The following is a 115,343-nucleotide window of genomic DNA, read 5'->3' as shown; positions in this document are numbered from 1 at the left end:
TTAAAGACCATGCGTATAAACTCTATGTAAGCTCTATCAAGTCTATGCTAGGCCATTTGTTAGGAGCAGCAGGGGCTGTTGAAGCTGTTGCTACTGTTTTGACTATAAAAAATGGCATTATACCTCCTACTATTAATTACGAAACTCCTGATCCAGAGTGCGATTTGAATTATGTGCCTAACGAGGCTATAGAAAAAGAAGTAACTTATGCGATTTCTAATTCCTTAGGCTTTGGAGGACATAATGGGACATTACTTTTTAAAAAATTTTAAAAGAGGTATGGAAGTGAAAAGAGAAAATTTGTCTGAATTAGAAAAGAGAATAAACTATAGTTTTAAAGATAAAAATTTGCTTATAGAGGCTTTAACTCACAGTTCATGGGCTCACGAAGGTAAAAATAGCAAGATTAGCAATGAAAGATTGGAGTTTTTAGGAGATTCTGTCCTAAGCCTTGTAATAAGCGAGTATTTGTACAAGAATAGAAAAGATTTAGAAGAAGGTTCTCTTTCTAAATATAGAGCTGAAATAGTTTGTGAGCCCTCCCTTGCCAGGTGTGCAAGAGAAATAGAATTAGGCAACTTTTTGCGCATTGGCAAAGGAGAAGAACTGACTGGAGGAAGAGAAAGAGATTCTATTCTTGCAGATGCTATGGAAGCGATACTGGCTGCTGTATATCTGGATGGAGGATTAGAAGTCGTTCGCAATGTAATTTTAGAATTGTTCAAAAATATCATTGAAGAAGTTTTGGAAGGGCTTATTTATCGCGACTATAAAACAAAACTGCAAGAAGTTGTTCAAAGCATGGAAATAGGGAAAATTATCTATGAGCTAATAGAGGAAATGGGTCCTGACCATAATAAAACTTTTGTAACTCAAGTGCGGATTGGTGATGTAATATTAGGAAAGGGTTATGGTAAAAGTAAAAAAGAAGCTGAGCAAGCTGCGGCTATGGAAGCATTGATTAAATTGGGGATATTAAAATGAAAAAAAAGATGTATATAATACCACTTTTTATACCCCATTTAGGTTGTCCTTTTAAGTGTGTTTTTTGCAATCAAAATTCAATAACAGGCCAACAGCAGGAGATAACAGAAGAATATGTAAGACAAACTATAGAAACCCATTTAAAAACTCTTCCAAGGGATGCAGAAATAGAGGTATCTTTTTTTGGTGGCAGTTTTACGGGAATACCACAGGATATGCAAAATCTCTACTTGGGAATTGCGAAAGAATATTTGGACAATGGCAAAATAGATGCTATTCGTTTGTCTACTCGTCCTGATTATATAGACACCGAGATTTTACAAAATCTTAAGAGATACAAAGTTTCAATAATAGAACTTGGAGTACAGTCAATGGATGAAGAAGTGCTTTTAAAAAGTAGAAGAGGTCATACAAGTGAGGATGTCGTAAAAGCTGTGAATCTAATTCGGCAATATGACTTTAAATTAGGATTGCAAATAATGATAGGACTACCTGGAGATAACTTAGAGAAATCTTTAAATACCGCTTATAAGATTGTGGAGTTGAAACCTGATTTTGTGAGGATTTATCCTACTTTGGTGATTAAAAATACTTATCTTGAAAGAATGTATAAAGAAGGAAGATTCTTTCCTCTAACCTTGCAAGAGGCTGTTGAAATTTCAAGGAAAATGTATATAATTTTTATTAAGAATAATATTGATGTCATTCGGATTGGACTTCAAACGACAGAAAATATTAATTACAATAAAGATGTAGTAGCAGGTCCTTTTCATCCTGCGATGGGACAATTAGTTGAGTCAAGTGTTATTCTTGACATTTTCATAAGGGTATTTGAGGATAAAAATATAAGGAACACAAAGGTTACAATTTTTTCTAATGAAAAGCGGATTTCCACAATTATAGGGCAAAAAAAATTCAACAAGTTGTTTTTAGAAAAAAAATACAACGTAAAGACGGAATTTAAAATATTGAATAGTCTGACTAATGACAAAATAGTTGTTTGTACTGATAAAAAGATCATGCGTATTTCTATAACCGATTTTATAAAAAATAATTTTTAAAAAATTTTATAAAAAAGAAGGAAATATTGGTTTTTTATCGAATATATAATATATATCAAATGTATTCATTTTCACAATAATGTATGAAGGAGGTTATTTTACAGTGGAGGTTCTAAAAGTATCAGCTAAATCTAAACCTAAGTCTGTAGCAGGTGCATTAGCAGCCGTCTTAAGAGAAAAATCTTCAGCAGAAATTCAGGCGGTTGGGGCAGGTGCAGTAAATCAAGCGGTTAAGGCTATTGCAATAGCAAGGGGGTTTGTGGCGCCAAATGGCATAGACTTAATTGCGATTCCTGCCTTTTCAGAGATTGAGATAGACGGCGAAATGAGGACAGCGATAAAATTTATTGTAGAACCAAGATAATCTAAACCTGCTTTTTTAGCAGGTTTTATTTTTATATAGAGGTGATTTTGATGGAAGGCTTCGTTAAAATTTTAGTGTTAGAAAATGAAATAGAAGCTAAACTGTTAGAAGACATTTTAAAAGAAAAGGGGATACCACATTTTATAAGAAGTTATCATGATACGGCTTATGATGGATTGTTTCAAACGGTAACAGGATGGGGGAAGATATTAGCACCTTCTTCTTATAAGGAAGAAATAGAGGAGATTGTAGAAGAAATACGAAGAGTACGTGGAGAACTGTAGTAGGTGAGACAAATAAAGCTGACATTTTGCACAAGAGAAGTGACTTGACAGAGCAGAAGCTAAACTTAGCGAGACTGAGAGACGAAGGCGGGGCCGGAGGCAAGGACTCCGGAGGCTGGCCCCTGAGGCAAGGAGGCCGAATGGGCCAGGAACCCCGCCGGAGTCCGAAGTCGAGCGTTAGTTTAGCCTGCTCTGTCACCGGAGCGAGCTGTGCAAAATGTCAGCTAAATAAATTGCCAATCTATCCTTGACACGTATAATACTGAAAAAATACTGAAAAATAAAAGATGAAATTTAAATGTAGATGTGGTAAAATGGAAGGTGCATAAGGAGTGGTGGTATGTACCTTAAGAAACTTGAACTTCAAGGCTTTAAGTCTTTTGCAGACAAAGTAACTCTTAATTTTGAAAAAGGTGTAACAGCAATTGTAGGTCCAAATGGAAGTGGCAAAAGTAATATTTCTGACGCTATTAGATTAGTTCTGGGAGAACAAAGTATCAAAAGTTTAAGAGGTTCTAAGTTAGAGGATGTAATTTTTGCAGGTAGCGAGAATAGAAAACCTTTAGGTTTTTGTGAAATAAATCTCACCCTTGATAATTCCGATGGTTATCTTCCTTTTGATTATACAGAAGTAGTTATTACCAGAAAAATTTTTAGATCTGGCGAAAGTGAGTTTTTTATAAATAAAACTCCTTGCCGTCTTAAGGACATATACGAGCTTTTTTTAGATACAGGAGTAGGAAAAGAAGGCTATTCAATAATAGGACAAGGGAGAATAGACGAGATCCTATCTGCAAGACCAGAAGATAGAAGACAAATTTTTGAGGAAGCAATAGGTATTTCAAAGTACAGATATAAAAAAGAAGAAGCAGAAAGGAAACTCACAGCAGCTAATGATAATCTACTTCGTTTAAACGATATAGTTGTAGAATTAGAGAAGCAGCTTACTACTTTGGAAACGCAAAAAAGCAAGGCAGAAGAGTTTTTAAAACTCCACAAGGAAAAAAGGAAAGCAGATATAAGTTTATATATTCAATTAGCAAAGAGGTCTATGAATCAGTACGATGCTTTAAAAGGAAAATATGAGAACTTAAAAAATCAATTAAATGTAAAAAAAATACATAAAATCAATCAAGAGGAGAATTTGTTATATAAAGAAAAAGAAATTCATGACTTAAAACAGCAATTGGGCAGTAAAAAAGAGGAATATCACAATAAGTTAAGAGAGATAGAGATAGTCTCAGGAAAAAGGGAATTAATAATAGAGAAGCTTAGAAATTTGGAAGAAACCACAGAGCTTTACAGAGAAGAGTTAGAAAAAGCTGCAAAACGGGAAAGAGTTTTAAAGGAAGAACTTAAAGGGATAGAGTCTAATGTAGCCCTTTTACATGCAAACAAGGAAGAATTGGAAGAAAAGTTAAGACAATTTCAAGAAGAATATGTAAGTTTGCAAAAGAAACAAAAGAATGAGATAGAAGAAGTTGAAAAAGCTAAGGAAGATATAATTGAAATTTTAAATAGCATAGCAGACGTGAAAGGAAAATTGTCTTTGAACAATTCTCTAAAGGAAGAGGCAATAAGTAGGCAGCAAAATTTAAAAAAGCATATAGAGGAAATTCAAAATCGAATAGAAATTTTGGATAAAGAAAAAAATAAAATTGTTGAAGAATTACAAATTTTACAAAAAGAACTGGATAAAAAGAATCAGCAAAGGATTACTAAACAGCAAGCTTTACAAAAAATTGATAATGAGCTGATTTTGAGAGAAGATACTTTAAAAGTTATTAAAGAAGAAATTGAAAGAAAAAGGTCACGACTTTCTATTTTAGAGGAGATGGATAAAAATTACGAAGGCTATAGTGGAACTGTGCGGAACTTGTTAAAACTCTCTGAAAATATTCCTTCTTTTAAGGAAAATATAATAGGAGTAGTGGGGGAACTTTTAGAGGTTGAAAATACTTATAGCACAGCAATTGAGGTAGCATTAGGCTCAAGTATACAGAATATAGTTATAAAATCTTCTGAGGGAGTAGCGGAAATAATTGAAAGGTTAAAACAAAAAGATTTAGGAAGAGCTACTTTTTTGCCTCTTGATTTAATCCGTGGGAGGGGTCTTTCTCAACAGGAAAGCAATATTTTGACTGAGAAAGGCGTAATTGGAGTTGCTTCTAAGCTAATAAAGTATAACGATAATTTAGAAGAAATTTTTAATTTTTTGTTAGGCCGTGTTATTATAGTAGATACCATTGAAAATGCAGTGAGGTTATCTAAAAAATATAATCAAGCTTATAAAATTGTAACATTAGAAGGAGAAGTTATAAATCCAGGGGGTGCAATAACCGGTGGCAGTTTAAAACCTAAAATTCAAAGCATCTTTAAGAGAAAAGAAGAGATAACTAAACTGAAAAAAGAAATTGATAGTTTAAAAAATCAACAAGAAATATTGGTGGAAGAAATTGGACAAAAAATAAATGATAAAATTCATGAAGAGGAGCAAATAGAATTATTGAACAAAGAAATTTCTGATATTAGCTACAATATAACTTCTAATGAGCAAAGGATGATTTCATTAGAAAAAGAAATAGGAAATTTATTAAATCAACTAGAAAATTATACTTTAGAAATTGATGAATTAAAGGAAAATGTTAGAAATTATCAACAAGAAATTGACCGGTTTTTAAAAGAGTTAGAAAGCTTAGAAAAAGAAAAAGAACGATTGGATGCTTTGATCAATGGCTTTAAAGAAAAAAACAATAAAGGAGAGGAAAATTTAGCAATTTTAGATAAAGAAATCACTGCTTTGAAGATTGAAATCGCTAAAATCGAACAAAAGCTCCAGAATGAACTTCATAACTTAAAAGATAAACGGCAAGAATTTGATAGAGAAAAAAACAATATAGTAGAGAAGGAAAAGAATATTAAAGAAATAGAAAGCTTAAAGGTCAATTTGAGTTTAGATATGGAAAAGTTGCAAGGAGAAATATATAAATTACAACAAGAAGTAAAAAAAATTCAAAAAGATATTTCTTCTTTAGAAGATAATATTTTCCAAGAAGAAGAGGATTTACAAAAGCGTAAAGAAAAATTTTCGATTTTACAACAAGAATTTACTAATATTAATGAAGAATTTCATAAGGTAGAAATGGAAATGCAAAGATTCCAGATAGAGATTGACAATATCAAAAATAGGCTTTGGGAAGAATATGAATTGACCTTAGACAGAGCTTTTGAAGAAGCTGAAGAAGGCGAGATTTCAAAATTAAGACAAAGAGCAGATCATTTGGCAAAGGCTATAAAAGGATTAGGTAATGTGAATATAGATGCTATTGAAGAATATAAAGAGGTAAAGGAAAGGTATGATTTTTTAAAATCTCAGATGGAAGATATTATAAAGGCAAAGGAATCTTTGATTTCTGTAATCGAAGAAGCAAATAAAATTATCAAAACAAAATTTAAAGATGGTTTTGAAATCCTACAGATTCAATTTAAGGAGACGTTTAGGCGACTTTTTGGAGGGGGTAATGCAGAGTTAATACTTACTGATGAAGACAATCTTTTAGAAACAGGTATAGAAATTAAAGCACAGCCCCCAGGAAAGAAATTGCAAACCCTTTCTCTTCTTTCAGGAGGAGAAAAGGCATTAGTTGCTATTTCCCTTTTATTTGCAATGCTAATTATAAAACCTACTCCTTTTTGTATATTGGATGAGATAGATGCAGCATTAGATGATGCAAATGTGGAGAGATTTGCTGAGTTTCTGAAAGAATTGTCAAGAGATACTCAGTTTATAGTTGTAAGCCACAGAAAAGGGACAATGATGGTGGCAGATGCGATATACGGTGTAACAATGCAAGAAAAAGGAGTTTCCAAATTGTTATCCCTTAAACTAAATACTGACGACAAAATAGGAGGCTTGGTAAAACATGCTTAATTTTTTTGACAAATCTAAAAAAGAATCCGAAACTGCTGAAAAAAAAGGTTTTTTTCAAAAGATTAAAGAAGGACTTTTAAAAACAAGAGAAAATTTGACTTCTAAAATAGATAGCATTGTTACAATAGGTAGAAAAATTGACGAAGAACTTTTGGAAGAATTAGAAGAGATTTTAATTTTAGCTGATATAGGTATTAGTACTACTTCTAAGATTATAGAAGGAATACGTCAAAAGGCAAAAGAAAGAAAGATTTATGATGCGTCTCAAATAAAAAAACTTTTAGCTGAAGAAGTTTATGAAATTTTGCAAAAGGATGTAGAACCTTTTACCTTGACTTCTCCTATGGTGATATTGGTAGTAGGGGTAAATGGAGTAGGAAAGACTACTACAATTGGAAAATTAGCTTATTTGTACAAAAAAGAAGGCAAAAAAGTTATACTAGCAGCAGGTGATACTTTTAGAGCTGCAGCTATTGACCAGTTAGAAATATGGGCAGAGAGAGTTAACTGTCCAATTATCAAACACCAAGAAGGCTCAGATCCAGCTTCTGTTATTTTTGATGGCATTCAAGCCTCAAAAGCAAGGGGAATAGATATACTTATTTGTGATACTGCAGGTAGACTGCATAATAAAAAGAATCTGATGGAGGAATTGAGGAAAATACGCAAAGTTATAGATAGGGAATATCCTGAAGCGAGAGTAGAAACCTTTTTAGTTTTAGATGCTACAACTGGTCAAAATGCTCTTCAACAGGCGAAAATATTTAAAGAAGTTTCTGATATAACCGGTATTGTACTTACCAAATTAGATGGAACGGCAAAAGGTGGAATTGTGGTAGCTATAAAATCAGAATTAAATGTACCTATAAGATATATAGGAATTGGGGAAGGAATAGAGGATTTGCAAGCTTTTGATGCAAAATCTTTCGTTTCTGCTATTTTTCAGTAAATTAAATCGTAAAAAAATGAAAAAACACAGCTTGACAAAAAGCAGCCCTTCATATAAAATCTTAATGTAAAGGTTAGGACCTTAACGGGTGGGATTTTTGTGGATGATGATTTTTTATTTATGACTCTTTTGTATGATTTTTATGGTGCTTTGCTTACAGATAAGCAAAGAGAAATTTTTGAGATGTACTATTTAAATGATTATTCTCTTGGAGAAATTTCCGAACTTTTGGATATCTCGCGGCAAGGGGTTTATGATACCTTAAAAAGAGCAGAAAGCTCGTTAGAGTTTTTTGAGGAAAAATTAGGATTGGTAAAAAGACATCAAGAAATAATGAATAAACTGGATAAGATAGAAAAGGGCATTAAAATAATACGGCAAAGAGAAAGAGACCCAGAAATTTTAAAAATTATTGAGGAGATAGCTCGTGAAATAGAGAAGCTAAATCCGTAGGAGGTAAATTTTAATGGCTTTTGAAAGCCTATCTGAAAGGCTGCAGGAAATCTTTAAAAAGTTAAGAGGAAAAGGAAAACTCACAGAAAAAGATATAAAAGAAGCTATGAGGGAAGTAAAAGTTGCCCTCTTAGAAGCGGATGTCAACTTTAAAGTAGTAAAAGACTTTATAAACTCTGTTACAGAAAAAGCTTTAGGGCAAGAAGTGATGGAAAGCCTGACCCCGGGGCAACAGGTGATAAAGATAGTCAATGATGAGCTTATAGCCCTTATGGGGTCTACTCAAAGCCGGCTAAATATAGGGAATAAAGTTCCTGCAGTTATAATGATGGTTGGACTTCAAGGTTCTGGAAAGACCACTGCTTGTGGGAAATTGGCAAACTTGTTAAAGAAGCAGGGAAAAAATCCTCTACTAGTAGCCTGTGACGTCGTCAGGCCGGCTGCCATAAAGCAGTTACAGGTTGTGGGAGCTAATGTAAATGTACCAGTTTTTACAATGGGGGACAAAGTAAACCCTGTTGATATTGCAAAAGCTTCTATTGATTATGCAAGGTCTCATAACTCTGACGTAATTATCATAGATACTGCGGGCAGGCTTCACATAGATGAAGAATTAATGGAGGAACTTGTAAATATAAAAAAAGCAGTACAACCAGATGAAATTTTGTTAGTAGTAGATGCGATGACAGGTCAAGACGCAGTGAATGTAGCGTCTTCCTTTAATGAAAGGTTAGATATAACAGGAGTTATATTGACAAAATTGGATGGAGATACGAGGGGTGGAGCAGCTCTTTCTATTAAGGCTGTTACACAAAAACCCATAAAATATGTGGGTGCAGGCGAAAAGTTGACAGATTTAGAGCCTTTTTATCCTGATAGAATGGCCTCTCGTATTTTGGGAATGGGAGATGTTTTGACTTTAATTGAAAAGGCCCAAGCAGCAATTGATGAGAAAAAGGCACAAGAGTTAGGTCAAAAGCTTTTAACAAAACAGTTTACATTGGAAGATTTCTTGGAACAATTGCAGAGTCTTAAAAATATGGGGCCTTTAGACCAACTTCTCAGTATGATCCCTGGAATGAACAAAAACATGCTTAAAAATGTAGACATTTCTGAAAAAGACTTAAAGAGGATAGAAGCCATTATTCAATCTATGACTAAAGAAGAAAGGCAAAACCCTTCTATTATAAATGGCAGTAGAAAGAAAAGAATAGCCAAAGGCAGCGGTACCACCATCCAACAGGTAAATAGCCTCTTAAAACAGTTTGAAGAAACTAAAAAGATGATGAAGAAATTTGCTGATATTGACAAAGACCTAAAGAAAGGTAAAATGAGGCTGCCTTTCTTTAGATGATATCGGAAGGTGGGCAACTTTTGAAGGAGGTGAGAAAGTGGCAGTCAGAATAAGATTAAAAAGGTTTGGGGCTAAGAAAAGACCTTTTTACAGGATAGTAGTAGCAGATTCAAGGTCACCAAGAGATGGAAGGTTTATTGATGAGATAGGATATTACAATCCTATAGCCCAGCCTGCTGAAATAAAAATAGATGTTGAAAAGGCTAAAAAGTGGCTTAGTGTTGGTGCCCAACCTTCAGATACTGTAAAGTCACTATTTAAAAAAGAAGGTATAATTGGCAATAGTGCATCTCAATAATCCTCTCTTGTGAGGAGGTGTAATAATGGGAGAATTGGTTAAAACTATAGCCAAAGCGTTAGTTGACAATCCTGATGCTGTAGAAGTCAATGAAATAGAAGGACAGCAATCTGTTATCATAGAGCTTAAAGTTGCTCCCGAAGATATGGGAAAGGTAATTGGGAAACAGGGAAGGATTGCTCAAGCAATTCGCACATTGGTTAAAGCTGCTGCCTTAAAAGAAAAGAAACGTGTGATTGTTGAGATAATCTAGGTGGTGGTATGGCTGATTATTATAATGTAGGAAAAGTTACTTCTGCCCATGGCATTAAGGGCGAAGTTAAAGTATATCCTCTTACCAATGTTCCCGAAAGGTTTTATGACCTTGAGTATGTATGGATTTTTGATGACCAACAAAGGCTCCACAAATATGACATTGAATATGTCAAGATTATATCTAAAGGAGTTTGTGTAAAATTAAAAGGAATTGATACTAGAGGCGATGCAGAAAAATTAAAAGGGGCCTTTTTAAAAGTTGACTCTCAAAATGCTTTGGAGTTAGAAGAAAATGAATATTTCATCAAAGATTTAGTCGGGATGAAGGTGTATACAGAAGAAGGAAGTTTTCTGGGTACATTGGTAGAGGTACTTAAGACAGGTGCAAATGATGTGTATGTAATAAAAACTGAGGAGAGGGAAATACTAATTCCTGCTATAAAAGAAGTGGTCAAAAAAGTTGATGTTGACAATAAAGTAATGGTGGTCCACCTTCTGGAGGGGCTATGATGATTTTTGACGTTTTAACCCTATTTCCTGAAATGTTTGATAGTGTTTTATCCTATAGTATATTGAAAAGGGCTATTGAAAAAGGAAAAATAAAAGTTAATTTGATAAATATAAGAGATTTTTCAAAGGATAAACACAAAAGAGTAGATGATTATCCTTATGGAGGCGGGCCAGGAATGGTGATGATGCCTCAGCCTCTCTTTGATGCAATTGAATTTGTAAAAAGTCAAGGAAATATCCCTGTATATTACCTTGGTCCTAAAGGTAAAATTTTTAATCAGGAAATGGCGGTTAAGATGTCTAAATTAGAAAGAATAGCCCTTTTGTGTGGACACTATGAAGGAATAGATGAAAGAGTCTATTCTGTTATTGATGAAGAAATTTCTTTAGGAGATTTTATATTGACAGGCGGAGAGATAGCCGCCATGGCTATCATTGACGCTGTAACAAGACTTATTGAAGGAGTACTTTCACACCCTCAAAGCGCTATAGAAGAATCCTTTGCTAATAATTTATTGGAATATCCACAGTATACAAGGCCAGAAGTTTTTAGAGGTATGAAGGTGCCAGAAATTTTAGTAAGTGGTAATCATGCCGAAATAGCTAAATGGCGAAGGCAAAAGTCTTTAGAGATAACTCTTTTAAAACGGCCTGATTTGCTTAAAAAGGCTGTTTTGACTGAAGAAGATAAAAAGTTTTTAAGAGAAAAAGGATTTGACATTTAGAAGGTGGAAGGAGGGAAAAATAATGGACTTAATAAAAGCAGTTGAAAGTCAGCAGATGAGAAAAGACTTAACTCCTTTTAATGTAGGAGATACTATAAGGGTACATTATAAGGTTATTGAAGGAGATAGGGAAAGAATTCAGCCTTTTGAAGGGATAGTAATTAAAAAGAGTGGATCAGGTTTAAGAGAGACTTTCACTGTAAGACGTGTATCTTATGGCGTTGGAGTTGAAAGGACTTTTCCACTTCACTCTCCAAGAATTGAAAAGATAGAGGTTATAAGGAGAGGTAAAGTCAGAAGAGCAAAATTGTATTATTTGAGAAAGAGAGTAGGAAAAGCTGCTACAAAGATAAAGGAATTAATGTAAAAAGGGGTTATAAACCCCTTTTTTAAATATGTGGAGGAATTAGACATGATACAGTGGTATCCTGGACATATGGCAAAATCTAAAAAGGAGATAGTTTCTAACCTTAAGTTAGTAGATGTAGTATACGAAATAGTAGATGCGAGAATACCTAAAAGCAGTAGAAACCCAGATATTGATGATATTGTAAAAAATAAAAAAGGATCATTCTTCTCAATAAAGCTGATTTGGCTGATGATGTAATCACGGATTTATGGATAGAATATTTTAAAGAAAAGGGAATAGAAGCGGTAAAAGTTAATTCAATTACAGGATTTGGCCTTAAAGAGATAAATGAAGCAACTCAGAGAGTTTGTCAAGATATTTTGGATAAAAAAAAGCAAAAAGGAATGATTCCAAGGCTGAGAGGAATGATTGTAGGTGTTCCAAATGTCGGTAAATCTACTTTTATTAATAAATTAATTGGCAGTAAAAGGGCAAAGACTGGCGATAAGCCGGGGGTTACAAGGGCTTTGCATTGGATAAAAACTCCTTATTTCGACCTTTTGGACACTCCTGGCATACTATGGCCAAAATTTGACGATAAAAAAGTAGGAGTTATGTTAGCAATTACTGGAGCTATAAAAGATGAAATATTGGACATAGAAGAAATAGCATTAAACTTAGTAGCAATCTTAAAAAAGTATTATCCCAATTATTTGATGTCCCGCTATAAAATTGATAAAATAGTAGATGAAGATTTTGAACTTTTAAAAGAAATAGGTAGAAAAAGAGGTTGTTTAATTGCAGGTGGAGAAGTAGATACATTAAAAACTTCTCATATTTTGCTGGAGGATTTTCGCAAGGGAAAACTGGGGAAGATTTCTCTGGAAAGACCATAAGGGGGATTTTTATGCTTTCTAAAGTAAAAAGTATGGCAGTCTTAGGGATAAATGCCTATGTGGTAGAGGTGGAGGTAGATTTATCTACAGGAATTCCTTCTTTTGATATTGTGGGCTTGGGCGATACAGAAGTTAAGGAAGCAAGAGACAGAGTAAGGTCTGCTATCAAAAACAGTGGCTTTGAATTTCCCCTCAAAAAAATTACTGTAAATTTAGCACCAGCGGATACTAAAAAAGAAGGTACTGCTTTTGATTTGCCTTTGGCAATAGGAATTTTAAAATGCACAGAGGAGATAAAAGAGGAAAAGGAAGATATAGCCTTTGTAGGTGAACTTTCTTTGGACGGAAGTCTAAGAGGCGTAAATGGTATACTGCCAATGGTAATCGGGGCAAAGGAAAAAGGTATATCCTCTATTGTTGTTCCTTATGAAAATGCTTATGAAGCGGCAGTTGCTGAGGGGATAAAAGTATATCCTATGAAAAATTTAAAAGAAGTGGTTGAATTTTTAAATGGAGATAGGGAAATAGAATCTTTTACTTTAGATATCAATAATTTTTTTGATAATGTAGAATACGACGTAGATTTTGCTGAAGTAAAAGGACAAGAAAATGCAAAAAGGGTACTTGAGATTGCCGCTGCCGGAGGCCACAATGTGCTAATGATTGGCCCTCCTGGAGCGGGTAAAACTATGTTGGCAAGGCGTTTTCCTACTATTCTTCCTCAGTTAAGTTTTGAAGAGGCTTTAGAAGTTACCAAGATATACAGTATAGCAGGATTGCTTCCAAAAGGTACACCTCTTATCACTACTCGACCTTTTAGAGCTCCTCATCATACTATCTCTACAGTTGCTTTAGTTGGGGGAGGAAAATATCCTAAGCCTGGGGAAGTATCCCTTGCCCACTATGGAGTGTTATTTTTAGATGAGATTCCTGAATTTAAAAAAGATGCAATAGAAGTTTTAAGGCAGCCGTTAGAAGATGAAGTGGTTACAATTACTCGTGTAAATGGTAGCTTTAGTTATCCAAGTAAATTTATTTTAATTTTAGCTATGAATCCTTGTCCTTGTGGCTATTATGGCGATGATACTCACGAATGCCATTGTAGTGTAAATGAAATAAGAAGATACCAAAGTAAAATTTCAGGACCTTTGTTAGATAGAATTGATTTACATGTGGAGGTAAAACCTCTTAAAAAAGATAAATATTTCGAAGAAGAAACGCCATCGGAAAGTTCTAAGGAAATTCGCGAACGAGTTATAAAAGCACGAGAAATGCAACTTAAAAGGTATAAAGGTACTGGTATATACTTTAATTCTCAATTAAAAGGAAATATGTTAAAAAAATATTGCAAACTTGATGAAGATACTAAAAAATTTTTAAATGAGGCTTTCGAGAAGTTTTATTTAAGTGCAAGAGGATATAATAAAATTTTAAAAGTTGCTCGTACAATTGCTGATTTGGAAGGTGCAGAAAATATTAAGTTTGAGCATGTAGCAGAAGCATTACAGTATAGAATTGTTGATAGCAAATATTGGTATAAATAAAAATTACAATAAAAATTTTATGTAAAGTAATTAATTCTCAAATGTGATAAGAAGGTGTTAGCTTTGGAGATAACAAGTTTTTTTAATAGGGAAAGTATAAAAAATATTTTCTTTATTCTTATAGGGACTTTAATGTCTGCTATTGGTATTAACATGTTTATTGTTCATGCTAAACTTTTAAGTGGAGGAGTCTCTGGTATTGCACTTATTATACAGTATTTAACCAAGTTTCCTGCAGGATACACTATATTTTTGCTAAACATCCCACTTTTAATTTTGAGCTATAAAAAAGTAAACTTAAGGTTTACAATTTTTACTATTATAGGTACTGTATCACTTTCTTTGTTTTTGGTGCTTACTTATTCAATAAAAAATATATTACATATAAATGATCCACTACTTTTGAGTTTATACGGCGGAGTGTTAAATGGTTTAGGTATGGGAATAGTTTTTAGTAATCACGGGTCAACTGGCGGTTTAGATATAATTTCTGTAATTGTAAAAAAGAAATATGATAATTTTGAAATTGGGCATATTTCTTTTATTGTTAACTTTTTTGTCGTAGCCATTGGAGCTATATTTTTTGGTTTGACCAGTGCTCTTTACACTCTTGTCTCAATGTACATTACTTCCTACATGGTGGATAAAACTATAAAAGGTTTTAATAGACAAAAAATGGTGCTGGTGGTTACTGATAAAGTAGAAGAAGTGAGCAAAGAAATAATGACTACATTAAAAAGAGGGGTTACTTTGCTTCATGGAGAGGGTGCTTATACCAAAGAGAACAAAAAGGTTTTATATTCCATTGTGTCTTTAACACAGCTTCCACAACTTAAACTTATTGTACACCAAATAGATGAAAATGCTTTTATCTCTATATTAGATGTAGCCGAAGTCCATGGAAAAGGATTTATGAGGGAATTATTTTAAATTTCATTGCAAATTTTGAAATTTTCTCTTATAATTTTTTCTAAACGACATAAAATACTCAATTGAAAAGGAGTTGATAGCTTGAAAAAAGTTTTTTCAGGAGTACAACCCTCGGGAGACATTCACATAGGTAATTACTTGGGTGCAATGAGACAATTTGTCGCTCTACAAGAAGATTATGAGTGCTTTTTTTGTGTAGTGGATTTGCACGCTTTGACAGTACCCCAAGATCCAATAAAATTAAAAGAAAACACTATTGAATTGGCGGGCCTTTACCTTGCAATAGGCTTAGATCCTAAGAAAGTTACTCTTTTTATACAATCCCATGTTGCTGCTCATGCAGAATTAGCATGGCTTTTACAATGTATGACATATTTTGGTGAGCTAAGCAGAATGACTCAGTTTAAAGAAAAGAGCAAAGGAAAAGAGACAGTTTCTGTAGGACTTTTTACATATCCCGATTTAATGGCAGCAGATATACTTTTATATAATACCCATTATGTTCCTGTAGGAGAAGACCAAAAGCAGCATTTGGAACTGACAAGAGACATTGCGCAGCGTTTTAATAACAGATTTGGCGAAACCTTTGTTGTTCCTGAGCCTATGATATTAAAATTTGGCGCGAGGATAATGAGCCTTACTGACCCTACTAAAAAAATGAGTAAAAGTGACAGTGACCCAAATAACAGAATCAATCTTTTGGACGAGCCTTCTGTAATCAAAAAGAAAATAATGAGAGCAGTGACTGATTCTGAGACTGAAATAAGGCTTGATTGGGAAAACAAACCGGGTGTTAGCAATCTTTTGACTATTTATAGTTTATTTACAGGTATGGAAATAGAAGAAGTTGTAAATAAATTTAAAGGACAGGGTTATGGCACTTTAAAGAAGGAATTAGCAGAGGTTGTAATAGATAAATTGACTGTTATACAAAAAAATTATAAAGACCTCAGTAGAGATTATGTTTTGAAGGTTTTAAAGGAAGGGGCGGAAAGAGCTCAAGCTGTTGCTGAAAAAACTTTGAGAGAAGTAAAAGAAAAGATGGGATTGATATTAAAAGATTGAAAAAGCGTTGGGGAAATGACTTAGTTTTTCAAAGGCTAATGTATCAGGATTTAAATAAACCTCAATTACGTCGAAGCGAGGCTGAAAATTTCGAAATTTTTCTGTTGAAGCCAAGTACAACTGGGCAATTTTCAATATTCTTCGTTGTTTATGAAAATTTACAGCTTCACTTCCAGTTCCAAAAGAGGTAGAGGTTCTTGTTTTTACCTCTACAAAAACTATTTCTTTTTTGAATAGAGCTATTATATCTATTTCCCCAATTTTACATTTAAAATTTTTCTCCAAAATTTTATAACCTGATTTTAATAGATATTGGGCAGCTATTTTTTCTCCTAAGCTGCCTATTGTTTTTTTGCTCAATGTTTTTCATCCTTTCAGAATTTTTTCAATAAAAGTCTTTCTGTGGATAGGACAGGGACCGTATTTTTTTAAAGCTTCAATATGTTCTTTTGTACCATAACCTTTGTTTTTTTCAAAATTATACTGGGGATAGATTTTGTGGTATTCTTTCATTATTTTATCTCTTTCAACCTTTGCCAGTATAGAGGCAGCAGCTATAGAGATACTTTTTGAATCTCCTTTTACTATCGCTTTTTGATTTATCTCTATTTGAGGAATGGTAATAGCATCTACTAAAAGGTAATCAATTTTTTGTTGTATTTTTGAAATAGCAATCTGCATGGCTTTGTAGGTAGCATTTAGTATGTTTATTTTATCAATTTCTTCGCAATCAACTATTCCAATGGCATACGAGGTAGCTACTTTTTTTATTACCTCTGACAATACTTCTCTTTTTTTTTCAGATAGTTTTTTCGAGTCATTTATCTCAGGGATGAAAACTTCTTTAGGAAGTATTACACAGGCGGCAACTACTGGTCCTACTAAAGGACCTCTTCCCGCCTCGTCTACTCCAGCAATGAAATTTAAATTTAATTGATATAATTGATTTTCATAGTATTTTAGATTATTTATTCTTTCTGTTTCTTTTTCAAGCCACTTTTTAGCTGCTTCATTTAAGCTGAGAGATTGAAAGTCACAAAAGGGATTTTGGTATAAATAGCTTTTGAGTTGGCGTAGGTTATATAAGTTTGACATTCTATCACCCTTCTTTTTTCTTTATTTTATCACAGGTTATGTATTATAATAAAGATAATTAGGGAAAACGATGTTAAAGGGGAGCAATTATGGAAAGGGAAAAGATTTTTAAAATATGGTTAAGTACTGTCAAAGGAATAGGGTATAAAAGTTTTGTTCAATTGATGGAATTTTTCAAAACTGCGGAAGGTGTGTATAAAGCAAAAGAAATTGATATTTTTAAAGCAATAGGAAATAGAAAATTAGTACAAAATATAATAGAAGCTCAGAAGTTGAACCCTTTTGATTATATAGAAAGATTGCAAAATTTAAAAATAAGTGTATATACATTAGAAGAGGAGGAATATCCGAAAGAATTAAAAAATATTTATGATCCACCTCCTGTTTTATATTTGAAGGGGAATATAAATTTAAAAGATAATTTGCGCATTGCCATGGTGGGCGCAAGAAATGCTACTTTTTATGGAAAACAAGTGGCACAAAAATTGGCATATGAGCTGTCAGAAAGAGGTATAACAGTTGTAAGTGGCATGGCAAGAGGAATTGATAGTTTTTCTCATATAGGAGCGTTGAAGGAAAGAGGAAAAACTATTGCTGTTTTGGGAAATGGCATAAACATAGTTTATCCAAGAGAAAATAAAAAGCTGATGGAGCAAATTAGTGAGGAGGGATTGCTGGTTTCAGAGTTTCCTCTTGATTCTCCTCCACTGCCACAAAATTTTCCTCTGAGGAATAGAATCATAAGTGGGTTATCTCTTGGGGTAGTTGTGATCGAAGCAGGAATAAAAAGTGGATCTTTATTGACGGCTCAATTTGCCTTAGAACAAGGAAGAGAGGTTTTTGCAGTACCTGGGAATATAACGAGTGCTTATAGCAGAGGAACAAATGAGCTCATAAAACAAGGTGCGAAAATTGTAATTGGTGTTGAGGATATTTTAGAAGAATTTAATTTAAGAGAGGATGTACAACAAAAGATTGAGGAAAATCTTATGTCTTCTCTGACGGAGGAAGAGAAAGAAGTGTACGATTTTATTTGTGAAGCTCCAAGAGATATAGAAGAAATAGCAGGCTATGTGAAAATAAAAATCTCAAAAGTTAATGCAATTTTATCTTCTTTAATGTTAAAAGGTATGATTGAAAAACTTCCTGGCAATAAATATGAGAAAAAAATATTTTGATAATTGTCAAAAACTTTGATATAATTATAAATTGTTTTGGAGGTGTCGAAATGGCAAAATCTCTAGTTATTGTGGAATCTCCAGCTAAAGCTAAGACTATATCTAAATTTTTAGGCAAAAATTTTAAAGTAGCGGCCTCCATGGGACATGTTAGGGATTTGCCTAAAAGTCAATTAGGTATCGATATTGAAAACAATTTTGCTCCTAGGTACATAACTATTCGGGGAAAAGGGGCTATTATAGAGAATTTAAAAAAAGAAGCAAAGGATGCAGATAAAATTTTTTTGGCCACTGACCCTGACAGAGAAGGAGAAGCAATTTCCTGGCATATTGCCCAATTGTTAAATTTGAATATTGAGGAGCCTTGTCGCATAGAATTTCACGAGATCACAAAAAATGCAGTGCAAACTGCTCTTAAAAGCCCTCGCTCTATAGATTTAAATTTGGTAGATGCGCAACAAGCCAGGAGAATTCTTGATAGATTAGTAGGATATAAAATAAGTCCCCTTCTTTGGAAAAAAATAAAGAGGGGATTAAGTGCAGGCAGAGTTCAATCAGTAGCAGCTAGGCTTATCTGCGACAGAGAGAGAGAAATAGAAGCCTTTGTGCCAGAAGAATATTGGAGTATTACCGTGATTCTCTCTGATAAGAAAAACTCTGGCAAGTTTGAGGCAAAATTCTACGGTACCAAAGAGGATAAAGTTGAGTTAAAGACAAAAGAAGATGTAGACAAAATATTAGCAGCATTGTCTGAAGAATACATTATAGATAAAGTAAAAACAGGTGTCAAAAAGAGGAATCCTTCTCCACCTTTTATCACTAGTACTTTGCAACAAGAAGCTTCGAGAAAATTGGGATTTACTGCAAAAAAAACTATGTTAATTGCACAACAATTATATGAGGGGGTAGAAATCAAAGGAGAAGGCAGTGTAGGTCTTATTACTTATATAAGGACTGATTCTACAAGGGTCGCAAATGAAGCTAAGGCTGAAGTCTATAAATACATAGTTGAAAAGTTTGGAAAAGAGTATTCTAATCCTGAAGCAAATTATGCTTCTAAAAGAGCCAATGTGCAGGATGCTCACGAGGCTATAAGACCTACTTCTATTTATAGGGATCCGGAAAGTATAAAAGATTCCCTAACACCAGACCAATATAAATTATACAAACTAGTTTGGAGTAGATTCCTAGCAAGTCAAATGGCACCTGCAATTTACGATACTGTTTCTATGGACATAGTAAATAATGGATATGTTTTTAAAGCCTCAGGGTCTAGCATTAAATTTTTAGGTTTTATGACAGTGTATGTAGAAGGAACAGATATGCAAGAAGAGGAAGAAAAAACTGTACCTGTACTTCAAGAAAGGACCAAATTGTTTTTAGAGGAATTAAAGCCAATGCAACATTTTACCCAGCCTCCGCCTCGATATACGGAAGCTTCTTTGATTAAAGAATTGGAAGAAAGAGGAATAGGCCGTCCCAGTACTTATGCTCCTACTATCTCTACTTTGTTAGAAAGAGGATATGTGGTAAAAGATAAAAAGAATTTAAAACCTACAGAATTAGGTTTTATTGTAACAGACGCATTAAAGGAGTTCTTTTCAAAAATTGTAGATGTAAAATTTACTGCTGAGATGGAAGAGCAGCTAGATAAGATTGAAGAAGGTCAAGTGAAATGGTATGAAGTGGTGCAAGAGTTTTATAAAGACTTTTACAAAACTTTGAAAATTGCTGAAGAACAAATGGAAGAGATAGACGTAAAGGAAGAAGTAGAAGTAACTGACATTAAATGTGAACTTTGCGGGAGAAATATGGTTGTAAAGAAAGGCAGGTATGGAAAATTTCTTGCTTGTTCTGGTTTTCCTGAATGCAAAAATACAAAACCTTTATACGAAAAGGTTGGTGTGAAATGTCCTAAATGTGGTGGAGAAATTGTAAAGAAAAAGAGCAAAAAAGGGCGAAATTATTACGCTTGCGAAAATGCACCTGATTGCGATTTCATATTGTGGGATAAGCCCGTTAATGAAAAATGTCCTGTGTGTGGCAGCCTGTTAGTAGAAAAAAATACAAAAAACGGTCATATACTAAAATGTTCTAATCCAGGATGTGATTATCAAAAAGAAGTTAAATGAATTTAACAAAAATTTTGAATTAATTCTTGAAGCATTGTGAAAAATGTGTTAATATTAAACTATCTAAAGGGGTGTAAACATGTTTAAGGGTACTACCATAATTGCTGTGAGAAAAGGCGATAAAGTATCAGTGGCTGGTGATGGACAGATTACCTTTGGAGAAAATACAATTTTAAAACATGGAGCGAAAAAAATTAGAAGATTGTATAATGGAGAAGTAATAGTAGGATTTGCTGGTTCGGTAGCTGATGCTTTGACTCTTTCGCAAAAATTTGAAGAAAAACTTGAGCAGTATGGAGGTAATTTAAAAAGAGCAGCAGTAGAATTGGCACAGGAATGGAGAAAAGACAAGATTTTAAGAAAGTTAGAAGCTCTTTTGATTGCGGTAGATAAAAAGGATACTTTACTTATTTCTGGCACTGGTGAAGTTATTGAGCCAGATGAGGATGTGATTGGGATAGGATCTGGAGGAAATTATGCTATGGCTGCAGCCTTAGCGCTACGGTATAATACTGATTTAGATACAGAAGATATAGCAAAAAAAGCTTTAGAGATAGCTTCAAAGATTTGTGTTTACACTAATAACAACATAACAGTTGAGACTTTATAGGGGGTGCTGTAAGTGAAGAATTATACTCCCAAGGAGATTGTAGAGGAATTAGATAAGTATATTGTAGGACAAAAGGAAGCTAAAAAGTCAGTAGCAGTGGCTTTAAGAAATAGATATAGGAGAAATCTTTTACCTGACGATTTTAAAGAAGAAGTGACCCCCAAAAATATAATTATGGTAGGCCCTACTGGAGTAGGAAAGACAGAAATTGCTCGAAGAATTGCGAAATTAGTAGAAGCTCCTTTTGTAAAAGTGGAGGCTACTAAGTTTACTGAGGTAGGATACGTAGGACGAGATGTAGATTCCATGGTGAGAGACCTTGTAGAGGCTGCTGTAAGAATGGTAAAAGAGGAAAAATTAAAAAAAGTTACTGAAAAAGCGAAGAAAATTGCAGAAGATAGGCTAATTGATTACATAATTGGAAAAAGAAAAAAACAAACTAAAAATCCTTTTGAAGTATTGTTTAATTATCCTTCTGCCGAGAAAAGTGAAGAGACAGAAGAAGAAAGTATGCAATACAAAAGAGAAGAAATAAGGCAAAAGTTAAGAAATGGCGAGCTAGATAATTATGTAGTGGAAATAGAAGTAACAGATACATCTACGCCAATGCTTGAGATGTATACTAATTTAGGGTCCGAAGAAATGAACATAAATTTGCAAGATATATTTGCTGACATTTTACCTAAAAAGAAAAAATTAAAAAAGTTCCTGTGTATGAAGCAAAAAGAATTCTAGAGTCTGAAGAAGCTCAAAACCTTATAGATATGGATGAAGTAATTGAAGAGGCTATTAAAAGAGCAGAAAACGATGGAATAATTTTCATAGATGAAATTGACAAAATTGCCAGCAGCGGTTATACAGCAGGACCAGATGTATCAAGGGAAGGAGTTCAAAGGGATATTCTTCCTATAATTGAAGGTTGTACAGTAATGACAAAATACGGTCCTGTTAAGACAGACCATATATTGTTTATAGCAGCTGGTGCTTTTAACGTTGCAAAAGTGTCTGATTTAATCCCTGAGCTACAAGGAAGATTTCCTGTAAGAGTTAATTTAAAACCTCTCACAAAAGAGGACTTTATAAGAATATTAAAGGAGCCTAAAAATGCTCTTGCAAAACAGTATCAAGAGCTTTTAAGAACAGAAGGAATAGAAGTTAAATACACTGATGAAGCAATTGAGGCTATTGCAGAAGTAGCATATCTTATAAATCAACAATCGGAGGACATTGGCGCAAGAAGATTGCATACTGTCATGGAGAAGTTGTTTGAAGAATTATCTTTTAATGCGCCAGAATTGGGAGGGCAGCAAATAGTGATAACTGAAGAGTATGTAAAAGAGCAATTAAAGGATAGTCTAAATAAATACGAAGTTAGTAAATACATTTTATGATAATAAAAAATAAAAACATAGGAGGATTAGAAATATGAGCACACTATTAGAAAAAACTAGAAAAGTAAATCGAATTTTGCAAAAAACAGGAATTCAACCAGTTGATTTTAATGAAATGGCCAATATTTTAAAAGATGTCATTGAGGCCAACGTATATATTTTGAGTAGAAAAGGTAAAGTATTGGGTTATAGTATATTAAAAGATTATGGAAATGACATTTTTGCTCAAAGTAAAATAATACCTGAAGAATATAATGACAAACTTTTGCGAGTGACGGAGACGCTGGCTAATGATAAAGGTAATCTTTTTAAAGAGGATAAAGTTTTATCAGATTTAATTTTGACTATAGTACCTGTCAATGGCGGTGGAGACAGGTTAGGAACTTTAGCCTTATCAAGAGGGGTAAAAGAATTTACTGACGATGACTTGATATTAGCAGAATACGGTGCTACAGTAGTTGGCCTTGAAATTTTAAGGTCAAAAAATGAAGAAATAGAGGATGAAGCGAGAAAAAGAGCAGTTGTTCAAATGGCACTAGGAACACTTTCTTACTCCGAATTAGAAGCTATAAAAAATATTTTTGAAGAGCTAAATGGAAAAGAAGGATTATTAGTTGCAAGTAAAATAGCAGATAAAGTAGGTATTACAAGGTCTGTAATTGTAAATGCCCTTAGAAAGTTTGAAAGTGCTGGCATAATTGAGTCAAGGTCTTTAGGAATGAAAGGTACCCATATAAGGGTACTAAACGATAAATTATTAGAAGAGTTAGAGAAAATGAAAAGATAAATTTAAACCCTTATTGAAAAATATAAGTCTCCGCTTTTATGCATGGGGTTGTACTTTAGCATGAAAGCAGGAGACTTAATTTTATGTAAAAGAGTCCTATAAAAATAGGACTTTTCAGACTGTAGACAAACTTTCGTAAAGGAGATATTTTGCATAAGGAGCGACTTGTTACAAAGCAACCCGGCACTCAAGTAAGAGAGTTTGATAAAGCAAAAATAGAAAAAACAAGCTTACTTACTTGCCGGGAAACTTAGCAAGACCGAGGGCGTAGGCAGGGCCGAAGCCAGGGATGGCGGAGGCGGGCACCTTAAGGCATGGATGCCGATTGTGCCCGGTACCCTGCCGGAGCCTGAAGGTCGAGCTTTAGTTTTGTCGCTTTGGAACATCGGAGCGACGATGCAAAATATCTCCTTTGAATATTTTTAACTTTGTCAACAAACTGAGAATCCTATAAAAATAGGACTTTTTTCTTATGGTGTAAACTATTACGGCATGATATAATATTATTCGATAAAAATTGATATTATTTTACAAAAAAGGCAGTGTTAGAACAAAGTTAAATATTTATTTTTTGGCTTATTTTAGCAGGATTTTTGGTTTGTTTGTCGAATTAAGTATAGTGTGGTCGAATAAGAGGAGGCGAGAAAATGCTGGATTTAGGAATTGAAAATATAGATTTATTACAAAAGGGATTGTACGCAGCCACTGTAAGAAACAATGTGATTGCCAATAACATCGCTAATGTGGATACTCCTAATTTCAAAAGGTCTGAAGTCAAATTTGAGGATATTTTAAAAGATGCTATAAATGGTACAAAGTTAAGAGGTTATGTTACAAACCCTAAGCACATTCCTATTGGCCCACCTGCTATTGATTCCATACAACCGGAAATTATTCAAGTAAATGACACTTCCATGAGGTTAGATGGAAATAATGTAGACATAGATGCCGAAATGGCAAATTTAGCTAAGAATCAGTTGTATTACTATGCCCTTGTGCAAAGGGTAAGTGGAGAGCTTAATTCTATCATGACTGCTGTAAAAGATGGGAGGTAATTTACAATGAACTTATTTAGTTCTATGGATATAAGTGCTTCGGGTTTGACGGCGGAAAGACTTAGAATGGACATAATTGCCCAAAATATAGCTAATGTAAATACTACAAGAACAGTTCAAGGAGGGCCTTATAGGAGAAAATTAGTGGTTTTAAAAGAAATACAACCTGACAGTTTCGAAAGCATTCTAGATAAAGTTAAAGGTAAATACAGTGGCAAAGGAGTAGAAGTTGTACAAATAGCTGAGGATGACCAAACTCCTCTTAGAGAAGTTTATGACCCTGGACATCCTGATGCTGACCAAAATGGATATGTAGAGTACCCAAATGTAAACATTGTTTCTGAAATGGTAGATATGATTTCTGCTACTCGTGCTTATGAAGCCAACGTAACAGCCTTTAATGCTTCAAAAGCTATGTTTCAAAAGTCTTTAGAAATCGGTAGGGGGTAGACATAAATGGTTAATCAAATAACACCGGTTAATCCAGTAACTTTGGATAGCACTTTAGAAGCAACACAGAATGGCAGTAAAATAGATACTTTTAGCGACTTTTTAAAAGAAGCCTTTAACAAGGTAAATGATTTACAGTTAACGGCAATGAAAAATGACCAAAAACTTGTAACTGGTGAAATTGACGATATAAATCAAGTGATGATAGATGCTGCGAAGGCTGACATTGCACTGCAGCTTACAATTCAAATAAAAAATAAAGTGCTGGAGGCCTATCAGGAAATAATGAGAATGCCATTGTAATGTCTTTAATTGAAATGAGGTGAATTAATGCCAGACTTCATTGCCAATTTTAGAGAACAACTGACAAACTTTTGGAATAAGTTTGATAAGAAACAAAAGATACAGTTAGGAATTATTGCTATTTTACTTTTTATAGGCATTTCTTTATTAGTTTACATAGTTAATAGGCCTAATTATGTAGTTTTATATTCAGATCTAAGTATAAAAGATGCAGGAGCGGTAGTTGAAAAATTAAAAACCGAATTCAAGATTCCATATAAAATATCGAACGATGGGACGACAATTTTGGTTCCTGCACAATACAAAGATGAGGTGAGGATGAAACTTGCGACAGAAGGAATCCCACAAGGGGGATTTAGCTTTCAAGACGCTATGAATAACTCCCTTGCTACAACAGACCAAGAGAGAAGACAAAAGTATTTGTATTTTCTACAAAATGAAATACAAAATTCTCTAAAAACTATAGATGGAGTACAAGATGCTATTGTCAATATCGTAGTACCTGATCAAAATGCCTTTGTACTTTCAAATACTACTAATCAAGCTACAGCGGCTGTGATGCTAACTTTAAAGCCAGGTGTGACTTTATCCTCTTCGCAAGTCAAGGGAATCATAGATTTTGTATCTAAGAGCGTAGAAGGTTTAAAACCTGAAAATGTTACTGTAATTGATAATAATGGTAAAATTCTTACTGCAGAAAGTGATACTACTGCTGAAAATGCTAATACTCAATTTGCTCTTCAAAAAAAGTTCAAGAAGACTTACAAAACAGCCTTCAAACATTGTTAGAACAAGTGTTTGGACCAGGTAATGTAGTTGTAAGAGCAAATGTTACTTTAAATTTTGATAAAAAGACGCAGGATACTATAGAGTATTTGCCTGTTCAAGGGAATGACAATAAAGGAATTGTAAGGAGTATACAAGAGCTTAAAGAAAAAGCCACAGGTACACAAGGTGGAAGCTCACCAGGTACTTCGTCAAATAATCCTCCTGTAGCTTCAACGACTGGTAATGGTACTTCTGATTACAGTAGAACAGAAACTACTATAAATTATGAAATAAATCAAATTAAGACAAGTCTTGTTCAAGCTCAAGGGAAAATTGAAAGTATTTCTGTTGCGGTTGTTGTAAATCAAAATCTTAATAATTCTATGAAACAGCAAATTGCTGACTTGGTTACAAAAGCTGCAGGAGGGGATTCTCTTGTAAAAGTATCGGTTCAAGGAATACAATTTAACCAAGACCTGTTAAAGACAATGCAGCAGCAGGCAAAAGTTTCAAAGGGAGTACCAGTGTATGTATGGGCTATATTAGCGGCTTTAGTGTTAGGAGGCGGACTATTCCTTATTATGATGAGAAGGAAGAAAAAAGAAACCTCTTTAACTACAGCTGAACAGGAGGTCTTAGCTACTGTAGAACCTATAGAACCTATCGAAGAAATAGATTTCTCTGAGAAGGACGAAAAGAAAAAACAGATAGAAAGACTTATAAAAGAAAAGCCAGAACTTGTTGTGCAGGTAATTAGGACATGGCTTAATGAAGAGTAGGTGGTGGTATTGTGGCGAGAGGTGCACTTACAGGTAGGGAAAAAAGCGCAATGCTTTTGATTGCATTAGGCCCTGACCTTTCAGCTCAAATATATAAGCATTTAAGGGAAGATGAAATTGAACAATTAACTTTGGAAATAGCTAGTATACGAAATCTTACTCCTGAAGAGAAGCAAAAAGTTATAGATGAATTTTATAACATGTGCGTAGCGCAAGAGTACATAATAGAAGGTGGAATAGAATATGCAAAAGCAGTTTTAGAAAAAGCTTTAGGTGCTCAAGAAGCTTTTGAAGTTATCAATAAATTGACTTCTTCTTTAAAAGTAAGGCCTTTTGATTTTATAAGAAGAGCGGATCCATCTCAAGTTTTAAATTTTATACAAAACGAACATCCTCAGACTATTGCGATGATTTTGTCCTATTTAAAACCTCAACAAGCAGGAGCAATTTTATCATCACTACCTGAAAACTTACAGGCAGAAGTGGCTATGAGAATAGCGACAATGGAGAGCACTTCTCCTGAAGTAGTAAAAGAAGTTGAGAGGATTTTAGAAAGAAAACTATCTTCTTTGGTTACACAAGATTATACTTCTTCAGGCGGTATTCAGACAATTGTAGATATACTAAATTCTGTAGATAGGAGTACAGAGAAAAATATCTTGGATACTCTTGAGACTATAAACGTTGAGTTAGTAGAAGAAATTAAGAAGAGGATGTTTGTATTTGAAGATATTGTTACATTGGATTCCAGATCTATACAGAGAGTATTGAGAGAAGTAGACAATCACGATATTGCTCTTGCACTTAAAGGTTCCAGCGAGGAAGTTCAAAGAGTTATTTATAGTAATATGTCTAAGAGACTTGCTGATATGATAAAAGAAGACATACAATATATGGGACCTGTAAGATTAAAAGATGTAGAAGAAGCACAGCAAAGAATTGTAAATATCATAAGAAAATTAGAAGATGCAGGAGAGATTGTAATATCACGAGGAGGAGGGGACGAAATTATTGTATAGGATATATAAGCAACGGGAAATAAATCTTTCCTCTCCCGTGGTTTTAAGAATTGTGGAAAATGGCAATTACAAAGAAAAAGTGGAGAAAGTAATTGAATTGAGAGAACAAAGAGAGGATATAAAAAAAGAAAGTGCGGATTTAGCAAAGAAAATAATAGAAAGGGCGAGACAAGTCCAGCAAGAGATACTTAGGAAGACTAAGGAAGATGTAGAAAAAATCTTAATAGAAGTAGAGAAAAAAGCTAAGAAGATTGAAGAAGAGTATAAAGAAAAGGGCTATCAAGCTGGATATACTGCAGGATATCAAGAAGGATACAAAAAAGGAGAAGAAGAGGCTAAAGCTATAATAGAAGAAGCAAAGACTATTAAAGAAGAGATTATTAAAGAAAAACAACGAATGTATAAAGAAGCAGAAAATGATATTGTAAATGTAATTTTGCATGCGGTAGAAAAAATTGTAGGTAAATATGTGGAAGAGGACAAAGACATAATATTGAACCTCATCAAAAAAGGAATGGAAAACTACAATGCTTTTGACAAAGTCACGGTAAGGGTTAGTGAAGAGGATTATGAACACTGTATTAAAAACAAAGACAAAATTCTTAAAGACATAGAGTTTTTAGATGATGTAAATATCTTAAAAGATTTATCATTAAAAAAAGGAGATTGTGTAATTGAAACAAATTCTGGAGTGATAAACTCTGGTGTTAGTACACAACTTAAAGCTTTAAAAAACTTATTTGTGGGTGTGCTAAATGAGTAATATGTTAGATAAATATAAAAAAGTTCTTCAAGAAAAAAGGCTAATTCAATATTATGGAAAAGTTTCTCAAGTAATAGGATTAACAATCGAAAGTACAGGGCCTCTTTCCAACATAGGAGAAATATGTAATATCAAGACTATTAACGGAAATACAATTTTGGCAGAAGTTGTAGGTTTTAAAGAAGAAAAAGTGTATCTCATGCCTTTAGGGAATATGGAGGGAATAGGAGCAGGCAGCAAAGTGATAGCTACAGGTCAAACACTTAGAATTAACGTAGGAAATGAACTTCTTGGAAGGGTATTAGACGGTTTGGGCAATCCTATAGATGGCAAAGGACCGATAAAATTTGAAAAATCTATTCCTATTAATAATGTGCCGCCTGATCCTTTAGAAAGGAAGCGAATTAGAGAAGTCATTCCTCTTGGTATAAAAGCGATAGATGGACTACTTACTTGCGGCAAAGGGCAGAGAATTGGTATTTTTGCAGGAAGTGGTGTAGGAAAAAGTACGTTATTAGGTATGATGGCAAGAAATGCTAAAGCTGATTTAAATGTAATAGCTCTTATAGGAGAAAGAGGAAGAGAGGTAAATGAATTTTTAGAAAAAGATTTAGGGGAAGAAGGTTTAAAAAAATCTGTAGTTGTAGTAGCTACTTCTGATACTCCAGCTCTTATAAGAGTAAAAGGCGCTATGACTGCAACTGCTATAGCTGAATATTTTAGAGACCAGGGGTTAGATGTTCTTTTGATGATGGATTCAGTAACTCGTTTTGCCATGGCTCAAAGAGAAGTAGGGCTTTCTATAGGGGAAGCTCCTGTTTCACGAGGTTATACTCCTTCTGTCTTTTCAGTTTTACCTAAGCTTTTAGAACGATCTGGATGTTCTAAAAAAGGCTCTATTACAGCTCTTTACACTGTGCTAGTAGATGGGGATGATTTGAATGAGCCAATTGCTGACGCAGTAAGGGGTATACTCGATGGGCACATAGTTTTGTCAAGGAAACTGGCTAATAAAAACCATTATCCTGCTATTGATGTATTAGCAAGTGTTAGCAGGGTGATAAATGACATAATTACAGAAGAACATAAAGAACTAATAGCGAGGTTTAAAGATATTTTGGCGACTTACACAGAAGCGGAGGATTTAATAAATATAGGAGCATATAATTTTGGCAGTAATCCTAAAATTGATGAAGCTATTGAGCTAAATGAAAAAATGAATAGTTTCTTAAGGCAGAGAATAGACGAATCTTATGACTTTGAAACTACAAAACAACTTTTATACGAATCTATTAAAAGGTGATAAACATGAAAAAATTTGAATTTAATTTGCAGCCGGTATTAAATTTGAAAGAACAGTCAGAGAAGATAGAAAAAGAGAGATTGTCTAAAATTATGGCAGAAATAAATTTACAAAAGGAAAAATTACATAATCTGACTAAGCATCTCAATGAGGTTTTAGAAGAGAGAAAAGATGAAATAAGTAAAGGGACTACAGCTCTTAAAATAGCCGAGTCTGATGCTTATGTAAGAAAAATACAACAGATGATTGAAGACAAGAGAAATCTTATAAAAAAATTAGAAAAAGATGCTGACTTAGTAAGAGAAAATCTTTTAAAGATTTCTAAAGAAAAAAAGGCATTAGAGAATTTAAGAGAAAAGCAATTCACTGAATATCAATATCTATTGAACTTAGAGCAAAATAAGGTGATAGATGAGCAGATAAGTTTTAGAGTAGCTAAATCCTATTAGGAGGATAACCATATGCAAAATGAAGAAACACAAGTGAAAAAGCGGCCAAAAACGAGGCTAATATTTTTAATACTTTTGCTAGTGATTATAGGGGGCATGGCTGCGATAATTTACTTTAATATAGGGGGAAGTCAAACCTATCTAACAAAACAGTTATCAAAAGTTCCGATTTTAAAAGGCTTGATTTCTCAGCCATCAGTCCAGGACAAAAATGCAGAAATAGCAAAACTTACTAATGAATTAAAAGCAAAGGAACAACAAATTGCTGACTATGAGGCTAAGTTAAAAGAAAAAGATGACCAGATTAATGCTTTAAAAGCAGAATTAGAGAAAATACAGAATGAAAGTAGTACTTTAAAACAACAGTTAGAAAATAAGCAAGCTAGTTTAAAAGATATAGCTACTTATTATCAAAACATGGACCCTCAAAATGCAGCTCAAATTTTTAACAACATGTCAGATGAAGATGTAATAAAAATATTAAGTTACATGAATAAAGACAGTGCATCAAAAATATTAGAGTCATTAAAAGCAGATAAAGCAGCTAAAATAACTAATATTCTTTTAAAAAATGCTACAATGATTCCTTAGAAAGGAGGTGAGAGGGATTGAGTGGAATACTACTTGATACTGAATTGTTGCCATTTGCAGTAGTGAATGTAAAACCTGATGGAATCAAAGCAGCTACAAATTCACAAAAAAACTTAGCTACCAGAGGAGATAGTCCTCCTAAATTTTCAAAAGTGTTAAATCAACAATTGCAGTTAGCTGTTAAAGAAAATGGTGAAACTCTGTCCTCCAAAATCGAGAAAGATAAAAACATCGAAGAAGGTCAAGACGCAAAATTTGCTGATATAGAAGATACGCTGATTAAAGATGTTTTTAATTGGCTGCAATACTTAATAAATACTTTAAACGTAACAGGACAAATGAGGGAGGGCGAACAACAGTCAGTTGGCTCTCAGGAATTGGTTGGAGTTTTTCAAAAAGAAGTGGGACAACTGCTGCAGAATTTTTTTCAAGGCAAAAATTTGGATATTGACAAAATCTCTCAAAAAATTAGCCAACTTTTAGAGAAAAACTTCGGCATCAAATTGCAATCAGATACAATAGCTAACGCTATTAAAACCGGCAATTTTGAAGAAATTTTAAGTCTCTATAAAAATAAAAATCCTGATGGGGAAATTGCGAAAGTACAAGAATCAGATATGTACGTTTCTCGTTTACAATCCTCTAATGCTAAAGAAGGAAAAAATAATTTGACACAAGTTAAAGAAGAAGATGAGAATTTGGCTCAATTAAATTCACAGCGTCTTTTGAGTACAGTCAGTAAGGATAACAGTACAAAATCAAAAAATTTACCATCAAATTCAAATAACGAATTCTTTGCAATTAAGAAAGACGGAGATTTTGAGCAAAATCAGTTGTTTCAACAAAATGACTTTGCATTTTTAAAACACGACACAAAAATCTTTGATAATCAATTAATACAACAAAACTCTAAGTTCCATCAAAAACCTGAAATTCAAATTTTTGACCAAATAATAAACAACATAATTCTTTCAAAAAATGAAGTTTCTTCGACTATTAGTATACAATTAAAACCAGAATTTTTAGGGAAACTTCAAATTAACCTTAAATCTATAGATGGTAACATCATCGCTACCATAATAACAGACAGCGAGAAGTTAAAACATCAGATTGAATCTAATTTAGCAATTTTAAATAGTCAGTTAGATTTAAAAGGAATTAAAATAGATAGTTTTAATGTGACAGTAGACAAAAATATGCAATTTACTTCTCAATACAATGGCCAGCAAGGTTATAACGATGCATCAAAGCAGCAAAATATGCAAAAAGGATATGTCAATTACTTAGTTTATGAACTTCCACAAACAGAAGAGATAGATCTGCCACCACAAAATTATCAGATTTCACAAGACCATATTGACGTAAAAGCGTAGAAAGGAGGGAATATTGTGGATATAAATACTAATTACAATATTACAACTGTTTACACTAACAGAGTAACAACATCAAAAGACCAATTGGGAAAGGATGATTTTTTAAAACTTTTAGTCACCCAGCTAAAAAATCAAGATCCTTTAAAGCCAATGGATGATAGAGAATTTATTGCACAATTGGCACAGTTTTCAACGTTAGAACAAATGCAAAACATGAATAGCAGCTTTAATGCGGTAAGAGCTATAAATTTGATAGGCAAAAATATATATGCTACCATTACTGACAATAATGGAAATTCTCGAACTGTGACAGGAAAAGTAGATGTTGTTTATAAGCAAAATGGAGAATACTTTTTACAAGTGAACGGCATAGATGTGCCAGTGGATGCTGTGACAGCTGTTTCGGAATGAGGTGATAAAATGTCTGAGATAGTGAAAATCCCTCAAAACCTAAATGTCAATTATTTAGCCCAGAGAGTAGCAGGTAACAATGGAACTTCTACAGCCTTCAAAGAAGTTTTAAATGAAAAAATTGATGAACTAAAATTTTCAAAGCATTCACTTATGAGGATGGAAATGAGAAATGTTAAAATTACGCAGAAAGAATATCAAAAGCTTTTGGAGGCAGTAAACAAAGCTAACCAAAAAGGAATAAAGGATTCTCTAATCATAATAGATAACAAAGCCTTTGTAGTAAATTTAAAGTCTAAGACGGTTATAACGGCAATGGATGGAGAAATGTTAAAAGATAGTGTTTTTACAAATATAGACGGTGCTGTAATAATTTAAGCCGGACCTTAACGAGGGGGCTTATCGCTTTTGACTGACAGAGAAAGCGAGCAGCACCGAAAATAAAGGGAGGAGAAAAAATGTTAAGGTCAATGTATTCTGCAGTTTCAGGGTTGAAAGCTCATCAAGCAAGGATGGATGTAATAGGAAATAACATAGCAAATGTCAACACTGTTGGATATAAAGCCAGCAGAATGACTTTTAAAGAAATATTTAGTCAGACGATAAAAGGGGCTTCTGCGCCTCAAGGAAATGGCGGTGGAACTAATCCTCAACAGATTGGTCTGGGAGTAGCTATAGCTTCAATTGACACGTTGTTTACAAGAGGCGGTGCTCAAAGAACAGATAATCCTACAGACCTTTCAATTGATGGAAATGGATTTTTCATTGTCTCCAATGGAGGAGCAAATTTGTATACAAGGGCAGGAAACTTTAGCTTTGACTCTAACGGGGATTTAGTAACACCTGATGGATATAAAGTTTTGGGTTGGATGTCAACAGATGGGAAAACAGTAAACACTGATACAGGAAATTTAGTGCCAATAAGCCTTAAAAATTGGTCAAGCATAGACCCGGTAGCGACTACACAATTAGAAATAGGAGGAAATCTAAATGCTTCAACAGCAATAGATGCAGATATAAGCTATAATATCGTTGTATATGATTCTCAAGGAGGAAGTCATGTAGCAACTATCACTTTTACTAGAAAAGCGGCAAATTCATGGGATTGGAAAGTATCCTCTTCTGATCCAGCAATTTCATCTATCGATGGTACAGGTACTCTTACTTTTGATTCTGAGGGGAAAATTGCGCCAGATCAAAGTGGAAATAGAATTGCAACTGGTACCCTGACTTTTAATATGGATAGTAATATGACAAACGCAACTATTGGTCCTGTTTCACTTGACCTTTCAAAACTTACTATGTTCTCAAGTGAGACCGATTTGAGAGAACTCAGTAAAAATGGAAATGAAGCGGGTTCTTTGGAGAACATTAACATAGACAAATATGGAGTTGTATCAGGTATATATTCCAACGGTCGCCGACAGATAATTGGGCAAATTGCTATTGCAGATTTTCAAAACCCCATGGGATTAGAGAAGATAGGAAATACCATGTTTATTAATACAGTAAACTCAGGAGAACCAATGATAGGAGCAGCTGGTACAGGTACAAGGGGTTCTATAAATCCTGGAACCTTAGAGATGTCTAATGTAGATTTGTCTAATGAATTTGCAGATATGATTGTAACTCAAAGAGGTTTTCAAGCTAATGCGAAAGTTATAACTGTCTCTGATGAAATATTGCAAGACCTTGTTAATATGAAGAGATAATTATAGTCTGCTGGGCTTTGTGCCCAGCAGATGTAATGGAGGAAAATTATGATTTATGTTACCCGTCTTAATAATGAAGAATTCATTGTCAACGCTGAGTTAATTGAATTCATAGAGAGAACACCAGATACGGTCATAAGCCTTACCACTGGTAAAAAAATAGTTGTAAAAGAAACGCCAGAGGAAATTATACAAAGAGTCATAGAATATAAGCAAAAAATTTTCACTAAAGAGGTGTTAGAATGAATACAAAGACGATTCTTATAGCAGTAGTTGCGGCAGTTTTATCGTTTGGTATTGCTTTCGTATATTTTAATAATTTTGCATTTACTAACAAACCTAAAGAAATCACCTATTATAATTACTCTCCTGGCGGAGAATTTATAACTAATTTAAAGGGAGACGGAAAATTTGTCAAGGCAACAATAGAGTTGCAAGTTGCAGATAAAAATATTTTAAAAACCTTAGAAGAGAGGAACCCCCAGATTAGAGATTTGATAATCCAAATTTTAAGAGGAAAAACAGAACAAGATGTGGAAGGGCCTGAAGGACAGGAGAAGTTAAAAAACGATATAAAAAATGAGATAAATAAAATAATAGGTGAAGGAAAAATTGTAAATGTATATTTTGATGAATTTATTGTTCAATAGGGAGGAGGGGGTCTTTTGGCTGAAATATTATCGCAGAGCGAGATAGATGAACTATTAAAAGCTTTTAGTTCGGGTGGGTTAGATGTCCAAGAAATTGAAAAAGCAGAAGAAACTAAAAGTAAAAAGATAAGAAATTACGATTTTAGAAGGCCTAATAAATTTTCAAAAGAACAACTGCGAACTCTTCAAATGATTTTTGAAAATTTGTCAAGGTCTCTAACTTCCTTTTTGTCAGGATATTTGAGAACAATAGTAAATGTTACAGTGGTCTCTGTTGACCAGCTGACTTATTATGAGTTTAGTAATTCTTTAAACAATCCAGTTTTCATTGCTATTATTGATGCAGCTCCTTTAGAAGGCCCTTTTCTCTTGGAATTTAATAATAATACTACTTATGCAATACTTGATAGAATTTTGGGAGGAATGGGAAAAGGCGAGCTTTTGGATAGGGATTACACTGAGATCGAGATTAGCCTTTTGACTAAAATTGTAAAACAAATACTTCCACTTTTCAAGGAACCGTGGAGTAATATATTAGATATTAATCCCTCTTTAATAAGAGTAGAAACTAATTCGCAGTTTGCTCAAATAATATCTCCTAATGAGACTGTAGCTTTGTGTACTTTATCTATAAAAATCAATGAAACAGAAGGAATGATGAATTTTTGTATGCCTCATTTGACATTAGAACCTATTGTACCCAAATTAACGACAAAATTTTGGTTTTCTAGTATGAAAAAAGAAGATAAGGTAAATCCGGAACTTATAAAGAGTAAAATAAGCAAAACTTATATACCTCTTACTGCTCAACTTGGTTCTACAACCATTACTGTAAAAGAATTTTTGGAGTTTGAAATAGGAGATATAATTATGTTAGATAAACATTTCAAAGAGCCTGTAGATATAATAATCGATAAAAAAGTCAAATTTAGAGGTATACCTGGAATCAAAAATAACAAATACAGTGTAAGAATAACAGAAGTTATTTACAAAGGAGATGAAGAAAGTGAATGACTTTTTATCACAAGAGGAAATAAATGCACTATTAAAGGGATTAACGGAGGAATCTACTGAAAACCAAGTTACAAATTTAAAAGAATTGACAGAAGAAGAAAAAGATATATTGGGTGAAATTGGAAATATAAGTTTTGGCACTTCAGCCACTACTTTATATACTTTATTGAGAAATAAAGTTACTATTACTACTCCAAAAGTTTCAGTATTATCTTGGGAAGAGTTGAAAAAGGAATTTAATATTCCTTACGTGGGTGTTGAAGTAGAGTACACGGAAGGACTAAAAGGTCATAACCTTCTTATTTTAAAAAAAGAAGATGTACTTAAAATGACAAATTTGATGATGGGGGGAGAAGGAAAAGTAGAAGATGGAGAAATTACTGATCTGCATTTAAGTGCAATAGGAGAAGCCATGAACCAAATGATAGGTTCTGCTGCTACTTCCCTTTCTACCCTTCTCAATAAAACTATAAATATTTCACCGCCTAAAGCTTTTATTGTCGATTTTACTGCCTCTTTGCCAACAGATATTTCATTTCCGGAAGGCGATGTAGTAAAAATTGCCTTTAAAATGGAAGTAGGAGAAATAATCGATAGTGAAATTATGCAGCTTTTGCCTCTTGATTTTGCTAAGGAACTAGTGCAAAGTGTTTTGTCGAAAAATGAAGAAAAACCATCAGAAGTGACTTTCCAAGAAGAGAGTTCTAATGTTATAATAGAAAATGATGAAAAGATTGTCGAAACAGCTAATAATATATCACCAGGGGGGAAAGTTACCAAGAAAGAACAGAAAGTCAATGTAAGTCCTGTAGTTTTTCAAAGCTTTGACGAAGATTCTTCTTCTAAAGGCAAAAAAGATAAAGAAAATTTAGATTTAATTTTAGATGTTCCTCTTACTATTACTGTCGAATTAGGCAAGACTAAAAAACTTATAAAAGATATTTTAGAATTAAGTGAAGGTTCTATTATTGAATTGGATAAATTGGCAGGTGAGCCAGTAGATATTTTGGCAAATGGAAAGTACATAGCTAAAGGGGAAGTAGTGGTAATTGATGAGAATTTTGGGGTTAGAATTATAGATATTGTTCATCAAAGCAAAAGAATTAGCAATATAGAATAAAGATGAGGAGGAATCATTTGTGAGCAAAATAATGATAGTTGACGATGCTGCTTTTATGAGGATGATGATTAAAGATATTATTTCAAAAAACAATTTAGGGAGTGTAGTAGAAGCCGAAAATGGTGCTGTAGCAGTAGAAAAATATTTTCAAGAAAATCCAGATCTGGTTATTATGGATATTACTATGCCGGAAATGGATGGAATACAAGCAGTAAAGGCAATCCGTGCAAAGGATCCCAATGCAAAAATAATAATGTGCTCTGCTATGGGGCAACAAGCTATGGTTATCGAGGCAATTCAAGCAGGAGCAAAAGATTTTATCGTAAAGCCTTTCCAACCTGATAGAGTAGTGGAAGCTATTAAAAAATTGTTGAAGTGAGGCGCTTAAAGTGTCTAATGGCACAGAATATGTTTTTCAATTGATATGGTATTTAATTGCTTTCCTTTTAGTAATTGGAGCGGCTTTCTATATAACCCGATTTATAGGACAAAGTACTTTAAGATATACTCGCTCTACTAATTTACAGGTGATAGACTATATTATTTTAGGTAGAGATAAAGGTTTATATATAGTGAAGGTAGGAGACAAATTTTTTCTTATAGGTGTGAGTAACAACAATATAACTTATCTTACAGAGATAAATAAAGAAGATATAAAAGTTCTAACTAATGATAAAGATTTTGTGACAAATTTGAATATTTCAATAGAGAGATTAAAACAGCTAAAAAACAGATATTTGTCTAAAAAAGATGGTGAGCAAAAATGAATTTAGGAGATTGGGTTTCATCGGTAACAGCTCCTTCAAATATAGCTACAAGCCTACAAATAGTTCTTCTGCTGACAGTTTTGACTTTGGCACCTTCTATTTTGATAATGATGACTTCATTTACTCGCATAGTAGTTGTGCTGTCTTTTTTGAGAAACGCGTTAGGACTTCAACAAATGCCTCCTAATCAAGTGCTAATTGGTTTGGCGTTGTTTCTCACCCTGTATATAATGGCTCCTGTGGGGCAAGATATCAACAATAATGCTATTAAACCTTATACTGAAGGAAAAATAACTCAAGAGGAAGCGTATCAAAATGCTATCAAACCATTGAAAAATTTTATGTTGAAGCAAACAAGGCAAAGTGATTTAAATCTTTTTGTAAGTTTAGCTAAAATTAAAGTAAATAATGCAGAAGACCTTCCCATGAGAGTGGTCATTCCTTCTTTTATCATCAGTGAATTAAAAACTGCTTTTGAAATTGGCTTTATAATTTACATTCCCTTTTTAATAATTGATATAGTAGTCGCCAGTGTTTTAATGTCAATGGGTATGTTTATGTTGCCACCTGTTTTGATATCTCTTCCCTTTAAAGTGTTACTTTTTATTTTGGTGGATGGATGGAACCTGGTTGTAAAATCTTTGATTTTAGGTTTTAGATAGGAGATGAAACAAGTTGAATACGGGAATGGTTATAGATATAGGAAGAGAAGCTTTAACTATTGCCTTAAAAGTTGCTACTCCTTTATTAGCAGTAGCATTAGGGGTAGGACTTTTAATTAGCATTTTTCAAGCTACTACACAAATTCAGGAACAAACTTTATCTTTTGTTCCTAAAATTGTCGCTATACTTATAAGTCTAATTCTATTTGGGCCATGGATGCTTACTACTTTGGTCAACTACACTCAAAGGTTGTTTTTAAATATTAATAATTTTATAAAGTGATGTAAAATGGATATAATTCAGTATTTACTTCAAAATGTTCAAGTTTTTATATTACTTTTCGTCAGAATGCTTGGCATTTTTATACTTACACCTTTTTTTGGTACAAAAAATGTTCCTACTACTTTTAAAATAGGTTTAGGTTTTTTTGCTGCAGTAATTGTTTTTGATACCATGGGACCAGTGAATTTGCAAATAAATAATGTTTTAGATTACTTTATTGTTGTCATATCTGAGTTCATTGTTGGACTCGTGATAGGGCTGGCATCTATGATATCCTTCAGTGCTATACATTTAGCCGGTCAGCTAATTGATTATCAGTTGGGTTTTGGACTAGTAAACATTTTAGACATTCATAGTGAAACCCAAGTTCCTTTAATGGGAAATTTCATATATATTTTGACAATCCTTATCTTCATGCTTATGAATGGCCATTATACCTTATTTACAATGTTGGCTAAAAGCGTTGATATAATTCCTATTGGGAAAGTTGCTTTTGATTTATCTGGTATATCTCAGGTCTTAGCAAAAATGGTCTCTGATATGTTTATATTAGGTTTTAGAATAAGTGCTCCTATAATTTTAACAACTCTTTTGACAGATTTAACTCTGGGAATAATCTCCCGTACTATACCTCAGCTTAACGTCTTTATGATAGGAATGCCAGCGAAGATTTTTGTTGGAATCTTTACTTTGCTTATTATGTTGCCGATGTACCTGACAATTATAGATTTTATGTTTAGTGGAATGAATGCTGACATTTTTAGATTGATGAAATTTATGACAAGGTGATAGTTTTGAGTAAAATAAATTTACAATTGTTTGCTGAAGAAAAAACTGAACCAGCTACGCCTAAAAGGCGACAAGATGCAAGAAAAAAAGGGCAAGTCTTCCAAAGTAGGGAAATAACTTCTGCTTTAGTAATTGTAGCAGGTTTTTTGGCAGTAAATATACTTGCAATGCCTTCTTTAGGAAAAATGATGGCTTTAATAAAATATTTGCTTTATACTTATTCTGGAGCTAATGACGATGTTTTTAACGTAGTAGGTATACGAAATCTGTTTACATACGTCTTGCAGCAAGCAATATCAATAATTATGCCTATAATCTTATTGATTTTTGTCGTTTCTCTTGCATCAACTTATCTTCAAGTAGGCTTTGTATTTACAACCGAGCCCCTTGCCTTTAAATTCGAAAGATTAAATCCTGTGGAGGGCTTTAAGAGAATTTTTTCAAAAAGAGCATTAGTAGAATTAGCTAAATCTATTGCTAAAGTGGCAGTTCTTTTCTATATAATGTACTCTTTTTTAGCTTCTCAATATAAAGGTATACCAATGCTTCTTGATATGTCAGTTCAAGATATATTAAAATACGCTTTAAACATACTTTTGGGAATTACTATTAGAATAGGAATTGTACTTATTGTTCTTGGAGCGTTAGATTATTTCTTCCAGTGGAGAGAATATGAAACAAGTCTTAAAATGAGTAAAGAGGACATAAAGGAAGAGTTTAAAGAGACAGAAGGAAACCCACAGATAAAAGCAGAGATAAGAAGAAAGCAGCGACAAGTTTCTATGAGAAGAATGATGCAAGACTTAAAAAAGGCAGATGTCGTAATAACAAACCCAACTCATCTTGCTGTTGCTCTTATGTACGATAGCAATGTCAATGATGCACCTGTAGTGATAGCTAAAGGACAGGATATGATCGCCCTCAGAATAAAAGAAGAAGCTAAGAAGTTAAATATCCCTATAGTAGAGAATAAGCCATTGGCTCAAGCGCTGTATAGGTCTACTGAAATAGGAGATATGATTCCACCAGAGCTTTATCAAGCTGTAGCTGAAGTTTTGGCTTATGTCTACAGCTTAAAGGGAGAATAGGAGGGATAATTTGAAAGCCTCTGAGTTTACTGTGGTTCTTTTTGTAGTAGGAATAGTCTTGCTCATAATAATTCCTGTACCACCTGTTATCATGGACTTTTTATTAATATTTAACATAACTTTGTCTATAATAATACTTTTAACTACTATGTATGTAAAAGATGCTTTAGATTTTTCTATATTTCCTTCTATATTATTAATAACTACTCTTCTGAGACTGGCTCTTAACATTTCGAGTACGAGACTTATTTTAAGCAATGCCTATGCAGGTGGCGTAATACAGGCCTTTGGAAGTTTTGTAATAGGTGGAAATCCAGTTGTCGGATTTATTATTTTCTTGATAATTGCAATTGTACAATTTATCGTCATAACCAGAGGAGCAGAGAGAGTATCTGAAGTGTCAGCAAGATTTACTTTGGATGCAATGCCGGGAAAGCAAATGGCAATAGATGCTGATTTAAACGCAGGTCTTATAACAGAAAAAGAAGCTCGTGAGAGGAGAAAAGAAATACAGCAAGAGGCAAAATTTTATGGGGCAATGGATGGTGCTAGTAAATTTGTCAAAGGCGATGCAATTGTTTCTATAATTGTTATAATTATAAATATTGTTGCAGGTCTCATTATCGGAATGGTAATGAAGGGGATGGATATAAATAGGGCTTTAAATACTTATACTGTTTTAACAGTAGGCGAGGGTTTGGTAAATCAAATACCAGCACTTTTAATATCAACTGCTACTGGAATGATTGTCACTCGTTCAGCTTCTGAATCAAATTTAGGAGGGGATGTAATAAAGCAGCTTTTCAATCAGCCTCGAATTCTGAAAATAGCAGCTGGGTTGCTCTTCGCATTGGTATTAGTACCTCTTTTACCTAAACTCCCACTTATCTTAATGGGTTCATTGTTTGCATATCTTGGATTTGCAGGGACTCAAAAAGTAACAGTAAAAGAAGAAGAACAAGAAGAAAACATAAAAGAGTTAGAGAATATAAGAGATCCTAAGAAAGTATATGAATTATTGCAAGTTGACCCTATTGAACTGGAATTTGGTTATGAATTGATTCCTCTTGCAAGTGGAGAATTGTTAGATAGAATTGTCATGATAAGAAGACAAATTGCTCTTGATTTGGGTATTGTGGTCCCAATGATTCGTTTAAGAGATAATATTCAATTAAAACCAAATGAATACGTCATAAAGATTAGAGGAAATGAAATTGCCAGAGGCAAGGTATACGTTGATAGGTATATGGCTATGACTGCCGGAGAAATAGATGAAGATATTTCTGGAATTCGAGAAAGAGAACCAGCTTTTGGATTGCCTGCAATTTGGGTAGATGAAAACGAAAGGTCAAAGGTTGAGGCAAGAGGATATACCGTAGTAGATGTTCCTTCTGTCATTGCTACTCACCTTACTCATATTATAAGACAGCATGCCCATGAACTTTTAGGAAGGCAAGAAGTGCAGAGTTTAATTGACAATGTAAAAACTACAAATCCTGCCTTAATAGAAGAATTAGTTCCTAAGCTTTTAACAATAGGTGAAATAGAAAAAGTGCTTTCTAACCTTTTAAGAGAGGGGCTATCTATTAGAGATTTAGTCACCATATTAGAGACTTTAGCTGATTATGCCCCTATTATACGAGATACAGATGTTTTAACAGAGTATGTAAGACAGGCTTTAGCTCGTACTATTTCCAATAAATATGCTGCAGGTGGTAAAATTGAAGTTATAACGTTAGATCCGAGTGTTGAACAGTTAATATCCTCTGGTATAACTCAGACAGAACATGGTTCTTATTTAGCATTGGAGCCTTCTTCGGCACAAAGGATTTTAAAGAATATCCATGAATTAGTAAAAAAGGTAACTTTAAAGGGTGGACAACCTGTAATTCTGACAGCGCCTGTAACTCGATTTTATCTCAGAAAGTTAGTAGAACAAATTTCTCCCGATATTGCTGTTTTGTCATATAATGAACTTTTACCAAATATTGAAGTTACATCGGTGGGGACGGTGAGGTTAAATGAAAGTTAAAAAATATATTGCTAACGATTATCAAGAAGCTTTAAGAATGATAAAAGCGGAAATGGGAAGTAACGCTGTAATACTTCATCAAAACAAAATTAAAGAAAGAGGGATTATAGGACTTTTTAAGAAGAGTAAAGTGGAAGTAGTAGCAGCGGTAGAAGATTACCCACCGGTAATACCTAAAGAAAGTATTACAAAAAATGATATAAATGAACTTAAAAATTTGATTAAAACTATAGCTACCAATAAAAATGGAACAGTTACAGAAGCTAAGGAGAAAACTTTAGTTTCTAAATTAATAGATTATGGAATAGAAAGGGAAGTATCTCAGTTATTGGGGGAGGGAATTGATGAATTTGATAATAAAGGAATAAAAATTTTAAAAGAACGAATAGAGGCTTTTATGGGACCTCCTCAAAAATTGAATACTGAAAAAAGCAAAAAAATTTTGTTCATTGGACCTACTGGAGTGGGGAAAACTACTACAATTGCAAAAATTGCTTCTAATTTGATATTGAATGAAGGTAAAAATATAATGCTCGTTACAGCAGACATTTTCAGAATAGCGGCGGTAGACCAGCTGAAAACTTATGGGGAAATTTTAGGAGTGCCAGTAAAAGTAGTAAATAATATTTTTGACCTTCATAAACTTCAGCCAGAGCTTGAAAAGTACGATGCTGTTTTGATAGATACAGCGGGAAGAAGCCATAAAGATGAAAAGCGAATAAATGAATTGAAAACCTTCATTAAATATGCAAACTGTGATGAAACTTATTTATGCTTGAGTGCTACGACTAAATCGGAAGATTTAAAGGAAGTGATAAAAAGATATGAATTTGCAGGAGATTATAAATTAATTTTTACAAAATTAGATGAAACCGATAATTATAGTTCCATTTTAAATGCTGTTTATTATTCAGGGCGGCCAATTTCTTATTTTACAAATGGACAAATAGTTCCTGATGATATAACTTTAGCAGGAAGTGAAATTATCGCCTCAAGTATAGTAAAGGGGAATTAGTATATGATGGACCAGGCTGAAAGTTTAAGAAAATTGGTTTCCCAAAAAAATAAAATAAAAAGAAGCAGGGTTATTACAATTACAGGTGGAAAAGGCGGCATTGGCAAAACATGTATCTCAGTAAATCTTTCTTTGGGGCTTAAAAAATTGGGCTATAATGTTACGATTATTGATGCAGATTTGGGATTTTCAAATGTCGAAATTGAATTAGGAGTTACTTCTAAGTATACTTTATTAGATGTTTTATACAACAACAAAATGATAACAGAAGTCATAAGCGAAGGACCTTTAGGCATAAAATACATATCTTCTGGTGGAGATTTCAACCTTATCAATGAAGGAGTAGATTTAAGCCTTTTTCTAAACAACATTAAAATTTTAGACTATTATTCCGATTTTATTATTATAGATACGGGTGCAGGGCTCAATAACGTAATTAGCAATTTTTTGAAAGCGGCCGATGAAGTTTTACTCATAGTAACTCCTGAACCCACGTCTATTATGGATGCATATACTCTTATTAAGTATTCACTGGTAGGTGAAGATAAAAAGATTAATGTGCTGATAAATAAGGTAAAAAATTTTAATGAATACAAAAAAATTTATGAGAGGTTTGAAGCAGTAGTTAAAAACTATTTGGGTGTTCCTTTGATTGATTTGGGTTATTTGGAAAATGACGAAAAGATGATGGAATGTATAATTGAGCAACATCCCATTGTCCTTAAATATGAAAATAGTAAAACCTCAAAAAGGATATTGCAAATTGCAGCTCAAATAGCTAATCAACCTCCTCCTATAGAAAACAAGGGGTTGTGGGGTATTTTTTCTAGACTTATAAATAGAGGAGGATTTAGATGAATCAGATAAATCTACAACCAGGGCAGAAATTAAGATTAGGGTTAAACAATGGTCAAAATATGTACTCATCTCAAGTACAGGATATTTCTAAAAATGGAACTATATTAATTGATACTCCAGTATACAGTGGACATTTAGTTCCTGTGAGAATAGGTTCAATAGTTCAAATAATTTATTTTACAAAACAAGGTTTATTTACCTTTTATGCCAAGGTTTTAAATAGATTTTCTGGAAAACTTGCTCTTTTAGAAATAATGCCTATAAGCAGTGTAGAAAGATTGCAAAGGAGACAGTATTTTAGATTAGAAAAAGTGATTCCCTTTACTTATACTATTAGTGGTGGAGAAGAAGATAAGGTTTATAAAGGCCTTATTCAAGATATAAGCGGTGGAGGATTAAGATGTAAGGTAGATAAAAAAGTAGAGGTAGGGACTATCATAAATTGTGTTTTTACATTAGACCAAGAGATAACAGTAAGCGGAAAAGTAGTGAGATATGAAGAATTATTAGAAAAAGGATATGAAATTGGTCTCTGTTATGTGGACATTGATGAAAAAGTAAGAGAAAAAATTATAAGCTATATCTTTGAAGAACAGAGAAAAAGTAGACAAAAAGGGATTGAATGATTTATGAAAAATGATTGTCTTGTTATAATTGGGGCTTCTACTGGGGGGCCTAAAGCACTGCAATATATATTGACAAATTTACCAAAGGACCTTTTTGCTTCAGTAATTGTAGTACAACATATGCCAGAAAAGTTTACTAAAATGATGGCAGAAAGATTAGACCAAAGTTGTAATCTCAAAGTAAAAGAAGCAGTAGATGGAGAGGAAATTTTGAAAAATGTAGCTTATATCGCACCTGGCGATAAAAATTTATTATTAATTGAAGAGAATGATAAAGTAAAAATTAAACTTTCTACTGATTTTGAATCTGTTTATAAACCTTCCATTGATGCTACTTTCATAAGTGCTTCCCAAATAAATGCTTGCATAATAGCTGTTATTTTGACAGGTATGGGAAGTGATGGTTCGAAAGGACTTAAGTTTTTAAAAGAGAGAGGAAGTTTTATTATATGTCAGGATATCAATTCTTCTTTAGCGAAAGGAATGCCTTACAATGCTATAAAAACAGGATTTGTTGATAAAGTTCTTCCTTTGGATAAAATTCCAGTAGAAATAATTGAGAAGGTGAGGGAATTTTATGGAAAATAATCAATACATCGATATATTTATTGAAGAATCACAAGAGCATATAGAAAATTTAAATAGCAATTTATTGCTTTTGGAAAATGACCCTGAAAATAGGCAAGTAATCGATGAGATTTTTAGGTCTGCCCATACTTTAAAAGGCATGGCTGCTACTATGGGCTTTGAAAACATGAATAAATTAGCGCATAAAATGGAGGATGTATTACAAGAGGTAAAAAATGGTCAATTGCATATTTCTCATGCAATCATGGATATTCTTTTTAAGTGTGTAGATACTTTAAGTGAAATGCTAGATTCAATATCACAAACAGGAGAAGATAATGTACCTATTGATGAGTTGATATTTTTACTTTCGGGTGTTAGTTCTAAATCTGGAAACAAAGAAAATATTGTACAAAAGGAAAATAATGCTTCTGGGAGCGATACTCTACTAAATGTATACGAAGAAGATATAATAAGAGAGGCAGCAAAAGATAATTACAAAGCCTATAAAATAACAGTACATATTGACAAAGGGTGTGTTATGAAATCCGCTCGTGCTTTTATAATCTTTAATAGTTTAGATGAAATAGGAGACATAATAAATTCTTCTCCCTCTGTAGAAGACATTGAAGATGAAAAATTTGAGGATAGTTTCACTGTTCACATCATTACAAAAGAGGATAAAGAAAGTATTGAAAAAAGATTATTGTCTATTGCTGAGGTCAACAACGTGGAAGTGGAACTAATAAACATTGATTTAAATAAAGAAGGGGAAAGATTTGTCAAAGAGGTATCTTCTTCACAATCTCAAAGTTTTGAGAACATAAAAAAATCTCAAAGCAATAATAAAACTTCAAAAAGTGTAAGAGTAGATATAGACAGATTGGATAATTTAATGAATTTAGTAAGTGAGCTTATAATCATAAAAACCCGCCTTGAAGGGTTAGAGGCAGATAATAAAAACTCTGAAACTGTAAGTGCTATTGAATATTTAGAGAGAATAACTACTAATTTACATGATGCTGTTATGAAGGTAAGAATGGTACCAGTTGAAAGAGTATTCAACAGGTTTCCAAGAATGGTAAGGGATTTATCCTATGAGTTAGGCAAAAAAATTGTTCTCAATATGTATGGACAAGATACAGAAGTAGATAGAACTGTCATAGATGAAATTGGTGATCCTTTAGTTCATTTGATAAGAAATTCCATTGATCATGGTATCGAAATACCGCAAGAAAGGTTGCAAAAAGGAAAACCAGAACAAGGTACCATTAATTTGAGAGCTTATCATGAAGGTAATAATGTCATAATAGAAGTTAGTGATGATGGAAGAGGAATTGATATAGAAAAAGTCAAAGCAAAAGCAGTAGAGAAAGGCATTTACACCGCTGAGCAAGTAAATGACCTTTCTAAAGATAAAATTTTAGACCTTTTATTTAGGCCAGGTTTTAGCACTACTGACAAAGTTACAGATATTTCTGGCAGAGGCGTAGGATTAGATGTAGTAAAAAATAAAATCGAATCCTTAAACGGCTCAATTGAAATATTATCAGAAATAAATAAGGGAACAAAATTTATAATTAAACTTCCTCTTACTTTAGCAATTATACAAGCTTTATTAGTAAAAGTAGGAGATGAAAAATTTGCAATTCCCCTTAATTCAATTTCAGAAATAGTTCATAAAAAAGAGGAAGAAATACACAATGTTCAAGGAAAGGAAGTAGTTCTTTTTAGAGGAAAGGTAATTCCAATAATAAGATTAAATGAAGTATTAGAAACCAAAAAGATTTCTAATAATGGAAATTTGGTGTGTGTAATTATCAAAAAAGGCGAAAATTTAGCATGCTGTACTGTAGATGAATTAATTGGTCAGCAAGAGATAGTCATAAAACCATTAGGGAAGTATCTTTCTAATGTCAAAGTTATTGCAGGAGCTACAATATTGGGAGATGGCCAAGTGGCCTTGATTGTCGATGCCAACAATTTGTTTTAACAGGGAGGGAGAATTTTGAGCCTATATGTTATCGCCAAAATTGATGAGGAAGAATATGCAATAAACATAGAAAAAGTGCAGACTATAGAAAAAGTAATGCCTATAACAAGAGTTCCTCAGACTGAAAGTCATGTAAAAGGCGTTATAAATTTAAGAGGAGAAATAATTCCTGTGATTTCTTTAAGAGCAAAATTGGGTTTACCAGAAAAAGAGTACGATGAAGATACAAGAATTGTGGTTTTAAAGGCTTACGATATGTTAGTAGGCATGATTGTAGATAATGCTAATGAAGTGGTTGATATTGCAGAAGAAGATATTGATAACTTGGTTTTTAATGAGGCTTCTGACGAATTTGGAAAATTCGTCAGCAAAGTAGGAAAAATTAAAGATAAGGTATTTCTCATTTTAGATTTAAAAAAATTATTAGATGTCAGGGTGTGAGAAATGTGGATATTAACCGATTAAATGAAATGTACTTAGACATTTTAAAAGAATTAGGAAATATTGGAGCAGGAAATGCTATAACTGCTCTTTCAACAATGATTGGCAAAAAAGTGGACATGCAAGTGCCAAAGGTAAAAATTCTAGATTTTCAAGAAGTATCAGATATATTTGGCTCTGCTGATACGATCATTGTTGGTATTTATTTCGATCTAGATGGAGATGTAAAGGGTAATATTCTTTTTGCACTTGATATAAAAAGCGCTGCTTCTCTTATTTGGAGCCTCATGGGATTGGAAGTAAAAGAAGAATTTGATGAGTTAGAAAAATCCGCTTTAGAAGAAATAGGAAATATTATGGCGGGTAGCTATGTAGCCTCATTATCTACTCTTACTTCTTTAAATATGAAAATTTCACCTCCCGCAATAAGTATAGATATGGCAGGAGCAATTTTGAGTGTTCCGGCTATTAAATATGGAGAAATTTCTGATAAGATTTTGTTTATTGAAACACAATTTATAGAGGGTGAAAGACTTATAAAAGGTGATTTCTTCTTAATACCAGATATTATCTCTTTTGATTTAATACTAAAAGCACTTGGAGTTGAAGTGAATGGAAAATAAGATTTACAGGGTTGGAATGGCAGATGCGAAGGTCACACAAAGCCCAGGAATTCTTACAACTATTGGGCTGGGGTCTTGTGTGGGAATTGTTCTTTATGACCCAATTACAAAAGTATCAGGACTAGTACATATTATGTTACCTTATAGTAACAAAATGTCTGATAATTCCAACAAACTTAAATTTGCCGACACCGGAATCCAAATTTTGATTGAAGAAATGGTAAAATTAGGTGCTAATCCTAAAAGGTTGATTAGCAAAATTGCTGGAGGAGCGCAAATGTTCTCTTCTAAAATAAATTCTGACATTATGAACATAGGAGAAAGAAATGCTATTGCTACTAAAGAAGTGCTAGGAAAACTTGGCATACCAATCGTTGCAGAAGATATAGGTGGAAATTATGGAAGGACTATTGAGTTTTATTCTGAAGATGGAAGACTGTTAGTTAAAACTATTGGCTATGGAATTAAATACATTTAAAAATTGGGGGAATTTTGTATGTCATTAGCGGAGGAGGATATATGGAAAACTTATAATTCTAATAAAGACCCAAATTTACGAAATGAAATAATAATCAAGTATATGCCACTTGTCAAACATATTGTTAAAAAACTCATTATTTCTGATATTACTCAATCTGAATATGAAGACTTAATAAATCAAGGAGTAATTGGCCTTATCGATGCAATTGAAAAATATCAGCCTAGTAAAGGTGTAAAATTTGAAACTTACGCTACTTTAAGAATAAGAGGAGAAATAATAGACTATTTGCGAAGAAAAGATTGGATGCCTCGAAGCCTCAAAAAGAAGTACAAAAAAATAGAAGAAACCGTAGAAACACTTCAACAAAAATATAATAGAGAACCTACAGTTGAAGAAATAACAGAAGCTTGCGGCTTAAATGAAACAGATGTTTTAAAGACTTTAAGCTATATCAATGTTTCTAACATTAACTCTTTAGAGGAAGCTATTGAAAATAATTTAAAATTACATGCTATTTCAAATGTAGAATTAAAAAATCCAGAAGAAGAAGTATTGTACAAAGAACTAAAAAGAAAGCTAGCAAGTGCTATTGAGAGTTTACCAGATAAGGAAAGATTAGTTATAACATTGTATTATTATGAAGATTTAAACTACAAAGACATAAGCAAAATATTGAATTTAACAGAGTCTAGAATATCACAAATTCATACAAAAGCTATTAAAAGGATAAGGGAAATGTTAGGCGAATACTTTTAAAATGGGGGCTTTAAAATGGATGAAAAAAAGTATAAAGTACTTGTTGACGTGTCAAGAGATAAACAACAAGCCTATTTGACTTTAATTGAAGACCCCAATGGCATTAGTATTAATAAAGAAGTTTTATTACAAGAAATAGCAAAACATAATATAGTATATGGAATAAAATTCGATGTTATAGATAATATTTGTAAAGATTTGAAAAAGGTAAAAGGTGTATTAATTGCAGAAGGTAAAAAGCCTATAAATGGAGAAGATGGAAAGATAATTTTTGAGATAGACGTAGAAAGGGTTGCAACCCCAAAAATTTTGGAGGACGGAAGTGTAGACTATAAAAATTTGGACTTGTTTAAAAACGTTAAAAAGGGCCAAATAATAGCTCGAAAAATAAATCCTACTGAAGGACAACCAGGAATTAATGTTTTTGGACAAAAAGTTGATGCTCTAGGCGGCAAAGATGTAAGACTTCCTCTTGGAAAAAATACTTATATTGATGAGGATAAGCTTGTAGCTGCTGTAGATGGCCATATTGTGGTTTTAAACAACAAAATAGAAGTACATACTCTTTTGGAAGTAAAAGAAGTCGACACTTCTGTAGGAAACATAAAAACGGTAGCAAGTGTAAAAATTACTGGAAATGTTAAATCAGGTTTTACTGTTGAAAGTGAAGGTAATATAGAAATTTTTGGAGTAGTGGAAGCAGCCACTATAATAGCAAAAGGGAATATCAGTATTCATAAAGGAGTACAGGGCGCTGGAAGGGCAAAAATTATCGCAGAAGGAAATATTACAGCAAAGTATTTACAAAACTGCAGTGTAGAAGCCGGAGAAGATATATACAGTGAAGCGATAATTTATTGCGATGTAAAAGCAGGAGGAAGTGTAAAACTTTTGGGAAATAAAAGCCAAATTATTGGCAGTAAAATTGTAGCTGCAAGAGAAATTTCAGCGGCAAATATTGGTTCAAAAATGGGAACGTATACAGAATTACAAGTAGGTATACTGCCTCAAAAGAGACTGAAAATAGCGGAATTAACTTGTCAAATAGAACAAAACAATGCTCAATTAGAAAAAATAGGAAAAATTCTTAAGTACATAGAAAAAATCGAAAACTTACCTCCTGATAAAGAAGAGATTTATCATAAAGCTAAAAAATCTTTCCAAGATTTAATTTCTCTAAATCATCGTCTAAGTGAGGAATTAAATTCTTTAAAGGAGGAAATAAAAAGTTCTAGTATTGGAATTATAAAAGTTTTTGATACAATATTTCCAGGAACTAAACTCGTCATTGATGACGTGACTTTAAAAATACAAGAACCTATTAAATATGCTATGTTTATAAAAAATGAGGAAGAAATAAAATTTTTTCCTCTAAAATAAGGAGATGAATTTTATGTCCTCCAATGCCCCTATTGATTTAAAATCTATTCTACCCCGTACTGTAGAGGTAGGAAATTTGAAACAAATTGACCTTCAAAAGCCTGTCATTTATTCTCAGCAAATAACAACCCTTTCTAATAGAGAAAATGAAATAAAGAAGACAAAGCCTAATGAACTCGAGAAAACAGAAAAAACTCTTATAAAAGATCGTCGAAACTCTGAACAGAAAAATAAGCAGGAAAAAGATAAGGATAAAAAACGTAAAAAAAACATAGGCCATCTAGACATAAAAGTGTGATAATATATTGACATTTAGTAAAATATATAATATAGTATTCATTGTCAGTCAATAACACACGCCTAATGATTGCAAAAAGGGTGCCTGAAAAGGTCTTTTTGCAAGAGGATTTAGGCGGAGGAATAACCATAGGAGGTGGATGTATGTCGGTAATTTCAATGAAGCAGTTATTAGAGGCAGGGGTACATTTTGGTCATCAAACAAGAAGATGGAACCCTAAAATGGCTCCTTATATTTTTACAGAAAGAAATGGAATTTACATCATTGATTTACAACAAACGGTAGAAAAACTAGAACAAGCTTATGAATTTGTCAAAAAGTTGGCCATGGAAGGAGGCACTATTCTTTTTGTTGGGACCAAAAAGCAGGCTCAGGATTCTATTAAGGAAGAAGCAGAAAGATGTGGTATGTTTTATGTAAATCAAAGATGGTTAGGTGGAACCCTAACTAATTTTAAAACAATTAGAGGAAGGATTCAACGATTAAAAGAACTCAAAAAAATGGAGGAAGATGGAACTTTTGATGTTCTTCCTAAAAAAGAGGTAATAAAACTTAGGAAAGAAAAGGAAAGATTGCAGAAATTTTTGGGCGGAATAGAGAATATGCAGTCTCTGCCTTCTGCTTTATTCATAGTTGACCCCAAAAAAGAAGCTATCGCTGTGGCAGAAGCTCGAAGCTTGGAAATACCAATTGTAGCTATTGTAGATACCAATTGCGATCCTGAGCTAATCGATTATCCTATTCCAGGAAATGATGATGCTATAAGAGCTGTCAAGCTTATTACATCAAAAATTGCAGATGCAGTGATTGAAGGCAATCAAGGTGAACAATTTGCTGCTTCAGAAGAGTGAAAATTTTTGTCTAGTGGTAAGGAAAAAGGCAAAGCTCCTTACCACTATTGTATATCATTTATCATTATCTAAGGAGGTTTTTTCTGATGATATCAGCACAAGCTGTAAAAGAATTAAGAGAACGAACTGGCGCTGGAATGATGGATTGTAAAAAAGCTTTAATGGAAGCAAATGGAGATATGGAAAAGGCCATAGATATTTTAAGAGAGAAAGGATTGGCTGCTGCTGCTAAAAAAGCAGGTAGAGTCGCTAATGAAGGCTTAGTTGATGCCTACATACACAGTGGTGGAAGAATAGGGGTTTTAGTAGAAGTAAATTGTGAGACAGATTTTGTTGCAAATACCGATGAATTTAAAAATTTTGTTAAAGAAATATGCATGCAAATAGCTGCCGCAAATCCAAAGTATATTTCCCGTGAAGATGTGCCACAAGCTGTTTTGGAAAAAGAAAGAGAAATTTTAAAAGCACAGGCGTTAAATGAAGGGAAACCTCAAAATGTCGTAGATAGGATAGTTGAAGGACGTATTGAAAAATTTTACAAAGAGAATTGCTTGTTAGAACAAGAATACATTAGAGACCCAGAAAAGACAGTGAAAGATCTGCTAAATGAGGCGATTGCAAAATTAGGAGAAAATATTGTAATAAGAAGATTTGTTAGATTTGAAAGAGGAGAAGGTATTGAAACTTCCTCAAATGAGTAATAAAATTAAATAGGCAACCACATAGGGACACGGTTGTGTCCCATTTTTATAAATTACTTAAAAGATTAAGAAGGATTTTCAAAATTTTTATAGAACTTATAAGAATGGGGTGTTATTGTGTTGTCAGTTGTTTACAAGCGAGTAGTTCTGAAAATCTCAGGAGAAGCTTTGGCAGGAAATAAAGGATTTGGAATCGATTTTGACACAGTTAATCGAATAGCAGACGAGATAAAAGAAGTGAAAGAAATGGGAGTTCAAATTGGTCTTGTAGTTGGCGGAGGAAATATATGGCGTGGAAGAGAAGGTATTGGGATGGACAGAACTACTGCAGACCACATGGGAATGCTTGCGACTGTAATTAATGCTCTTGCACTGCAAGATGCTTTAGAGCAACGGGGAGTTCCTACAAGAGTTCAGACTGCTATTGAGATGAGAGCAATTGCAGAACCCTATATACGCAGAAGAGCAATAAGACACTTAGAAAAAGGACGAGTTGTTATATTTGCTGCTGGGACAGGGAATCCCTTCTTTTCAACTGATACTGCTGCTTCATTAAGAGCAGCAGAAATAGATGCGGAGGTCATACTATTAGCTAAAAAAGTAGATGGAGTCTATGACAAAGACCCAAATAAATACAAAGACGCTGTAAAATTTAAAGAATTATCTTATTTAGATGTTTTAAACAAAGGTTTAGGAGTAATGGATTCAACAGCAACTTCTTTATGCATGGACAATAAAATACCAATCATAGTTTTTGACCTTACTACCTACGGAAATATAAAGAAAGTAGTAACAGGAAAAGATATTGGTACAATAGTGAAGGAGGTTTAAGTATGAGTGATTATTTAAAAGCTAGCGAAGAAAAAATGCAAAAATCTTTGAGCGTTTTAAAAAACGAATTAGCTGCTATAAGAGCAGGTAGAGCAAATCCTGCACTACTTGACCGAATTATGGTAGATTATTATGGTACCCCAACTCCTCTTAACAGATTAGCCACCATTACAGCTCCGGAGCCAAGAGTACTAGTTGTACAACCGTGGGATGTTTCAAAAATAAGCGATATTGAAAAAGCAATACAGAAATCAGATTTAGGAATTAATCCAGTTTCTGACGGTAAAGTGTTAAGATTAGTTTTTCCTGAATTGACTGAAGAAAGAAGAAAAGAATTGGTAAAGTTAGTTCATAAAAAAGCAGAAGAGGCAAAAGTAGCAGTAAGGCAAATAAGAAGAGATGCTAATGATGCTGTAAAAAAGATGGAAAAAAACGGCGAAATTTCGGAAGATGAAAGAAAAAAGAGAGAAGAAGAAATTCAAAAATTAACTGACAAATATATTAAAGAGATAGACAAAGCGGTGGAAGCTAAAGAAAAGGAGATAATGGAAATTTGACAGATTATTATAATAATTTCATAGGGATGGATTTACATAAAATAATAGAAAAATTACCTAAGGACTTAAAATTTAACGTTGTAGAGACAAAATCTATTTTTAAATATGAGGGTTCTCGTTTAAAAGTTGCCAGGATAAAAGAACAAAATAACATTCTTGAAATTACTGTTATTAGAATTTAATCCCCCTCTGACGAGGGGGTGCCCTTATAAAATGAGGAGGAAAATAAATGGTGTTTTTTAGACAAAAAAATAGAGAGTTGAGTGACAAGATTGATAAAAATAAATTGCCTATTCACATAGGTATTATCATGGATGGAAATGGAAGATGGGCTCAAAAAAGAGGGATGATGAGATTTTATGGCCATAAAGCTGGTGTTAATGCTGTAAGAGAGGTTGTAAAAGCTTCTAGAGAATTAGGGATAAAATATTTAACTTTGTACGCTTTTTCAACCGAAAACTGGAAAAGACCTAAAGAAGAAGTAAATTTTTTAATGGATTTACTCGTTGAATATCTCTCTAAAGAAGTAGATGAATTGAATAAAAATAATGTATTGATTAACTTCATAGGGGATATTTCCGTTTTACCACAGAAGTGTAAAATTGAAATAGATCGGGCGCAAAATGTAACAAAAAACAACTCTGGCCTTGTACTTAATATAGCGTTAAATTATGGCGGAAGAGATGAAATAGTAAAGGCTGTGAAAAAAATTTGCACAAAGATTTTAAATAAAGAATTGTCCATTGAGGAAATTACAGAACAAACTATAAGTGAAAATTTGTATACTAAAAACCAGCCAGATCCAGATCTTATAATAAGAACAAGTGGAGAAAAAAGATTGAGCAATTTCTTATTATGGCAATCTGCTTATTCTGAGCTTTGGTTTACAGAGGTACTGTGGCCGGATTTTGGCAAAGAACATCTTATTGAAGCAATATTGTATTACCAAACTCGCCAAAGAAGATTTGGGGGAGTATAGTAAGGAGTGGTAAATAAATATGCTAAAAACAAGAGTTATAAGTGCGATAGTAGGCTTGCCAATTTTATTTTTCATTTTAATAAAAGGGGGAAATATGCTTAAAATTGCATTAGTTTTAGTAAGCATATTAGGACTTAATGAATTTTATAATGCTACAAAAAATATTGGGGTACGGCCTGTAAAAATTTTTGGATACTTGTCAGCAATCCTTTTATATTTTTTAGAAAGTAAAATCGCAAAAGTAGATGTATTAGTTATAATCACAATGATGCTTTTTTTGCTGTTTTTGACTAATAAAAAATATAATCTCAAAGATTACGCTCTAACTTTAATGGGAATCATTTATATACCTCTTTTCTTTTTGTACATACAAAAACTTAGAGAAATGCCTGAAGGAATGTACATAGTATGGTTTGTTTTTATAGTCTCTTGGATGACAGATACTTTTGCCTATTTTACCGGTAGATTTTTTGGAAAGCACAAACTTGCTCCTACAATCAGTCCCAAAAAGACGATAGAAGGAGCGATTGGAGGAATCATAGGCTCTACCATAAGCTGTGCTGTATTTGTTTGGTTATTTCCTCAATCGAATGTCAGTATATATCTTTCTGTAATTATAGGTTTATTTGGCAGTTTGATTGCTCAATGTGGAGATTTAATTGCTTCCTTTATAAAAAGAAATTGTTACATTAAAGATTTTGGAAATACAATTCCTGGCCATGGAGGAATTTTAGATAGATTTGATAGTATTTTATTTGTTTCTCCTTTCATATACTTTATTTTTCAGTACTTAATTTAGAAAGGGATGTACTTCATGAAAAAGGTAATAATTCTCGGCTCAACTGGTTCTATCGGTACACAAACATTAGACGTAATAAAAAATTTTAGAGAAAATTTTGAAATAGTAGGACTTACAGCTTATAACAATGTAGAACTTTTATCGAAACAAATTAGAGAATTTAATCCTAAAGTTGTAGCAGTAAAAGATGAAGATAAAGCTAACCAATTAAGGGAGAATCTAAAGAAAAATGTCGAAATTCTAACTGGCAGCAAAGGGCTTCAAGAAATTGTGAAGTACGATGCCGATTTAGTGGTGGTAGCCGTAGAAGGGATTGCTGGCCTTATTCCAACAGTTACAGCTATCCAGAGGGGAAAAGATATCGCTTTAGCGAATAAAGAAGTACTTGTAACAGCTGGACAAATTGTGATGGATTTGGTAAAAAAGAAGGATATAACTCTTTTACCTGTAGATAGTGAACACTCTGCTATACTCCAATGTTTAAGAGGAAATGACAAAAAAGAAGTATCTCGATTGATTTTAACAGCCTCTGGAGGTCCTTTTAGGGGGAAGAAAAAAGAAGATTTGAGAAAAGTAACTGTAAATGAGGCTCTAAATCATCCTAATTGGAAAATGGGGAAAAAAATCACGATAGATTCTGCCACTTTGATGAATAAAGGGTTTGAAGTAATAGAAGCAAAATGGCTCTTTGACATTTCTGAAGATAAAATTGATGTGATTGTGCATCCCCAGAGTATAATTCACTCAATGGTAGAATATATAGATGGTAGTGTAATTGCACAATTGGCTACTGCCGATATGAGGATACCTATTCAGTATGCATTAAATTATCCTACTCGCAATTACATAAATGGAATAAATTTTTTGGATTTTTCTATTACAACTCAGCTAACTTTTGAAAAACCCGATTTAGAAACTTTTAGATGTTTGTCGTTGGCATATGAGGCTTTAAAAATTGGCGGCACGATGACTACAGTGTTAAATGCGGCTGATGAAATAGCTGTGTCACTGTTTTTAAATAAAAAAATAGAATTTTTACAAATAGCTGAAATCATAGAGGAGAGCATGAAAGAACATAATAATATACAAAATCCCACTTTAGATGATATAATAAATGTGGATAAAGAGGTTAAGGAAAAAATAGCAAAAAAATATATGAGGTGATACATTTTGACAATATTGATAAGTATAATTGTTTTAAGCGTTTTAGTAATGTTTCACGAATTTGGACATTTTATCGTTGCAAAACTTTCTGGAGCTAGAGTAAATGAATTTTCTATTGGCTTTGGTCCACGACTTTTTAAAAAGAAATACGGAGAAACAGAGTATTCTTTTAGAGCATTGCTATTCGGTGGTTATGTTGCTTTAGAAGGTGAAGATGAAAAATCTAATGACCCGCGGGCTATAGTAAATAAGCCTTGGCCTGTAAGGTTAGCTGTCTTTGCTGCAGGTCCTTTAATGAATATATTATTAGCTTTTTTATTGCTTTTTATTGTATTTTTTAATATAGGAAGTCCGATACCACAGGTAAAATCCGTAATGGAAGGCTATCCCGCTGAAAAAGCAGGAATTTTGCCGGGGGACAAAATTGTAATGGTAAATAATACAAAGATAAATACATGGGAGGAGTTAGAGAAAGCCATAAGTTCTAATGGAGAGCGAGTATTGACAATTGAAATTCAAAGGGGAAATCAAATTTTACAAAAACAAGTAAAACCAATTTTTGATAAAAACGCTTCAAAGGTAATGATAGGAATTGTTCCAGACTATGAGCGTTCTATCTCTCTTGCCTTTAAAACTGCCATCAATCAGACAATATATTTTTCGAAACTTATTATTTTGTCTCTTGTAATGTTAGTAACCGGAAAAGTCTCTGTCAATGATATTATGGGACCTGTGGGAATTGTTCAAGCTGTTGGAACAGTCGCTAAAACAGGTGTTATAAATTTACTAGCTTTTTCCGCTCTTATAAGCGTAAATTTAGGCCTTTTTAATCTATTGCCACTACCGGCTTTAGACGGTGGAAGGATTTTGTTTGTGTTAGCAGAAGCAGTAAGAGGTAAACCCTTGCCACCTGAAAAAGAAGGCTATATTCATTATTTAGGTTTTTTACTGTTGATTGCTTTGTTGATTTTTGCAACCTATAGGGATATTCTACGCATTTTTTAAAAGGTGATAAAAATGAGAAAAATTACTCGCGAAGTCAAAATAGGCAATAAAAAAATTGGAGGAAATAATCCAATTTTAGTTCAGTCTATGACTAACACGGATACCCACGATATTGAAAAAACAATAGAGCAGATAAAAAGACTAGAAGCTGAAGGCTGTGATATTATAAGAGTTGCTGTTCCGGATATGGAAGCAGCTGAAGCAATAAAAGAAATAAAGAAAAATATAAATATTCCTTTGGTAGCAGATATTCATTTTGATTATCGCCTTGCAATAAAATCGATTGAAAATGGAGCAGACAAGATAAGAATTAATCCTGGAAACATAGGAAAAAAAGAAAATATCAAGAAAGTGGTAGAAATAGCAAAGGAAAGAGGCATTCCTATTAGAATAGGGGTAAATTCCGGGTCTTTGGAGAAAGAAATATTAAGCAAATACAAGGGAGTAACCGCCGAAGCAGTTGTAGAAAGCGCTTTAAAAAATGTTTTAATTTTAGAAAAGTTAGGCTTTTATGATATAGTTATTTCGCTTAAAACTACAAATGTACCCCTTACTATAGAGGCTTATAAACTCGCTTCTTCAAAAGTAGACTATCCATTGCACGTAGGCATAACAGAGGCAGGCACCATTGAAGCTGGCACTATAAAATCTGCTATAGGAATAGGAACATTGCTTTATTTAGGAATAGGAGACACAATACGAGTTTCTCTAACAGGTGATCCAGTCCATGAGGTGAGAGTAGGAAGACATATTTTACGCTCTTTAGGTCTTTTAAAAGAAGGAGTCGAAATTATTTCCTGCCCTACCTGCGGCAGAGCAAAAATTGACTTGATAAAGTTAGCAGAAGAAGTAGAAAAAAGGACGACGAATATTAAAAAGCCCTTAAAAGTTGCTGTTATGGGATGCGTTGTAAATGGACCAGGGGAAGCGAAAGAAGCTGATATAGGCATAGCAGGAGGAGATAGAGAAGGAGTTATTTTTAAAAAAGGAAAGGTTTATAAAAAAGTTAAAGAAGAAGAATTAATAGAAGAATTGATGAAAGAAATTGAAAAATTACTTGAGGAGGATTCTTAATGATTTCTGTGGTAATCCCAGCTTTTAATGAAGAAAAAAATATTGGGAGAGTTTTGTCAGTCTTAGAAACAATAGACCTGATTGATGAAATCATAGTTGTAAATGATGGTTCTACAGATGACACTAAAGAACAAGCTCTAAAATACAATGTAAAACTTGTTGATTTAGAAAAAAATCAAGGGAAAGGAAAAGCGTTAAAAGCAGGAATAGATAATTCTAAAGGTGATATTATCGTTATGTTAGATGCCGATTTAATTGGACTTACTGAGAAACATTTTTTTAATCTTGTATCTCCTGTATTAAAAAATGAAGCAGATATGACAATTGGAATTTTTTCTGGTGGAAGAAAATCTACAGATTTTGCGCAAAAAATAGCACCTTTTTTGTCAGGCCAAAGGGCAATAAAAAGGCAGTTTTTAGAAAACATTGAAGAGATGGAAATCAGTAGATTCGGAGTAGAAATTGCTTTAAATAGACATGCTGAAAAGAATAAGTTAAGAGTGGTAAATGTGCCTCTTGAGAATATGAGTCATGTCATGAAAGAAGAAAAGCTGGGATTAATTAGAGGATTTTATGCGCGATTAAAAATGTATTTTGATATTTTAAAAATGTGGATTTAGAAAGAGGGATTTGATGATTCCAGCATCTTTTCCGCAGGAATTTGAAATAAAAAAAGTAAAACTGTTAAAAAAAGAGAGAAAATTAATTGTAAGCGTATCTCCCAATAATAACATAAATTCTCAGATAAGAAAATTCCAGGATTTTTTGTTTAATAAATTTCCTTTAATTAAAGAAGTAGAAGTCGTAGTAGAACAGGAGAAAAAATTTAATAGTCTTCAGGACATATTAGACAATTTTGAGGAAATAATCTTAAAACTAAGTGAAGAATACCCTGCTTCTCTTAGTTTTTTAAAAACCTGTGATGTAGTAACAGAGAATCAAAAGATAATAATTAAAGCTCCCAATGAAATAGTCTATCAATTTATAAAAAGCAATAACATTGATTTTGTTCTTAAAAAATTTCTAAAGGATAAATATGGGTTTGAAGCAGAAATAAATGTAGTCCTTTTAGAAGAGTTTGAAGATACAATGGGAAAAATAATAATGGAAGAAGATATAAAAGTTATTGAAGAAATCACTAAAAGCGGGCAGAAGCAAGAAACCGGCAAAACAACAGAAAAAATGGAGGATAAAGAAGATTTCCAAGTACTTTTAGGAAAAGAAATAAAAGCTGAAGCGATATCCATTAAAAATATTACTGCAGAAACAGAAGAAGCAATAATTGAAGGTGAAATCTTTTCTCTCGAATTTAAGGAATTAAAGTCCAAAATTTTAATGACTTTTGATATAACTGATTATACTTCATCAATCCTTGTAAAAGCCTTTTTAACTGAGGAAAAGTATAATTCTTTAAAAGAGAATATCCAAGTAGGCAGTTTTGTAAAATTAAGAGGGAAAGTTTTCTACGATAAATATGAAGGAGACTTGGTAATAAGTTTAAAAGACCTGCAGTTGATATCTCCAAAAGAAAGAAAAGATTTAAGTGAAGAAAAAAGAGTGGAACTTCACTTACATACTCAAATGAGCAGTATGGATGCAGTGGCCTCTGCAACAGAAGTTATTAAAAGAGCAGCAAAATGGGGGCACAAAGCCATTGCTATAACAGACCATGCAGTTGTACAGGCATTTCCAGAAGCAATGGAAGCATCTTATAAATACGGCGTAAAAGTCATATACGGGGTAGAAGGCTATTTAGTGGATGATGGTGTACCTATTGTAACAGGAGATACAGAAGCCACCTTAGAAGATGAATTTACTGTTTTTGATATAGAAACGACGGGTCTTTCCAATATAAATGATGAAATAATTGAAATTGGTGCAGTGAAAATAAAAGAAGGTAAAATAATAGATACCTTTGAAACTTTTGTTAATCCTAAAATTCCTATTTCTTCTTTTATAACAAAACTTACTGGAATTGACGAATCTATAGTTAAAGATGCTCCTTCTATAGAAGAAATATTACCTAATTTTTTGGAATTTTCTTCTAACAGTGTTTTAGTGGCTCATAATGCAAATTTTGATGTGTCTTTTATAAAATCTAAAGCTAAAAAATTTAATTTAAATGTAAACAATGCGGTTTTAGATACCTTAGAACTAAGTAGGCATTTATATAAAGATTTGAAAAATTACAAACTAGATACACTGTCTGAACACTTGCAGGTAAAATTGGAACATCACCACAGAGCAGTAGACGATGCTAGAGCTACAGCTGAAATATTTATAAAAACTATTGATAGGTTAAAAGAATTAGGAGTAAAAAAAGTAAAAGATATAAATGCCATATTAAGGGAAAGTGAAGTTGACATACGTAAACTTCCTGTCTATCATGTTACAATTTTGGTAAAAGACCAAAAAGGATTGAGAAATTTATACGAAATAATCTCTAAATCAAATTTAGAATATTTCCATAGAACACCTCGTATTCCCAAAAGTTTACTTATTAGTATGAGAGAAGGCCTTATCATTGGTTCTGCGTGCGAACAAGGGGAAGTTTTTAGGGCGATTGTATCTAACTTAGAAGAAAAGAAACTAGAGAATATTATTTCTTTTTACGATTATTTAGAAGTACAGCCTGTTGGAAATAATGAGTTTTTAATTGAAAAAGGAGAAGTAAAAAGCGTAGAAGAATTAAGAGAAATTAATCGAAAAATTTACCTTTTAGGTAAAAAATACAATAAATTAGTAGTAGCAACAGGAGATGTACACTTTTTAGATCCATGGGATAATATATACAGAAAAATTTTAATGGCAGGAAAAGGATATAAGGATGCAGATAGGCAACCACCTTTGTATTTTAAAACAACTGATGAGATGCTAAAAGAATTTGAATATTTAGGAGAAGAAGTAGCGAAAGAGATTGTAATTGATAACCCTAATAAAATTGCTGACCTTGTAGAAGAAGTAAAACCCATACCAGATGGAACATTCCCTCCCGTGATAGAAGGAGCTGAAGAGGAATTAAGAAAGCTTACTTTAGATAAGGCTCATGAAATATACGGCGACCCCTTGCCGGAAATAGTACAAAATCGCTTGGATAGAGAATTAAATTCTATAATTAACAATGGATATGCAGTTATGTATATTATAGCTCAAAAATTAGTGTCGAAGTCTTTAAAAGATGGGTATTTGGTTGGTTCTAGAGGTTCTGTAGGTTCTTCTTTAGTGGCTACTATGAGCGGAATAACAGAAGTAAATCCCTTACCCCCTCATTATGTTTGTCCAAATTGTAAGTATTCCGAGTTTATAACTGATGGAAGCTATGGTTGTGGTGTGGACATGCCGGATAAGACTTGTCCTGACTGTGGCACTTTGATGAAAAAAGATGGTTTCGATATACCCTTTGAAGTGTTTTTAGGTTTTGAAGGGGACAAAGAACCAGATATAGACCTTAATTTTTCTGGGGAATATCAACCTATTGCTCATAAGTATACAGAAGAACTTTTCGGAAAAGGTCATGTTTTTAGAGCAGGTACTATTGGAACTTTAGCAGATAAAACTGCTTATGGATATGTAAAAAAATATTTTGAAGAACGCAATTTAATAGTTCATAAATCAGAAATCAAAAGACTCACTATAGGCTGTACAGGGGTAAAAAGAACTACAGGGCAACATCCAGGTGGAATAATGGTAGTGCCAAAGGACAAGAGCATTTATGACTTTACTCCAATACAGCATCCTGCTGATGCCGAAGACACTGATGTTATAACAACTCATTTTGACTATCATTCAATAAGCGGAAGGCTTTTAAAACTGGATATTTTAGGGCATGATGACCCTACAGTTATCAGAATGCTTGAAGATTTAACCGGCGTTAATGCAAGGGAGATTCCTTTAGATGATAAAAAAACTATGAGTTTATTTACCAGCGTAGAAGCATTGGGAATAGATCCTGAAGAGCTAAATACTCCTGTGGGTACTTTAGGATTACCCGAGTTTGGAACAAAGTTTGTAAGACAGATGCTTATTGACACTCATCCTACTACTTTTGCAGAACTAGTACGCATAAGCGGACTTTCTCACGGCACTGATGTATGGCTTAACAATGCTCAGGATATAATAAGAGAAGGAATAGCTACGTTAAAAGAAGTAATATCTACAAGAGATGACATAATGCTTTATTTGATAAGCAAAGGCATGGACAAAAAATTGTCTTTCAAAATAATGGAAAATGTAAGAAAGGGCAAAGGTGTGGCACCAGAAGAAATAGAAGAAATGAAAAAACACGGTGTTCCCAATTGGTTTATTGAGTCTTGTCAAAAAATAAAATATATGTTTCCTAAGGCCCATGCCGTGGCATACGTAATAATGGCATTTCGAATTGCATATTTTAAAGTTCATTATCCAGAAGCCTTTTATGCTACTTACTTTACTGTTAGAGCAGATGACTTTAATTTAGACATTGTATTAAAAGGGAAAGACAGCATAAAAAATGCTATAAAAGAGATAGAAGCGAAAGGAAATAATGCTAGTCCTAAAGAAAAAAGCCTTTTAACAGTATTAGAAGTAGCTTTAGAGATGTACCTAAGAGGATTTAAGTTTATAAATGTAGACTTATATAAATCTGATGCAGTCAAATTTTTGATTACTGAAGAAGGATTGCTACCACCTCTTAATTCTTTAGAGGGAGTAGGAATACAAGCAGCCAAAACAATTGCACAAGAAAGAGAAAATGGCAAATTTCTATCTGTTGAAGATTTTAGAAACAGAACAAAGGTCAGTAAAACAGTTATAGAAATATTAAAACAGTATGGCTGTTTAACCGATTTGCCAGAATCTAATCAATTAAGTTTATTTTAGTGTTGCGTTGGTAAAAGGTGTATGCTATAATTGTTATGTCAACATAGATTTTTTGCACAAAGAGTGGGTTTTCCCACTCTTTAGTTTATATAATGAGAAATAAAAAGTTTTAGGAGGAGAAGGATATGTCCAAAATAGAACAGATTGCAAAGGATTTAGTAATGCCTGTTTTAGAAAAAAATAATTTTGAACTGGTAGATGTAGAATACAAAAAGGAAGGAAGCCACTGGTATTTGAGAGTCTATATAGATAAAGAAGGAGGTATTACTTTAGATGATTGTCAATTGGTTAGCGAGTATTTAAGCGATAGATTAGATGAAGTAGACCCAATAGAACACAGTTATATTTTAGAAGTATCTTCTCCAGGTCTCGATAGACCTCTTAAGAAGCCTCGAGATTTTGAAAGAAATATCGGAAAAGAAATAGAAATCTCCCTATATGCCCCTATTGATAAGAGAAAAAAGTTTGAAGGTGAACTTATAGAGTTTACTGGTGATAAAATAATTATTCTCTATAATGGAGAAAGAAAGGAATTTGATATGAAGAATGTAAGTCTTGTTAAACCAGTAATAAAGTTTTAAAATTAAGGAGGGAGAATAATAATGAACGCAGAATTCATAGAAGCTTTAAATTCTATCTGTGAGGAAAAAGGTATCCCAAAAGATACAATGTTTGAAGCAATAGAAGCTGCTTTAGTTTCTGCTTACAAGAAAAATTATGGAACTTCTCAAAACGTTAAAATTGTCATGGATAGAGAAACAGGAGATGTTAAAGTTTATGCACAAAAAACGGTAGTAGAAGAAGTCTACAATGACCTACTAGAAATAAGTTTAGAAGAAGCGAGAAAAATAAATAAAAAATATCAGATAGGAGATATAGTTGATATAGAAGTAACTCCTAAAAACTTTGGCAGAATTGCAGCACAAAACGCAAAACAAGTTGTGATTCAAAGGATTAGAGAAGCTGAAAGAAATGTAATTTATGAAGAGTTTTTAGCCAAAGAAACAGAAGTAGTAACAGGTATTGTAACTAGGGTTGACAAAAAAAATGTGTTAATTAATTTAGGAAGAGTAGAGGCTATATTAGGCCCATCAGAACAAATCCCGGGGGAAACTTTTGCACCGGGAGACAGAGTTAAAGTATATATTGTAGAAGTAAAAAAGACTACTAAAGGACCTCAGATTTTAATTTCTCGTTCTCATCCAGGACTTGTAAAAAGATTGTTTGAATTGGAATCCCCAGAAATTCAACAAGGGATAGTGGAAATACGGAGCATTGCCCGAGAGGCTGGTTCACGGACAAAAATGGCGGTTTTTAGCAGGGATGAAAATGTGGACCCTGTAGGAGCTTGTGTTGGATATAAAGGTGCAAGAGTACAAGCTGTTGTCAATGAACTAAAAGGAGAAAAAATAGATATAGTCAAGTGGAGTTCAAAACCTCAAGAATTTATAATGAACGCTTTAAGTCCAGCAAAGGCTTTGAGTATAGAAATTTTAGATGAAAAAGAAAAAGTAGCAAGAGTAATTGTACCTGATTATCAATTGTCTTTAGCAATTGGAAAAGAAGGACAAAATGCGAGGCTGGCGGCAAAGCTCACCGGTTGGAAAATAGACATAAAAAGCGAATCAATGGTAAAAAGTTAAGTGAGGTGAAAAGATGAAGACCAAAAAGGTTCCAATGAGAATGTGCTTAGGCTGTCAGCAGATGAAACCAAAAAAGGAATTAATACGCATTGTAAGACGAGCGAAAGATTCAGTTGTACAGGTGGATTTAACAGGTAAAGTGCCGGGAAGAGGTTGTTATATTTGCAAAGATATAAATTGTCTTGAAAAAGCTTTTAAAAACAAAAGGTTAGAAAAAGCGTTAGAAGTACCGATCTCTGATGAAATTTACGAACAATTAAAGAGGGAGATAGAGGATGAAGAATGACAGATTTCATTCTATGCTCGGAATAAGTAAAAAAGCGGGTAAACTTGTCTCTGGTAATTATAGTGTGGATAAATACCTTAAACTTAAGAAAGTTTTTTTAGTTGTATTGGCTACCGACGTGTCAAAGAATACTTTTAAAAAGTTTGCTACAATGTGTGAACGAAATAAAGTCCCGTACATTGTATATTCCACAAAAGAGTTATTGGCAAAAGCTATAGGAAGAGAAATGGTCGGGGTAATTGGTATTACAGATGAAGGATTAGCAAATGTATTATTAGATGCTGCAAAGGAGGAAAATTATGGAGGTGAATAATATGTCTAAAACAAGAGTTTATGAATTAGCAAAAGAATTAAATTTATCTAGTAAGGACCTTATATCCAAATTAAACGATTTGGATATAAAAGTTAAAAATCATATGAGCACATTGGAAGATGAAGAAGTAGAATTGATAATGGACTTATTAAGTGACAAAACACAACAAACAGAAGAAGTCAATCAACAAAAGGAAGAAGAAGATATATTTGAGGACAATTTAGAAGACATAGAAGAAGAAAGAGTTTATAAAAAGAGTTTTAAAAAAGGTGGCAAAAAAAATAAGAAGAATAACAAAAAAGCGGTTTTAACAGAAGAAAAAGAAGAGGACGAAATTAAAATAATCACTATTCCTGAGTTTTTGACTGTAAAAGAATTAGCAGAAAAAATGAAAGTTAATCCTACAGAGATAATTAAAAAGTTAATTGCAAAAGGAATAATGGTTACAGTAAATCAACAAATTGACTTTGAAAATGCAGCTAAAATTGCTGAAGAATATGGATTTTTAGTAGATAAAGAGGAAGTAAAAGATGAATTAGAAATGTTATTAGAAGAAACGCCCGATGATGAAAAAGATTTGCAACCTCGTCCTCCTATTGTCACTGTAATGGGACATGTGGACCACGGTAAAACTTCTTTATTGGATGCCATCAGAAATACAAATGTCACTATGAAGGAAATGGGAGGAATTACACAGCACATAGGAGCTTCTGTAGTTGAGATAAATGATAAAAAAATTGTCTTTTTAGATACACCCGGCCACGAAGCTTTTACTGCTATGAGAGCAAGGGGAGCCAGCATCACAGATATTGTCGTGCTAGTAGTAGCCGCAGATGACGGTGTTATGCCTCAAACAGTAGAAGCAATAAACCACGTGAAAGCCGCCAATGTACCTATGATTGTAGCCATAAACAAAATAGATTTGCCGACTGCAAATCCAGATAGGGTAAAGACAGAGCTAAGTGAGTTAGGTTTAGTGCCAGAAGAATGGGGAGGAAATACAATTTGTGTACCTGTTTCTGCTAAGAAAAATATAGGTATAGATAATCTTTTAGAAATGATTTTGCTGGTTGCTGAAATGGAAGATTTAAAAGCTAATCCAAATAAGCCAGCAAGAGGCACTATAATAGAAGCAAAGTTAGAAAAAGGAAAGGGTCCTGTTGCAACTGTCATTGTGCAAAATGGAACTTTGCAAATAGGAGATGCTATTTTAGCAGGTACTGTTTATGGAAAAGTAAGGGCAATGTTTGACGATAAAGGCAGAAGAATTAAAAAAGCAGGGCCTTCTATGCCAGTGGAAGTTTTGGGCTTTTCTGAAGTACCAGAAGCCGGAGATAAGCTTATAGTAGTAGAGGACGAGAAAAAAGCAAGAGAATTAGCAGAAAGACGTAAAGAACTTCAAAAAGAAATGGAACTTAAACGCAAGCAAAAAGTTTCATTAGAGGACTTATTTAGTCAAATACAGGAAGGTAGTGTAAAAGAGTTAAATATTATCATAAAAGCGGATGTTCAAGGTTCAGTAGAAGCACTAAAAAAATCCATTGAAGACTTAAGCAACGAAGAAGTTAGAATAAAGGTAATACACGGAGCAGTAGGCGCAATAACTGAAACGGATGTTATGCTTGCATCAGCTTCTAATGCCATAATAATAGGTTTCAATGTAAGACCAGAGACTAACGCTAAAAATCTCGCAGAAAAAGAAAAGGTAGATATAAAGCTTTATCGAATTATATATGAGGCTATTGAAGATATCAAAGCTGCTATGAAAGGTCTGTTGGAGCCAAAATATAAAGAAGTAGAGCTAGGAAGAGCAGAAGTTAGAGCTGTTTTCAGAGTACCTGGTGTAGGAAATGTAGCTGGATGCTATGTGTTAAGTGGTAAGATTTTAAGGAATTCTGATATACGTGTAGTAAGGGATGGTATTGTAGTTTATGAAGGTAAAATTGCTTCTTTAAAGAGGTTTAAAGACGACGTAAGAGAAGTACAACAAGGATTTGAATGCGGTATAGGTATAGATAGGTTCAATGACATTAAAGAGGGGGATATAATAGAAGCTTACCAAATGGAAGAAATTCCTCGTTGAAAGGATGAGTATAATGCAGTACAGGAATAGTCGACTTTCAGAAGAAATGAAAAGAGAAATAAGTAAAATGATTTTAGAAGAAATTAAAGACCCAAGAATTAAAGCAATGGTTAGTATAACTGACATAGAAGTTACTAAAGATTTGAGATATGCTAAAGTTTATGTAAGTATTTATGGAAGTGAAGAAGATAAACAAGAAACTTTTGAAGGGCTAAAAAGTGCAGCTGGCTACATCAGACACGAAATTGGAAGAAGAATAAAAATGAGATATACTCCTGAAATTATCTTTGAATTGGATCGATCAATAGAATACGGAGCTTATATTTCTGAAATATTAAAAGAACTAAACAAGCAAGAGGGTGATGGTAATTGATATTAATTGATGCAATAAATCACATAAAAGATGCTAAAAGTGTAATTGTAGTATCTCACATTGCACCCGATGGAGATGCTATAGGCACTGTTACAGGAATGTATAAAGTATTAAAAAAAATGGGAAAAGAAGTAGATGTATTCATAGATGACGAAATCCCTGAAATGTACAACTTTGTTCCTAATGTAGATAAAATATCAAGACCATTTTATAAAGAGGCAGACGTGGTTTTGATTTTTGACTGTGCTGATGAAGAAAGATTGGGCAATACCAAAGAACTTTTAAAAACTTCTGCTGTAACTATTAATGTTGACCATCACATTTCAAATACTTTGTATGCCAAATTGAATTATGTAGATACTAACGCAGCAGCGACAGCAGAAATAGCCTATCAAATTGTTAAATTGTTAGGAGTAGAATTTGATGAAGAAATAGCTACAAGTTTCTATACAGCGATTTTGACAGATAGTGGTGGATTTATGTACGAATCAACTACTTCTATAACTCATCAAATAGCTGGGGACTTAATAAACAATGGTGCTAAATTTAAAGAAATAGGAGATAAAGTTTTTAATACTCTCAAGTTCAACAAAGCAAAACTTTTAGGAAGAGCCTTAAATAGTCTTACATTATATAAGGGCGGAAAAGTTGCTTATATGGAAATTTTAAAAAAGGATTTCCAAGAAACAAACACAAACCTTTCACATATAGAAAATATTATCACGTATGCTAGAAATATTGAAGGAGTGGAAGTAGCAGTACTATTAGTAGAAAAAGAAGAAGAGATAAAAATTAGTCTAAGGTCAAAAGAAAAAATAGATGTAAATAAAATTGCGAATATTTTTGGCGGTGGAGGACATGTAAGGGCTGCTGGATGTAGCATCAAAGGAAATATCCAAGAAGCCAAAGAAAAAATTTTACAGGCAATATTCAAAGAGTTAGAGGGATAAAAATTGGAAGGAGTACTCAATATTTTAAAGCCCCCTGGTATGACTTCCCATGATGTTGTAGATTTTATTAGGAAAATCTATAATATACGAAAAGTAGGCCATACAGGAACATTAGACCCAGATGCAGCAGGAATACTGCCTGTTTGTGTAGGAAATGCCACTAAATTTGTCTCTTATCTTCTTGAGCACGACAAAAGATATAGATTTGAAATAACCTTTGGCTTTACTACAGACACTTTGGATAAAAGTGGCAAAATTGTAAAAGGCGGACCTGTAAGGATTCTGAGGGAAGAAGAATTAAGGCAAGTCTTAAATGAATTTAAAGGGAGAATAAAACAAATTCCTCCAATGTATTCTGCAAAGAAAATAAAAGGAAAAAAGTTATACGAATATGCAAGAGAAGGAAAGACAATTGATATTCCACCTATTGAGGTTACCATATATGATATTGAATTAGTTGAATATGAACCACCTTATCGGGTATTAATAGATGTGAAATGTTCTAAAGGCACCTATGTGAGAGCTTTAGTAAGAGATATATGCGAAAAATTAAACATGCCGGGATATATGTCTATGTTGATAAGAACAGAGGTTGGTGCTTTTAAAATAGAAAATGCTTATACTCTTGAAGAAATAAGGGAAAAGAAAGTATTATTGCAGCCAATAGATAAGTTTATTGAATTACCTTCTGTACAATTAAACAAAATGGAAGCTGAAAAAATTTTAAAAGGCCAATTTATTCAAAATAGATATCCTATTGAAACTTCACTTTTGAAGTTATATGATAATTATGGTAAATTTCTCGGCATTGGGATTTTAGAGCGAAACAAAATCCGTCCAAAAAGACTTCTTTGAGGGGGAAATGATAATTTGCAGATTGTTGATGAAAGCAATGCATCAAAATACAAAGAGGCCAAAGTAATAGCTTTAGGCAATTTTGATGGAGTTCATATAGGTCACCAGGAATTAATTAAGCAAGCAATAGCTCTTTCTAAAGAGAATAACTTAGCGAGCGCTGTTTTCACTTTTAAACAGCATACTTCAAAAATTTTAACCCCTGACAGGCAACCAGAGCTTATAACTACTTATCAAAAAAAGGTAGAAATTTTAAAGCAATTTAACCTTGATTACGGAATATTTTTTGACTTTACTGAAAGTTTTTCTAAATTAACTGCTGAAGAATTTATAAAAAAATTTTAGTAGAGCTATTAAACATTAAAATAGCAGTGGTAGGATATAACTATAGATTTGGTTACAAAGCTTTAGGGAATGTAAATACATTAAAAAAATATTCCAAAATATATTCATATAAAGTTTATGTTATCCCACCAGTTATAAGGGAAGGTATTGTAGTAAGCAGCAGCTATATCAGGGAATTAATAAAATCCGGTAAAATTGAAGAGGCAAATAGTTTATTAGGACGTTTTTTCTCCTTGCGAGGAAAAGTGATTCATGGACAAGAAATTGGGCGAAAATTAGGTTTCCCTACTGCTAATCTGCAAATATCAGAAGATTTGGTTTTGCCAAAAGCAGGAGTATATGTAACGCGAGTAAAAATAGAAGACAAATTTTATATAGCTGTCACAAATGTTGGCTCGAAGCCTACTTTTGGTGGCAAAAACATTTCTGTCGAATCTTACATTTTAGATTACAATGAAAATTTATATGATAAATATTTAGAAGTTGAATTTATAACAAGAATAAGAGATGAAATTAAATTTCAAAATTTAGAAGCCTTAAAAGAACAAGTTTTTAAAGATATTAATTATGCTAAAAACTTCAAAAATATTTTACAACAGAAACATTATGTGATAAAATAAAATAGCGAATTTACCTTATGCTTTGATATCCGTATCTCCGGCGGTATTCTATGCATAAGGCGTATTCTAAAAGATGGAGGTGAAAAAAGTGCTGGACAAAGAAAGAAAGGCAGAAATAATCAATAAGTTCAAGCTCCACGATACTGACACAGGTTCTCCAGAAGTTCAAATTGCCCTTTTAACTGAGAGAATAAATAACTTAAATGCTCATTTGCAAGTTCATAAAAAAGACCATCATTCAAGAAGAGGTCTTCTTAAAATGGTTGGGCAAAGAAGGGCACTGTTAAATTATTTAATGAAAACAGATATGGAGAGGTATCGTGCCATTATTGAAAAATTAGATTTAAGAAAATAGAGCGAGATACCTCGCTCTATTTTCTACAAAATTTTACGAAAGGAGGATAACATGGAAGAACGAACTTTTGAAATGGAACTAGCCGGGAGAAAGTTGTTAGTCCAGACAGGAAAAGTAGCTCAACAAGCAAATGGAGCAGCTTGGGTAAAATACGGGGATACTGTCGTTCTAGTTACTGTCTGTGCTTCCAAAGAACCCCGAGAAGGAATTGACTTTTTTCCTTTAACCGTTGAGTATGAAGAAAGATTGTACTCTGTCGGTAAAATTCCTGGTGGTTTCATAAAAAGAGAAGGGAAACCTAGTGAAAAGGCAATTCTCTCTGCTCGGTTAATTGACAGACCAATTAGGCCTTTATTTCCCCATGGTTATAGAAATGACGTACAAGTTATAGCTACAGTTTTATCTGTTGACCCTGACGTACAACCAGAAATAGTCGCAATGATTGGTTCGTCTGTTGCTCTTTCAATTTCTGATATTCCTTTTAATGGTCCTACAGGAGCGGTAGCAGTAGGATTAGTCGATGGGCAATTTATAATTAATCCTAACCATGAGCAAAGAGAAAAAAGCTTAATGCATTTGGTGGTTTCAGGAACGAAAGATGCTATTGTAATGGTGGAAGCAGGGGCAAAAGAGGTTCCTGAAGAAACTATGCTAGATGCTATAATGTATGCTCACGAATATATCAAACAGATTATAGGGTTTATAGAAGAAATAGTTAAAGAAGTAGGTGTTCCGAAAAGCGAAGTAATTTTACATGAAATAGACAAAGAACTAGAAGAAAAAGTAAGAGCCTATGCAACAGAAAAAATATACAATGCGTTAAGAACAGCAGAAAAGAAAGAGAGGAACGACAACTTAGATAAAGTTGAACAAGAAGTTTTAGAGCACTTTAAAGAAGAATATCCTGATAATCTTGCTGATATAGATGAAGTACTTTACAATATAATGAAAGAACAAATGCGAAAAATGATAACAGAAGAAAAAATAAGAGTAGATGGCAGAGGCCTTGACGACATAAGGCCAATATGGTGCGAAGTAGGAGTGCTACCCAGAACTCACGGTTCAGCGATTTTCACAAGAGGACAAACTCAAGTGCTTACAGTAGCAACATTAGGTGCATTAGGAGATATTCAGATTTTAGATGGCATAGGAGATGAAGAAGCAAAAAGATATATGCATCATTACAATTTTCCACCATACAGTGTTGGAGAAGTAAGGCCTCTAAGAGGTCCCGGTAGAAGGGAAATTGGCCATGGAGCTTTAGGAGAAAGGGCTTTAGAACCGGTGATTCCTTCTGAAGAGGAATTTCCCTATACCATAAGATTAGTGTCGGAAGTTTTAAGTTCCAATGGTTCTACTTCTCAAGCTAGTGTTTGTGGCAGTACTTTAGCTTTAATGGATGCGGGAGTTCCAATAAAAGCTCCAGTTGCAGGAGTAGCTATGGGGCTTATCAAGGAAGGAGATGTAGTTTCTGTACTCACTGATATACAAGGAATTGAAGACTTTTTAGGCGATATGGACTTCAAAGTAGCAGGCACAGAAAAGGGAATCACAGCGATACAAATGGATATAAAAATTCCTGGAATTGACAAAGAAATTTTAAAAATGGCTTTAGAAAAGGCCAGAAGGGGTAGACTATACATTCTCAGCAAAATGTTAGAAGTTATAAAAGAGCCGAGAAAACAGTTATCAGTATACGCACCTCGTGTTATAAGGATGGTAGTTGACCCTGAAAAAATTAGAGAAATAATCGGACCTGGTGGCAAAACCATAAGTAAAATTATTGCAGAAACGGGAGTAAAAATTGATATTGAAGAAGACGGCAGGTTATACATTACTGCTTCTGATTTGAGATCTGGCGAAAGAGCTAAGCAAATGATTGAGGCTATAACAAAAGATATAGCAGTAGGAGAAATTTATTTAGGAAAAGTGCTTAGAATAACACCCTTTGGAGCTTTTGTAGAAATTGCTCCTGGCAAAGAAGGACTTGTCCACATTTCTAAGCTATCAAAAAAACGGGTACAAAAAGTAGAAGATGTAGTAAAAGTTGGCGATAACATATTGGTAAAAGTCACAGATATAGACAAACTCGGAAGAATAAGCCTTTCAAGAAAAGACGCATTGCCTGATGAAGAGGAAGAAGAAAGAAACTAAAGGCATAAACCGACCCACGGTTTATGTTTTTTATTTTTTAGTAATATATTCGCCGCCTGTTTGAATAAAATTAAAGTGAGAATATCAACGGGTGGTGTTATAATGAAAATATTTTATATAAAATATCCTAAAAAAAGCTTTTGGATTATTTTTTCCTTAGCAATATTACTGCTCATCTTTTTAATTTACATAATTACACGCAGCGTTTCTGTTTTTAACAGCAATGAACCTATTTATAAAGGAGATACAAAGGAAAAAAAGATTGCCTTTGCTTGCAACGTCGCATGGGGAGATGAGTACATACCAAAAATGTTAGATATTTTTAAAGATAACAATATCCATATTACATTTTTTTTGAAGGAAAATGGGCAGAAAAAAATCCTGATGTTGTAAAAGATATTTATCAAAAAGGCCATGAAATCGGAAGTCATGGATACACACATGTAAAATATACAAATTTAAGTAGGCAACAATATGAAGAAGATATTAAAAAAAGCGGTGAAATTTTAGAAAAAATTACAGGAACAAAACCTACCCTTTTTGCACCACCGTATGGTGATTTCAATGAGGAAGTAGTAAAAGTAGCAGAACAATTAGGATATAAAGTTATTCTATGGAGTTTGGACACCATAGATTGGAATAATCCAAGTCCTCAAACAATTGTAGATAGAGTTATGACTAAATATCACAACGGTGCTATTGTGTTAATGCACCCTACTCAAAATACTGTGGAAGCATTGCCACAGATAATAAAACAACTTAAAGAAAAAGGTTATAAAATAACTAAAGTATCGGAAGTAATTGTAGATAACAATTAAATTTGCTATAATAATAATTAAATTTGCAAAGGAGGATAAAATGTACGAACAAAAGATTATTGAAGGAGTAAAAGTTGTAACTTGTAAAATTCCTCACGCATATTCTGTATACATAGGGATATGGATTAAAGCAGGCTCTATGTACGAACATAAAGCTATAAACGGAATATCTCATTTTATAGAACACATGGTTTTTAAAGGTTCTAAGCTAAGAAGTGCAAAGCAAATTGCGGAAGAAATGGATAGTATTGGTGGACAGTTAAACGGCTTTACTGAAAAAGAAAGTACCTGTTTTTATATAAAAGTCTTAAATACTCACGTAAAACAAGGTCTTGATATACTTTTTGATATGGTATTTAACCCTGCCTTTAAAGAAGAAGACATAGAAAAGGAAAAGCAAGTCATCTTTGAAGAAATATTGGCAGAATTAGATTCTCCTGAAGACGTAGCTTATAATCTTTTAGCAAAAACAATATGGAAAGGACATCCCTTGTCTTTCCCTGTACTTGGTACTTTTTCTACTATTAAAAAGCTAAACAAAGAACAAATTGTAAATTATTATAATGCCCATTATAACAAAGATAACATAGTCATTTCTATAGCAGGAAATTTTGGCGATGATATCTATGAAATACTGCAAAAATATTTATCAAAAATTCAAAAAACTAATGTTATTTCTCAATTAACTTCTCCAATTTGGCATAAAAACAAAGCTTTTTATGAAAAAGATTTTGAACAGGTAAATTTATGTATTGGTTTACCTGGGATAACTTATGACTTAAGGAAAGTATATGCTTTAGCCGTCATTAATAATGCTTTTGGTGGAGGAATGAGTTCAAGACTATTTCAAAAAATAAGAGAAGATAAGGGATTGGTTTACTCGATTTATTCTTATCCTTCTACCTATCACCATGCTGGGGTTTTTTCTATTTTTGCTAGTATGAACGCTAATAATTTTAGAAAGGTATATGGCTTAATTTTGCAAGAAATAGAAGATGTGTATTCAAAAGGTTTAGCAAAAGAAGAGATTGATAAATTTAAAGAGCAACTTCGCATAAATGTATTAATGGATTTAGACAGTATAAGCAGTAGAATGAGCACAATAGGAAAATCCATGCTTTTATTTAATAAAGTGCATACTGTAGAGGAAATACTTCAAACAATAGATAACTTAACTTACGAGGAAATAAATGACTTAGCTAAAAAAATTATAAATCCTGATGACATGAGCATAGCCGTGGTTGGAAAACTAAACAAAAGAGATAAAGGGTGGTTAGAAAATGTCCATAATACTTAAGATTAAAAAAACTGATGATGCTAAAGACTTACCTTTGCCTGCTTATATGAGTGAAGGAGCCGCTGGCATGGATTTATATGCTAATGTTAAAGAGGAAGTCATATTACAACCTGGCGAAATAAAACTAATTCCAACAGGTATACAAATTGAACTTCCTCCAAATTTTGAGGCCCAAATAAGGCCAAGAAGCGGCCTAGCTTTAAACTACGGAATAACTCTTTTAAATACTCCTGGTACAATTGATTCCGATTACAGAGGAGAAATAAAATTGATAGTCATCAATTTAGGAAAAGAAGCAGTCAAAATCGCAAGGGGACAAAGAATTGCTCAAATGGTAATCAATCAAATAGTAAGACCAACAATAGTCGAGGCAGAAATCCTTTCAGAAACTAAAAGAGATGAAGGAGGATTTGGCCATACCGGTATATAAGGAGGGGTTCTATGCGGTTAAGCGAATTTGGAAATAAAGAAATTGTAAATTTAACGGATGGAAGAAGATGGGGATTAGTAGAAGATTCAGATTTAGTTATTGATGAAGAAACAGGAAGGATTCATTCAATAATAGTATATGAATCAAAAGGTTTATTTAGAGGAAAGACAAACTATATTGAAATAAGTTGGGACTCTATAAGAAAAATTGGTGACGATATGCTTATTGTGGAATTCGAAGAAAAGAAAAGACGGTTTTATTAAAAATATTACTTTTCTTTATCACTTTAATGAAGTATAATAATATAAAATGTCTCAACTTAGATACCTTCAAAAGGAAAGGATGAGAACGTGAAAATATTGGTACAAAAATTTGGTGGAACTTCTGTATCAACACCTGAGAGAAGAGAGAAGGCTGCCTCAAAAGTAATTGAGGCAGTTAAAAACGGTTTTAGCGTGGTAGTAGTAGTTTCTGCAATGGGAAGAAATGGAGATCCTTATGCCACAGACACTCTAATAAACATGGTTAAATCAATAGATAGCAATATTTCAAAACGAGAATTAGATTTATTGATGAATTGTGGTGAAATAATCTCCAGTGTGACTTTTGCTGCAACCCTATCAAAGAAGGGTTATAAAGCAAAAGTATTTACCGGAGGACAAGCAGGCATTATAACAGATGATAATTTTGGCAATGCGGAAATTATAAAAGTAGAACCAACAAGACTTTTAGAAAGTTTAAAAGAGGGAATTATTCCTGTAGTAGCAGGTTTTCAAGGTATCACAGAAGAAGGAGATTTAACTACGTTAGGGCGAGGAGGCAGTGATACAACTGCTGCTCTTTTAGGTGAAGCTCTAAAAGCTTCCGCGGTAGAAATATATACAGATGTAGATGGAATAATGACAGCAGATCCTCGCATTGTTTCAAAAGCTCATATTTTGAAAAAAATAAGTTATAATGAAGTATTCCAATTTGCAGAACAAGGAGCAAGGGTAGTACATCCTAGAGCGGTAGAAATAGCAATGAGAGGTAATATACCCCTTGTTATAAAAAATACCATGTCAGACAGTCCAGGTACCATTATAACTCAATATAATGAGGCTTACGATAATATTTACGATATAGACAAATTAGTCACTGGAATTGCCAATATGGACCATAGAGTTCAAATCGTGCTAGAAAACAGTGAAAATGCAGAAAGTATATTCGAAACAATTGCAGAAGAAAAAATAAGCATTGACCTTATTAATATTTTTCCTGAAAAACAAGTTTTTACAATATCAGAGATGGATTTTAAAAAGTTACAAAAACTTCTTGAAGAAAACAATATAAAATATTCCTACAGAACTAATTGCTCAAAAGTCTCTATAATTGGTAATAGAATAAGAGGCGTTCCAGGAGTAATGGCAAGAGTAATAAAGGCATTATCAAGGCATAATATAGAAATTTATCAAACAGCTGACTCTCATAATACTATTTCTTGCCTTGTAAGTCAAGATAAAGCTGAAGAAGCAGTTAGAGTTCTACATGACGAATTTAATCTTTAAAAGGGAAGCGCATACTATTGCGCTTTTTTTTATACTAATTATTAGGAGCGTGATAAAGATGAGCAATTTTTTAAAAAATGAAGAAACAGAACAACCTCAGACTTTACCACATGTTCAGGAGAATTTAAAAAATTTAGGCCAGACAAACGTACCTAATTTTGAAAGCAATATTCATTGTCTTACTATAATAGGGCAAATTGAAGGCCACATGATACTGCCTCCACAAAACAAAACCACAAAATATGAACACATAATACCACAATTGGTAGCAATAGAAGAAAACCCTAATATAAAAGGAGTTTTGATTTTATTAAATACTGTAGGAGGAGATGTGGAAGCAGGTCTTGCTATTGCAGAAATGATAGCAAGCCTTTCTAAGCCTACTGTATCTATAGTATTAGGTGGAGGTCACAGTATCGGGGTGCCTTTAGCAGTTTCAGCAAATTATTCTTACATAGTGCCAAGTGCTACCATGACAATACACCCTATCAGAATGACAGGATTAATAGTAGGAGTTCCCCAAACTTTTGATTATTTCAACAAAATGCAAGATAGAATAGTAGAGTTTATTGTGCGAAATTCAAAAATAAAAAGAGATACTTTTATGAAGCTTATGCTTAAAACTGGAGAATTAGCCAACGACATAGGAACAATCTTAGTTGGAAAAGAAGCAGTAGATTACGGTTTGATTGACGAAATAGGGGGTATCAAAGAAGCTTTAAAGAGGTTACACAATATGATAGAAGAAAGAGAAAAAAAGAAAGGTGAAGAATAATGTTATATACAATAATTCCCTATGAATTAATTTTTGAAAAAAGAGAAGATATACCCACCAATTACATAGAACTAAAGATGGGGAATAAGCAGTTAGTAGTAGAAAAACTCTCAAATGGAAATTATATAATTCAAAGAATGTATTCTACTAATCCTTTTGATTACCTAGACGCAAAATATACTCCAGGAAGCATGATAAGTATTTATTAGAAAAATTTTTGTGTTATAATAGATGTGTTTAAAAAATTAGCACATCTATTTTTTTGTTGCTATTTTACATAATTAATACTAAAATTTTTATAGAAGAAATTATAAACAGGTGGTATATATGATTGATAAAAAACAAAAGTCTCTCAAAAACGAAATCATTGGAATTATATTTTTGGCTTTTACACTTATTTCTTTTTTAAGCCTTTATACAGATACAACTGGTGCTATAGGTAAAAACATAGGAATTTTTTTAAAGGGTTCTTTTGGGATAGGTTCTTATGTTGTATCTGCTTTACTTTTAGTATTTGCGTTGATGTTTCTTTTCAATAATCGAGATTTTATAAAATTACATAAAGCTGCAGCACTTTTTGGACTTTTTCTAACCCTCATAAGTTTAGATCATTTGTATTATTTCCCTTCTAATGAAGGATTAAAAAATTATATTTTAGCTGCTTACACTAATGGTATAAACAATATGGGTGGAGGAGTTGTTGCTGCCTTACTGGTATATTTTCTAGTAAAACTTTTGGGTATCACAGGAAGCTATATATTATTGTTTTCTTCTTTGGCAATTTTTATAGTGCTTATTACAAATGTATCTATCGTAAACCTGATGGAATCTTCCTATCAGAAGTTTAAACAACGTAAAAAAAAGATAAAAAAAACAGACCATGAGAAGGAAGTAATTTCTACCTCTACTTCTCAGGAGGATTTCACACCTTTAATTGAAGAAAATATAACAGAAAAAAATAGAACAATCGATATAATTGAACAAGTAGAAGAAGAAAGAAAAATCTATGAAAAAGGTACAAAAGATAAAGAAGAGGTTATAGAAAGCGAGTATCTTCCTCCTCCTATAACCCTTTTAAAAGAGGCAATTCCCCCACCAAAAATAAAAAATGAAGTGTTAATGGAGAAAGTAAAAAAATAGAAGACACCCTTAAAAACTTCGGAGTTGATGCAAAAGTTATCCAAGTGACAAAGGGGCCTGCAATTACTCGTTTTGAATTGCAACCTAGTGCAGGAGTCAAAGTTAGCAGAATTGTGAGTCTAACAGATGACATTGCTTTAAGTCTAGCTGCGCCTTCTGTGAGAATAGAAGCGCCGATTCCTGGTAAATCTGCTATTGGAATAGAAGTCCCAAATGATAAAATAGCTCCAGTATATTTGAGAGAAGTAATAGATAGCAAAAAGTTTAGAAATTTTAAATCAGGCTTAGCAATTGGTTTAGGAAAGGATATCGCTGGTAATATTGTCATAGCAGATTTATCTAAAATGCCTCATTTGCTCATTGCAGGTGCTACAGGTTCTGGTAAAAGTGTTTGCATAAATTCTCTTATAGTGAGTTTGTTATACAAAGCCCCTCCACAACAGGTGAAAATGATATTGATAGATCCAAAAGTAGTAGAACTTAATATTTACAACGGCATTCCTCATCTCTTAACTCCGGTTGTCACAGACCCTAAAAAGGCAGCCGGTGTCTTAAATTGGGCAGTACAAGAAATGACTAAGCGTTATAATTTATTTGCCCAATATGGAGTTAGAGATATAGACAGCTATAACGAAAAATACAAAGAAAACAGCTTATATAAAATTGTAATCATAATTGATGAGCTTTCTGACTTAATGATGGTCTCTCCTGCAGAAGTAGAAGAATATATATTTAGGTTAGCTCAAATGGCAAGAGCAGCTGGCATTCATTTGGTCATTGCTACCCAAAGACCCTCTGTTGATGTAATAACGGGAGTTATTAAAGCCAACATCCCTTCAAGGATTTCTTTTGCTGTATCTTCTCAAATTGACTCAAGAACAATCTTGGATATGACAGGTGCAGAAAAACTTTTAGGAAAAGGCGATATGCTTTTTAACCCTATAGGAGCAGCAAAACCTATGCGAATTCAAGGAGCTTTTATCTCTGAAGAAGAAGTAGAAGCTGTAGTAAATTTCTTAAAAAATCATTCTAAGCCTCAGTACGAAGAAATAGAAATTGAGGAAAAGACAAATGGAAAAATTTTTGAACAACAAGAGGATGAGTTATTAGAAGATGCTATTTCTGTAATTTTAGAAACAGGGCAAGCTTCTATTTCAATGTTACAAAGAAGATTAAGAATTGGGTACGCGAGAGCTGCCCGAATTATAGATCAATTAGAGCAAAAAGGTATTATAAGCGGTTATGATGGTTCTAAGCCAAGGCAAATTCTTCTATCAAAAGAAGAAATAAAAAAATATTAGAAGAATCTTAAAATAGAAAGGAAATGCAGATGAAAAATGTAGGAATTATATCCCTTGGATGTCCCAAAAACACAGTTGATTCGGAAAAAATGTTAGCAATTTTAAAAGAAAAAGGTTATAACATAGTAAATGATAAAAATAAAGCTGACATACTCATTATAAATACTTGTGGCTTTATAGAGGATGCAAAAAGAGAGTCGATAGAGTACATCATTGAGATGGGAAAACTCAAAAACCGCAGGCTAAAATACCTTATTGCAACTGGTTGCTTGTCTGAAAGATATAATAAAGAATTATTAAAAGAACTTCCCGAATTAGATGCAGTAATTGGCACTGGAGATTTCCCCAAAATTGCAGAAGTAATAGAAGAAATAGAAAAAGGAAAAACTGTTTTAGAATATGGACACGCTAATTTACTAAATGATGAAGGAATACAGCGCATTTTAACTACGCCAAATTATTACACCTATTTAAAAATTGCAGAAGGTTGCAGCAATGCTTGTTCTTTTTGCATAATTCCAAAGATTAGAGGAAGATACAGAAGTCGCAAAATGGAGGACATACTTAGAGAAGCCGAGGAACTCGTCAAAAAAGGTGCAAAAGAACTTATACTCATTGCTCAAGACACTACAAAATATGGAGTAGACGTTTATAAAAAATTTATGCTGCCCCAACTTTTAAAAGAAATTTCTAAGATTGATGGTTTAAAGTGGATTAGGTTACTTTATGCATATCCTGATAGTGTAACAGAAGAACTTGTTGAAGAGATAAAAAACAATGAAAAAATAGTAAAATATATTGATATTCCGCTACAACATTCTCATGATGAAGTCCTAAAAAGAATGAATAGAAATACTAATAGACAAAAAATAGAAGAGGTTATAAGTAGATTGCGTAGCATTCCAAACATGGTAATACGCACTACTTTTATGGTAGGCTTTCCTGGAGAAACAGAAGAAGAATTTGAGGATTTAAAACAATTTGTAAAAGAAAAAAGGTTTGAAAGAGTAGGAGTTTTCACATATTCTCGAGAAGAGGGAACTAAATCGTATTATATGAAGCCCCAAATTAAAAAGAATGTCAAAATTAAAAGACAACAAGAATTGATGGAAATACAAAAAGAGATTTCCTATCAGCATAATCTTTCAAAAATAGGGAAGCAGTTAGAGGTATTAATTGAAGGTTTTGAAGATGGAATATATTATGGCAGAAGTTATATGGATGCCCCTGAGATTGATGGTGTTGTTTATGTAAAAAGCGACAAAAAACTCAAAGCTGGAGATTTTGTGGTAGCAACTATAACAGATGCCTATGAGTACGATTTGGTGGGGGAATATTAATGAACTTAGCAAACAAACTTACAATGTTAAGACTTTTTTTAATACCTATTTTTATGTTTTTTATGCTTGTCAGAGGGCCCTACAATGATTTTATAGCTGCAGGAATATTTGCACTTGCAGCATTGACCGACAAATTTGATGGATATGTGGCAAGAAAGTTTAATCAAATAACTAATTTTGGGAAACTTATGGACCCACTGGTAGACAAAATAATGGTTTCTTCTGCTTTAATAGCCTTAGTACAAATGGGACGCATTCAAAGTTGGATTGTAGTAGTTATATTAGCAAGGGAATTTTTAATAACAGGTGTTAGGACAGTTGCTGCTGATAAGGGAATTGTCATTGCTGCCAGTAATTACGGGAAATACAAAACTACTTTTCAAATGATAGCAGTAATTGCACTGATGCTTAATAATTACCCTTTTAGCCTTATGAATTTTCCCTTCGACACTATAATGGTGTATATAGCTTTAATTTTGACAATTTATTCGGGTGTAGATTATATTATAAAATCTAAAAATTTATTCAAAGATTAAAGAGGTGTTTTAATTGAAAGGAGAAATTATTTCTGTTGGCACAGAGCTTTTATTAGGACAAATTTTAAATACTAACGCTAAATATTTATCTGAAAAATTGGCTCTTTTGGGCATAGATATATATTTCCATACTAACGTTGGAGATAACGAAGAAAGATTAAAAGAATGTTTAAATATCGCTTTTAACCGCTCTGACCTTATAATAACAACAGGTGGATTAGGCCCTACTGTTGATGACATTACAAAAGAGACAGTGGCTTCTTTTTTAGGTATTCCTCTTGTAGAAAATCTAGAAGCAAAAGAAGAGATAATAAGATTTTTTGAAAAAGTAGGACAAACACCTACCATGAACAACTTCAAACAAGCCTTTTTCCCAGAAGGTGCAAAAATCTTGCCAAATAAAAATGGAACAGCTCCTGGCTGTATAATAGAAAAAGATAACAAAATCATCATAATTTTGCCTGGTCCACCTTCTGAGCTAATTCCGATGTTTGAGGAATCTGTATATCCTTATCTTAAAAGCAAAACTAATGAAACTATAAAGTCTCGAGTAATCAAAATATTTGGCTTAGGTGAATCAAAAGTAGAGGAAATGGTAAAACCTCTTTTGTTTAATTCTAATCCTACTGTTGCTCCTTTAGTAGGTGATGGATACGTAACTTTGAGAATAACTGCAAAAGGACATGATGACAAAGAAATTTTAGAAATGATTGAGGATATGGAATCAAGGATTAGAGGTATCATAGGTGACTATATATACGCTGTAGATGAGGAAGAAATGGAAGAAGTCGTGATAAAATTACTACAGAAAAACAAATTAACTCTTGCTGTCTCTGAATCTTGTACAGGTGGTTTATTGGCAAAAAAGATAACAGATGTATCAGGGGCTTCAAAAGTCTTTAATTTAGGTGTTGTTTCTTACAGCAATGAAGCTAAAGAAAATATCTTAGGGGTTAGAAAATCTACTTTAGAGTCTTATGGAGCAGTAAGCCATGAGACAGCAAAAGAAATGGCAGAAAATATAAGAAAATTGGCCAATGCTGATTTTGGTTTGTCTACTACTGGAATTGCAGGACCTACAGGTGGAACACCTGAAAAGCCCGTAGGATTAGTGTATGTGGGTTTTGCTACCAATGAAAAAGTCTATGTAAAAAAACTAATGTTAAGTGGTGATAGAAGTAAAATAAGGACGAGGACAGTACTACATGCTTTAGACATTGTAAGAAGATATCTTCTGGGAATAAAAATTGACTAGTTATGTCCCTTAATATATAATTAATTTAATACAATACCTTGTATTCTTGGGAGGTAAATAATAAATGATAGAAAAACAAAAGGCTTTAGAAATGGCTATAAGTCAGATAGAGAGGCAGTTTGGCAAGGGCTCTATCATGAGATTGGGAGATACTGCAAAATTGAATGTAGAAGTAATACCTACAGGTTCTCTTGAATTAGACATTGCTTTAGGTGTCGGAGGAGTTCCAAGGGGAAGGATAATAGAAATTTTTGGCCCTGAGTCTTCAGGAAAAACTACCTTAGCGCTACATATGATAGCAGAAGCACAAAAAATGGGAGGAACGGGTGCTTTTATAGATGCAGAACATGCTCTTGATCCTGTATATGCAAAAAATCTTGGGGTCAATATTGAGGATTTATTGGTGGCGCAGCCTGATACGGGCGAACAAGCCTTAGAAATTGCAGAAGCCCTTGTTAGAAGTGGTGCTGTTGACATAATTGTGATAGACTCTGTTGCTGCTTTAGTACCTAAGGCGGAGATTGATGGTGAAATGGGAGATAGCCATGTAGGGCTTCAAGCGAGACTGATGTCTCAAGCTTTGAGAAAATTAGCAGGGGTTACTAGTAAGTCTAAAACTATTGTGGTCTTTATAAACCAGCTTAGAGAAAAAGTAGGTGTTATGTTTGGAAATCCTGAAACAACCCCTGGAGGAAGAGCACTGAAATTTTATGCCACAATAAGACTAGATGTGAGAAAAGTAGATGCAATAAAGCAGGGAAATGAGATAATCGGCAATAGAACGCGTGTCAAAGTTGTAAAAAATAAAATTGCTCCGCCTTTTAAACAAGCAGAATTCGATATAATGTATGGAGAAGGTATTTCAAGAGAAGGAAGCATTTTGGATATTGGCACAAGTATAGACATAATTGAAAAAAGTGGTGCTTGGTATTCCTATGGAGATATACGATTAGGGCAAGGAAGAGAAAACGCTAAGCAATTTTTAAAAGAAAACAAAGAAATCGCAGATGAAATTGAAAGAAAAATTAGAGAAAATTTCAATCTAGCTTATAATAAAATAAAATCCTCCCCTGATGCAATAGTAGAATGACCCCTTATTGTGGGGTTATTTTATTACAAAAGGAGAAATAAGCATGATAATAACTACTATAGAAAAGCAGAAAAAAAATAAAACGCAATATAATGTTTACATAGATGGAGAATATGCCTTTAGTTGCAATTTAGAAGATTTGATCTATTTAGGCATAAAGGAAGGAAAAGAACTAGATAGTGAACAGTATAATTATTATGTAAACTATACTGCAACAAGACAAGCGAGTGACTACGCATTTAAACTTTTATCAAGAAAAATGTTAACAGAAAAAGAACTTTCTCAAAAGCTTGAAATAAAAGGTTTTGAAGAGAATATTATAAAAAGTGTTATTGAAAAGCTGAAAAGCTATAACTATATCAATGACGAAGTTTATACCAAATTATTTATAGAACAAAAGATAAATCAACTGTATAGTAGGCGAAAAATTTATTACGAACTTGTAAAAAAAGGAATTAGTAAAGAATTGATCCAAGAAAGCTTAAACAATTTTTATCCTGAAGAAAAAGAAGTTGAAATAATAAAAAAAATAATTGAAAAAAAATTAAAATCCCAAGAAGAAACTAAAAAGTTAAAAAACTATCTTTACAACAACGGGTTTCAAATTGAAAATATTAGTGATGCCTTGAAAGAAAAGGATGGCAGTGTAAAATTTAAGTATGTGAAATGAAGCAGGAAAAATGGGGACAAATGTAGAAAAAAGACCTCACCACTCAAAAACGAAATAAAACAAAAATCAAAAGAAAGGTAAGGTCTAATATGTTAGATATTCGACACATAGTGGGGGCAATCCTTCCTTTTTGCAAATGGATTAATAAAAATAATAAAAGAAAGTAAAGACTTTTGTGAACTTGAATAAGGAATCCACAACCTCATGCAGAAGATATCCACTCAAATTTTTGCATGGGCTTTAGAAGAAATAGACACACAACTTATGAAGGGAAGAGAGAAGGAAGTATGGGAAGTAGTAGGATTTAGAGCGAAACAGGTTGTTAGTACCTTTGGAGAATTTATATAAAGGAGGCGTCTATACAGAAACAAAAAGAGAGGAGAGACAAAGTTTTTACTGGATGAATTATTAGATTTAAGATCTCGTTCACAAATAACACCGAAGTTAAGAGAAATAGCTGTAAAATTAGGTACAGAAATGCCTTTTAGGCGTGCGGCAGAAATATTAAACTATCTATTTCCTGGAATTAGTCCGATGCCGATCTGGAAAGGAGTGCAGGAAGTAGGAGAAGATTTAAGGGAAGACAGTGAAGAAAAGAGGAAAGAAGTTTTTGAAGATGGGAAGTTACCGAAAGGAGAGAAGGTTACAAAGAAGCTATACATAGAAAGCGATGGTGTAATAATAAGGCTACAAAGAGCGAATAAAAAGAGAGGAGAAATAAAACACATAATAGCCTATGAAGGGAAAAAAAGATAAGCGAAGGAAGATATAAATTAAAAGATAAACTAGTAGTAAGTGGATTAAGGAACAGTGAAGAAATATGGGAAGAGGTTTATGCAAAAGTGGGATACAAATGGGATATAGAAAATATAGAGGAAGTGTACATAGGAGGAGACGGAGCAGAATGGCCAAAAGAAGGATTAGAATACTTTCTGGGAGCAGAAATACAGACTAGATCCATCTTAACAAGCAGTTAACAGAAGCTCTTTGGCATGACGAAGAGATTTATAACAAGGCAAGAGAAGCAATTTATCAAGGTGACTTACAAGCGACAGAAGTAACATTAAGAGAAGCGATAAAAAGAACAAAGGGAGAACGAAAGGAAAAAATTATTAAGCTATTAAAATATTTGATTGACAACTGAGGAGGCATAATAAATTCACCTGGAGCAGAACGATTAGGAAGCATAGAAGGGCAAATACAACACAACATAGCTAGAAGGATGAAACGCCTTGGTTGCAGATGGACAAGAGAAGGTGGAGACAGGATGAATCATATATAAATTGCAATATTAAATGCAACACTTAATGAAAATCATGTAGATATAGGATTTGGGACAAATCATATATAACCTTAAGCCCATCTTAGTTAACAAATTGAGCGAAGGTCGTAATTTGTCAAGGGTTTAAGTCAGGCGAAGCCTGCCCCTTGACAAATCACGAGCGAGCTCTATACTTTATAAGAGATGGGCTTAACAGATTTTTGCCAGTTCCTCATAAAAGCATTCTTTAGGTGTTTTATAATTTAACAATTTTCGTGGAAGGTTATTAAGCCAATTTTCTACTCTCTTTATCGTATCTATAGATAAATCTTTAATACTTTTTCCTTTAGGGATAAAACGTCGTATAAGACCATTATGTCGTTCATTCGTAGCTCTTTCCCAAGATGAATATGGATGTGTATAATATACTTCTACACCATATTCTAAAAGAGTACTTTCTAAATCACTAAACTCTGTACCATTATCAGATGTTATGGTTTTAAATACTTTGTTTAAATTATCACCAAATATATCTTTTAATTTTGATAGTGCATCTTTAACAGATTTGCTGTCTTTTGCATCTAAAAGAAATATTATTTCATGGCGAGTCTTACGCTCTGTTAATGTCAAAAGGACCTTGTCATTAGACTTCTTGCCAATTAACGTATCTATTTCCCAATGTTCAAAAACTTCACGGCTTTCAGCTTCTTTAGGCCTAAAATCAATACTTTTACCCATAATACGTTTATTTTTACGGTTTTGTTTCTTCCTTGGTTTTAAACGTAGTTTTAAAGGTAAATCAATGTTTTTAACTTTTAATAATCCTCTATCTATATAGTTGTAGAGTGTTTTAGTACAAACAATGGTTTTATTATTCCAGCTTGGGTCCTTCTTACAATAACCTACAACTGCATCCGGCGACCATTTTTCATGTAATATTTTATTTTCAGCATATTTCAAAAAATCTTCTGCTTTAGCTGCTTTAAATTTAGCTCCACAATTTGAACGATTTTTTTCGTAGACAGCCTGACCAGTTTCAGGGAAATAGCTTGTATAAGAAGACAAATCACTTCTAAGTTGTGTAGTAGTTCCACGTTTAATTTCACGGCTTATGGTACTTGGAGATCGATTAAGTTTTTTAGCAATATACCGAATACTCCTTCCTTCCTTGAGTAATGCATAGATTTCTCCTCGTTCATAGCTACTTAAGTGTTTAAAAGAACGCTTTTTTGTGGTACAATTATTATGAACCATAGTGAAAATCCTCCTTGTATGATGTTGATTTGACACCTATATCATACATGATTTTCACTATGGTTTCTATTTTTTTATCTGTTGCATTTAATTATACAACTAACCTTTAAAAAAATTTACCTACGAAAACTTGACACGGACGAAAAGGATTTATAACTTGACATAATTTTGAAAAGGGTCTAAAATAAAATATGAATAACTACTAAGGAGGTGTAAGAGTATTAGCCATGTTGAATTGATAATCACAGCACTTATTGCAATAGCAGTCGGCTTTCTAATTGGTTATTTTGCAAGAAAGATTATTGCAGAATCTAAAATAAAAAGCGCAGAAAATTTAGCGCGTACCATACTAGAAAGTGCAAAAAGAGACGCTGAAAATAAAAAAAGAGAGCTCTTATTAGAAGCTAAAGAAGAGATTCACCGCATGCGAACTGATTTAGAAAAAGAGATAAGGGATCGCAGAGGTGAATTACAGCGTTTAGAAAAAAGACTCCTTCAAAAAGAAGAAACCCTGGATAAAAGAGCCGAAACTTTAGAACAAAAAGAAAATCTTCTAGAAGAAAAACAAAAAGAAATTCAACAATTGGAAGAACAAATTTCTTTACTCCATCAAAAAGAAATAGAAGAATTAGAAAGAATTTCGGGACTAAGCCGTGAAGAAGCAAAAGCCATTTTATTAGAAAGTGTTCAAAAAGATATACAACATGAAATGGCTATAATGATTAAAGAAATGGAAAACAAAGCTAAAGAAGAAGCAGAAATGAAAGCAAAGGAAATAATTAGCAATGCCATTCAACGTTGTGCGGCTGACCATGCTGCAGAAACAACTGTGTCTGTTGTTACCCTTCCTAATGATGAAATGAAAGGTCGCATAATAGGTAGGGAAGGCAGAAATATAAGGACAATAGAGACATTGACGGGAATTGACCTTATAATAGATGATACTCCTGAGGCTGTTGTTATTTCAGGCTTTGACCCTATACGAAGAGAAGTTGCGCGGATTGCGCTGGAAAAATTAATTGAAGATGGGCGAATACATCCCGCAAGAATAGAGGAAATGGTAGAAAAGGCTAAAAAAGAAGTAGACAACATGATAATCAAAGCAGGAGAAGAAGCGGCTTTTGAAGTAGGAATTCACGGTTTGCATCCCGAGCTGATTAAGTTACTAGGAAGACTTAAATTTAGAACTAGCTACGGGCAAAATGTCTTAAAGCATTCAATCGAAGTAGCTCATTTGGCAGGACTTATGGCTTATGAATTAGGTGCAGATGCCCTAGTTGCCAAAAGAGCAGGACTTTTACACGATATAGGTAAGGCCGTAGACCATGAGGTGGAAGGCCCTCATGTAATGATAGGTGCAGAACTAGCTAAAAGATATCATGAGTCTGATGCTGTCATTCATGCCATAATGGCTCATCATAATGATGTAGAGCCTCAGACTGTTGAGGCAGTATTAGTACAAGCGGCAGATGCTATCTCTGCTGCAAGGCCAGGTGCAAGGCGGGAAGCTTTAGAAGCCTATATTAAGCGTTTAGATAAGTTAGAACAAATTGCTAATTCTTTTGAAGGTGTAGAAAAGTCTTATGCTATACAAGCAGGAAGAGAAATCAGAATAATGGTAAAACCTGAAATTGTCAATGATGATGATATTGTCATTTTGGCGCGAAATATAAGCAAAAAAATTGAGGAAGAAGTTGAATATCCAGGTCAAATCAAAGTGACTGTCATAAGAGAGACAGTAGCTGTAGATTATGCAAAATAAAGGATTGAAAAAAAGCGTGCGATGAGCACGCTTTAAAAGTTTCATCATAAATTTTTATTAGCTATTGTTTTAATAGCTAGGTTTGTGTAATAATAAGTTTAAGAAAATTATTTTTTGGAGGTTAAGAATGAAGATACTTATCATCGGCGATATAGTTGGAAGACCAGGTAGAAACATATTAAAAGAGCACTTACAAGAATTAATATCAGAATACAATATTGACATAGTTATAGCGAATGGAGAAAATGCTGCCGGAGGAAATGGACTGACTCGCAAAGTTGCTGATGAACTTTTTGAAATGGGAATTTCTGCATTAACAATGGGAAATCACGTGTGGGATCAAAAAGAAATATTAAAATTTATTGATGAAGAAATGCGAATTGTAAGACCTGCCAATTATTTAGAGGAAACACCTGGCAGGGGCTCTATAGCACTTAATTTTAAAAATACAAAAATTGGTATTATAAATTTGCAGGGAACTACCTTTATGCCTTGCAATAGAAATCCTTTCTTTGTCGCCTTAGAAGAAATGGAAAAGTTAAAAAAAGAGACGAATATAATCCTCGTAGATTTTCATGCAGAAGCTACTTCTGAAAAAATAGCAATGGGATATTTTTTAGACGGAAAAGTAAGTTGTGTTTTTGGCACTCATACTCATGTACAAACGGCAGATGAGAAAATATTACAAAATGGGACAGCTTACATAACTGATGTTGGCATGACAGGTCCTAGTGATTCTATATTGGGAATAGATAAAGAATTAATAATTAAAAAATTTACATCTTCTGTACCTGTACGCTTTGAAGTTGCAAAAGGTCCTGCCCAAATAAATGCCATTGTAATTTCTGTTAATGAAATAACAGGAAAATGCTTTAGCATAGAACGGATTAATAAAATTTATGCATAAAAAAGAGGATTTTTAAAACAAATGTAGAATATTAACAAAGAGAAAATCATTTGTTTTTAAGGGGGAAAAACAATGGAAGTGTTAAAAGTTTCAGCAAAATCTAATCCAAACGCTGTAGCAGGAGCGTTGGCAGGGGTGTTAAGAGAGCGTGGAGGTGCGGAAGTACAAGCAATAGGTGCAGGTGCAATAAATCAAGCTGTAAAAGCTGTTGCAATTGCGAGGGGTTTTGTAGCACCAAGCGGGATTGACTTAATTTGCATTCCTGCTTTTACAGACATTGAAATAGACGGTGAAGAAAGGACAGCAATAAAGTTAATTGTAGAGCCACGATAAAAAATAACCTGCATTTTGCAGGTTATTTTAAATTGTAAAGGTAAAATTTAGAAGAAAGGTTGGGATATAATGTTTGCAGACCTTCACATGCATTCAAAAGCTTCTGATGGAACTAATTCACCTTCTGAAGTAGTTCGATTGGCAAAAGAACACGGACTTAGTTGTATTTCTCTGACAGATCATGATACGATTGATGGATTAGAGGAAGCCATAGGAGCTTCTTCGAGATATGAAATAGAAGTTATCCCTGGAATTGAATTTAATTGTTATTATCAAGATCAAGAAATTCACATTTTAGGTTATTTTATAAATTATCACGATAAAAATTTTACTGAAAAATTAGAAGAGATGAAAAAGCTGAGAAATGACAGAGCCAAAGCGATTTTAAAAAAATTAAATGAATTAGGAATTGATATTTCTATAGAAGACGTATTGGAATTCACAAGTGAAAAATTCATAGGAAGACCTCATATAGCAAGAGCCATGGTAAAAAAGAATTATGTAAAAAGTGTAAAAGAAGCCTTTGAAAAATACATAGGAGTGGGTGCTCCTGCTTATATAGAAAGATACAGAATCACTCCTTTTGAAGCAATAAACCTTATTTTAGAAAATGGAGGTGTTCCTGTTTTAGCTCATCCCGGGTTACTTCAAGATGATAGTATTATTGAGGAATTAGCCCCAAAAGGTTTAATCGGAATAGAAGTTTACCATTCAAAACACACTACCGAAGATATAGAAAAGTATTTAAACAAAGCTAAAAAATACAAGTTAATCATAACTGGAGGCTCAGATTTTCACGGTATAGAAGTAGATGGCAGAGACCTTTTAGGAACCATAAAGTTAGACTATGAATATGTAAAAATATTGAAAAGTAAAGCTAAAAATTTTGTAGAAATATCAAAATAATTAAGTTAAAATAATATTGTGATTCATATAACAAAACCCTCTGGAGGTGTAAAAATTGGATTTATCCCAAAATGCCTTACAAATTACCCCTTCTATGACATTAGAAATAACTGCAAAGGCAAAACAGCTAAAAGCTCAAGGCATAGACGTTATAGACTTCGGAGTAGGAGAGCCAGATTTTGATACACCTGATTACATAAAAGAAGCTGCAATTGACGCTATAAAAAAAGGCTACACCAAATACACCCCTTCTTCAGGCATTTCTGAATTAAAAAAAGCAGTATGCGACAAGCTTTTAAAAGACAACGACCTTAAATACCAACCAGACCAAATTGTCATATCAAACGGCGCTAAACACTCTATATATAACGCTCTTTGTGCAATTTTAAATCCTGGCGACGAAGTTATAATTCCTGTACCTTATTGGTTAAGCTATCCTGAGATGGTAAGGCTGGCTTATGGAAAGCCTGTCTTTGTAAAAACAAAAGCAGAAAATGACTTTAAAATTACAGCCGAAGAATTAAAAAATGCTATTACCTCTAAGACAAAAGCTTTAATTTTAAATACCCCCAACAATCCAACTGGCTCAGTGTATACTAAAGAAGAGTTAGAAGAACTTGTAAAAATTATTGAAGAAGCAAATATTTTTGTCATTTCAGATGAAATATACGAAAAATTAATTTACGAGGGCAGTCACATCAGTATCGGCTCTTTAAATGAAAAAATTAAAGAACTGACAATTTTGGTAAACGGCATGTCTAAAGCTTATGCTATGACAGGATGGAGAATTGGATATACCGCTTCTTCTTTAGAAATTGCAAAGGTTATGTCAAACATTCAAAGTCACACCACCTCAAATCCCAATTCAATTGCTCAATATGCCAGTGTAGCCGCTTTATTAGGAGATGAAACTGTTATTAAAAGAATGGCAGAAGAATTCAATAAAAGAAGAATTTATATGGTTGAAAGGATAAATAAAATAAAGGGGTTAAAATCAAATAAACCTCAAGGGGCTTTCTATGTAATGGTAAATATAGACGAATACATTGGAAAAGAAATAAAAGGAAAAATTATTAGAGGTTCCATAGATTTTGCAAATGCTTTAATTGAAGGAGCAAATGTAGCAGTTGTTCCTGCTTTGCCCTTCGGAATGGACAATTACATTAGGATTTCTTATGCTACTTCCATTGAAAATATTGAAAAAGGCTTAAATAGAATCGAAGAATTTTTAAATAAAGCATAATGAGGAGGTAAATATGCGAGATACTTATCAGAATCCGTTAATAACAAGATACGCTAGCAAAGAAATGACCCAAATCTTCTCTGACGATGAAAAATTTAAAACTTGGCGAAGATTATGGGTAGCTTTGGCAAAAAGCGAAAAAGAATTAGGGCTCAATATTACAGATGAGCAGATTAAAGAAATGGAAGAAAATATAGACAACATAAACTATGAAGATGCGGAAAAATTCGAAAGAGAATTTCGACATGATGTTATGGCTCACATACATGCCTATGGTCTTTTGTGCCCCAAAGCCAAACCTATAATCCATTTAGGAGCTACCTCTGCTTTTGTAGATGACAATACTGATATAATTCTTATGGATAGAGCTCTTGAGCTAATTGAAAAGAAACTTCTCAAAGTAATAAAAGTTTTATCCGAATTTGCACTAACTTATAAGGATTTACCAACTTTAGGTTATACTCACTTTCAACCAGCTCAACTTACTACAGTTGGTAAAAGAGCATGCCTTTGGATACAAGATTTAATTCTCGATTTACAAGATTTAAGATATAGAAGAGAAAACATAATGTTAAGAGGAGTAAAAGGCACCACTGGTACACAAGCAAGTTTTATGGAGCTTTTTGGTGGTGATGAAGAAAAAGTAAAAGAGCTAGACAGATTAGTAATAGAAAAAATGGGATATAAAAAGTCCTTCCCTGTGACAGGACAAACTTATACGAGAAAATATGACTTTATGCTTTTGTCTGTTTTAAGCGGTATTGCTCAAAGTGCTCACAAATTCAGCAACGATCTAAGGCTTTTGCAACATTTAAGAGAAATTGAAGAGCCCTTTGAAGAAAAACAAATAGGCTCATCTGCAATGGCTTATAAAAGAAATCCTATGAGAAGCGAGAGAATGGCAGCTTTAAGTAGGTATGTTATTGTCACACTTTTAAATGCATCTATTACTTCTTCTGCTCAATGGTTTGAAAGAACTTTAGATGATTCAGCTAACAGGCGAATTGTAATACCCGAAATGTTCCTTGCCACAGATGCTATATTAAATCTTTATATAAACATTGCGTCTGGTTTAAAAGTAAACAAAAAAGTAATTGAAAAAAATGTGATGAAGGAATTGCCTTTTATGGCTACAGAAAAGATTTTAATGAAAGCTGTACTTAAAGGTGGGGACAGACAAGAGTTACATGAAGCTATAAGAGTATACTCCTTAAAAGCGGCAGAAGAAGTTAAAAATGGAGAAAAAAATAGGTTGCTTGATTATATACAAAATGACCAAAGATTTAAACTTTCCCAAGAAGAAATTAAAGAATTAGTTGACCCTATAAAATTTACCGGAAGAGCTGTAAGCCAGACTGAAGAATACATTAAGGAAATTGTAAACCCTATTTTAGCAGATTTTAAAGAAGATGTAGAAGCAAAAGTAGAAGTGTAAAATTTGTTCACTTTCCACATCCCAATATCATAGAATAACAATAAAAATGGTATTGGGATGTGGTGGTAGATGGGAATACGGCCAGTTTTCTTTGAAGGATATAAATTTGAAGGATATAAAATAGAAAAAAAGTCAGAAGATAAACCTAAAGAAGTCACAACAACTGTAGATGATAAAAAATTACAAGAAGAAGCTTTAAAAGAGCTAAATTCTTTGATAGGCCTTAATAAAGTGAAAGAAATTATACAAGAAATTTACGCTTTCTCGCAACTGCAAATAAAGCGTAAAAAGGAAGGATTAGCCACTGAACCTATAGTATTACATATGATATTTAAAGGTAATCCAGGAACAGGCAAAACTACTGTAGCAAGGATATTAGGAAAACTTTTAAAAAGTATAGGAGTTTTAGAAAAAGGCCATGTAGTTGAAGTAGAGAGAGCTGATCTAGTAGGAGAATACATAGGACATACTGCTCACAGAGTCCGTGAAAATGTAAAAAAAGCTTTGGGAGGAATTTTGTTTGTAGATGAAGCTTATTCTTTGGCAAGGGGTGGAGAAAAAGACTTTGGCAAAGAAGCTATTGATACTCTTGTCAAAGAAATGGAAGACAATAGGAATAAATTTATACTTATATTAGCAGGTTACAAACACGAAATGGAATATTTTTTAAATACCAATCCCGGACTTCGCTCCAGGTTTCCAATCCAGATAGATTTTCCTGATTATACTATAGATGAACTTCTTCAGATTGCGGAAGTCATGGTAAAAAACAGGCAATATAAGCTTACAGAAAGTGCAAAGAGAAAATTAATGAAAATATTGATTCGTGACGACAATTCAAGAGAAATAGGAAACGCGCGCCTTGTAAGGAATATCATAGAAAGAGCAATTAGAAAACAGGCTGTAAGAGTTTTAAACAAAATAAATATAACCAAAGAAGATTTAATAACAATAGACAGTATAGACATTAGAGAGGACTGAGAAAATGGACACAAAAAAAATTTTGCAGAACAATTTCCATATAAACTCAAAAATAATCGAAGTTATAGAAAAATCAGAAAAAGATTGTTATCCTGTATTTAGAAAGATTGATAAGACTGTAGAGTACAATCAGTATAAGGTCATATATCATTTCCAAAAGAACAAATTAAGCGATATCCATTTTAATGGCACAACTGGCTATGGATATGGTGACATCGGGCGAGAGACAATCGAAAAAATATATGCAGGAATATTTGCCGCAGAAGACGCTTTAGTAAGGCCTCAAATCGTATCTGGAACTCATGCCATAGCATTATGTCTATTTGGCAATTTAAAACCAAATGAAGAGCTAATTTCGGCTTGTGGGAGGCCTTATGATACGTTAGAAGAAATAATAGGGATAAAAGGGGAGGGGAGGGGAAGTTTAAAAGAATACGGAGTTATATATAAAGAAATTCCCCTCCTTAATGATGGAAAAATAGATATAGAAAGTGTAAAAAAAGCAATAACCTCAAAAACTAAAATGGTGATGATTCAACGATCAAAAGGGTATGACTATAGAAAGTCTTTGAAGATAGAAGATATAGAAAAGGCAATTGGTGAAATTAAAAAGGTAAAAGAAGATGTAATCATATTTGTAGATAATTGCTATGGAGAATTTACTGAGATAAAAGAACCAACAGAAGTAGGAGCCGACATTATAGCAGGTTCTCTTATAAAAAACATAGGTGGGGGAATTGCCCCTACAGGTGGATATGTAGTAGGAAAAAAGGAATTAGTTGAAAATGCTTCTTATAGGCTATATGCCCCTGGCATAGGAAAAGAGGTAGGTCCTTCTTTAGATTTAAATAGATTGATTTTACAAGGGTTATTTTTTGCACCTCAAGTGGTAGGACAAGCTTTAAAAGGAGCTGTTCTTTTAGCGAAAATTATGTCAGACTTAGGCTATGAAGTTACTCCAAAATATGACGAAGAAAGAACTGACATAGTTCAAGCTATCAAATTTAAAACTGCTGAAGAGTTGATATCTTTTATCCAGGGAATACAAATGGGGTCCCCAGTAGACTCTCATGTAATTCCTGAGCCGTGGGACATGCCAGGATATCAGGATAAAGTCATAATGGCAGCAGGAGGATTTATACAAGGATCTTCTATAGAGTTAAGTGCAGATGCACCTATAAGAGAACCTTATATCGCATACGTGCAAGGTGGTCTTACTTATCCTCAAGTAAAATTGGCAATAGCTATTGCTTTAAATAATATTTACAAAGAAGAATAAGCTACAAAATAAAATTCAAGAGGAAAATCTTACCTCTTGAATTTTATTTTCAATCTTCCTTTTGTGATAAAGGGTTTTTATTTACAGCTTCTTTTAATTGCGAATCATCTACATGGGTATAAATTTGCGTTGTAGACACGTTAGAATGCCCTAGGAGCTTTTGTAAAGTCCTTATATCTACATTACCATATCTGTACATCAAAGTCGCGGCTGTATGGCGCAATTTATGGGCAGAATATTTTTTTCCTTCTAAATTAGCATTTTTTAAATGTTTTTTTACGGTATATTGTACAGTTTTAACACTTATGCGTTTAAGCCTTTTGCTCAAAAACAAAGCCTTTTTATCTTTGACTCCTTCTTTAGGTCTTACCTTCAAATATGTATTTATTGCATTAATACACGCATCATTTAAATAAACTGTTCTTTGTTTATTTCCTTTTCCTATAACAGTTAGTTTATCATCTTTTATGTCGTCTAGATTTATATTCACCAGTTCAGAAACTCTGAGCCCACAGTTTAAAAACAAAGTGATAATAGCGTAATCTCTTTCTTTAAAGGGCCCATCTATAGAATTTAAAAGCTTCTTGCTTTCATCAAGGGTGAGGTAAATAGGCTGTCTTACAGAAAGTTTTGGCGACTCTAATTCTTGAGTAGGATTTTTGCTTAGCACTTTGGCTTTTTTGTAAAGATAATTATAAAAAGACCTTAAACTTGCTACTTTTCGAGCACGAGCAGGGGGAGTATTAGACCTTTCGTTAGCTACAAAGTTAAGGTAGGCGTATAAGTCGTTTAAATCAACAGATTCTATCAAATCAACATCTACATCAGAAATATCTATTTCATCAAATTCTACATTAGGACTAACTTTTCCGCGTCTTTGCTTTAAAAAGCGCAAAAACAAAACTAAATCATAAGCATAAGCTTTTACAGTATTATAAGAACGGGCTTTTACAGTTGAGAAGTAGTTTAAAAATTCTTCAAGAAGAGGGGGATATTTAATAGAACCATTATTGGAAGTATTATTAGAAATTTCATTAGACATTCTCAAAACTCCTTTCTACAATTCTAATTATACGAAATAACTATTTCGTATAATTACTTGTATATATAATACCATACATATAATGCTTAAATCAAGCTACTTTAGAGACTGCGTTCAAAATTATTAAAAAGCTCAAGGAACCTTACTAAACTAAGATTCCTTGAGCTTAAAACTCTTATAACTTTTTAGTATTTCTTTTTATTTGCTCTGTAGCCAGTCTATCACATAAATTATTGTATTCACTATCTGCATGACCTTTTACTTTAATCCAATTGATTTGATGTCTTTTTGAAACCTCTAAAAGCTCCTTCCATAACTCTTGATTTTCTACTGGAGTTTTATCTGATTTTAGCCAATTGTTTTTCTGCCACTTTTCAAGCCAGCCTTCTTTAAAGGCATTTATTACATAACTACTGTCACTATATAAATTAACTTTACAAGGCCTTTTTAAGGCTTTCAAAGCTTCTATTACTGCTTTTAATTCCATTCTATTGTTTGTAGTATTTTCTTCAAATCCTGATATTTCTTTTTTTGTTCCTTTGTACAGTAAAACTGCTGCCCAGCCACCTGGACCAGGATTACCGCTACAAGCTCCATCTGTGTATATTTCAACAACATCGATATTATTTGACATTTTTACTTCAATCCCTCTGTTTTTTGATATGCTGCAGCCACTGCTTCAATCACTGCACTTCTCATTGCATTTTTTTCCAAAATCCTTATACCTTCAATAGTTGTACCACCTGGAGATGTTACCATGTCTTTTAATTGGCCAGGATGAAAACCTGTTTTTAATACCATGTTACCTGCACCAGCTACAGCCTTTGAAGCTAATTTATACGCAACATCTCTTGGTAATCCCAATAGTACACCACCATCTGCCAATGCTTCAATAAACATGTACACAAATGCTGGACTACAACTAGAGACAGCCATTGCAGCATCAATTAACTTTTCTTCTACTTCTACAATTTCCCCACAGGTTTTAAAAATCTTCTCCACAATCTCTTTATCCTCTCGCTGTATGTCTTGTGAATAACTTATAGCAGTAATACCTTCTCCTATTAAAGCAGGAGTATTAGGTATTGTTCTCACTATCTTTCCCGTTTTTAAAATATCTTTGACATGACTTATAGTTATACCCGGAGCTATAGTAATTATTATTTTTTTAGCAGTTACTTTTGCTTTTATTTCTTCTAATACAGCATCGTAAATATTAGGTTTTACTGCTAAAATGATAATATCTGACTTTTCAGTTAGGTCAATATTGTCTTTTGCAACAATAACACCAAATTCTTTTTCTAACCCCGCTGTTTTTTCTTTCACCGGATCATAAAGAATTAAATCCTCAGCGTCTATAAAATCCGACTTTAATATGCCCTTTATAAGAGCAAGTCCCATATTGCCGACTCCTATAAAACCAATCTTCATCTTGAAAAACTCCCCTACTTTGTTATTTCAAAAAAACAGTATTAGTTACCCTAATACTGTTTTTTTGTTTTTACTCTTCTTTCTTCTCATCCTTATCAGAAGCAGAGAAGATTACAGGCTTTTGGGGTGTAATTGTCGAAATAGCATGCTTGTAGATAAGAAGTTGCTGTTTGTTCTCTGACTCCAACACCACCGTAAAATTATCAAATCCTTTCACTAAACCCTTTAATTGGAATCCATTGATTAAGTAGACAGTTACTGGTACATGCTCTTTTCTCACTTGATTTAAAAAGATATCCTGTAAATTAATAGCTGCTTTTGAACTTGCCATCTTTATCCCCCTTCTTTAATATGTATCATTAGTTATATTCTATCAAAAATTTAATTTTCCTGCTAAATATTTAATAATATTTTTTTTGAGTTCTTCATAATTTTTATAGTCATCTACAAAAAACCATTTGATAAAGTTATAACCCTTAAACCAGGTGATCTGTCTTTTTGCATACCTCCTTGTCCCTTTTTTAATCTTTTCAACAGCTTCTTCTAAAGAAATCTCTCCTTTTAAATATTCGACAATTTCTTTATATCCTAAAGCCTGCATAGCAGTACTGTCTTTATTATACCCGATTTTTAGCAAGTTTACCACTTCTTCAACCAAATTATTTTTTATCATTTCATCTACTCTTTGATTAATTCTATCGTATAAAATTTGTCTGTCTCTGAAATTAAGCCCTATCATTATAGGCTGATACTCTAGATTTAAACGCATACCACTCATTTTTTGATAGTAAGAAATAGGTTTGCCTGTAAATTCATAAACTTCTAAAGCTCTGATGATTCTTCTAATATCATTTGAATGTATTTTTTTTGCTGCCTCTGGGTCCACACTTTTTAACCTCTCATAAAGATATTGACTGCCATAAGTATTTGCTAATTCTTTCATTTTCTCTCTAAATTCTTTGCTTCCTTCAAAATCAGAAAAGTGCATGATGTAAATTATTGAATTGATATATAAACCAGTTCCCCCTACAATTATAGGAAGTTTCCCTCTTTTGTAAATATCCTTTATAATCTCTTTCGCTCTTTTTTCATATTCTGCTACACTAAACTCTTGATTTGGCTCTACAATATCTATCAAATAATGAGGGATGCCTTGCATTTCTTCCTTTGTAATTTTTGCTGTACCAACATCCATGTACTTATAAACTTGCATAGAATCAGCAGAAATGATTTCTCCATTAAATTCTTTTGCCACGTCTACTGCTAATTTAGACTTACCAGAAGCGGTAGGTCCAACAATAAGCACAAGTTGTATAGCCATCCCATCACCCTTATATTACATAATTCTTTTAAACATCTTTTCTAACTGAGTTTTTGTTATAGCGATTATAACAGGTCTTCCGTGAGGACAAGTATAAGGATTTTCTGTAATTTTTAAGTCTTCAAAAAGTTTATGAATTTCTTTCTCAGATAAATTATCCATAGCTTTTACTGCAGCTTTACAAGCCATCATTATAATATTTTCTTCTTTTAAGGATATTTTATTGATAAGTTCCTTATCTTTAAGTTTTTCCACTATATCTATAAATAACTGCCTTGCTTCTGGCTGTCCTAAAATTACAGGCACTTCTCTTAATATTATAGAATTGTTCCCAAATTCCTCAAATACATAACCTAATTTATTTAAAAGCTCTTTTTCTTGATGAACAAGTTCTAAGTCTCTTGGTTGTAATTCTACTACAATAGGAAATGTTACCTGCCTTGTTTGAATTTTTTCATATTGGGAAGTAAATTTTTCATATAAAATCCTTTCGTGGGCAGCATGTTGGTCAATTATATAGAATACATCTTCCTTTTCTACGATTATATAAGTAGAAAATAATGTGCCCACTATTCTTATATCACTTATTTTTTTAGCAAGGTCATTTTTATTTATTTCTTCTTTTTCATGTTCATATTCCTCATAAACAGCCAAATGGTTATCTAAACTACTATTTTTACTATTTTCTTTTAATACATTATCTTTTAAAAAAACATTCTTACCTTTAAATTCATTGTCAAATTTCTTTTTTTCCTCTTCTAATTCTTTATCAGAAGAAGTCAAGTATAATTTCGTCTGTTCAGCTGAAATAGTTGGAGTTTCAATTTCAAAGATATTTTTCTTTTCTTCAATTTTTACTTCTGGTATCAAGTTGTATTTATGAAGGCTATCCTTTATAGTTTTATAAACAGCTTCAAAAATTCTTCTTTCATCTGAAAATTTTATCTCTAATTTTGAAGGATGTATATTCACATCAATTTGCCTTGGGTCTATTTCCATGTACAAAAAAACAGCAGGATATCGGTTCACAGGTATATAAGTCTTAAAAGCTTCATCTACAGCGGCCGAGAGGGTCTTATTTTTTACGTATCTTCCATTTACATAGAAAAATTGCATATTCCTATTTGAATAATTTAAAGAATTTTTACCTGCTAAAATCTTTAATTTCAAATCTTCACTTTCAAAAGAAGCTGACATAAGAGAAGAGTAGACTTCATTTCCAAAAAGCCTCAAAATTACATCTTCTATATTTCCAGTGCCTGATGTTATAAACTGTAGTTTCCTGTCTTTTACATATTTAAAAGAAATTTCAGGATGGGAAAGGCACAATTTAGTTACAACATCAGTTATATACATAGTCTCTGTTGAAGGACGTTTCAAAAACTTCCTTCGTGCCGGCGTATTAAAAAACACATCTCTTACTTCAATACTACATCCTTTTGCACAACCACAAGTAGTTTTTTCTACTACCTTCCCACCTTCCACAACAATTTTAGTACCAAATAAAGCTCCTTCTTCTTTAGTCTGTAAAGTTACATGGGAAACTGCAGCAATACTAGCTAAGGCCTCTCCTCTAAAACCTAATGTCCCTATACTATAAAGGTCATTGTCAGATTTTATCTTGCTGGTGGCGTGCCTTTCAAAAGCTAAAATAGCGTCTATTTCATTCATTCCCAACCGTCGTCAGATACCTTTATATAAGGAATGCCACCTTCTAAAATTTCCACTGTAATATTTTTGCTTCCAGCGTCAATAGAATTTTCAATTAATTCTTTCACAATAGAGGCAGGTCTTTCAACAACTTCTCCTGCAGAAATTTTATTTATTGTCTTTTCATCTAAAAGATGAATTTTATTCATAATACTCCGCTCCTCAAGGAGATTGCCTTCTCCTTTAATTCATATAAATAATTTAGAGCTTGAATAGGAGTCATGTTGTCCACATCGCAATTGGCTATATCATCAATTAGCGAATCCTTTGCCGTAGAAAAAATATCTATTTGAGTAAAGGCAAGTTGCTGTGATGCATTTTCTAATTCGGACTTTATGACCTTATCATTTTCCAAACTGTTCAATATCTCTTTTGCTCTTTCAACAATGCTATAAGGTAGTCCTGCTAATTTTGAAACTTGTATTCCATAGCTTTTATCAGCGCCACCAGGTACTATTTTCCGTAAAAATATTATGTCATCTTCTCTTTCTTCTACTGAAACATTATAATTCCTTACTCCCTTCATCTTGCCTTCAAGTTTTGTCAATTCATGATAGTGAGTAGCGAACAAAGTTTTAGCCTTTATCTTTTCATGAATATATTCAATAACTGCATGAGCTATACTCATACCATCATAAGTGCTTGTGCCTCTCCCTACCTCATCTAGTATTATCAAACTTTTACTAGTGGCAGATTTTAATATATTTGCCACTTCAGACATTTCCACCATAAAGGTACTCTGTCCTGCAAAGATGTCATCGGATGCTCCTACTCTTGTAAAGATTTTATCTACAATCCCAATTTTAGCGTAAGAAGCAGGGACAAAAGAGCCTATCTGAGCCATCAGTACAATTAAAGCAACCTGTCTCATGTAAGTAGATTTACCAGCCATATTAGGCCCCGTTATTATCATGATAGGATTTTCAGAACCAATATCTATATCATTTGCTACAAAAGATTCATCAGAAATAGTCTCTATTACTGGATGTCTCCCTTCCGTGATGACTATTCTGTCACTATAATCTACTATCGGTTTTATATATCTATTTGTTTCCGCAACTTCTGCAAAGGAAATGAGTACATCTATTATGGCTATATATTTTGCTGTATTTTGTATTCTTACAATTTGTAGTTCTACTTTTTCTCTTATTTCGTTAAAAAGCTGATATTCAAGCTCAATTAATTTTTCTTCTGCTCCTAATATAGTCTCTTCTATTTCTTTAAGCTCAGGTGTCACATACCTTTCTGCATTTGCCAAAGTTTGTTTTCGTATGAATCTTTCAGGAACCTGTGGTATATTAGATTTTGTAACTTCAATATAATAGCCAAAAACTTTGTTGTAACCTATTCTCAAGTTCTTAATGCCTGTTTTTTCTCTTTCTTCAGCCTCAAGATTTGCGATCCAATTTTTACCTTCTGTTGAAGCCTTTCTTAGCTTATCCACTGTTTCATTATACCCGTCTTTTATGATATTTCCTTCTTTTAATTGAGTAGAAGGGTCATCTTTTATCGACTTATCTATTAATTCGTATATATCTTGTAAAATATCAAATTTCTCGCATATCTCTTTCAAAAGCCTTGAATTGAACTTTTCTAATATTTCTTTGATGTAAGGCAAATTTTGAAGAGATAGCTTTATGGAAATAAAATCTTTTGGATTAATACTCTGGTAGACAATTTTGCTGGCCAATCTTTCTAAATCGTATATTTTGTTTAAAAGTTGTTTTAAATCTTGGCGATTTTTATAATCATTAAAAAGTTCTTCTACTGCTTGCAACCGAGCATCAATATGCTCTTTATTAAGCAAAGGCTCTTCTAGCCATTTTTTTAAAAGCCTTCCTCCCATAGGAGTTACAGTTTTATCTAAAACTCCTAATAAAGAACCTTTTTTTGACTTGTTTTTATTAGACTCTAATATTTCTAAATTTTTTATTGCATTGCTGTCTAATCCCATATAGGAGTTATCTTCATATATAAGCAATTTGTTTATATGCTTTAAAGCAGTTTTTTGTAATTCTTGTAAATAGCTAAAAAGAGCCGCTAACGAATTAGCCATATAAGGCTTATCTTTTATACCTAATTCTTCGGATTTTTTATTAAATTGAGTTTCTATTAATTTAATTTTTTCTTCATAGTCAAGCTGCTTTTCATAGATATTTATAGCACAGTTATTATTCTTGAAAATTTTTACGTATTTATTATTTTTTAAAAAATCTTCATTAGCGATTATTTCTGAAGGAGCATACTTTGTTATTTCATCATAAACTCTTTTAGTGTCTTTACAATTTTTAAGTTCTGTAGCGTATAAATCTCCCGTTGTTACATCAACAGCACAAATTCCATAATTGTCCCTTCCTTTAAAAACAGACACAAGGTAGTTATTTGTTTTTTCATCCATTGATTCAGGATTTATTATTGTCCCCGGAGTATATATTCTTACTACATCTCTTTTTACCAAACCTTTTGCTTTTGCAGGGTCTTCTAATTGTTCACAAATAGCAACTTTATATCCTTTCTTTATTAACTTGTCTATATAAAAGTCTGCTGCATGGTAAGGAACACCAGCCATTGGGGCTCTTTCTTCCGTTCCTACGTCTCTTCCTGTCAAAGCTATTTCAAGCTCTTTAGCAGCAATTTCCGCATCTTCGTAAAACATCTCATAAAAATCTCCTAGGCGGAAAAAGAGTATTGCATCTTTATATTTTTCTTTTATTTTAAGGTATTGTTCCATCATTGGAGTGACGGCCATTTTTTTGCACCTCCGACTCCTTTTTATTATATCATAAAAATTAGCGCCCATATAGGCGCACTTTTATCTTATAACTTCTACTAATTCTCCCTGCATTGTCCAAGCCTTTGTTTCAGTTATTTTAACATTAACAAGTTTGCCGATAAGGCTTTCATCTCCCACAAAGTGGACTACTTTATTGGTTCGAGTTCGAGAGGTCAATTTATTACTGTCTCTTTTACTAATTCCTTCTATCAATACTTCCACAATTTTTCCTCTCAATTCTGCACTTTTTTCTAAGCTGATTTTGTTTTGCAACTCTATAAGTCTTTCTAAACGCTCATGTTTTATAGCATCATCTACTTGGTCTGGCATATTTGCCGCAACAGTGCCTGCTCTTTTAGAGTAAATAAAAGTATAAGCGGCATCAAATCGCACTCTTTCTACTAAATCCAACGTCTCCAAAAAATCTTCTTCTGTTTCACCTGGAAAACCTACGATTATATCTGTTGTTATCGCAATATCTGGAATGTTACTTCTTACTTTGTCAATAATTTCTAAATAGTGTTCTTTGGTGTATTTTCTATTCATCTTTTTTAAAATCTTGTTGCTACCAGCTTGTACAGGTAAATGCAAATGTTCACAAACTTTATCTAAATCCCTAATGGCATATATTAATTCATCGGAAATATCTTTAGGATGAGAGGTCATAAACCTTATTCTCTCAATTCCTTCAATATCATTTAGCTTGTAAAGTAGTTTTGCAAAAGTTATATCTTCATCAAGGTCTTTTCCGTAAGAATTTACATTTTGCCCTAATAAAGTGATTTCCTTATACCCTTTTTGGGCTAATTCTTTTACTTCTGCTATTATATCTTCTGGCTTTCTGCTCTTTTCTCTGCCTCTTGTATAGGGTACTATGCAATAGGTGCAAAAATTATTGCAACCATAAATAATATTAACCCATGCCTTTAAATTGCTGTCCCTTTTGACAGGTAACTCTTCAATTACATTTTTTGTATCTTCTATAATATCTATAACTATATCTTGAGAGTTCAAAGCCTCCCATAAAAGCTGTGGAAATTTATATATATTATGAGTGCCAAAAACAATATCTATATAGGAATATTTTTCTTTAATAGCTTCTACTACATTTTTTTCTTGCATCATACAGCCAGATACACCAATAATTAAATTAGGATTTCTAGCCTTCAATTCTTTCATTTGTGATACTCTTCCCAATACTCTTATTTCAGCATGTTCTCTTACAGCACAAGTGTTAAAAAGTAAAACATCAGCTTGTTCCAGATTTTCAGTATATTTATATCCCATCTTTTCTAGCATACCTGCCAATTTCTCCGAATCATGGACATTCATTTGGCAGCCGTAAGTTTCAATGTGATAATAAAGGTTTTTACCCTTATTTTCTTCTGCAATTTCTTTCATTATTTTTTCTTGTTTTTTTAATTCTTCTTCAGTCACATAAATATTGGTAGGCATTATTATTAACACCTCTTTTATCCCTGTGGAATAATTTTTTTGTAGAAAAAAGTTTTAATTGGTTCAAAATTGTATCTATACGGCAATATTATCTGCTCTGTGCTACCCACAAAAAATATACCGTTATCATTTAAAGACTCATAAAATTTTTTATATATTTTATCTTTAGCTGTATCATTAAAATATATTAACACATTTCTACAAATTAATAAATCTATATTTTTAGGATATTCATCATTTAACAAGTCATGCTTTTCAAATTGTACGCTTTTTCTAATATCTTCACTTATCTGATAACTTTTGTCATCAATTTTTCTAAAGAATTTTTTTAAATATTCTTGAGGTACTTTTTTTACACTCTCAGCCGAATATATACCTTTTTTAGCTTTTTCCAATACTCTTCCATCTATGTCTGTAGCAATAATTGTCACATCTTTTAAATCTATAAACTTTGTTAAAAGCATGGCTACAGAATAAGGTTCTTCTCCAGTAGAACAAGCTGCACTCCAGACTCTAAAACTTTTTTTTATAATGTCAGGTAAAAGGTCTTTCTCTAAGATTTCCCACTGTGAAGGGTTCCTAAAAAATTCTGTCACATTAATAGTAATATAATTTAGAAACTCTTCATATAATGTCTTATTAACAGAGAGTTCATTAAAATATTCCTCATAAGAGCTAAATTTGTGACTAGTGATTAAAGATTCTAATCTTCTTTTCATCTGCTTTTCTTTGTATAAAGATAAATCTATTCCAGTCAATTTATGTATTTTTTTAACAAAGTCCTCATAACCTACCATAAATATGTTCACCCCTAATTATAGAAAAAAGTGGCTTTAAAAGCCACAAACAAACCAGATCCTTCATATTTTGAAGTTTAATCAGTAATTAACCACCTTCACTGGTTTTTCAAAGACTCCACGTTTGACCTCTGTTGCAGTCATGTTTTGTGCTCTTAACATTTTCGCTATATAGTTACAGGCATCCCACGGATTGACATCATCACCACAAGTAAATACGTCAACCGCGGCATAACCCAGTTCTGGCCAAGTATGGATAGTTATATGAGATTCTGATATGACCACTACTCCGCTTACGCCCTGGGGATTAAATTTATGGAAAGCAACTTCCCGTATCTCTGCGCCTGTCACTATTGCAGACTGAACCATTATGTCTTCGATTAATTCCAAGTTGTCTAAAATATTGCTATCGCACCCATAAATTTCTGCCAAAATGTGGCGACCCAAAGCATTCATTTTGTATCGTGCCTCCTTTACTAAAATAATGTATACATTCAATGATTTTAATTTTAGCAGATTTTTTTCTTTTGTCAAGGTTTTTTACATGACAGTTTAAAAATTTTTATTAAAGGTTAGTTGTATAATTAAATGCAACAGATAAAAAAATAGAAACCATAGTGAAAATCATGTATGATATAGGTGTCAAATCAACATCATACAAGGAGGATTTTCACTATGGTTCATAATAATTGTACCACAAAAAAGCGTTCTTTTAAACACTTAAGTAGCTATGAACGAGGAGAAATCTATGCATTACTCAAGGAAGGAAGGAGTATTCGGTATATTGCTAAAAAACTTAATCGATCTCCAAGTACCATAAGCCGTGAAATTAAACGTGGAACTACTACACAACTTAGAAGTGATTTGTCTTCTTATACAAGCTATTTCCCTGAAACTGGTCAGGCTGTCTACGAAAAAAATCGTTCAAATTGTGGAGCTAAATTTAAAGCAGCTAAAGCAGAAGATTTTTTGAAATATGCTGAAAATAAAATATTACATGAAAAATGGTCGCCGGATGCAGTTGTAGGTTATTGTAAGAAGGACCCAAGCTGGAATAATAAAACCATTGTTTGTACTAAAACACTCTACAACTATATAGATAGAGGATTATTAAAAGTTAAAAACATTGATTTACCTTTAAAACTACGTTTAAAACCAAGGAAGAAGCAAAACCGTAAAAATAAACGTATTATGGGTAAAAGTATTGATTTTAGGCCTAAAGAAGTTGAAAGCCGTGAAGTTTTTGAACATTGGGAAATAGATACGTTAATTGGCAAGAAGTCTAATGACAAGGTCCTTTTAACATTAACAGAGCGTAAGACTCGCCATGAAATAATATTTCTTTTAGATGCAAAAGACAGCAAATCTGTTAAAGATGCACTATCAAAATTAAAAGATATATTTGGTGATAATTTAAACAAAGTATTTAAAACCATAACATCTGATAATGGTACAGAGTTTAGTGATTTAGAAAGTACTTTTTTAGAATATGGGGTAGAAGTATATTATACACATCCATATTCATCTTGGGAAAGAGCTACGAATGAACGACATAATGGTCTTATACGACGTTTTATCCCTAAAGGAAAAAGTATTAAAGATTTATCTATAGATACGATAAAGAGAGTAGAAAATTGGCTTAATAACCTTCCACGAAAATTGTTAAATTATAAAACACCTAAAGAATGCTTTTATGAGGAACTGGCAAAAATCTGTTAAGCCCATCTCTTATAAAGTATAGAGCTCGCTCGTGATTTGTCAAGGGGCAGGCTTCGCCTGACTTAAACCCTTGACAAATTACGACCTTCGCTCAATTTGTTAACTAAGATGGGCTTAAGGTTATATATGATTTGTCCCAAATCCTATATCTACATGATTTTCATTAAGTGTTGCATTTAATATTACAATTTATAAATTTTTATTAAATATTTCTCCCAAGGTGATTCTAAGCTCTTGATGCTCTATTTCTGGAATATCTTCTTCTTCAAGAGGCACTTCTTTAAGATTTATTTTTTTATCTTGTTGGTTTATATTCAATATTTCTACTTTTATAGTATCATTTATTTTGTATGTTTTGATACTATTTTCTAAATTATTTTTATAAATCAATCCTTCTATCCCTGGTTCTAGCTGTACAAATACTCCAAAAGGCGTAATATTAGTAACAGTTCCCTTTAGCACGTCTCCTTCGTGATATTTTGTTTCTGCATTCTCCCACGGATCTGGCAATACTTTTCTCAGGCTCAAAGTAATTTTTTCTTTTTTTTCATCCACATTTAATATATAAACCGAGACTTTATCTCCAATTCCCAATACTTCTCGCGGATTTTTAATTCTTTCCCAGCTAATTTCACTTAGAGGGATAAAACCATCAAAACCTCCTATGTCTACAAAAACTCCCTTATCTATTATATTTTTTACTTTTCCTTCTACTATGTCTCCTTCTTTCAAATTAGATAAAAGCGCTTTTTTAACTTTTTCTCTTTCTAGTTTCAGTACTTCTTTTTGAGATCCAACAATCTTCTTGCCGGGAATATACTCAATTATTCGAAGCCGCAAAGTTTTACCTAAATATTCATTTAATTTATCGACATAATGTAATTCCAGTTGAGAAGCAGGAATAAAAACCTTAGCTCCTAATGAGTAGGCAATCACTCCGCCTTTTACAACCTCAATAATTTCTCCTTCAATTATCTCTTTATTTTTATAGGCTTTTTCAATTTTTTCTCTGCTCAGCTTATCATCAGCCATAACTTTAGAGGCTAATACATTTCCTTCATCATTTTCCACACTTATTATATATAAATCTAACTCATCCTCAACATTGAAGGTCTTTTTTACATCAAAATTAGGATTTAAAGAAAGTTCATTTTTAGGCACAAAAGCATCTGATTTATAGCCAATATTTGCAATAATCCCCTCATCAGAAACTTTTATCACTTTTCCCTTGACAATGTTTCCAGGTCGCAACGTCTTAAAAGTATAACCTTCTAAAAAATCACTCATCCCCATCTTCCCCTTTTAAAAATCTAATTTTCTCTATCACGTCTTCTATCACATAATCGGGGGTTGAAGCTCCTGCTGTTACTCCTATAATCTCATGGTCTTTTACCATCTCAAGAGTCAATTCCTCTGCATCTTCTATATGAAAAGTGTTTTTACAATTTTTTCCACATATCTTTTTTAGTTTTTGAGTATTAGAACTATGTTTCCCCCCAATTACAAACATTACATCTACCTTTTTTGAAAGCTCATCAGCAGCATCTTGTCTTTTTTGTGTAGCATCGCATATAGTATTAAAAAAAATAAGGTCTTTAACTTTTAGCTTTATTACTTCTAAAATATCTTTCCAATGCTTTTCAATGAGAGTAGTTTGAGCAACTGCACATGCCTTTTCTAATTGAGGTAATTCATAAGCTTCTTCAATTGAATTTACCACATAAGCAGTGTCATCACACCATCCGTTTACTCCTATTACTTCTGGATGATTTCTATCTCCTACAATGATAATAGAGTAGCCCTTGTGGTAGTACTCATAAACTATATTTTGGACCTTTTTTACAAATGGGCAGGTAACATCTATGACTTCAACTCCTTTTTTAGCGAGAAAGTCGTATAATTTTTTAGACACCCCATGACTTCGGATAATTAATTTATCGCCCTCAGTCAATTTATCCAGCTCTTCTTCTTCAATAACATTAACCCCTTTTTTCGATAAGTCCGATATAACTTGTGGATTATGAATAATTTCACCTAAAGTATATATTTTCTTTCCATCACCTTTTTCAATTTCCTGATATGCAGTTTCAATAGCTCTTTTTACTCCAAAGCAAAAACCTGCATACTCAGCAATCAATATTTTCATTCTTTACCTCCTACAGCAATTTTGCAATTTCTTGCATTATTTCCTCTCCAATAGCAGAAAGTCTCTCAGAGGAAAGTTTAGAATTAGCATATTTTTCAAAAGTTATTGGTTTACCGATATTTATAATAATCTTAGAAAAAAGGCGATATTTCCCTTTAATTCCTATAGGTACTACAGGAGCATTCCCTTTAATTGCTAATAAGGCAACCCCTGGTTCAGCCTTTTGAAGTTTTCCGGTTTTACTTCTTGTACCTTCAGGGAAAATTCCAATTGCTCTTCCTTTTTTTAAGTAAGTTAAAGCAGTTTTAATAGCTGATAAATCAGCAGTACCTCTTTTAACGGGAAAAGCTCCTAAGCCTGTCCCTAAAAGAAGCTTTAAAAAAGGATTTTTAAAAAGCTCTTCTTTTGCCATAAAGTATATTCGTCTGTTTAAAAGTGCTCCTATGACAGGAGGATCTAGAAGACTTATATGGTTAGGGCATATGATTACTGGGCCTTTTTTAGGAATATTTTCAAGTCCTCTTACTTCTATTCTAAACATCACTTTTATAATTACTAATACTATAATTTTAGCAATATAATAAAACATACTTAAATTTCCCCTTTTAATCCTTCCTTTATAATATTGTACAGTTTTTCTAAAACTTCCTCTTCTGAAAGATATGTAGTATCAATGACAATAGAATCTTCAGCAATTTTTAGAGGAGATGTATCTCTCTGTGAATCTATGGTGTCACGATTTTCTATTTCTTTTAACACCTCGTAATAACTTACATTTACATTTTTAGTTTTAAGTTCTCTATAACGCCGTTTTGCCCTTTCTTCTAAAGAAGCAGTTAAAAAAAATTTAAACTGTGCATCAGGCAGCACAACTGTTCCTATGTCTCTTCCATCCATTACTACATTTTTGCCTTCAGCAATTTTCCTTTGTTTTTGCACTAAAATTTCTCTCACTTTAGGTATTTTAGATACCAAAGATACTTTTTCAGAAACCTCCGGTTTTCTTATTTCTTCAGAAATGTCTTTTCCATCTAAAAAAATTTTTTCTCCTTCTAAGATGATATCAGCACTTTGCACAATATCAGCTATTTTGTTTTCTTCAATAAGATTTACCCCCTGTTGTATGGCCTTATATGTAATGGCTCTATACATAGCACCTGTATCGATATAGGTATAATTTAAAAGTTTAGCTAATTTTTTTGCAACAGTGCTCTTGCCAGCTCCCGCCGGCCCATCTATTGCTATTTTTACAGTCAATACTATCACCTCAAACTAAGTCTGGACGCAGTTTTTTTGCTTCTTTCAAATAAACGTGTTTAACCTCTTTATCTTCACTTAAATTTGTAAAAATCGCAACTCTTATGCAATGGCTGAGACTGCCTTTTACCTCCATTTCTTGTAGGCACATCATAGGTATTGAGGTCATACCCATATTCCTAACTGCTTCGGCAGGGTAAACCGCATCTAAATCTTTAGTAGCACTAAAAAAAATAGAAATTATGTTTTTCTCTTCTAATTCATTTGCTTTAATAATTTCTTCAATGAGAATAGTAGTATCCTTTAAAATATCTTCTTTTGTATTTTTGGAAGTTATAGCACCTCTTATGACTTTTATAGGGCATTCTCCTCTCCTATCATCTTTTGTCTTTTTTATATTATAGCATAATTACCCTTTACAAATAAATCATTTCAGCCTAATCATACATATTTTTTGTATATTCTTATCTACTTTAACTACAGTGGTATTTTGCGGCTCAATTACATTTTCACTAATTGCTACTACTTTAAAATGAAGAGGTTCCTTTTCTCTGGTGCCATCTATTTCCAAAATTTGATTGGGCCTTACTGTAATAGTAATAGACTTGGTAGAAAAATTTCCAACTGGCTCTCCGTCTAGCAATACAAAGGAATTTAATGCTTTATCCTTTTCTACAACCTCAATTGTCACTTTACCTTCTTGCGAAAGATTAGAATTTAAATTAATCCCCTCTAATTTTTGTGTAGAACTTAAAAAAACTTTTATATCGTCATTTGTCATCAAAAGTTGAGTTATAGCTATACTTAAAAGCCCTAACATTATCAATACTACAAGAATACTTTCACTGTCAATATATCTGTATTTTTTCCTTTTGACTCTTTTTCCCATATTTATCCTCCTTTTCTTATTATATCTTATGCAAAATAAATAAAAAAATGCGGTTTCCCGCATTTCACATTCACGCATTGATTCCTGCCACATATCCCGTAGAAAAGGCGATTTGCAAGTTGAATCCACCGGTAAATCCATCCACATCTATAATTTCACCTGCAAAAAATAAGCCTTTTATTATTTTAGACTCCATTGTAGAGGGATTTATTTCTTTTATACTTACTCCACCACCTGTAACAATTGCTTCTCTTATAGGCCTTAGGCCTTTTACCTTAAAAGTAAGATTTTTTAAGCTATTGACCAATTTTTTTCTTTCATCTTTGGTTATTTCCCTAACTTTTTTATCAGGGTCTATATTCGCCCTTTTTATAACATATAGGATTAATGAATGAGGCAATAAATCTTCCAAGGCATTTTTCAGATTTTTATTTTGGTACTTATTAAAATCTCTTAATATTCTTTCCTCCAGCTTTTCAACATTAAGTCCCGGCTTTAAGTCAATTTTTATTACCACTTCTCCCTTACCTAAGTAGTCATGTAAAAACCTGCTTAAGGTGAGTATTGCAGGGCCTGACAACCCAAAATGGGTAAAAAGCATTTCTCCAAACTCTTCTCTTATTAATTTCTCTCCAAAAAAAGCAGAAACTTTGACATTTTTAAGAGTGAGTCCCATCAATTCTCTTACATTTTCATATGTAACAATCGGCACTAAGGAAGGAAATGGCTCTATAATTGTGTGCCCCAATTTCTTAGCAATTTCATACCCATCACCAGTAGAGCCAGTCGTAGGATATGACACTCCTCCTGTTGCTAATATTACACTATCGCAGTTTAAAACACTCTCATCAACACTTATGCCCTTTACGTGTTTATTTTCCACT

Annotated in this window: 118 protein-coding genes and 7 pseudogenes (2 of these 125 running past the window's edge); 104 read left to right on the top strand and 21 right to left on the bottom strand. The window is 33.0% G+C overall.

All coding sequences use genetic code 11. The features are described from left to right. From fabF to trpS, 18 genes and pseudogenes are all read left to right on the top strand, one after another. Positions 1-272, top strand: the 3' end of a protein-coding gene (fabF, locus tag THEWI_RS07090; protein ID WP_014062928.1) for a beta-ketoacyl-ACP synthase II. The gene continues 958 nt to the left of window position 1, outside the view; the window shows 272 of its 1,230 coding nt (coding positions 959-1,230); its start codon lies off the left edge, out of view; the stop codon is at positions 270-272. Next, positions 244-984: a ribonuclease III gene (gene rnc / locus THEWI_RS07085; RefSeq protein WP_003869194.1), complete on the top strand. Its 741-nt coding sequence runs from the start codon at positions 244-246 to the stop codon at positions 982-984. The genes fabF and rnc overlap by 29 nt, the downstream gene beginning before the upstream one ends. Then, entirely contained in the window at positions 981-2,045 is a 1,065-nt protein-coding gene (locus tag THEWI_RS07080) for an elongator complex protein 3 (protein WP_014062927.1), read from the top strand. The genes rnc and THEWI_RS07080 overlap by 4 nt, the downstream gene beginning before the upstream one ends. 103 nt (positions 2,046-2,148) lie before the next feature. Beyond that, positions 2,149-2,409 (top strand): stage V sporulation protein S, encoded by a 261-nt coding sequence (locus THEWI_RS07075; RefSeq protein WP_003869192.1) that lies wholly within the window; start codon positions 2,149-2,151, stop codon positions 2,407-2,409. Between the two features lie 50 nt (positions 2,410-2,459). Beyond that, positions 2,460-2,693, top strand: a complete 234-nt coding sequence (locus tag THEWI_RS07070) for a putative signal transducing protein (protein WP_014062926.1) — start codon at positions 2,460-2,462, stop codon at positions 2,691-2,693. A 340-nt stretch (positions 2,694-3,033) separates the two neighbouring features. After that, positions 3,034-6,624, top strand: a complete 3,591-nt coding sequence (smc, locus tag THEWI_RS07065) for a chromosome segregation protein SMC (protein WP_014062925.1) — start codon at positions 3,034-3,036, stop codon at positions 6,622-6,624. Next, positions 6,617-7,573: a signal recognition particle-docking protein FtsY gene (gene ftsY, locus THEWI_RS07060; RefSeq protein ID WP_014062924.1), complete on the top strand. Its 957-nt coding sequence runs from the start codon at positions 6,617-6,619 to the stop codon at positions 7,571-7,573. Before smc ends, ftsY begins: the two co-directional genes overlap by 8 nt. 99 nt (positions 7,574-7,672) lie before the next feature. After that, positions 7,673-8,026 (top strand): putative DNA-binding protein, encoded by a 354-nt coding sequence (locus tag THEWI_RS07055; protein ID WP_014062923.1) that lies wholly within the window; start codon positions 7,673-7,675, stop codon positions 8,024-8,026. A 13-nt stretch (positions 8,027-8,039) separates the two neighbouring features. Next, positions 8,040-9,380 carry a signal recognition particle protein gene (gene ffh / locus THEWI_RS07050; RefSeq protein ID WP_014062922.1) on the top strand — a complete coding sequence of 447 codons (1,341 nt, stop codon included), beginning with the start codon at positions 8,040-8,042 and terminating at the stop codon, positions 9,378-9,380. A gap of 37 nt (positions 9,381-9,417) precedes the next feature. Next, positions 9,418-9,678: a 30S ribosomal protein S16 gene (gene rpsP, locus THEWI_RS07045; RefSeq protein ID WP_003866679.1), complete on the top strand. Its 261-nt coding sequence runs from the start codon at positions 9,418-9,420 to the stop codon at positions 9,676-9,678. Between the two features lie 25 nt (positions 9,679-9,703). Then, complete coding sequence (locus THEWI_RS07040) at positions 9,704-9,931, top strand: KH domain-containing protein (protein ID WP_003866680.1); 228 nt, start codon at positions 9,704-9,706, stop codon at positions 9,929-9,931. An 8-nt stretch (positions 9,932-9,939) separates the two neighbouring features. Continuing rightward, positions 9,940-10,443 carry a ribosome maturation factor RimM gene (rimM, locus tag THEWI_RS07035; RefSeq protein ID WP_014062921.1) on the top strand — a complete coding sequence of 168 codons (504 nt, stop codon included), beginning with the start codon at positions 9,940-9,942 and terminating at the stop codon, positions 10,441-10,443. Next, positions 10,443-11,168 (top strand): tRNA (guanosine(37)-N1)-methyltransferase TrmD, encoded by a 726-nt coding sequence (gene trmD, locus THEWI_RS07030; RefSeq protein WP_014062920.1) that lies wholly within the window; start codon positions 10,443-10,445, stop codon positions 11,166-11,168. Before rimM ends, trmD begins: the two co-directional genes overlap by 1 nt. A gap of 22 nt (positions 11,169-11,190) precedes the next feature. After that, positions 11,191-11,535: a 50S ribosomal protein L19 gene (gene rplS, locus THEWI_RS07025; protein ID WP_003866683.1), complete on the top strand. Its 345-nt coding sequence runs from the start codon at positions 11,191-11,193 to the stop codon at positions 11,533-11,535. Between the two features lie 45 nt (positions 11,536-11,580). After that, a pseudogene (ylqF, locus tag THEWI_RS07020) lies at positions 11,581-12,413 on the top strand (ribosome biogenesis GTPase YlqF). 11 nt (positions 12,414-12,424) lie between these two features. Then, on the top strand, positions 12,425-13,957 hold the full coding sequence (locus tag THEWI_RS07015; RefSeq protein ID WP_014062918.1) for a YifB family Mg chelatase-like AAA ATPase: 1,533 nt from the start codon (positions 12,425-12,427) through the stop codon (positions 13,955-13,957). A 63-nt stretch (positions 13,958-14,020) separates the two neighbouring features. Next, positions 14,021-14,887 carry a YitT family protein gene (locus THEWI_RS07010; protein ID WP_014062917.1) on the top strand — a complete coding sequence of 289 codons (867 nt, stop codon included), beginning with the start codon at positions 14,021-14,023 and terminating at the stop codon, positions 14,885-14,887. An 81-nt stretch (positions 14,888-14,968) separates the two neighbouring features. Further along, positions 14,969-15,952, top strand: a complete 984-nt coding sequence (trpS, locus tag THEWI_RS07005; RefSeq protein ID WP_014062916.1) for a tryptophan--tRNA ligase — start codon at positions 14,969-14,971, stop codon at positions 15,950-15,952. Here the strand turns inward: trpS and THEWI_RS07000 are convergent. Further along, on the bottom strand, positions 15,941-16,312 hold the full coding sequence (locus THEWI_RS07000; RefSeq protein ID WP_014062915.1) for a YraN family protein: 372 nt from the start codon (positions 16,310-16,312) through the stop codon (positions 15,941-15,943). The genes trpS and THEWI_RS07000 overlap by 12 nt on opposite strands. Positions 16,313-16,318: 6 nt before the next feature. Then, positions 16,319-17,047 carry a ribonuclease HII gene (locus THEWI_RS06995; protein ID WP_014062914.1) on the bottom strand — a complete coding sequence of 243 codons (729 nt, stop codon included), beginning with the start codon at positions 17,045-17,047 and terminating at the stop codon, positions 16,319-16,321. 89 nt (positions 17,048-17,136) lie between these two features. Between THEWI_RS06995 and dprA the strand changes: the two genes are divergently transcribed. From dprA to THEWI_RS13900, 77 genes and pseudogenes are all read left to right on the top strand, one after another. After that, positions 17,137-18,225, top strand: a complete 1,089-nt coding sequence (gene dprA, locus THEWI_RS06990; protein ID WP_014062913.1) for a DNA-processing protein DprA — start codon at positions 17,137-17,139, stop codon at positions 18,223-18,225. A gap of 50 nt (positions 18,226-18,275) precedes the next feature. Continuing rightward, positions 18,276-20,357 (top strand): type I DNA topoisomerase, encoded by a 2,082-nt coding sequence (gene topA, locus THEWI_RS06985; RefSeq protein WP_014062912.1) that lies wholly within the window; start codon positions 18,276-18,278, stop codon positions 20,355-20,357. Between the two features lie 79 nt (positions 20,358-20,436). Further along, positions 20,437-20,967, top strand: coding sequence for an ATP-dependent protease subunit HslV (gene hslV, locus THEWI_RS06980; RefSeq protein WP_003869177.1), 531 nt, complete (start codon positions 20,437-20,439; stop codon positions 20,965-20,967). A gap of 12 nt (positions 20,968-20,979) precedes the next feature. Further along, a pseudogene (hslU, locus tag THEWI_RS06975) lies at positions 20,980-22,358 on the top strand (ATP-dependent protease ATPase subunit HslU). A gap of 34 nt (positions 22,359-22,392) precedes the next feature. Continuing rightward, positions 22,393-23,145, top strand: coding sequence for a GTP-sensing pleiotropic transcriptional regulator CodY (codY, locus tag THEWI_RS06970; protein ID WP_003869175.1), 753 nt, complete (start codon positions 22,393-22,395; stop codon positions 23,143-23,145). A 647-nt stretch (positions 23,146-23,792) separates the two neighbouring features. Further along, a complete protein-coding gene (gene flgB / locus THEWI_RS06965) occupies positions 23,793-24,200 on the top strand; it encodes a flagellar basal body rod protein FlgB (RefSeq protein WP_003866698.1) in 408 nt (135 codons plus the stop codon). Positions 24,201-24,206: 6 nt separating this feature from the next. Beyond that, positions 24,207-24,650, top strand: coding sequence for a flagellar basal body rod protein FlgC (gene flgC / locus THEWI_RS06960; RefSeq protein WP_003866699.1), 444 nt, complete (start codon positions 24,207-24,209; stop codon positions 24,648-24,650). Between the two features lie 6 nt (positions 24,651-24,656). Then, positions 24,657-24,953: a flagellar hook-basal body complex protein FliE gene (gene fliE / locus THEWI_RS06955; RefSeq protein ID WP_003866700.1), complete on the top strand. Its 297-nt coding sequence runs from the start codon at positions 24,657-24,659 to the stop codon at positions 24,951-24,953. A gap of 27 nt (positions 24,954-24,980) precedes the next feature. After that, positions 24,981-26,500 (top strand): annotated as a pseudogene (gene fliF, locus THEWI_RS06950) (flagellar basal-body MS-ring/collar protein FliF). Between the two features lie 11 nt (positions 26,501-26,511). Continuing rightward, positions 26,512-27,519: a flagellar motor switch protein FliG gene (gene fliG, locus THEWI_RS06945; RefSeq protein WP_003869173.1), complete on the top strand. Its 1,008-nt coding sequence runs from the start codon at positions 26,512-26,514 to the stop codon at positions 27,517-27,519. After that, the gene (locus THEWI_RS06940; RefSeq protein ID WP_003869172.1) at positions 27,512-28,282 is read left to right on the top strand and encodes a FliH/SctL family protein; all 771 of its coding nucleotides are present in this window, start codon (positions 27,512-27,514) and stop codon (positions 28,280-28,282) included. The genes fliG and THEWI_RS06940 overlap by 8 nt, the downstream gene beginning before the upstream one ends. After that, the gene (gene fliI, locus THEWI_RS06935; protein WP_003869171.1) at positions 28,275-29,585 is read left to right on the top strand and encodes a flagellar protein export ATPase FliI; all 1,311 of its coding nucleotides are present in this window, start codon (positions 28,275-28,277) and stop codon (positions 29,583-29,585) included. Before THEWI_RS06940 ends, fliI begins: the two co-directional genes overlap by 8 nt. A 5-nt stretch (positions 29,586-29,590) precedes the next feature. After that, a complete protein-coding gene (gene fliJ, locus THEWI_RS06930) occupies positions 29,591-30,034 on the top strand; it encodes a flagellar export protein FliJ (protein ID WP_003866705.1) in 444 nt (147 codons plus the stop codon). Between the two features lie 12 nt (positions 30,035-30,046). Then, a complete protein-coding gene (locus THEWI_RS06925) occupies positions 30,047-30,625 on the top strand; it encodes a MotE family protein (RefSeq protein WP_014062909.1) in 579 nt (192 codons plus the stop codon). Positions 30,626-30,642: 17 nt separating this feature from the next. Next, positions 30,643-31,998 carry a flagellar hook-length control protein FliK gene (locus THEWI_RS06920; RefSeq protein ID WP_014062908.1) on the top strand — a complete coding sequence of 452 codons (1,356 nt, stop codon included), beginning with the start codon at positions 30,643-30,645 and terminating at the stop codon, positions 31,996-31,998. 15 nt (positions 31,999-32,013) lie between these two features. Beyond that, positions 32,014-32,409 (top strand): flagellar hook assembly protein FlgD, encoded by a 396-nt coding sequence (gene flgD / locus THEWI_RS06915; RefSeq protein WP_014062907.1) that lies wholly within the window; start codon positions 32,014-32,016, stop codon positions 32,407-32,409. 9 nt (positions 32,410-32,418) lie between these two features. Further along, positions 32,419-32,787, top strand: coding sequence for a TIGR02530 family flagellar biosynthesis protein (locus THEWI_RS06910; protein WP_003869167.1), 369 nt, complete (start codon positions 32,419-32,421; stop codon positions 32,785-32,787). Positions 32,788-32,867: 80 nt separating this feature from the next. Next, positions 32,868-34,121 carry a flagellar basal-body rod protein FlgF gene (flgF, locus tag THEWI_RS06905; protein WP_014062906.1) on the top strand — a complete coding sequence of 418 codons (1,254 nt, stop codon included), beginning with the start codon at positions 32,868-32,870 and terminating at the stop codon, positions 34,119-34,121. Positions 34,122-34,169: 48 nt separating this feature from the next. After that, entirely contained in the window at positions 34,170-34,367 is a 198-nt protein-coding gene (locus tag THEWI_RS06900) for a flagellar FlbD family protein (RefSeq protein ID WP_003869165.1), read from the top strand. Continuing rightward, entirely contained in the window at positions 34,364-34,771 is a 408-nt protein-coding gene (locus THEWI_RS06895; protein WP_003869164.1) for a flagellar basal body-associated FliL family protein, read from the top strand. Before THEWI_RS06900 ends, THEWI_RS06895 begins: the two co-directional genes overlap by 4 nt. A gap of 15 nt (positions 34,772-34,786) precedes the next feature. Further along, complete coding sequence (fliM, locus tag THEWI_RS06890) at positions 34,787-35,785, top strand: flagellar motor switch protein FliM (protein WP_014062905.1); 999 nt, start codon at positions 34,787-34,789, stop codon at positions 35,783-35,785. Beyond that, positions 35,778-36,905 (top strand): flagellar motor switch phosphatase FliY, encoded by a 1,128-nt coding sequence (fliY, locus tag THEWI_RS06885; RefSeq protein ID WP_014062904.1) that lies wholly within the window; start codon positions 35,778-35,780, stop codon positions 36,903-36,905. The genes fliM and fliY overlap by 8 nt, the downstream gene beginning before the upstream one ends. Before the next feature lie 19 nt (positions 36,906-36,924). Continuing rightward, the gene (locus THEWI_RS06880) at positions 36,925-37,284 is read left to right on the top strand and encodes a response regulator (RefSeq protein WP_003866715.1); all 360 of its coding nucleotides are present in this window, start codon (positions 36,925-36,927) and stop codon (positions 37,282-37,284) included. A gap of 10 nt (positions 37,285-37,294) precedes the next feature. Then, positions 37,295-37,672, top strand: a complete 378-nt coding sequence (fliO, locus tag THEWI_RS06875; protein WP_004396189.1) for a flagellar biosynthetic protein FliO — start codon at positions 37,295-37,297, stop codon at positions 37,670-37,672. Continuing rightward, on the top strand, positions 37,669-38,334 hold the full coding sequence (gene fliP / locus THEWI_RS06870) for a flagellar type III secretion system pore protein FliP (protein WP_003869160.1): 666 nt from the start codon (positions 37,669-37,671) through the stop codon (positions 38,332-38,334). Before fliO ends, fliP begins: the two co-directional genes overlap by 4 nt. A 13-nt stretch (positions 38,335-38,347) precedes the next feature. Further along, positions 38,348-38,617 (top strand): flagellar biosynthesis protein FliQ, encoded by a 270-nt coding sequence (gene fliQ / locus THEWI_RS06865; RefSeq protein ID WP_014062903.1) that lies wholly within the window; start codon positions 38,348-38,350, stop codon positions 38,615-38,617. 6 nt (positions 38,618-38,623) lie between these two features. Next, positions 38,624-39,406, top strand: coding sequence for a flagellar biosynthetic protein FliR (gene fliR / locus THEWI_RS06860; protein WP_014062902.1), 783 nt, complete (start codon positions 38,624-38,626; stop codon positions 39,404-39,406). Further along, a complete protein-coding gene (gene flhB, locus THEWI_RS06855; protein WP_006570400.1) occupies positions 39,403-40,494 on the top strand; it encodes a flagellar biosynthesis protein FlhB in 1,092 nt (363 codons plus the stop codon). Before fliR ends, flhB begins: the two co-directional genes overlap by 4 nt. Before the next feature lie 10 nt (positions 40,495-40,504). Next, positions 40,505-42,526 carry a flagellar biosynthesis protein FlhA gene (flhA, locus tag THEWI_RS06850; RefSeq protein ID WP_014062901.1) on the top strand — a complete coding sequence of 674 codons (2,022 nt, stop codon included), beginning with the start codon at positions 40,505-40,507 and terminating at the stop codon, positions 42,524-42,526. Then, positions 42,516-43,541 carry a flagellar biosynthesis protein FlhF gene (locus THEWI_RS06845; RefSeq protein WP_014062900.1) on the top strand — a complete coding sequence of 342 codons (1,026 nt, stop codon included), beginning with the start codon at positions 42,516-42,518 and terminating at the stop codon, positions 43,539-43,541. Before flhA ends, THEWI_RS06845 begins: the two co-directional genes overlap by 11 nt. Positions 43,542-43,544: 3 nt before the next feature. Beyond that, on the top strand, positions 43,545-44,399 hold the full coding sequence (locus THEWI_RS06840; protein ID WP_003869154.1) for a MinD/ParA family ATP-binding protein: 855 nt from the start codon (positions 43,545-43,547) through the stop codon (positions 44,397-44,399). After that, entirely contained in the window at positions 44,396-45,025 is a 630-nt protein-coding gene (locus tag THEWI_RS06835; RefSeq protein WP_014062899.1) for a flagellar brake protein, read from the top strand. Before THEWI_RS06840 ends, THEWI_RS06835 begins: the two co-directional genes overlap by 4 nt. 3 nt (positions 45,026-45,028) lie before the next feature. After that, on the top strand, positions 45,029-45,613 hold the full coding sequence (locus tag THEWI_RS06830) for a CheB methylesterase domain-containing protein (RefSeq protein WP_003866725.1): 585 nt from the start codon (positions 45,029-45,031) through the stop codon (positions 45,611-45,613). Next, positions 45,603-47,585: a chemotaxis protein CheA gene (locus tag THEWI_RS06825; protein WP_014062898.1), complete on the top strand. Its 1,983-nt coding sequence runs from the start codon at positions 45,603-45,605 to the stop codon at positions 47,583-47,585. Before THEWI_RS06830 ends, THEWI_RS06825 begins: the two co-directional genes overlap by 11 nt. Positions 47,586-47,600: 15 nt before the next feature. Next, positions 47,601-48,026 (top strand): chemotaxis protein CheW, encoded by a 426-nt coding sequence (locus tag THEWI_RS06820; protein WP_004396195.1) that lies wholly within the window; start codon positions 47,601-47,603, stop codon positions 48,024-48,026. Positions 48,027-48,031: 5 nt separating this feature from the next. Beyond that, positions 48,032-48,649 (top strand): chemotaxis protein CheC, encoded by a 618-nt coding sequence (locus tag THEWI_RS06815; RefSeq protein ID WP_019907682.1) that lies wholly within the window; start codon positions 48,032-48,034, stop codon positions 48,647-48,649. After that, on the top strand, positions 48,639-49,127 hold the full coding sequence (locus THEWI_RS06810) for a chemotaxis protein CheD (RefSeq protein WP_004396197.1): 489 nt from the start codon (positions 48,639-48,641) through the stop codon (positions 49,125-49,127). The genes THEWI_RS06815 and THEWI_RS06810 overlap by 11 nt, the downstream gene beginning before the upstream one ends. 18 nt (positions 49,128-49,145) lie before the next feature. Beyond that, positions 49,146-49,886 carry a FliA/WhiG family RNA polymerase sigma factor gene (locus THEWI_RS06805; protein WP_014062897.1) on the top strand — a complete coding sequence of 247 codons (741 nt, stop codon included), beginning with the start codon at positions 49,146-49,148 and terminating at the stop codon, positions 49,884-49,886. Positions 49,887-49,901: 15 nt separating this feature from the next. Next, positions 49,902-51,266, top strand: coding sequence for a DUF342 domain-containing protein (locus tag THEWI_RS06800; protein WP_014062896.1), 1,365 nt, complete (start codon positions 49,902-49,904; stop codon positions 51,264-51,266). A 13-nt stretch (positions 51,267-51,279) separates the two neighbouring features. Next, positions 51,280-51,564 carry a hypothetical protein gene (locus THEWI_RS06795; RefSeq protein WP_004396200.1) on the top strand — a complete coding sequence of 95 codons (285 nt, stop codon included), beginning with the start codon at positions 51,280-51,282 and terminating at the stop codon, positions 51,562-51,564. A 143-nt stretch (positions 51,565-51,707) separates the two neighbouring features. Further along, positions 51,708-52,415 carry a 30S ribosomal protein S2 gene (gene rpsB, locus THEWI_RS06790; RefSeq protein ID WP_003869145.1) on the top strand — a complete coding sequence of 236 codons (708 nt, stop codon included), beginning with the start codon at positions 51,708-51,710 and terminating at the stop codon, positions 52,413-52,415. An 86-nt stretch (positions 52,416-52,501) separates the two neighbouring features. After that, complete coding sequence (tsf, locus tag THEWI_RS06785; protein WP_014062895.1) at positions 52,502-53,116, top strand: translation elongation factor Ts; 615 nt, start codon at positions 52,502-52,504, stop codon at positions 53,114-53,116. 117 nt (positions 53,117-53,233) lie between these two features. Then, complete coding sequence (gene pyrH, locus THEWI_RS06780) at positions 53,234-53,947, top strand: UMP kinase (RefSeq protein ID WP_039929376.1); 714 nt, start codon at positions 53,234-53,236, stop codon at positions 53,945-53,947. 2 nt (positions 53,948-53,949) lie between these two features. Next, on the top strand, positions 53,950-54,504 hold the full coding sequence (frr, locus tag THEWI_RS06775; protein WP_003869144.1) for a ribosome recycling factor: 555 nt from the start codon (positions 53,950-53,952) through the stop codon (positions 54,502-54,504). Then, positions 54,501-54,686 (top strand): hypothetical protein, encoded by a 186-nt coding sequence (locus THEWI_RS06770; RefSeq protein WP_003866737.1) that lies wholly within the window; start codon positions 54,501-54,503, stop codon positions 54,684-54,686. The genes frr and THEWI_RS06770 overlap by 4 nt, the downstream gene beginning before the upstream one ends. 47 nt (positions 54,687-54,733) lie before the next feature. Beyond that, entirely contained in the window at positions 54,734-55,483 is a 750-nt protein-coding gene (locus tag THEWI_RS06765) for an isoprenyl transferase (RefSeq protein WP_014062894.1), read from the top strand. Between the two features lie 19 nt (positions 55,484-55,502). Further along, a complete protein-coding gene (locus tag THEWI_RS06760) occupies positions 55,503-56,282 on the top strand; it encodes a phosphatidate cytidylyltransferase (protein ID WP_003869142.1) in 780 nt (259 codons plus the stop codon). A 15-nt stretch (positions 56,283-56,297) separates the two neighbouring features. Next, on the top strand, positions 56,298-57,446 hold the full coding sequence (locus THEWI_RS06755; protein WP_014062893.1) for a 1-deoxy-D-xylulose-5-phosphate reductoisomerase: 1,149 nt from the start codon (positions 56,298-56,300) through the stop codon (positions 57,444-57,446). A 6-nt stretch (positions 57,447-57,452) separates the two neighbouring features. Further along, complete coding sequence (rseP, locus tag THEWI_RS06750) at positions 57,453-58,451, top strand: RIP metalloprotease RseP (protein WP_003869140.1); 999 nt, start codon at positions 57,453-57,455, stop codon at positions 58,449-58,451. A gap of 12 nt (positions 58,452-58,463) precedes the next feature. Then, positions 58,464-59,525: a flavodoxin-dependent (E)-4-hydroxy-3-methylbut-2-enyl-diphosphate synthase gene (ispG, locus tag THEWI_RS06745; protein WP_014062892.1), complete on the top strand. Its 1,062-nt coding sequence runs from the start codon at positions 58,464-58,466 to the stop codon at positions 59,523-59,525. Then, positions 59,525-60,145: a glycosyltransferase family 2 protein gene (locus tag THEWI_RS06740; RefSeq protein ID WP_014062891.1), complete on the top strand. Its 621-nt coding sequence runs from the start codon at positions 59,525-59,527 to the stop codon at positions 60,143-60,145. Before ispG ends, THEWI_RS06740 begins: the two co-directional genes overlap by 1 nt. 13 nt (positions 60,146-60,158) lie before the next feature. Further along, positions 60,159-64,382: a PolC-type DNA polymerase III gene (locus THEWI_RS06735; RefSeq protein WP_014062890.1), complete on the top strand. Its 4,224-nt coding sequence runs from the start codon at positions 60,159-60,161 to the stop codon at positions 64,380-64,382. Positions 64,383-64,507: 125 nt separating this feature from the next. Beyond that, the gene (rimP, locus tag THEWI_RS06730; protein ID WP_003869136.1) at positions 64,508-64,963 is read left to right on the top strand and encodes a ribosome maturation factor RimP; all 456 of its coding nucleotides are present in this window, start codon (positions 64,508-64,510) and stop codon (positions 64,961-64,963) included. A 21-nt stretch (positions 64,964-64,984) separates the two neighbouring features. Next, a complete protein-coding gene (gene nusA, locus THEWI_RS06725) occupies positions 64,985-66,025 on the top strand; it encodes a transcription termination factor NusA (protein WP_003869135.1) in 1,041 nt (346 codons plus the stop codon). 13 nt (positions 66,026-66,038) lie between these two features. Further along, positions 66,039-66,311 carry an RNase P modulator RnpM gene (gene rnpM / locus THEWI_RS06720; protein WP_003866750.1) on the top strand — a complete coding sequence of 91 codons (273 nt, stop codon included), beginning with the start codon at positions 66,039-66,041 and terminating at the stop codon, positions 66,309-66,311. Continuing rightward, positions 66,301-66,624 carry a L7Ae/L30e/S12e/Gadd45 family ribosomal protein gene (locus tag THEWI_RS06715; protein ID WP_003866751.1) on the top strand — a complete coding sequence of 108 codons (324 nt, stop codon included), beginning with the start codon at positions 66,301-66,303 and terminating at the stop codon, positions 66,622-66,624. Before rnpM ends, THEWI_RS06715 begins: the two co-directional genes overlap by 11 nt. After that, positions 66,611-68,707 carry a translation initiation factor IF-2 gene (gene infB / locus THEWI_RS06710; protein WP_014062889.1) on the top strand — a complete coding sequence of 699 codons (2,097 nt, stop codon included), beginning with the start codon at positions 66,611-66,613 and terminating at the stop codon, positions 68,705-68,707. Before THEWI_RS06715 ends, infB begins: the two co-directional genes overlap by 14 nt. A 13-nt stretch (positions 68,708-68,720) precedes the next feature. Further along, positions 68,721-69,080 (top strand): 30S ribosome-binding factor RbfA, encoded by a 360-nt coding sequence (gene rbfA, locus THEWI_RS06705; protein WP_014062888.1) that lies wholly within the window; start codon positions 68,721-68,723, stop codon positions 69,078-69,080. Beyond that, positions 69,077-70,030 carry a DHH family phosphoesterase gene (locus THEWI_RS06700; protein ID WP_014062887.1) on the top strand — a complete coding sequence of 318 codons (954 nt, stop codon included), beginning with the start codon at positions 69,077-69,079 and terminating at the stop codon, positions 70,028-70,030. The genes rbfA and THEWI_RS06700 overlap by 4 nt, the downstream gene beginning before the upstream one ends. Before the next feature lie 3 nt (positions 70,031-70,033). Beyond that, complete coding sequence (gene truB / locus THEWI_RS06695) at positions 70,034-70,885, top strand: tRNA pseudouridine(55) synthase TruB (RefSeq protein ID WP_014062886.1); 852 nt, start codon at positions 70,034-70,036, stop codon at positions 70,883-70,885. Positions 70,886-70,900: 15 nt separating this feature from the next. Then, positions 70,901-71,850 (top strand): annotated as a pseudogene (locus THEWI_RS15450) (bifunctional riboflavin kinase/FAD synthetase). Between the two features lie 88 nt (positions 71,851-71,938). Further along, the gene (gene rpsO / locus THEWI_RS06685; protein WP_014062884.1) at positions 71,939-72,205 is read left to right on the top strand and encodes a 30S ribosomal protein S15; all 267 of its coding nucleotides are present in this window, start codon (positions 71,939-71,941) and stop codon (positions 72,203-72,205) included. Between the two features lie 51 nt (positions 72,206-72,256). Further along, entirely contained in the window at positions 72,257-74,359 is a 2,103-nt protein-coding gene (locus tag THEWI_RS06680) for a polyribonucleotide nucleotidyltransferase (RefSeq protein ID WP_014062883.1), read from the top strand. A gap of 102 nt (positions 74,360-74,461) precedes the next feature. Then, a pseudogene (locus tag THEWI_RS15445) lies at positions 74,462-75,177 on the top strand (polysaccharide deacetylase family protein). A 40-nt stretch (positions 75,178-75,217) separates the two neighbouring features. After that, positions 75,218-76,474 carry a M16 family metallopeptidase gene (locus tag THEWI_RS06670; RefSeq protein WP_014062881.1) on the top strand — a complete coding sequence of 419 codons (1,257 nt, stop codon included), beginning with the start codon at positions 75,218-75,220 and terminating at the stop codon, positions 76,472-76,474. Then, positions 76,458-76,904, top strand: a complete 447-nt coding sequence (dut, locus tag THEWI_RS06665) for a dUTP diphosphatase (protein WP_003869126.1) — start codon at positions 76,458-76,460, stop codon at positions 76,902-76,904. The genes THEWI_RS06670 and dut overlap by 17 nt, the downstream gene beginning before the upstream one ends. Positions 76,905-76,915: 11 nt before the next feature. Then, a complete protein-coding gene (locus THEWI_RS06660) occupies positions 76,916-77,167 on the top strand; it encodes a YlmC/YmxH family sporulation protein (protein WP_003869125.1) in 252 nt (83 codons plus the stop codon). An 87-nt stretch (positions 77,168-77,254) separates the two neighbouring features. Further along, positions 77,255-78,451 carry an aspartate kinase gene (dapG, locus tag THEWI_RS06655; RefSeq protein WP_014062880.1) on the top strand — a complete coding sequence of 399 codons (1,197 nt, stop codon included), beginning with the start codon at positions 77,255-77,257 and terminating at the stop codon, positions 78,449-78,451. A gap of 58 nt (positions 78,452-78,509) precedes the next feature. Then, on the top strand, positions 78,510-79,226 hold the full coding sequence (locus tag THEWI_RS06650; protein WP_003869123.1) for a ClpP family protease: 717 nt from the start codon (positions 78,510-78,512) through the stop codon (positions 79,224-79,226). After that, positions 79,226-79,435 (top strand): YlzJ-like family protein, encoded by a 210-nt coding sequence (locus tag THEWI_RS06645; RefSeq protein ID WP_003869122.1) that lies wholly within the window; start codon positions 79,226-79,228, stop codon positions 79,433-79,435. The genes THEWI_RS06650 and THEWI_RS06645 overlap by 1 nt, the downstream gene beginning before the upstream one ends. A 118-nt stretch (positions 79,436-79,553) precedes the next feature. After that, a pseudogene (locus tag THEWI_RS15440) lies at positions 79,554-81,667 on the top strand (FtsK/SpoIIIE family DNA translocase). A 29-nt stretch (positions 81,668-81,696) separates the two neighbouring features. After that, the gene (gene rimO, locus THEWI_RS06635; RefSeq protein ID WP_014062878.1) at positions 81,697-83,007 is read left to right on the top strand and encodes a 30S ribosomal protein S12 methylthiotransferase RimO; all 1,311 of its coding nucleotides are present in this window, start codon (positions 81,697-81,699) and stop codon (positions 83,005-83,007) included. Beyond that, the gene (pgsA, locus tag THEWI_RS06630) at positions 83,007-83,543 is read left to right on the top strand and encodes a CDP-diacylglycerol--glycerol-3-phosphate 3-phosphatidyltransferase (protein ID WP_014062877.1); all 537 of its coding nucleotides are present in this window, start codon (positions 83,007-83,009) and stop codon (positions 83,541-83,543) included. The genes rimO and pgsA overlap by 1 nt, the downstream gene beginning before the upstream one ends. A gap of 13 nt (positions 83,544-83,556) precedes the next feature. Continuing rightward, positions 83,557-84,798 (top strand): competence/damage-inducible protein A, encoded by a 1,242-nt coding sequence (locus THEWI_RS06625; protein ID WP_014062876.1) that lies wholly within the window; start codon positions 83,557-83,559, stop codon positions 84,796-84,798. 64 nt (positions 84,799-84,862) lie between these two features. Continuing rightward, entirely contained in the window at positions 84,863-85,888 is a 1,026-nt protein-coding gene (gene recA, locus THEWI_RS06620; protein WP_003869117.1) for a recombinase RecA, read from the top strand. Positions 85,889-85,931: 43 nt separating this feature from the next. After that, on the top strand, positions 85,932-86,558 hold the full coding sequence (locus tag THEWI_RS06615) for a RecX family transcriptional regulator (protein ID WP_014062875.1): 627 nt from the start codon (positions 85,932-85,934) through the stop codon (positions 86,556-86,558). An 89-nt stretch (positions 86,559-86,647) separates the two neighbouring features. Beyond that, positions 86,648-87,828, top strand: a pseudogene (locus THEWI_RS13900) (ISLre2 family transposase); the annotation flags it as partial. 201 nt (positions 87,829-88,029) lie between these two features. On the opposite strand, the gene THEWI_RS06605 reads toward THEWI_RS13900, so the two are convergent. Beyond that, complete coding sequence (locus tag THEWI_RS06605; protein ID WP_014062874.1) at positions 88,030-89,073, bottom strand: IS30 family transposase; 1,044 nt, start codon at positions 89,071-89,073, stop codon at positions 88,030-88,032. 235 nt (positions 89,074-89,308) lie between these two features. Between THEWI_RS06605 and rny the strand changes: the two genes are divergently transcribed. From rny to THEWI_RS06565, 8 genes are all read left to right on the top strand, one after another. After that, positions 89,309-90,835, top strand: coding sequence for a ribonuclease Y (gene rny, locus THEWI_RS06600; protein WP_014062873.1), 1,527 nt, complete (start codon positions 89,309-89,311; stop codon positions 90,833-90,835). Between the two features lie 127 nt (positions 90,836-90,962). Then, the gene (locus THEWI_RS06595; protein ID WP_014062872.1) at positions 90,963-91,742 is read left to right on the top strand and encodes a TIGR00282 family metallophosphoesterase; all 780 of its coding nucleotides are present in this window, start codon (positions 90,963-90,965) and stop codon (positions 91,740-91,742) included. A 72-nt stretch (positions 91,743-91,814) separates the two neighbouring features. Next, positions 91,815-92,075: a stage V sporulation protein S gene (locus THEWI_RS06590; RefSeq protein ID WP_003866776.1), complete on the top strand. Its 261-nt coding sequence runs from the start codon at positions 91,815-91,817 to the stop codon at positions 92,073-92,075. 69 nt (positions 92,076-92,144) lie between these two features. Continuing rightward, positions 92,145-92,981, top strand: coding sequence for a PHP domain-containing protein (locus tag THEWI_RS06585; RefSeq protein ID WP_014062871.1), 837 nt, complete (start codon positions 92,145-92,147; stop codon positions 92,979-92,981). Positions 92,982-93,036: 55 nt separating this feature from the next. Beyond that, positions 93,037-94,224, top strand: a complete 1,188-nt coding sequence (locus THEWI_RS06580) for a pyridoxal phosphate-dependent aminotransferase (protein ID WP_014062870.1) — start codon at positions 93,037-93,039, stop codon at positions 94,222-94,224. Between the two features lie 13 nt (positions 94,225-94,237). Then, positions 94,238-95,659: an adenylosuccinate lyase gene (purB, locus tag THEWI_RS06575; RefSeq protein ID WP_014062869.1), complete on the top strand. Its 1,422-nt coding sequence runs from the start codon at positions 94,238-94,240 to the stop codon at positions 95,657-95,659. 69 nt (positions 95,660-95,728) lie between these two features. After that, positions 95,729-96,640, top strand: coding sequence for a stage V sporulation protein K (gene spoVK / locus THEWI_RS06570; RefSeq protein WP_014062868.1), 912 nt, complete (start codon positions 95,729-95,731; stop codon positions 96,638-96,640). 4 nt (positions 96,641-96,644) lie between these two features. Beyond that, the gene (locus THEWI_RS06565; protein ID WP_014062867.1) at positions 96,645-97,919 is read left to right on the top strand and encodes a methionine gamma-lyase family protein; all 1,275 of its coding nucleotides are present in this window, start codon (positions 96,645-96,647) and stop codon (positions 97,917-97,919) included. Positions 97,920-97,968: 49 nt separating this feature from the next. On the opposite strand, the gene THEWI_RS06560 is transcribed toward THEWI_RS06565, so the two are convergent. From THEWI_RS06560 to speD, 11 genes are all read right to left on the bottom strand, one after another. Then, the gene (locus THEWI_RS06560; RefSeq protein ID WP_004396249.1) at positions 97,969-98,961 is read right to left on the bottom strand and encodes a tyrosine recombinase XerC; all 993 of its coding nucleotides are present in this window, start codon (positions 98,959-98,961) and stop codon (positions 97,969-97,971) included. Between the two features lie 175 nt (positions 98,962-99,136). Continuing rightward, positions 99,137-99,595: a ribonuclease HI gene (rnhA, locus tag THEWI_RS06555; protein WP_014062866.1), complete on the bottom strand. Its 459-nt coding sequence runs from the start codon at positions 99,593-99,595 to the stop codon at positions 99,137-99,139. Between the two features lie 2 nt (positions 99,596-99,597). Then, the gene (gene proC / locus THEWI_RS06550) at positions 99,598-100,392 is read right to left on the bottom strand and encodes a pyrroline-5-carboxylate reductase (RefSeq protein ID WP_014062865.1); all 795 of its coding nucleotides are present in this window, start codon (positions 100,390-100,392) and stop codon (positions 99,598-99,600) included. A 70-nt stretch (positions 100,393-100,462) separates the two neighbouring features. Then, complete coding sequence (hfq, locus tag THEWI_RS06545; protein WP_003869105.1) at positions 100,463-100,723, bottom strand: RNA chaperone Hfq; 261 nt, start codon at positions 100,721-100,723, stop codon at positions 100,463-100,465. 42 nt (positions 100,724-100,765) lie between these two features. Further along, positions 100,766-101,713: a tRNA (adenosine(37)-N6)-dimethylallyltransferase MiaA gene (miaA, locus tag THEWI_RS06540; protein ID WP_014062864.1), complete on the bottom strand. Its 948-nt coding sequence runs from the start codon at positions 101,711-101,713 to the stop codon at positions 100,766-100,768. A 15-nt stretch (positions 101,714-101,728) separates the two neighbouring features. Beyond that, positions 101,729-103,384: a DNA mismatch repair endonuclease MutL gene (gene mutL / locus THEWI_RS06535; protein ID WP_425274174.1), complete on the bottom strand. Its 1,656-nt coding sequence runs from the start codon at positions 103,382-103,384 to the stop codon at positions 101,729-101,731. Continuing rightward, positions 103,381-103,572, bottom strand: a complete 192-nt coding sequence (locus THEWI_RS15570) for a hypothetical protein (RefSeq protein WP_425274173.1) — start codon at positions 103,570-103,572, stop codon at positions 103,381-103,383. The genes mutL and THEWI_RS15570 overlap by 4 nt, the downstream gene beginning before the upstream one ends. Continuing rightward, positions 103,569-106,172 carry a DNA mismatch repair protein MutS gene (mutS, locus tag THEWI_RS06530; RefSeq protein ID WP_014062862.1) on the bottom strand — a complete coding sequence of 868 codons (2,604 nt, stop codon included), beginning with the start codon at positions 106,170-106,172 and terminating at the stop codon, positions 103,569-103,571. The genes THEWI_RS15570 and mutS overlap by 4 nt, the downstream gene beginning before the upstream one ends. A 63-nt stretch (positions 106,173-106,235) precedes the next feature. Next, positions 106,236-107,651, bottom strand: coding sequence for a tRNA (N6-isopentenyl adenosine(37)-C2)-methylthiotransferase MiaB (gene miaB / locus THEWI_RS06525; RefSeq protein WP_014062861.1), 1,416 nt, complete (start codon positions 107,649-107,651; stop codon positions 106,236-106,238). Positions 107,652-107,668: 17 nt separating this feature from the next. Further along, positions 107,669-108,448, bottom strand: a complete 780-nt coding sequence (locus THEWI_RS06520) for a CheR family methyltransferase (RefSeq protein WP_004396269.1) — start codon at positions 108,446-108,448, stop codon at positions 107,669-107,671. An 81-nt stretch (positions 108,449-108,529) separates the two neighbouring features. Further along, on the bottom strand, positions 108,530-108,904 hold the full coding sequence (gene speD / locus THEWI_RS06515; protein WP_003866794.1) for an adenosylmethionine decarboxylase: 375 nt from the start codon (positions 108,902-108,904) through the stop codon (positions 108,530-108,532). 219 nt (positions 108,905-109,123) lie between these two features. Here speD and THEWI_RS06510 point away from each other — a divergent pair, with 219 nt between their 5' ends. Next, positions 109,124-110,167: an IS30 family transposase gene (locus tag THEWI_RS06510; RefSeq protein ID WP_014062860.1), complete on the top strand. Its 1,044-nt coding sequence runs from the start codon at positions 109,124-109,126 to the stop codon at positions 110,165-110,167. 189 nt (positions 110,168-110,356) lie between these two features. Here THEWI_RS06510 and THEWI_RS06505 read toward each other — a convergent pair whose 3' ends face one another. The 7 genes from THEWI_RS06505 to THEWI_RS06475 form a co-directional block, all read right to left on the bottom strand. Then, a complete protein-coding gene (locus tag THEWI_RS06505) occupies positions 110,357-111,460 on the bottom strand; it encodes a 30S ribosomal protein S1 (RefSeq protein ID WP_014062859.1) in 1,104 nt (367 codons plus the stop codon). Next, the gene (locus THEWI_RS06500) at positions 111,447-112,313 is read right to left on the bottom strand and encodes a 4-hydroxy-3-methylbut-2-enyl diphosphate reductase (protein WP_014062858.1); all 867 of its coding nucleotides are present in this window, start codon (positions 112,311-112,313) and stop codon (positions 111,447-111,449) included. Before THEWI_RS06500 ends, THEWI_RS06505 begins: the two co-directional genes overlap by 14 nt. Before the next feature lie 10 nt (positions 112,314-112,323). Then, positions 112,324-112,902 (bottom strand): lysophospholipid acyltransferase family protein, encoded by a 579-nt coding sequence (locus tag THEWI_RS06495; protein ID WP_014062857.1) that lies wholly within the window; start codon positions 112,900-112,902, stop codon positions 112,324-112,326. 2 nt (positions 112,903-112,904) lie between these two features. Next, a complete protein-coding gene (gene cmk, locus THEWI_RS06490; RefSeq protein ID WP_004396278.1) occupies positions 112,905-113,570 on the bottom strand; it encodes a (d)CMP kinase in 666 nt (221 codons plus the stop codon). Between the two features lie 10 nt (positions 113,571-113,580). After that, positions 113,581-113,880 carry a chorismate mutase gene (gene aroH / locus THEWI_RS06485; protein ID WP_231368342.1) on the bottom strand — a complete coding sequence of 100 codons (300 nt, stop codon included), beginning with the start codon at positions 113,878-113,880 and terminating at the stop codon, positions 113,581-113,583. 117 nt (positions 113,881-113,997) lie between these two features. Further along, entirely contained in the window at positions 113,998-114,459 is a 462-nt protein-coding gene (locus THEWI_RS06480) for a hypothetical protein (RefSeq protein WP_014062855.1), read from the bottom strand. Positions 114,460-114,529: 70 nt separating this feature from the next. Next, a protein-coding gene (locus THEWI_RS06475) for a BaiN/RdsA family NAD(P)/FAD-dependent oxidoreductase (protein WP_014062854.1) crosses the window boundary here: on the bottom strand, positions 114,530-115,343 show its 3' portion. 407 nt of this gene lie beyond the right edge of the window; only the last 814 of its 1,221 coding nucleotides appear in the window; the start codon falls outside the window, past its right edge; it ends in the stop codon at positions 114,530-114,532.

It is taken from the genome of Thermoanaerobacter wiegelii Rt8.B1, from assembly GCF_000147695.2.
In the GTDB taxonomy this organism is placed as follows: domain Bacteria; phylum Bacillota; class Thermoanaerobacteria; order Thermoanaerobacterales; family Thermoanaerobacteraceae; genus Thermoanaerobacter; species Thermoanaerobacter ethanolicus.
Note: the sequence above shows the minus strand (reverse complement) of the source record. Positions and strands in the feature narration are given on the sequence as shown.

What these genes read in the sequence shown, in the direction of transcription:
- topA (WP_014062912.1), top strand. Translation starts at nt 18,276, where the DNA reads ATGGCAAAATCTCTAGTTATTGTGGAATCTCCAGCTAAAGCTAAGACT.
- THEWI_RS06895 (WP_003869164.1), top strand. Translation starts at nt 34,364, where the DNA reads ATGAATACAAAGACGATTCTTATAGCAGTAGTTGCGGCAGTTTTATCG.
- ispG (WP_014062892.1), top strand. Translation starts at nt 58,464, where the DNA reads ATGAGAAAAATTACTCGCGAAGTCAAAATAGGCAATAAAAAAATTGGA.
- THEWI_RS07015 (WP_014062918.1), top strand. Translation starts at nt 12,425, where the DNA reads ATGCTTTCTAAAGTAAAAAGTATGGCAGTCTTAGGGATAAATGCCTAT.
- THEWI_RS06505 (WP_014062859.1), bottom strand. Translation starts at nt 111,460, where the DNA reads ATGGGGATGAGTGATTTTTTAGAAGGTTATACTTTTAAGACGTTGCGA.
- THEWI_RS06925 (WP_014062909.1), top strand. Translation starts at nt 30,047, where the DNA reads ATGCAAAATGAAGAAACACAAGTGAAAAAGCGGCCAAAAACGAGGCTA.
- smc (WP_014062925.1), top strand. Translation starts at nt 3,034, where the DNA reads ATGTACCTTAAGAAACTTGAACTTCAAGGCTTTAAGTCTTTTGCAGAC.
- THEWI_RS06615 (WP_014062875.1), top strand. Translation starts at nt 85,932, where the DNA reads ATGATAATAACTACTATAGAAAAGCAGAAAAAAAATAAAACGCAATAT.
- THEWI_RS06900 (WP_003869165.1), top strand. Translation starts at nt 34,170, where the DNA reads ATGATTTATGTTACCCGTCTTAATAATGAAGAATTCATTGTCAACGCT.
- THEWI_RS07040 (WP_003866680.1), top strand. Translation starts at nt 9,704, where the DNA reads ATGGGAGAATTGGTTAAAACTATAGCCAAAGCGTTAGTTGACAATCCT.
- THEWI_RS06590 (WP_003866776.1), top strand. Translation starts at nt 91,815, where the DNA reads ATGGAAGTGTTAAAAGTTTCAGCAAAATCTAATCCAAACGCTGTAGCA.
- proC (WP_014062865.1), bottom strand. Translation starts at nt 100,392, where the DNA reads ATGAAGATTGGTTTTATAGGAGTCGGCAATATGGGACTTGCTCTTATA.
- THEWI_RS06715 (WP_003866751.1), top strand. Translation starts at nt 66,301, where the DNA reads ATGAAGAATGACAGATTTCATTCTATGCTCGGAATAAGTAAAAAAGCG.
- THEWI_RS06500 (WP_014062858.1), bottom strand. Translation starts at nt 112,313, where the DNA reads ATGAAAATATTGATTGCTGAGTATGCAGGTTTTTGCTTTGGAGTAAAA.
- THEWI_RS15570 (WP_425274173.1), bottom strand. Translation starts at nt 103,572, where the DNA reads ATGAATAAAATTCATCTTTTAGATGAAAAGACAATAAATAAAATTTCT.
- THEWI_RS06810 (WP_004396197.1), top strand. Translation starts at nt 48,639, where the DNA reads ATGGAAAATAAGATTTACAGGGTTGGAATGGCAGATGCGAAGGTCACA.
- rimM (WP_014062921.1), top strand. Translation starts at nt 9,940, where the DNA reads ATGGCTGATTATTATAATGTAGGAAAAGTTACTTCTGCCCATGGCATT.
- THEWI_RS06840 (WP_003869154.1), top strand. Translation starts at nt 43,545, where the DNA reads ATGATGGACCAGGCTGAAAGTTTAAGAAAATTGGTTTCCCAAAAAAAT.
- dut (WP_003869126.1), top strand. Translation starts at nt 76,458, where the DNA reads ATGTCCATAATACTTAAGATTAAAAAAACTGATGATGCTAAAGACTTA.
- THEWI_RS06755 (WP_014062893.1), top strand. Translation starts at nt 56,298, where the DNA reads ATGAAAAAGGTAATAATTCTCGGCTCAACTGGTTCTATCGGTACACAA.
- flgB (WP_003866698.1), top strand. Translation starts at nt 23,793, where the DNA reads ATGCTGGATTTAGGAATTGAAAATATAGATTTATTACAAAAGGGATTG.
- ftsY (WP_014062924.1), top strand. Translation starts at nt 6,617, where the DNA reads ATGCTTAATTTTTTTGACAAATCTAAAAAAGAATCCGAAACTGCTGAA.
- fliI (WP_003869171.1), top strand. Translation starts at nt 28,275, where the DNA reads ATGAGTAATATGTTAGATAAATATAAAAAAGTTCTTCAAGAAAAAAGG.
- THEWI_RS06645 (WP_003869122.1), top strand. Translation starts at nt 79,226, where the DNA reads ATGTTATATACAATAATTCCCTATGAATTAATTTTTGAAAAAAGAGAA.
- miaA (WP_014062864.1), bottom strand. Translation starts at nt 101,713, where the DNA reads ATGGCTATACAACTTGTGCTTATTGTTGGACCTACCGCTTCTGGTAAG.
- THEWI_RS06795 (WP_004396200.1), top strand. Translation starts at nt 51,280, where the DNA reads ATGTCCTCCAATGCCCCTATTGATTTAAAATCTATTCTACCCCGTACT.
- THEWI_RS06765 (WP_014062894.1), top strand. Translation starts at nt 54,734, where the DNA reads ATGGTGTTTTTTAGACAAAAAAATAGAGAGTTGAGTGACAAGATTGAT.
- THEWI_RS06830 (WP_003866725.1), top strand. Translation starts at nt 45,029, where the DNA reads ATGAAAAATGATTGTCTTGTTATAATTGGGGCTTCTACTGGGGGGCCT.
- THEWI_RS06845 (WP_014062900.1), top strand. Translation starts at nt 42,516, where the DNA reads ATGAAAGTTAAAAAATATATTGCTAACGATTATCAAGAAGCTTTAAGA.
- fliE (WP_003866700.1), top strand. Translation starts at nt 24,657, where the DNA reads ATGGTTAATCAAATAACACCGGTTAATCCAGTAACTTTGGATAGCACT.
- THEWI_RS06660 (WP_003869125.1), top strand. Translation starts at nt 76,916, where the DNA reads ATGCGGTTAAGCGAATTTGGAAATAAAGAAATTGTAAATTTAACGGAT.
- purB (WP_014062869.1), top strand. Translation starts at nt 94,238, where the DNA reads ATGCGAGATACTTATCAGAATCCGTTAATAACAAGATACGCTAGCAAA.
- rimO (WP_014062878.1), top strand. Translation starts at nt 81,697, where the DNA reads ATGAAAAATGTAGGAATTATATCCCTTGGATGTCCCAAAAACACAGTT.
- THEWI_RS06560 (WP_004396249.1), bottom strand. Translation starts at nt 98,961, where the DNA reads ATGTCTAATGAAATTTCTAATAATACTTCCAATAATGGTTCTATTAAA.
- THEWI_RS06595 (WP_014062872.1), top strand. Translation starts at nt 90,963, where the DNA reads ATGAAGATACTTATCATCGGCGATATAGTTGGAAGACCAGGTAGAAAC.
- fliR (WP_014062902.1), top strand. Translation starts at nt 38,624, where the DNA reads ATGGATATAATTCAGTATTTACTTCAAAATGTTCAAGTTTTTATATTA.
- codY (WP_003869175.1), top strand. Translation starts at nt 22,393, where the DNA reads ATGAGCACACTATTAGAAAAAACTAGAAAAGTAAATCGAATTTTGCAA.
- rpsB (WP_003869145.1), top strand. Translation starts at nt 51,708, where the DNA reads ATGTCGGTAATTTCAATGAAGCAGTTATTAGAGGCAGGGGTACATTTT.
- THEWI_RS06585 (WP_014062871.1), top strand. Translation starts at nt 92,145, where the DNA reads ATGTTTGCAGACCTTCACATGCATTCAAAAGCTTCTGATGGAACTAAT.
- THEWI_RS06995 (WP_014062914.1), bottom strand. Translation starts at nt 17,047, where the DNA reads ATGTCAAACTTATATAACCTACGCCAACTCAAAAGCTATTTATACCAA.
- THEWI_RS06800 (WP_014062896.1), top strand. Translation starts at nt 49,902, where the DNA reads ATGGATGAAAAAAAGTATAAAGTACTTGTTGACGTGTCAAGAGATAAA.
- THEWI_RS06520 (WP_004396269.1), bottom strand. Translation starts at nt 108,448, where the DNA reads ATGGTAGGTTATGAGGACTTTGTTAAAAAAATACATAAATTGACTGGA.
- rnc (WP_003869194.1), top strand. Translation starts at nt 244, where the DNA reads ATGGGACATTACTTTTTAAAAAATTTTAAAAGAGGTATGGAAGTGAAA.
- mutL (WP_425274174.1), bottom strand. Translation starts at nt 103,384, where the DNA reads ATGAATGAAATAGACGCTATTTTAGCTTTTGAAAGGCACGCCACCAGC.
- mutS (WP_014062862.1), bottom strand. Translation starts at nt 106,172, where the DNA reads ATGGCCGTCACTCCAATGATGGAACAATACCTTAAAATAAAAGAAAAA.
- flgC (WP_003866699.1), top strand. Translation starts at nt 24,207, where the DNA reads ATGAACTTATTTAGTTCTATGGATATAAGTGCTTCGGGTTTGACGGCG.
- fliP (WP_003869160.1), top strand. Translation starts at nt 37,669, where the DNA reads ATGAATTTAGGAGATTGGGTTTCATCGGTAACAGCTCCTTCAAATATA.
- rimP (WP_003869136.1), top strand. Translation starts at nt 64,508, where the DNA reads ATGTCCAAAATAGAACAGATTGCAAAGGATTTAGTAATGCCTGTTTTA.
- frr (WP_003869144.1), top strand. Translation starts at nt 53,950, where the DNA reads ATGAGTGATTATTTAAAAGCTAGCGAAGAAAAAATGCAAAAATCTTTG.
- pgsA (WP_014062877.1), top strand. Translation starts at nt 83,007, where the DNA reads ATGAACTTAGCAAACAAACTTACAATGTTAAGACTTTTTTTAATACCT.
- THEWI_RS06480 (WP_014062855.1), bottom strand. Translation starts at nt 114,459, where the DNA reads ATGGGAAAAAGAGTCAAAAGGAAAAAATACAGATATATTGACAGTGAA.
- hslV (WP_003869177.1), top strand. Translation starts at nt 20,437, where the DNA reads ATGTTTAAGGGTACTACCATAATTGCTGTGAGAAAAGGCGATAAAGTA.
- THEWI_RS06735 (WP_014062890.1), top strand. Translation starts at nt 60,159, where the DNA reads ATGATTCCAGCATCTTTTCCGCAGGAATTTGAAATAAAAAAAGTAAAA.
- nusA (WP_003869135.1), top strand. Translation starts at nt 64,985, where the DNA reads ATGAACGCAGAATTCATAGAAGCTTTAAATTCTATCTGTGAGGAAAAA.
- spoVK (WP_014062868.1), top strand. Translation starts at nt 95,729, where the DNA reads ATGGGAATACGGCCAGTTTTCTTTGAAGGATATAAATTTGAAGGATAT.
- ffh (WP_014062922.1), top strand. Translation starts at nt 8,040, where the DNA reads ATGGCTTTTGAAAGCCTATCTGAAAGGCTGCAGGAAATCTTTAAAAAG.
- recA (WP_003869117.1), top strand. Translation starts at nt 84,863, where the DNA reads ATGATAGAAAAACAAAAGGCTTTAGAAATGGCTATAAGTCAGATAGAG.
- THEWI_RS06805 (WP_014062897.1), top strand. Translation starts at nt 49,146, where the DNA reads ATGTCATTAGCGGAGGAGGATATATGGAAAACTTATAATTCTAATAAA.
- THEWI_RS06670 (WP_014062881.1), top strand. Translation starts at nt 75,218, where the DNA reads ATGTACGAACAAAAGATTATTGAAGGAGTAAAAGTTGTAACTTGTAAA.
- flgF (WP_014062906.1), top strand. Translation starts at nt 32,868, where the DNA reads ATGTTAAGGTCAATGTATTCTGCAGTTTCAGGGTTGAAAGCTCATCAA.
- rnhA (WP_014062866.1), bottom strand. Translation starts at nt 99,595, where the DNA reads ATGTCAAATAATATCGATGTTGTTGAAATATACACAGATGGAGCTTGT.
- THEWI_RS06740 (WP_014062891.1), top strand. Translation starts at nt 59,525, where the DNA reads ATGATTTCTGTGGTAATCCCAGCTTTTAATGAAGAAAAAAATATTGGG.
- rplS (WP_003866683.1), top strand. Translation starts at nt 11,191, where the DNA reads ATGGACTTAATAAAAGCAGTTGAAAGTCAGCAGATGAGAAAAGACTTA.
- infB (WP_014062889.1), top strand. Translation starts at nt 66,611, where the DNA reads ATGGAGGTGAATAATATGTCTAAAACAAGAGTTTATGAATTAGCAAAA.
- THEWI_RS06760 (WP_003869142.1), top strand. Translation starts at nt 55,503, where the DNA reads ATGCTAAAAACAAGAGTTATAAGTGCGATAGTAGGCTTGCCAATTTTA.
- THEWI_RS06910 (WP_003869167.1), top strand. Translation starts at nt 32,419, where the DNA reads ATGTCTGAGATAGTGAAAATCCCTCAAAACCTAAATGTCAATTATTTA.
- THEWI_RS07070 (WP_014062926.1), top strand. Translation starts at nt 2,460, where the DNA reads ATGGAAGGCTTCGTTAAAATTTTAGTGTTAGAAAATGAAATAGAAGCT.
- THEWI_RS06835 (WP_014062899.1), top strand. Translation starts at nt 44,396, where the DNA reads ATGAATCAGATAAATCTACAACCAGGGCAGAAATTAAGATTAGGGTTA.
- THEWI_RS07080 (WP_014062927.1), top strand. Translation starts at nt 981, where the DNA reads ATGAAAAAAAAGATGTATATAATACCACTTTTTATACCCCATTTAGGT.
- dprA (WP_014062913.1), top strand. Translation starts at nt 17,137, where the DNA reads ATGGAAAGGGAAAAGATTTTTAAAATATGGTTAAGTACTGTCAAAGGA.
- fliJ (WP_003866705.1), top strand. Translation starts at nt 29,591, where the DNA reads ATGAAAAAATTTGAATTTAATTTGCAGCCGGTATTAAATTTGAAAGAA.
- trmD (WP_014062920.1), top strand. Translation starts at nt 10,443, where the DNA reads ATGATTTTTGACGTTTTAACCCTATTTCCTGAAATGTTTGATAGTGTT.
- hfq (WP_003869105.1), bottom strand. Translation starts at nt 100,723, where the DNA reads ATGGCAAGTTCAAAAGCAGCTATTAATTTACAGGATATCTTTTTAAAT.
- THEWI_RS06825 (WP_014062898.1), top strand. Translation starts at nt 45,603, where the DNA reads ATGGAAAATAATCAATACATCGATATATTTATTGAAGAATCACAAGAG.
- tsf (WP_014062895.1), top strand. Translation starts at nt 52,502, where the DNA reads ATGATATCAGCACAAGCTGTAAAAGAATTAAGAGAACGAACTGGCGCT.
- rnpM (WP_003866750.1), top strand. Translation starts at nt 66,039, where the DNA reads ATGAAGACCAAAAAGGTTCCAATGAGAATGTGCTTAGGCTGTCAGCAG.
- THEWI_RS06565 (WP_014062867.1), top strand. Translation starts at nt 96,645, where the DNA reads ATGGACACAAAAAAAATTTTGCAGAACAATTTCCATATAAACTCAAAA.
- THEWI_RS06605 (WP_014062874.1), bottom strand. Translation starts at nt 89,073, where the DNA reads ATGGTTCATAATAATTGTACCACAAAAAAGCGTTCTTTTAAACACTTA.
- rbfA (WP_014062888.1), top strand. Translation starts at nt 68,721, where the DNA reads ATGCAGTACAGGAATAGTCGACTTTCAGAAGAAATGAAAAGAGAAATA.
- THEWI_RS06680 (WP_014062883.1), top strand. Translation starts at nt 72,257, where the DNA reads ATGGAAGAACGAACTTTTGAAATGGAACTAGCCGGGAGAAAGTTGTTA.
- THEWI_RS06650 (WP_003869123.1), top strand. Translation starts at nt 78,510, where the DNA reads ATGAGCAATTTTTTAAAAAATGAAGAAACAGAACAACCTCAGACTTTA.
- THEWI_RS06495 (WP_014062857.1), bottom strand. Translation starts at nt 112,902, where the DNA reads ATGTTTTATTATATTGCTAAAATTATAGTATTAGTAATTATAAAAGTG.
- miaB (WP_014062861.1), bottom strand. Translation starts at nt 107,651, where the DNA reads ATGCCTACCAATATTTATGTGACTGAAGAAGAATTAAAAAAACAAGAA.
- THEWI_RS06510 (WP_014062860.1), top strand. Translation starts at nt 109,124, where the DNA reads ATGGTTCATAATAATTGTACCACAAAAAAGCGTTCTTTTAAACACTTA.
- speD (WP_003866794.1), bottom strand. Translation starts at nt 108,904, where the DNA reads ATGAATGCTTTGGGTCGCCACATTTTGGCAGAAATTTATGGGTGCGAT.